Raw genomic sequence first — 111,242 nt, forward strand, 5'->3', positions numbered from 1 at the left:
GGGAGAGTCGGTCGCCGCCAACCTTATCAGATCCAACCGCCCCGCTGCGTTCCTTGTGTCCATCGTGACCGGAATGCGCGGGGCGGTTGTGTTTTGGGGCCTCCCCCTAGGCCCCCGGGCCCAGGCCAAACGCTTCCTGGAAGAAACCCGCCTTGCCCCAGGCCATTCGTCTACCTGTTGCGGGGACTCGGCGACGGGTATTTAGGTGCCGACTGTTAGGTTGCCGACGTATGAAAATGTTGGCGCAGATGTGTGCCGGTGGGGTTGCGTCGCTCCTCGTCCTGACTGGGGAGTCGCTTATTGGCTCGAGGTTGTGCAGTAAGCAGTCTGGCTGGTATTGTTACTTTCCTGGTAATACTCGAATACAGCTTCTGACTATACCGTTTTCAGACTGCTGAACCGAGTGCGTAGCCGTTACATAAGTCGATATTCTAGCTGCGTGTTTCCCATAAGCAAAAGGCCCCTAGCTTTATAAAACTAGGGGCCTTTTGCTTATGGCTATGCTTGGTTTGGTCCGGAGACTACTTCTAGCATGCTTTCCGGGGTTAAGTACTCTTGAGCCAGGGTTCTTAAAGTAGATGCATCTGCTTGTTGTACACTGGTTATAAAGTCAGAGTAATAATCTGGGGGAAGGTTATAGAAAATTAAGTTCTTGTACTTGTCACACTGTTCGAACACAGTACTTAACTCATTGGCGAACTTACCTGCCATGTAGTTCTTGACTGTCAGCAACTCATTTCCTGGAATGAGTTCTTGCTGCAGACGCCGTAGTTCATGGTGGACCTCTTGGATAGCCGCTTGAGCATTTGCGGCATTCACGTCTGAGCCAATTACGAGGCTAGTTGCATGTTCACGCGGGCCGATGCTGGCATATATCCCATACGTTAGTCCTTTATCCTCACGAATGTTCTTCATGAGGCGGGAGCCGAAATAGCCTCCCAATACCTTCACCAATACTTGCAACTCGTGACTTTGCGGGTGCCTGAGGTCTGGCCACAATCGGCCTATCCTTAATGAGGCCTGCAAGCTGCCTTCAACAGGAACGTACAACTGTGCATTAGCATAGGTAGCTGAAGAAACAACCGGGGCTATAATGTTAGAGGTACTTATAGGTGCTCCCTGACCCAGTTGTTGACCAATAGCCAGCTCGTCGGCGGGCAGAACGTCGCCGCAGAGGAAGATTTCAGCTTTTCCTAATTGGTATGCGTGCTGGTGAAAGGCCCGGAGTTGCCTGGTGCTTACTTGTTGGAAAGTTTCCTCTTCAAACGTATTGCCATACGGATGAGATGCTCCAAAAAGACGTTGTGAGAACTGCTCAGCAGCCAGATAACTAGTTTTTTGGCGTTCTACCCGCACGTTTTGCACAGTGCGGGTTTTCAGTAACGCTAATTCCTGCTCCGGAAAACTGGGTTCTTTGAGTACGTCCAGGATAAGTGGCAGGAGGCTGCTCAGGTGGCGAGTGAGGCAATAGAGCGTAAGAGTAGCACGGTCAAAGCCCTGCTCACATTCCAGGGAAGCGCCGTAGAAGGCTACTTCATCGGCAATCTGACGAGCGGTGCGCGTGGTGGTGCCTTCCAGTAGCATGCGGGCAGTGAGCAGGGAAACGCCTGGGCTAGGTTCCGCCGATTTACCTGCTGGCAGAACGACTTGCAGCCGCACTACTGGCTGTGCATTGTTACGAAGGATGTGTAAGCGGGCTCCGTTAGGGAGTGAAAGCACGTCAGCCGCGGGCAGTGTTACACTGGCCAGCGGCTGAACGGGAGGTGCGACTGTACGGTCGAGCATCAAAAGGGAGAAGAGTTAGTTGGTAGGGCTATCAGAAGAGCCGAAAGCCTCGCTGAGTTCGTTGAAGTTAAAGTGCAACGATACGCGTAATGTTTGAGCCAAGGGGTTGGCCTTGGAGTTTGGTACCAAATAGGTGCCATCGATACCGAAAACCTGGTACCGTACGCCAGCACCAAAGCTGAGGTATTGCCGGTCGCCTTTCATGGGGTTTTCGTAGAAGTACCCTACTCGGGCCATCAGCAAATCGTTGTACACGTACTCAGCACCAGCAGACAGGTTGATTTCTTTCAGTTCCTCGCTGAACCCACCGGGAGCGTCACCGAAGGAACTAGTGATACCCCGGACAATGCCGTAGTTAGCGCGCTTTACGTTTTCCGCTTCTACAGCTGGTGCCTGCCGGTTATCGGTGGGGTCGTTCTTGTCATAGTAAGGGGAAGGAACGAGGAGTTTGTTGGCGTCGAAGGTCAGCGTAATTTTGTTGTACGCATCCAACTCCTTGGTAATAGCCGTGCCCAGCTTCAGATTGGTGGGCAAGAAGTCGGGCTGGTTGGCGGTGGTGTAGGTGATTTTATTACCAATGTTAGACACGGCCGCGCCGAAAGCCAGGTTGTATTCACCGGGACCAATAGTCAAGTCGGTGGTGTAATAAGCACCTAAGTCTACGGCTACCGCATTGCCCGGTTTGGTGTCGGCGGTGCCGCCAGTGAGGTTGGAGCGGATGTAACGGGCATTAAGGCCTACTCCGAATTTGTCGCTCAGCTTCTGGCCGTACCCAATTGCCAAGGCGTATTCCTTGGGGTTGAAGGTTGGGCCCTCGATGTTCTGCGCGTTGCGATACTGAATCTGGCCCAGATCAAAATACATCAGGTTGGCCGATAGAGTTGACCGCTCCCCGATTTTGCTGGTACCGCTCAAGTAAGCTAAGCCCATATCATTGGAAATACCAGCCAGCCAAGGCGTGTAGGAAACTGCCGCACTATGCTGATACCGCACAAAGCCCAGCTTGCCGGGGTTGTAATAACCGGCGTTGGCATCGGGGCTGATGGCCACACCGGCTTCACCAAGCGCAGAAGAACGCCCATCGGGGCTGATGGTAAGAATAGGTACGGCGGTGGTGATGGCGTTGACCCGGCTCTGAGCGTGAGAGGCAGTAGCCGCCAGGCCCAGCAGGCCGGGGAGCAGTATAGAGCGCAAGGACAGTTTCAGCAGTGTCATAGGGGGTAAAGAGGTATGGAGGCGGAAGGTAGGCGAAAAGCTGCAGTTAATTCAGCAGCACAAGTTTTTCGTATTTGGAGGTAGTAGACGCATTGGAACTGTTAGCCGAATGGGCTCGTACGCTCACGCGGTACACATATACGCCCCGCGCCAGCTGGTCCTGGTATTCGTCGCGGCCGTCCCAGCTGATAGAGGAAACGTGCGAACCGCTGCCCAACGCCGTGGCCTGCAGCGTGCGGACGAGCTTACCGGCTACGGTGAATATCTGCACCTGAATATCCAAGTCTTCGCCCTGGCGGTTGTGGTCGAAGTGGAAGGTTGTGTTGCGGGCGAAGGGATTGGGGTAGTTTAGCACATGCTGTAAGGCCAGTTTTTCAGTAGCTGCCGCCACAAACTCCACGGAGCGCTCTGATGAGTTGTTCCAGGTATCCCAGGCTTTCACGCGGAGCTCATGCGGCCCCGCCTTGAGGTCCTTGAACTTGTATTCTACCCGGCCTACCTGAAAACTGTCGGTTTTGGCGGTATAGAACGAGTTCAGAATGGTGACCTTGCTGGCATCCCCGTCAAGCGTAGCAGTTAAATCGTGGCCGATGCCGGTACCAGCAGTGTTGATACCACTCTCGTCTCGCAGAACGCCCAGCAGGGTAGTGGTGAGGCCGGTGAGGCCGCCAAAGGCAAACTGCTCATTATCCATAAACAGCCGGATGCGGGGCGGAATGGTGTCACGGTAGGCCAAGGGAGCCGCATCACCAATACCTAGTAGCTGCTGGCCGTGCGCATCCGTGCGGTTGGCTGCATCGGAAGCGTAGAGGCTGATTTTGCCCAGGCCAACGTTGTAATTGATATCCTTGGGCACTACAAACTGCACATTGAACAAGCCGTTGCGCACAGTAGCAGGGCCATCGTATAGCACGTTCTCGCGCACCCATATGGTATCGGGCTTGGATTCATTACCCAACATTGGCAGCCGTAGTTTCTTCTCGAATACCTGCACGTTGGCCGTACCGTTGAAAGCCGGATTAAGGCGGCTGCCTTGCTGAATTTCACCGCGCAGGATAACCTGCTGGAGCGCCTTCAGTGTGTCGGTCTGGGCAATAGGCTTGCCGTTAAGAGTGGTTACCACAGCCTCCTGCTCGGGGTACGCCAGCCGCATGGATGGGTCGCCGAGCAAAGCGTAGTTGCGGTTGTTGTCGCCGGCTACGGCCGTGTTTTTGGCTCCGCGACATACCTCACCGATACGGGGCATGGTGCCATCAGCCTGAGGTCGGAATAATTCATTGAAGAACTCAATAGCTAAGGACTGGTTTTTATCGGCATATACTACCCGAGTAGTAGTGAGCAGACCGATGGCGCCCCCGGTAATATCCGTAAGGGATATTTCGCCGGCTGAAGTGAATTCAGGATTGTCGTAGGTGCTGAAGTCGCAGGTGCCGGTGAACAGGAAAGGCAGCATCGACGTGTTTTGCAGACGCTGCACCGAGGTAGTGGTCAGAATCTGCTCATCAGCCCAACTGCGGGGGCTGCCATGCCCAACGTAGTTGATCAGTAAAGAGCCCTTTTCGAATGCTTCATCCACTGCTTTTTCCGCAGTTGGGGAGCGTTGCCCAGCAGCTACCGTAGTTTGAGGAAACAGGTCGAGGTACTGCTTGTAAACGTTGTAGCTCCGTGTGGTAGGCAGAGTTTCCAGCGGGTTGGCCAGTTGGTCGCTGTACTGCGTGAACAGGTTGCCGTCACCATCATCAGCCACGAAGGAGAGACGGTTACGCCATTTGCCAAACCCCGCCACGCCATCGTAGCCAATAATCTTGTCGGCAGTAGCCAAGGCCATAGCGGCCGTCCGGACCGGGAGTCGTCCTATGGCTATGTCCATCAACTCGTTGCTGGTGTTGGGGAGCCAAGCCCCCTCGTTATCATCCAGAAGACCGTAATAATCGTCGGAGGAGTAGGTAATGCCCTGGCCGCCGGGGCGGTAGCCCTGTACGTAGTCAAAGCCTTCGACCGACTCATATACCGGCACGAAGTTCTGATTGATTTTATCAGCATTAGCGGGTAACCGGTCCTTCCACCAGTCGGGCAGCTTAGCAGCATCGTTGCTGGGGTCGGCCTTATAGTCGTAGGAAGCATCACCGAACAGCAGCAGGTACTGGCGACGGCCGGTAGTGTTACGGTCGTACACCATCTTCATGAAGTCGCGGATGGCCGTTACATCCTGGGCACCCGAACCGAACTCATTGTAGATTTGGGTGGTAGTGACTACCTGAGCTACCAGGCCATCGTGAGTGGTGCGGTGCGCGGCCAGCTTGTTAGCGGCTTCCAGAAAGGCAGGGTGCGTAAGAACAATCAGCTCCAGCTTCCCATCCAGGTTGAGGGCGTGCAGGTTCTGATTGCCCACTCGACCAAAGCCGCGCGGAGTAGGAAGGTTGCTACCAGTAAACGCCACGTATTCCCGCACCGAATCGGTGCGGGCCAGGTAAGTGCCGTTGAAATGGCTGATAGCGGCCGGTCGGCGCGGGTTGGTTACATCCCAAATAGTAGTACCCGCTATGGCATTGCCGACTTCAAACTGGCTGATGGCCCCCGGAACAAGGTTGCTCAGGGAGCGAAATTCCAGTTGGTTGCCGCTCATGCGCAGCTGCCGCAGTGCATTCAGCTCCAGATAATCAAGGTAGCCCCGCGCCGAGGGGTCAGTGCCACCGTTATACGTCAGGCTGATCTTGATATCGGTGGGGGAGGTAGCTGGTATAGGGTAGCTCAGCTCAGTACGCGCGGTGTTAGCCGCCTCGGGGTAGCAGCCACCGCCGCCAGTACACGTAAACCCGCTCACCACCTGAGTGGTGTTATTTTGGCCGTTGATGGCCGTTTGAAACGTGGTAGCCGATACGGAGGCTGCTACCACGGCAGAGGTAACGCGCGCAATAGAACCCGGTACCAGATCCGTTACGGCAAAAGACACCTCGCGCTGCAAGCTGGAGGAAGAGGAAAACTGCTCACCCACCCACACCCGGCCCGACTTAGCCAGGTTCAGAAGTTCCCGCTCATAAAACTGCCGCTCGGCAAACGTGGTGATGCGAGCCGAAGCGGTACCAGAAACAGCCGGGGCAGCCGCAACGCGCCGGCCCGCAGCAGTACCCACCGTCAGAAAGTAGTAGGCGGTATCGGTATAGGGGTTTTGCTGGTGGCGGAAAGAAGCCGTCTGGCCCTCCCGGGACCAGGTGTGGGGGCCACGGGCATAAAACAGAAAATACTCGTTGTCGTCGAAGCTCGTGTTGCCGTCGCCCACAAACTGAACGGCATTTTCCACCAAATCATCGGGGCGGTAGGTGCTGTTAGCCTGGGGCAGAGTACCCATGGCATTGCCATAGAGGCGGAGACGGTTAGGGTCAAGGCCCTGCATATTCAACCCCAGACTACTGAGGGCAGCTTTATCCAACTTATAGATGCCGCTACTGGGTACACCAATCTTAAACCAGTCGCCTTGGCTAAGAACCGATGCGCGGGTGTACGTGCGAGTAGCAGTGGGGCGCAGGGAACCCGGGGTATAGGCGTAGCTGAAGGACACCAGCTTCTCGGGCTGTCCGGTCTGGGGGTTGCGGCGGGCAGGGCGCAGGGCCAGCAGGGTAACAGGCTGGCGGTTTTCCAGACCGGTAATCAACTCCACTACGGGGGTGGTTGGTAGGGCCGCCGCATCTAGTTGGCGGGCCTCAGCCGTGGTCAGGGGTTCGTACACCGCGTCGCGGAGCTGGCCCTGGGACACGGCTCCGGCCAAGCGTAACTGATAGGTGCCTACTTGCTCATCTTTGCGGAAAGAGGCCCCCCGAAAAGAAGGTAACTGCCGCAGTTTTCCGCGAATGGCTACGGGCTCGGTACCAGCCCAGGTAATACGGGCCTGCACTACCTGCTCCGACTGTGCCTGGGCAGCCAGCCCGGTCACACTCAACACCAGCAGAGCAAGCCACCGAAACGTAGAATACCGCATACGCAAAAAAGCAGGGTGAGAAGAAGTTAGAGACGCAACAGGTTGCTGCGTTCCACAGTTCAGCCACGGGCATTTAACTGCGGAAAATCAGAATTATTGCTGCCATCCGGCAAAAAATAACCCCCGATGCTGCTTCATAACTTGGGCGTACTAAGCCCATTGTCACTTACGCAACTGAGGGCTTGGCCGGACTTACCACAGACAGCAGCACGTATAGTAAAATAATGACCGGAATGGCCGCAGCCCACAGCCACAGCAACAAGCCCACGCTCAGCAGCAGGAACACGAACCGCACTTGATTATCCTGCCAGCGCAGCGACTTAAACTTGAGAGCAAACAGCGGCAACTCGGCCACCAGCAGGCCCGATAATACCAGCGTAAGCGCCAGTAGCACCCACGGGTTCAGTATGTAGGGGCTCAGGGCAAACCGGTCGTTGGCCAGAATAAGCGGCAATGAGGCTACTACCAGCGTGCAGGCAGGAGTCGGCAACCCAATAAACGAGTCGGACTGCCTGGTATCATTGTTGAACTTGGCCAGGCGCAGGGCCGAAAACACCGTTACGATAAAACCGGCGTAGGGTAGCCAATCAGGTAAGTCGGTGCCACTCTGGCCCAGTAAGGCAAACAGAAATGCCCCGGGTACTACGCCAAAGGAAACAACATCGGCTAGCGAGTCCAGGTCTTTGCCAATGGGTGAGGACACGTGCAGCGCCCGGGCCAACAGGCCATCGAAGAAATCGAATAAGGCGGATAGCGCTACGAAGTAAGCTCCGGCTTCAAGGTTGCCGGCAAAGATATTGCACAACGCCAAGCAGCCCGAGAACAGGTTGAGGCAGGTAACGGCGTTAGGAAGGTGCTTTTTCAAGTGGGCTGGAGGCTTGGAGAATTACAGGCTCGAAAGGATACTTGGCTAATACGTGGCGGCTGTGCCCATCAGAACGTCAGAAGGCCGTGCTAGTATTCAGCCTGCCACATATTTTGAGTTTCTACTGCAGAAAGGGGTTACTGCGGCGCTCCGCTCCCACAGTGGTAGCGGGGCCGTGCCCGGGATATATCACCGTATCGTCGGGGAGAGTAAGCAGCTGGCTACGGATGCTGCTGATGAGGGTGGCGTAGTCGCCGCCGGGCAAATCGGTGCGCCCGATACTGCCCTGAAAAAGCACGTCGCCCCCAATAACCACGCCCGTGGGCGCATGGTAAAACACCACATGGCCGGGGGCGTGGCCCGGCGCAAACCGAACTTCCAGCTCTGTATCACCAAACTGTACCGGCTTGTCCGGCGTCAGGAAGCCGGTGGGCTCGGCTGGGTTGTAGCGCGCAAACCCGTAGCTGGGCGCATACGCCGACACAGAGCGAAGGGTGCTGGCATCGGCCTCATGAATAAGAAACGGCACATTGTACGTATCCAGCACAAACTGATTACCCAGTACGTGGTCGATGTGGCAGTGCGTGTTCAGTAGCAGCACTACCTCCAGCCCCTGCTCCGCAATAAACCCCTGCAGGGCCTGCTGCTCGGCCGGCTCATAGCAGCCCGGGTCAATGATGACGCACTGCCCCGTGCCGTCGTGCAGCAGGTAGGTATTCTCTGAAAAGGCGTTGAAAGTAAATCCCGAAACCGTCATGGAGCAGAAAGAAAGCGGCCTTACACCGCGCGTAATTGAGCGGGTAAGTTACGGAAGAGTACTGAGGTGCGAGCCGCCGGCCCAACAACGGCAAAGGCTACCGGGTTGCTTGCCCGTAGCTCCTGCATTCGTGCGTGCCGCCAATTCCCTACCTTGCTTCTCATGATGCGCGTTGATTATCTACTGATCGGGTACGGTATTGCCGGAGCCGCTTTAGCTGCCGAGCTGCGGGCCCGGGGGCGGCAGGTGCTGGTGCTTGACCAGCCCCAGCCCAACTCGGCCTCGCGGGTGGCGGCGGGCCTGATGAACCCGGTGGCTGGTAAACGCTTTGCCCTGGCCTGGAGAGCCTCGGAGCTGCTGCCGGCTGCCCTGGCGTTTTACCGGGAGCAGGAAGAGCGGCTGCGGGTGCCTATTCTGCGCGAAATGCCCATTGTGAAACTGTTTTCATCACCCCAGGAGCAGAACGATGTGCTGGCCCGCAGCGCCGACCGGCCCTGGCAGGAGTTTGTGCCCGATGCCACCGGGGAGCTGCCCGCATTGCCCGGAGTGGAGCAGCGCATGGGCGGCCTGCTGATCCGGGGCGGAGGGTACGTACTGGTCGAGGAGCTGATTACCCGGCTCACGGCCCTGGGCCTGCGCGAAGGATGGCTGCAACACGAAACTTTTGACTGGTCCCGGCTTGTTGCCGACCCGGCGGGCGGCTTCCGCTACGACGAGCGGGTGCAGGCCCGGCATGTTATTAGCTGCGAAGGGGCCGCCGCCGTGCGCAACCCCTACTTCAGCTGGCTTCCGCTGACCCCAAACCAGGGGGAGGTACTGGATGTGGAGTGCCCCGAGCTGCCGGAAGGGGCCGTGCTCAACAAAGGTGCTTACGTGGTGCCGCTGGGGAGCGGGCAGCTGCGAGTAGGGGCCACCTACCGCTGGCCGCCCTTCGCCGAAGGAACCACCGCCGAAGCCCGCGCCGAACTAGGACAACGGCTGCAGGCTATTACCGGCCTGCCGTTTCAGGTAACGGGGCAGCGGGCGGGCGTACGGCCCGCCGTGCGCGACCGAAAGCCCTTAGTAGGTACACACCCGAATACGCCGGGCGTGCATATATTTAATGGGTTTGGCTCAAAGGGAGTAATGATGGCTCCCCGGCTGGCCCAACTCATGGCCGACTGGCTGGAAAATGACGTAGAGCTGTGGCCCGAAATCAATATCCGCCGGTATTTTTCGTTGTTTATAGCCGCGTCGGCTGCTGCCGGCTCCTCGGTACCCGCATCCCGCTCCTAGCTTTCCGTATATGAGGCACGTGTCCTTTCTTTCCCGGTCCCACGCAGGTGGGCCGGCCGGCCTGGCAGCTTTACTGCTGGGCTGCCTGCTTTCCGGCTACTCCGCCCAGGCCCAATCGGCGCAGGAGCCTTTTGGGCGGGTGCGCCTGCAGTACAAGGATTTTCAGTGGCAGCAGCTAAGCACCCAGAATTTCAGCATTTACTACTACGCCGGTGGGGAGGCGGCCGCCCGGCACGCCGCCGAGTACGCCGAAAAGGAGCTGCAGCGCATCACTGGCCTCATTGGGTACTATCCGTATTCCAAGACCACCATCATGCTGTACAACTCCGTGGGCGACCTGCGGCAGAGTAATGTGGGCCTGACCAGTGACAAATACCAGACTGGGGGCGCCACCTCCTTACTGCGTATGACCAAGGTGCAGATTGCCTTCCAGGGCCAGCAAACCCGTTTCAAGCAGGAGTTGAGCAACCGCATCACGCAGGTGCTGCTCAATGATATGATGTACGGGGGCTCGCTCAAGGAAATCATTCAGAGCAGCTACCTGCTCCAGTTGCCCGATTGGTTTATCAGTGGGGCCTCGGCCTACGCGGCGGAGGGCTGGAGCGTGGAGATGGACAACTACATGCGCACCATGACCAAGGAGTACGAGGGCAACCGGACGGCTCCGTTCTTTCTGCGCAACCCGCAGCTGGCGGGCCAAAGCATGTGGAACTACATTGCGGAGCGTTACGGCTACACCAGCGTCCAGAATATTCTGAACCTCACGCGCATCACCCGCGACGTAGAAGTGGGTATCAGTTCCTCGCTGAACGTACCTTATAAGGTGTTCCTGAAGGACTGGCTGGGCTACTACCGGCAACTCAATGCCCAGCCCCGTACGCCCTATCAGGAGCTGGACGACAAGAACAGTTTGGTTAGCCGCAACCGGCGCGCCATGCTCTACAGCCAACCCGTACTAAGCCCTAACGGGCAACGCCTGGCCTTCGTGCAGAATGACCAGGGCCGCTACCGGGTATTGGTGACGGATAAAAACGGCAAGGGCCGCACCAAAATTCACCGGAGTGGCTATAAAACTCCCGATCAGCAGGTGGAAACCCGTTTGCCTGTGCTGGCCTGGCGTGGCAACGGGCAGGTGGCCGTGGTGGAAGAGAGCAAGGGCCAACTGGCGCTGCAGCTACGCGAGGCCAATGGGGGGGTAAGCAATATGATGGCGCGCCTAAAAAGCTTGTTGCCCACCTTTGGGCGCAGCAACTCCCTGTTCGGGCAGTTCTCCCAGGTAACGGATCTGAGCTACTCGCCCGATGGCAAGTCGTTGGTATTCAGTGGAGTGCGCAACGGCCAAAACGACCTGTACCTGCTACGGGCCGGCAGCCGCACGCCCGAAAAGCTTACCAATGACGTGTTTGATGACGTAGAGCCCAGTTTTCTGCCGGGTGGGGGCGGTATCGTGTTCAGCTCCAACCGCTGGCTGGACTCGGCCGGCACGGCCAAAGGCAGCTTCGGGGCGGTGGTCAATAATTACGATTTGTACCTGTACCACCTGGATGGCCGCGCGCAGCCGGTAGAGGTACTGGCCAACAGTATTTCCAACGAAGGCCGCCCCCGCGCTATTTCCGACGCGGAAGTACTGTTTGTGAGCGAGGAAAGCGGGGTGCGCAGCCTCTACCGCCTCGCCCTGGCTACCAAGCAGTACCAGCCGGTTACCAGCTTCCTGGCTAATATCAAAGACTACGACTACAACGCGGCCACGTCCACGCTGGCATTGGTAGCCGCCCCGGATGGCCGCGAAAACGCATATCTGTACCCGGGCTACTCCTTACCAACCGACCTGGTGCTGTACAAAACGGCCCGGCAGGAAACCCTGGAGGACCGCTCAAAACCAGCCAAGGCAGCCGCTCCCAACCGGCCTGGCCCCACGGTAGCCAACGCACAGCAGCAGGGCGGGCAGCCCGCTACTACTCCCGCACCAACCACCGAGCCCGAGCCCGCGCCCGCACGGCGGCCGGATACGCGCGCGGTGAATACCAATGAGTATCAGTTCGACGAAGATATTCCGGCTTCACGGGCGGCGGGCACTACACCCCGGCGGCGCACCCCCACGGTGGTAGCCCTGCCCCAGGCCGCCCCCGCTGAGGCTGCCACACTCAGCGGCCCTTTCCGCTACGATACCCGTTTCAGCATCGATAATGTGGTGTCCACGCTTTACTCTGACCCACTGTTGGGCTTAGGGCTGCTGGGGCAGGTGAATATGTCGGATATGATGGAGGACCACCGGATTCAGGCCGGCATCTTTGCCCTCACCGACTTGCGTACCAGCAACATCTTCGCTGAGTACACCAACCTCAAGCACCGCTACGACTGGAGTATCCGCTACCAGAAACAGGCGTATTTTGTGGATGTGCAGCAGCTGGGCCGGGTACGCTACGGCCGCCACGAAATTGCACCCACGCTGGCCTACCCCCTCACGCATAATCTGAGTGTGCGGCTGGGGCCCCGCTTTGTAACGGTGAGCCGCAAGGTGTATGCCGACCTGACCAACTCCACGGACCAAACCAACAACTACCTGGGCGGCGAGGGAGAACTAGTATTCGATAACTCCATTGTGACCGGGGTAAACATGCTGCAGGGTACCCGCATGAAGGCCGGCGTTACGCGCCTGACGGACATATCAGGGCACAATACCAGCTTCACCAAGATTTTCGTAGATCTGCGGCACTATCAGAAAATTCATCGGCAGCTGATTTGGGCCAACCGGGCCAGCTTCGGGCAGTACGTGGGGGGCGGTACTGCCCAGCCCTTCTTCCGTCTGGGGGGCATGGATAACTGGCTGAACTACGACTACAACGACAGCCAGTTCATCACGGCCGACAAGGTGCCCGCCCTCGACCCTACGCAGCTGGACCCCACGCAGATGTTCTATCAGCAGTTCGTAACCAACCTGCGCGGCTACGACTACAGCAAGCGCATTGGCCAGAAATACGTGTTGTTCAACTCCGAGCTGCGGCTACCCATTGTGCAATACCTGTCGCGGCGGCCTATTGAGTCGGGCTTCTTCCGCAACCTGCAGCTCACGGCTTTCGGGGATATGGGCACCACGTACTCAGGCAACAATCCATTCAGCGTAAACAACTCCAACAATACTAAAACGGTAACGGAGGGCTCCTTCAGTGCCTCGGTTATCAATTTTACCAACCCCATGCTGTACGGTTACGGGGTGGGCATGCGCACTACCATGCTGGGCTTCTACGTGAAAGGTGACTTGGCCTGGGGCCGGGAGCAGTACACTACCAAAGGCCCGAAACTGTACGTGACGCTGGGCTACGACTTCTAAAGTTGGCGCTTTACAGCCGCTGAATCAGCCGGTTTTCCACTCAGGAAAGCCGGCTGATTTGCTTTTAGCGGGGGCGGCGGCACTATTCCGGTGCGGGGGGCGGCTAATCCGGGAGTTGGGTTGTATCTTTGCGGTCCTGTTTACCAGCCGTGTTGCCGTGACGCTACTAAGCGAAATCTGGGTACTGATGCAGAAGGACTTCCGCCTGGAATGGCGGCAGCGCGCGGCCCTGAATGGCATGCTCCTGTACGTAAGCAGCACCGTATTCGTGTGCTACCTCAGCTTTTCCTCGCGTGGGGGGCAGCTACCCGCTCCGGCCTGGAACGCCCTGTTCTGGATTGTGCTGCTGTTCTCGGCCGTGAATGCCGTGGCCAAGGGCTTTTTGCAGGAAAGCCGGGGCCGCATGCTGTACTACTACACGCTGGTGCGGCCCCAAGCCGTAATTCTGGCCAAAATAGTCTACAACGCCCTGCTGCTGCTGGGCCTGGCATTGGTAGCGTTTGTGCTGTATTCGGTGGTGTTAGGCAACCCGGTCCAGAATGTGCCGCTGTTTGTGGGCAACGTGGTGCTGGGGGCCGTGGGCTTTGCCAGCACGCTCACGCTGGTATCGGGCATTGCCGCCAAAGCCACCAACAGCAGCACGCTTATGGCCGTGCTGGGCTTTCCGCTGATGGTGCCCATGCTGCTGCTGCTTATCAAAGTTTCCAAAAATGCGCTGGATGGCCTGGAATTCGAAGCCAGCCAAAGCGCGTTACTGACCCTGGTAGCCCTGAACATGATTGTCGGGGCGGTATCGTACCTGCTGTTTCCTTTTTTGTGGAGAAGCTGATTCAGCTGTTAGCTGCTCGCTACTAGCTTCATCTTGGCACTCCTTCCAAAATCTTCTGTACTACCCTGAAAAAAGCTAATAGCCAACAGCTAACAGCTAACAGCTTATGAGAAAAAATTGGTGGAAAGCGCTGAGTGTGGTGCTGCTGCTGTACGTGGCGGTGGCGGGCCTGCTGTTGCCGGTGCCGCGCCTGGCCATCCTCAACGAGAGTATCCGGAATTTGTACTTCCACGTGCCCATGTGGTTTGGCATGACCTTTATCCTGCTGGCCTCGGTGTACTACTCGGTGCGTTACCTGCGCACACCCACGCCGGAGCTGGATATTGAAGCGCACGAAGCAGCCCGCACGGGTATTCTGATGGGGTTTGTGGGCTTGGCTACAGGCAGCATCTGGGCCAAGTATACCTGGGGTGAGTGGTGGACCAATGACCCCAAGCTGAACGGCGCGGCCATAGCTATGCTCATTTACGGGGCGTATCTGGTGCTGCGCTCTTCCTTCACCGATGAGCAGCAGCGGGCCCGGGTGTCGGCCATCTACAACATCTTCGCCTTTGCCACGGCCATGCCCCTGTTCTACATCCTGCCCCGCCTCACCGACTCCCTGCACCCCGGGGCGGGCGGCAACCCCGCGTTTGCCAAGTACGACCTTGACAGCAATATGCGCCTGGTGTTTTATCCGGCCGTTATTGGCTGGACGCTCCTGGCCTTTTGGCTGGCCCAGCTGGCTAGCCGCGTTTCCCTGCTCAAACTCAAACTATATGAAAAACAGCTTGCCTAATCTGCGGGCCGCCGTGCTGCTACTGCTGACCCTGTTGCTGCCCGTGTTGCACGCCGTAGCCCAGCCCGCCGAGCAGCCCGAAATGGCCGACACCCTGCGCCAGAGCGGTAAAATCTACGTGGTAGTGGCCGTTATTGCGGTGGTGCTGGCCGGGCTGCTGTTTTTCCTGGTTTCCCTGGACCGCCGCCTTACCCGCCTAGAGAAAGAAGTGCAGGAGTAGCGCGTGAAAAATGGGTTTGGATGGGCCGCCAGATGTACTGGGTAGGCTCCGCAAACTTCCCAACTCACAATTTCGCCTCTTCACCTCCGCCCTGGCACCTTTACGCTGGGTTTCTGTGTTCTGAATGACCTTTGGCTCTGGATTTGGGCCGCCTGTTGTAACCCCCAACATGAAAAAAGCACACATTTTCGTCATTGCCATTATTGCCGTGGCCATTGGCATCATCATGAGCACCGCTGGTGATGCCAGCGTGTACGTCTCCTTCAAGGAAGCCAAAGAGCGGGCTGCCGATGGAAACCTCACCAAAGTGCACGTGGTGGGCCGCCTGCCCCGCGACGGTAGCCAAAACATCATGGGTCTGGAATACAACCCCATGGTAGACCCCAATTACTTCGCCTTCACGCTGGTAGATACCAACCGCATTGCCCAGCGCGTGGTGTACTTCAACCCCAAGCCCCAGGATTTCGACAAATCGGAGCAGGTGGTAATTACCGGAGCCATGCGCAACGACACCTTTGTGGCCGATAAGATTCTACTGAAATGTCCCTCTAAGTATGTGGAAAAAGACATTGAGGGAGCTACGGCTTCGCTAAACTAACGCCGGACAAGGGTAGTGGGGGAAACGCAAGCAGTTGGAAGAAGCGCACAGACTTGGTCTTGTGGTTGGCTAAGCGTCTTGGCTGCTTTGTGGTTGCTGCCCTCTACTACTGCCAACGCTCAGGTACCAAACGACGACATTGCCCGGCGGCTGGTACTGCAGGCAGAACAGCCAGTGGCCTCTACCACCACCAACTGCACCGTGCAGTGGTCCTGCGTGGATGAGCGCCTGACGGGCAAATGCATTGAGTATCACAACGACCAGTGGTTTGAGTTTACGCCGGCCGCTTCAGGGCAGTATTTCGTGAATATCAGCGGGCAGCAGTGCCGGGATACGCGCGGGGTGCAGGTAGTGGTACTCACGGGCACCCCCTGCCAGCCGGCTACTTACCGGGTACTGTCGTGCACCTCCCTGGGTAGTCAGGACGACGTGTTTGTGGCGCTGGATGGGTTGGAGGCGGGTCAGCCGTATTTACTGAATGTGGATGGCTACCTGCGCGACTATTGCCGGTTTAACTTGGCTGTAAGCACCACCGCTCAGGGCTTGCCCGCAGTAGCCCTACCGCCCGCCCCGGCGGCCCCTAGTGCCAGCCGCATGGTTACGTTGCACTGGTCCCTGCCTGATTCCATTGGCGCGGTAGCCCGGTTTCGGGTGTGGCGGCGGGAGGCGGCGGAGTTTCGGGCCAGCAGCCAGGCCGTGGTAGCAGTAGCTCGCAGCACCTACGGCACTGCCGCTCCGCGCTACAGCTGGACTGATACAGTAACCGCGCCCGGGCGCTACCTTTACCAAATCATTGCCGAGTCGGCGGATGAGGCGGCACCGGTACTGGTGCAGCAGCAGTGGTTTAGCCACAGCAAGTTGGGTACTCAGCCCACCCGAGCGCCCGCGCAAACCCGCCAGCAGGCACAACAGCAACAGAAACAGTGGGAACGACGAGCCGGCCGCATGCGCCGGCACCGGGTTTCTTCTCAAGTACATAAAACAACTCTTGATCAGTCTGGTAGAGTATCTGGCAAACTGATTGACTTTCAACGCAGCAGCACATGTTGAACACCCTTATCGGCGACGCGGGACACCTGAGTGTCATAGTAGCGTTTGTGGCGGCCACGGTGGCGGCGTATTCCTATTACAAAGCTGGCCAGGGCCGGGCCCTCGGCGACACCGACTCTGGTTGGCTGCGGCTGGGGCGCGGGGCGTTTCTGGTGCATAGCCTGGCGGTGGTTGCCGTTATAGCCTGCCTGTTCGGCATCATTCACGGCCACCGCTACGAGTACTACTACGCCTGGAGCCACAGCAGCAACCACCTGCCGGTGTACTACATGATTTCCTGCTTCTGGGAAGGGCAGGAGGGCTCTTTCCTGCTCTGGATTTTCTGGCACGTGTGCATTGGGCTAGTCTTGATGCGCTACGGCCGCCGCTGGGAAGCGCCCGTTATGGCCGTGTTTGCCGGCGTACAGCTGTTCCTCACCTCCATGATTCTGGGCGTAGTGCTCGGCGACCTGAAAATCGGCTCCTCGCCCTTCATACTGCTGCGCGACTTCATGCCTGACCTGCCGGTGTGGAAAACCCAGCCCAACTTTGTGCCCAAAGACGGTACTGGCCTGAACGCCCTGCTCCAGAACTATTGGATGGTAATTCACCCGCCCACGCTGTTCCTGGGGTTTGCTCTCACCTTGGTGCCCTTCGCCTACGCCGTTGCCGGCCTCTGGAAGGGTGAGCTGACCAAGTGGACTAAACCGGCCTTGCGCTGGTCGCTCTGGGGCGGCATGGTGCTGGGCGTGGGCATTGTAATGGGCGCCTACTGGGCCTATGAAACCCTGAACTTCGGCGGTTACTGGAACTGGGACCCAGTGGAAAATGCCGTGTACATCCCCTGGCTGGTGTTGGTGGCTTCTCTGCACGGCTTAGTGCTGTGGCAGCGCAGCCGCACGGCTTTGCGCACCAGCTTCGTGCTGGTCATTGCCACTTTCCTGCTGGTACTCTACGCTACTTTCCTTACCCGCTCGGGTGTGCTGGGCAACGCCTCCGTGCACTCCTTCACCGATTTGGGCCTCTCCGGGCAGCTGCTGATTTATCTGGGCGCCTTTGTGGTGCTGGCCATTGGCCTGCTGATATGGCGCTGGAAGCAGATTCCGGTTTCGGAAAAAGAACTGACGACCTACAACGCCGAGCTGTGGGTGTTTGTGGGCGCTACGGTACTGTGCCTGGGTGCTTTCCAGGTATTGTTCACTACCAGCATTCCGGTGTACAATGCCTTCATGGGCTTTATTGGGGTGAAGACTAACGTGGCCCTGCCCGCCGACCAGATTGCCCACTACACCAAGTTTCAGCTGTGGATGGGCGTGGGCGTGGCCTTCTTCTCGGGCTTGGCCCAGATTATGTGGTGGCAGAAAAACGACAAGTCCAGCTTGTCCAATACGCTCACCGTACCGGCCATTCTCACCCTCCTCGTTTCGGCCCTGGTGATTCTGCTGGTGCAGTACTACGGCCACAAAATGAGCATCACCTACATTGTGTTGCTGACCACCGCCCTGTTTGGGGTGCTGGCCAACCTGAGCATGGTGTTTACGCTACTCAAGCGCAAAGTGAGCCTCTCGGGTGGCGGTATTGCCCACATGGGTATTGCCCTGATGCTGCTGGGCGTATTGGCCTCGGCCGGGTACTCTAATATCATCAGCCAAAACGTGTCGGGCCTGCTCTACTCGCGGGAGTTCGACCAAACCACCAACCAGGACAACGTGCTGCTGTGGCGCAACGACCCGGCCCCCATGGGTAAGTACGACGTGCGTTATACCGGCCAGTTTTGGGATGTGCCCGGCGTGCCCGGCTACGTAGATAAGCAGTTGCTCTACCGCACCGTGGATGAGTACAAAACCCTGGCCCGCGCCGATATCAAGCGCGGCGACAAGGTGTACTACAAAGCCGGAGATACCGTCGAAATCAACCCCGAGAATACCTTCTACCGCGTCGAGTATAAGGACCGCAAAACGGGTGATGCTTTCACGCTTTACCCCCGGGCCCAGGTGAACGAGGAAATGGGCGGCCTGTTGGCCTCGCCTGATATCCAGAAATTTGCCGACCACGACATCTACTCCCACATCAGCGCCGTGCCGCCAGTGGATAAGGAGAAGGACTGGAGCGAGGTAAAGGAACACGTGCTGAGCGTGGGCGACACCATCTTCCTCAACGACTACTTTGCCGTGTTCCGGGCCGTGGAGCCTGCTCACCAAACGGCCGGCCTGGGCCTGAACAAAGGTGACTTGGCTATTCAGGGTGACTTCCTGGTGTACGGGGAGAAGAAGCAGTACCACGTGCACCCGGTATTTGTGGTGCGCAACCGCATGATTGGCCGCGTGCCCGATGAGGTGGAGGATCTGGGCCTGCGCCTGAGCTTCCTGAACGTGGACCCGCAGAAGGGCAAGTTCACCTTCGGCGTAAGCACCACCCAGAAGGACTATATCATTCTGAAAGCGGTGGAGAAGCCCTTCATCAATCTGCTCTGGAGCGGTACTTTGCTAATGGCTCTTGGCTTTGGTATGGCTATCTACAAGCGCCGCCGCGAAACGGAAGCGGTGGAAGCTGTACCGGTCCCCGAAGCTGCCCCTCGCCAACAACAGCAAACCAAGCAAGTAGCCTAAGTAAGCTATTTGGCTACAAAACAGCCGCTAATAACAACGACTCTGGTGAAGTACCGGAGTCGTTGTTATTAGCGGCTGTTTTGTAATCTGGATGCTAAGTGGTGCTGCCTGTGGCCAGTTCTTCAGACGTGTTTCGACTAGAATGGCAAGTGGAAGAGGCTAACGTGACCGGGTAGTGCGCCAAGCCAGTTCAGGCACCTTCACCACAGTGGTACACGCTGGCGGGTAAGAGAAGCTATAAGGGTACTACTACGGACTTGCTGTGGCCAGTTCTTTGACTATGCTAGCAATAAGCCCCTAAAGTTCTGTCACTTGGCTTGTGCAATACACTCATTTTCTGGCTTGTAGTAAGGACTTGATAAAACGGATAGTTCACCCGTAACCTCTATTAAGTGCCGGGGCCTTACCAATAAAAAAGGGCCGCCATTTGGCGGCCCTTTTCCAAGGCTGAGCAGCAAGAAGATTTATTTCTGAATGCTGATGTTGCGCACCATGTACTCGTTGCCGTTGCGCACTTTCACCACGTACATGCCGTTGGCCAGGCCGGAAAGGTCAAGCTGGTTGGTCATGTTGTCGCGGATGGTTGCCGTGTGCACGCGCTGACCTACCATGTTGCTGATTTCAACTTGCAGGCCGTTGCGGGCGTTGGCGTTGCTTACTTCAATGCTCAGCTTACCAGCCGAAGGGTTGGGGAATACGCTGATAGCACGCAGCAGGGCCGCCGAGGAGGAGGTTACGGCCGTGGCCGTTACCGTCACATCATCCACGTACAGGTTGTACTGGTTGGCGTCGCTGAATACGCGGAAGCCCACGTAGTAGGTGCCCGTGGTGGTAGGCGTAATGGGCAGCACCTGGCCGGCAGCCGTACCGGCAGTGGTAGTAGCATACGTAGTGTTCGTGATGCTCTCGTTGCGCCACAGCAGGTTGGTTTGGCCAGCCGGCGTGGTGGCGGTACCGTACTTCACTTCCAGCTTTTCGGAGGAGTTGTTCACGGCTGCCTTGTACTTGAAGGCTACTTGGTAGGTGAAGCCTGCCTGCAGCGTCATGGCGGGCAGGAAGAACCAGTCATCCGCCGCGAAGTTGGGGCTGTAGATGTAGCGCATGTGGTAAGGCGCCGAAGCCGGCGCACCACCCTGAATGTCCGTGCTGGCGGGCGTCCAGGTGCGGGTGTCGCCATTGACATTAGCTACCGTTACACCGCAGGACAACTCACCTGGAGCAGCGTTATCAAAGTTCTGAGTATAGGGGAAGGCCGTAACCCGTGGCGAAATGCAAAGGGTGAAAAACTGCACGGGCGGCAGCAGGAAGCTCACCTCCGTAGCGCCGCAGTTGGTGCGCACGTATACATCATACGGCATGCCTACCATCAAATTATTGAGTGTGGTAGAGCCAGGTGTAGCAGGCACCCGGGTACCACCCGTAGCGGGGTCAAAGCCCCGGGGACCGTAAATGATGGTGTATGCCGTGCCGTTGGCATTGGGAGCCGAGAACGTAACCACGGCGCTGGTGCTGGTGATGGCGCTGATGGCCACGTCGGAGGGCGAGAAGCATGTGATGGGCGCACCCGTCACGGCCTCAATCATGAAGGTGCCCAACGTGGCACCCGTAATTTCGCTGGGCGTTCCACCATTCAGGGCAACCTCGAAGTAGGCATCGGAGCGCAACGGGCTTTCGGTACCCTGGAACGCAATTGGGAAAAAGCCCACTGAGCTAGCTACCTGCGCCAGACCGACCAAGAAGCTTCCGGGCGCAACATTAACCGGAACCGGAAGCGTGAATGTCTTGTCCGCATTAATGTCGGCGGCTGTGATAGTATAGTTGGCTGAGCGGCCCAAAATGGCACCGACACTACTAAGCACTACGCCATATACCGTTTTTCCCACCGAGTTGGCGTCGGCCAGCCGCACCGTCACGGCTGAAACTGAGCGTTCAATGGAAGTCGTGTATTTGTTGGCCAAAATCCCGCTGCCCGTATTGAAACCTACGCTGCTGGTAGGGGCCACACCCTGTTGCGTGTAAGCAAACGTAGTGGCATTTACCAACTGGGTGGTAGTAGCCGTATTATTGGTATTGTCCTGGTCATCAGCCGTTACCACCCGGATGGTATTGGTGCCGGTCTGCGTCGGGCTGAAGGCATCGAAAGTAACAACTGTGGAGGCGCCGGCCGCTAGGGTAGGTATGGTTTTAGTGTTGGTAAAGCTGTTAGCCCCGCTGACAGTAGCGGTTACCGACAAATTGGTTTGCGCTTCTGACCCCGCATTGGTTACCCGTGCCTGGATGCTGTGAGGAGTACCGGCTGGGGTTGGCAACTTACCCAGCGTGTAGATAAACGCAGGCCGGGCATCGTTGGCCAACTGGGGCCGGAAGCGGTAGGTACGTCCTACATCTGGGGTAGTGGAGCGACGGAAGTTGTGCGTGGAGGTGGTGTAAACGCCAGTAATAAACGCCGTGGTCGACCATGCCGCGGCCGAAGAGGTGCGGTTGCCAAGCACCGTCTGGCCAGCGGCGCTGCCAGAGCCCTTAATGCCAACCGTGGGGTAGCGGGCAATGTCGGTGCCCGTAGTGGCCGCTACCGCAGGGCCGTATACAAATTCAATATTATTGGTGGTTTCGTAGAGCCTTACCTGAAAGTTGAAGCTGGCGTACTGCTTGGCGTTTCCGCCCGCTTTGTCGCTCACGTTTTTCCACTGAATGGTCGTCACCCGGTTAGGAGCCGTACCAGTCGTTGCCACCCGATACTCAGTGCCGCCCGTTGCCGAACCGGCTTCCAGGTCGAAGTTGAACGGGGCAATCAGGTTAACATCCGCCGTACTGGTGCTGGTAATGGGGTCAACCCCGGGGGCTTGCCCATTCTCGTAGACGCCGAAAAGGTTGGTTGCAGATGGTGCTGCCGTGCCCAGCCGGATAATACCGTTGGTGTTCAGCACAAAATCATTAAAAGACTGGCCGTTGAACTGGAAAGTAAAGCCCAGGGGGGTGGCAGCCGAGTTGTCGTCGTCGGTATTGGCAGTGGTAATGGCAGTGCCCGTAGTACCCAGGTCGGTATAGGTGCCGGCCACATTCTGCACCGCCGAGGGTGCGTAGCGAACCGGCGTCTGGGCCTGCGCGGCCTGGTAGCCGAGGCTCAGCAACCCCAGCAGCGCCAGCTTACGCCAGTGTCGGCCCGAATGCGTTGCTTTGTAAGAGTGTGTCATAGATGCTGCTCAGAAAAAGGAAAATGAAAGAAGATGTCGGTCTGAAAGGACGTACCACTCAGCCGCTTTAAGTACAATGCGGGTGTTAGGTAACAAGATGTCAAATATTGCGCACAAAACTGATAATATTGACATGAAAAGGCCGTTTGAGTTGAATTTAATGCAGGTGTATGGGTGCTGAGGTCAATCAGCAGTCGGCTTCTATATACCCGCTGCAAATTGTGCTACTGGGTGCTGGCCGAGTCGCGCAGCACCTTTTACTGGCCCTGGCTGCGGCAGGGCACACGGTAGTCGGTATCTGGAGCCGTACCCCAGCATCGGCCGCTGCAGTGGCCGCTACGGTACGCGGCGCGCGGGTGCTACCCAGCCTGCAGGCGCTGCCCCCGGCCGATGTGTACCTGCTGGCTTTGCCCGACGCAGTAGTACCGGATGTGCTGGCCGCTGCCATCTTTCCGGTAGGCGCACTGGTGGCGCACACGGCCGGCGCCTTGCCGCTAGCTGTGTTTGCGGAGCATCCGACTATTCGGGGCGGCGTGTTTTACCCGCTTCAAACGTTCAGCGCGGGTCGGGAAATTACCTGGGCAACGGTGCCCCTCTGCCTGGAAGCCGCCGATGCTCCGGGACTGGCCACACTGCACCAGTTGGCGGAGTCCCTCAGCCATGATGTGCGGGAGCTAACCTCGGCCCAGCGGTTGCAGCTGCACCTGGCTGCCGTGTGGGCCAGCAATTTCCCTAACCACCTGCTGGGCATCAGCCACGCGCTGCTAACCGATGCCGGGCTGCCCTGGGAGTTGCTGCACCCACTTATTCAGGAAACAGTAGCCAAGGCCCTGAGCCAGCCCCCATTCACGGCCCAAACCGGCCCCGCCGTCCGCCACGATGCCGGTACGTTACAGCGGCACACCCAGGCCCTGGCCGAGTACCCCCAGTGGCAGAGCCTCTACCTTCAACTCACGGCCAGCATTCAGCAAACAGCTCAGCAACCTACCCGAAACAATAGGGGCAGTCTGTAGCTTTGATTCGGGAGGCGGCGTGCCTACCTTTGCACCCGCATTTTTGCCTTGCCCCACCTAGCATTCCGCCGTGAAAGCCGTACACATTACCTTTAAGTTTCAGGACGGCCAGCCCGACCAGACGCACATGGCCGCCGAGGGCGAATCGGTGCTGGATGTGGCCCTGAACAACGATATTCAGCTGCAGCACAACTGCGGCGGTGTATGCGGCTGCAGCACCTGCCACGTCTACATTCTGCAGGGTGAAAACGACCTGCCCGAAATTTCGGACAAGGAAGAAGACTTCATTGATCGGGCCGTAAACCCGCGCATTAACTCCCGCTTGGGCTGTCAGTGCGTGGTGCAGGGCAACCAGGATATCGTAGTACAGATTCCGCCCCAGGAGTTCCTGGGTCACTAAATCTTGAATGTGGTTGAATGTGAGAAACGTGAATAGATGTGCAAATCAGCCATTACACACTGTCCACAATCAGCTACATCTACCACCTTCAACCACCTTCGTCTATATGAACCACTTCGAGCCCCCGATGCAGTGGAGCGACCATGAAGATATTGCCATGGCCCTGTACGAGAAATTTGGCAACGACTTCAACGAGGCTAAAATCTACCGCGTCCGTTTCACCGAGCTGCTGGACTGGGTACTGGGTCTGCCCAACTTCGAAGGCACCCGTGAGCAGTCAACCGAAGGCCACCTGGAGCAGATCCAGGCTAAATGGGTGTACGAGTGGCGCGATAACCAATAGAGCAGGAGCAGCCGGAAACCAGGGGCCCAGGAAGTAAACGTAAACAGGCAAGCCTGGCCGTACGTCTTTCTCCAACCGGCCTTTTCTGGCTGGCTTTCCTCTTTCTACTTTCTTATTTTTCAATTGCTTGGCTTCTTCTCCTGATTTTTCTGCCATCAAGGTATTCATCTTCGATGTGGATGGAGTGCTGACGGATGGTACCCTCTTGGCGCTCAACTCCGGTGAGCAGGCCCGTGCCTTCCACATTCGGGATGGGTACGCCGTGCGCCATGCCATCCGGCAGGGGTACCGGGTAGCTGTTATTTCGGGCCGGGAGGAAGAGGGGGTGCGCAAACGGTTGGAGTCGCTGGATGTGCGCGACATTTACCTGGGCGTGGATGATAAGATGAAAATCTTCAATAGCTACCTCAATACCTACCATCTGGAGCCCAGCAGCATTGCCTACATGGGCGACGATATGCCCGATATTGAGGTAATGCGCCGGTGCGCCGTGGCTGCCTGCCCCGCCGACGCTGCCACCGATGTGCGCGCCATCAGTAACTACACGGCCACGCTGCCTGGAGGCCACGGCGCCGTGCGTGAGCTGATTGAACTAGTAATGAAGCAGCACCAAACCTGGTAGCGCCATCGTAGCCTCTGGTATTGGGCATCTGCTCAAAGCTTATAGCCCCGGTTGCACCTGCTGCGGCCGGGGTTGTGCTTTTCTAAAATCCCTCTATATTTACCCCAACCATCATCAACCTACCTTTTCTTTCTTTTCATGAAAACAGGAACCGTAAAATTCTATAATGAGTCGAAGGGCTACGGCTTCATTACGGAAGACGGCACGAATGAAGATTTCTTCGTCCACGTTACCGGCCTTAACGGGGGCCAGATTCAACAGAATGACCGCGTAGAGTTTGACACTCAGGAAGGCCGTAAAGGCGTTAACGCGGTAAATGTGAAGAAACTGTAAGACAGTGGCTTACACAAGGTTTTGAGCACAGGTACAAGAAGCCTCTTCCATTTCGGGAGAGGCTTTTTTGTGGGCGCTGCGGTCAGGAAGTGCATCTTTGCAGCGGGGCTGGTTGCCTGGCCCATTTACCCGGTTTTGTATGGCGCGTTTACCCTCTGCTTCTGCTCCCGATGGCCTGGCTGCCGATGCTGGCCACCCAGCACGGGAAGCCGGCAGCTGGCAGCAGCTGGCCCGCCTGATCCGGCTGCCCAACCTGCTGATTATGGCCCTGTGCCTGCTCCTGGTGCGGGCGTGCCTGCTGCTGCCGGGAGCACCCTGGCGGCAAATAGTGGCGCCGCAGTTTGGTATTCTGGTGCTGGCGGCCCTGTGCATTGGGGCGGCTGGCTACATCATCAATGATTACTACGACGTTAAGATTGACGCCATTAACCGGCCGGGGCGGCTGGTTATCGGGCGCTCCGTAAACCGCCGCCACGCCATGCTGGGGCACCTGCTCCTCTCGGGTATAGGTATCGTAGTGAGCGGGCTCCTGTCGCCGTGGCTAGGCCTGGTAAATCTGGGTTCGGCGGTGTTGCTGTGGGGCTACTCGGTACGGTTTAAGCGCGTGGCGCTGGTGGGCAACTTTAGCATTGCCATTCTTACGGCGGCGCTGGTGCTGCTACCCGAGCTGCAAGTGCGCACCGGCCAGCGCATGGTGTGGGGATACGCGCTGGCAGCCTTCCTGCTCACCATGGTGCGCGAAATTGTAAAGGATGTGGAAGACATGCGCGGTGATGCCCAGCATGACTGCCGTACCCTTCCCATTGTGTGGGGCGTGCCGCGCACCAAGTGGGTAGCCGGTTTTTTTGTGGTGTGCCTGGCTCTATTGGTTGGCGGAGCGGCTTACCGGGTAATAGTGGACCAGCAGTGGCTGCTAGGAGCGTGGCTGGTAGTGCTAGTGCTGGCTCCTTTGTTGTGGCTGGCTTATCACCTGCACCGGGCCGACCGACGCCGGCACTTTGCTGGGCTTAGCGCAGGGTGCAAATGGATAATGCTGGCGGGGGTACTGTCGATGGTGTGGGTGTGAGGGCCTGGTAGGGCATAAACAGGCACAACCGTAGTCCTATCTGTTGCGTTAGGCTACCAATATGCCACCCGGTGCCGCCTTACGGCGCTGCCGACTGGTTGAGCATCGTCTGTTTCCCATCTACCACTCTGACCCCAAGCCATCTAGTATGCGCTTTTTCTACCCGCTGCTGGCGCTAGGTGCGTTGGCTGCCCCCGCCGCTCAGGCGCAGTCGGTTGCCTCTGCCACCCCCGAATCATCCGAGCTTCTAGCCTCCGTAGCCCCGGTTGCTGCCGAAGAAAGCATTTCTGAAGGTGCTCCGTTGGGCCTGAACCGGGCTCTGGCTCCTCAGAAAACCGCCAAGCTCAAGCTCACCCCCGACGACCCAGACAAGCCCAGCTTTATTCCCGTGCCCATTGCCTTCTACCAGCAGGAAACTGGTTTTGCTGTGGGCGCGGCTATTCTGCCCGTGTGGCGCTTCGGCCAGGATACCACGGTGCGCAAGTCCAATGCCCGCCTCATTGCCTGGATTTCGCAGGAAAAGCAGACTACAGCGCAGCTCACGCACACCATCTTCACCAAAGAGGAGAAGTTCTATTTCTCGGGAGAACTGAGCTACTATGATCTGGCTTTCAACTACTACGGGCGCGGCAACGAAACCAGCAAGGCCGACGAGTCGCATATCCAGTACCCACTGTGGGTATTCGATGAAAAAGCTCTGAAGAAGGTACTGCCCAACCTCTTCGTGGGGATCCGCTACCGCCTCACCGATTTGGGCGAAGTAAAGCTGAAAGACCAGGAGGGCAACACGGCTTCGTACTATACTATTCCGGCAGCGCAGCGTGCTGGCTACACTACCTCGGGCGTAGGACCAGCTTTGTTGTATGATGGCCGCGACAACGTGCTGGCCACTTACAAGGGTAGCTTCGTGGACGCGCACGTGCTGTTTGCTGGCAAGGGTCTGGGCAGTGACTATAACTTCACGCGCTACATGGTGGACGCCCGCCATTTTAAGCCCTTGTTCGGGTCGAACAATACCATTCTGGCCCTGCAGTTTTTGGGACAGTACCACACTGGCTCGGTTCCGTTCCGGGAATGGGGCGGCATGGGGGCTACGCTGGGCGGCTCGCTCTACAACAACGCCTATCTGATGCGGGGTATTTACGAAGCCCGCTACCGTGACCGTCAGTTCACTACCGCCCAGGCTGAAATTCGGCAGAAGCTGTTTTGGCGCATTGATGGAGCCGTGTTTGGTGCGGTTGGTGAGGTTGCCCCTGCCATTGACCAATACACCTTTGATGGGCTGAAGTTTGCGGGTGGGGTTGGGGCCCGGTTCCGCTTCAACCGCCGTGACCGGCTCAACATCCGCCTCGATTATGGGGTAGGCTCCGGCGGTAACTCCGGTATCATATTCGCCGTGGGCGAAGCATTCTAACCTCTGCGTTATACGGCATCTAAGTAGCAAAGCCCCAAGCCAATAGGTTTGGGGTTTTTACTTCCTCGGTATTCTGACTAGCCCGGTGTAAGTAAGTAGGTCAACGTTACCCAGTACAGTACACGTATCCAGTGTTCTATGCCACCTGTTTCTCCCCTCCGATTTTATACTGCCTCACCGGCCAGCTTCGCGCTTGATTCGCCTTGGGGCCACGCCGCTCCGCCGGTATCAGGGCTACAAGCCAGCGTTATTGTGCCCGCCAAGGATGAGGCCGCAACTATTGAGGCCACCCTTACCGCTTTGGCAGCCCAGACCGACCGGCAGGGCAACCCGTTGCCGCCGCGCAGCTTTGAGGTACTATTGCTGGCTAATAACTGCGAAGATGACACTGCTGCTGTTGCCCGCGAATGGGCCCGAAAGCATCCTGCCCTGGCGCTGCACGTTGCCGAAATACACCTGCCCTCCGCAGACGCGCACATAGGCCAGGTTAGGCGGCAACTGATGGATGAAGCCTGCAGCCGCCTAGAGTTGGCAGGTTGTGAGCAGGGGTTTATTGCCAGCACTGATGCTGATACGCAGGCCAGCCCTACCTGGCTGGCAGCTACGGCTGCGGCCCTGGCTGCTGGCGCCGATGCCGTGGGGGGGCGTATTCTAACTACCGAAGCCCAGCCGAGCGGACCCGTACGGCGCTGCCAGCTGCAGGATGCCACGTATCAGCTGTTGCGGGCTCAGCTGGAGCAGCTCCTCGACCCACTTCCCCACGACCCCTGGCCGCGTCACCACCAGCACTTTGGGGCCAGCTTCGCCATTACGGCAGCGGCCTACCGCCGGGTGGGGGGGCTGCCGGTTGTGCCTTACCTGGAAGATGAGGCGCTGTACCAGGCACTGATCAGACAAGATTTGCGCGTACGCCACAGCCCAACTGTGCAAGTGTTTACCTCCGGGCGGCAGCAGGGCAGAGTAGCGGTGGGCCTGTCGTGGCAGCTGCGCGAATGGGCCAGCCTGGGCGGGGTGGAGCCACTGGTTGCGCACCCGGCGGAAATAGCCGCCGAAGTCAGTATTCGGCGGCAGGCGCGCTTGTTGTGGCAGAGCCGAAACGGGCAACCCGTTACCACCCACCCATTATTGGAGAGCCTAGTACCTCTATTGACTTGCTACACCACTTTTGGCGAGTTGTGGCAGGAGTACCAGCCCCAACTACGCGCTAGCCTGGAGCAGCAGCCTCTCTTGCCGCTGTCAGAAGCCATTCGGGTATTGCGGCAACTGGTAGTGCAGGCTACTCCACGGTTGTCCCCGGTAAACGCTGCCTAGCAATACTTTACTGGCGAACCAGCAGGTCTAGCCGATAGGTGTCGTGGCGCTCAGCGTGCACGGATGCCAAGGGGCCAAACGGGTAAGCTTCCTGCAGAAAAAACTCGTGCACGGCGTCGCCCGTCAGGGGATAGTCGTGCACGGGGGGCGTCCAATGTACCAGCAGCAAATGACCACCCGGCACCAGTGCCTGCACAATTCTCTGGCGGGCCAGCTGCAAATCCTCCGGGCTCAGGTAGTAGCCTACTTCCGACACCACAATCAACTCAAACTGCCCAGCTGGGAAAGCCTGCGGTACCTGCAGCAGCTGAAATTCAACCTGGGGCAAATGGGCGCAGCGTTGGCGGGCCCGGTCCAGCGGCGCTTCTGCCACGTCTACGGCCAAAAGGTGCCCACAGAGGGGAGCAAGCTGCTCAGTTAGGACACCCAGAGAGCAGCCTATTTCGAAGGCAGTGGAGTAATGAGCCCGTGGTAGAGCGGCCACTGAGGCGGCGTATTTCTCCCGTTCGTAAGGGCTGGTTTCGAACTGCCACGGGTCCTCGTTGGCTTGATATACCTCATCGAAGTAGGAGGGAGGCAGGGTGTTGGGTTGTTGCGAGTTCGGTTTCATAGCAGAGCAAAAATTAGCTGATGGCTTCCAGATACAGCTCCGTGGGCTGGGCAAAATGAGCCAGCATACTGGGGGCCAGTGTAAACCCGGTCGGGTCGTCGTCAATGGGGGAGCCGGCCAGTTGGGAGCGGTGCGCGGCAATGGCCGCCTGCTTTTGCGGCAGCACGGAGCTAATGTCTAGCTGCCAGCCCTGCACTTCATCGGTCTGCGGTAAATCGGCCGGCTCAGCCCGTTCCCAAGCCCACACCACGTACTCCAATAGCCTGGGCGGATCAGACAGATGCTGCAACGCGGCCTCTACCAACCGGTGAGTGGCGCGATGGTCGGGGTGAGGGTCGCGCCGCCAGGGTACCAGCACGGTAGCTGGCTGGGCTTGCTGTAGAAAGACAGTCAGCTGCTGGGCGGCGGTGGCTCCGGCGGGTGCATCCGGAAGAGGCACGGCACCGTCTGGCAAGTTCAGGCAGTGCAGGGCCTCCGCCGGAACGTGTAATAGGGCCAGCGCCTCGCGTAGCTCCTGCTCCCGCAGCGCCTGCCGGGCCGGGGCCGCAAACTTCTGGGAGTTTGGGTGCGACATAGTACCGTCGCTGACGAGCACGCACCAAACTGGCTGGCCGGCCTGGCGCAACAAGGCCATCAGCCCTCCGCAACCCAAGGACTCATCATCGGGGTGGGGAGCAATTACCACGGTGGGCCCTAGGCTGGCGGCTGCGGCAGGCGGTAGCACTGGATAAGCAGTGCTGGAAAAAGTAGACATACCCTTACTACGCAAACTACCCGGTGCCGGCTAGCCTGCCCACAAGCGGTAAGCTGGTTCCAAGCGCTCCAGCACGTAGCGGCCGGCGTCAGCCAGGGCCGCGTCGGGGGCGGGCTGACGCAGGTAGTGGGTCAGGTCGCGGTGAAGGCGTTCGAAGGGCTCGGGGCGCAACAGGCCCCGGGCACCCACGCAACGCTCCGCCAGCGGCAGCACCCGCAGGCAGATGTCTTCCACAGCGGAGCGCATTAGGTTGGCGTGGGCTACCAGGGTTTCAGCCGAAGAGGACTCAGTGGCCGCTAGGTGGGCGGCGGCGTGCAGCCAGTACTGGCCACTAGCCAGCAGAAAGGCCATTTCGCCGAGGCGTTGGCGCTGGTAGGGGTCGGTGGTGCGGCCCAGTTGCTGCAGAAACCGGCGGGTTTCATCCACTACGGCCTCGGCCCCGCCCAGCTGCACGGCCGCAAACCGGATGGCGCCCCCGCTAAACCAGGGCTGGCTGTAATAGTCGCCGGGTTGCCCCAGCAGGTTTTCCGCTCCAATTTCCAGGCCCGTAAAATCCACGATGAAGCTGGCCGAGGCGCGCATGCCCAGGGGCTGCCAAAACTCGGGTTGATACTCCGGCACTTGCTCATCCACTGCCACAATCACCATCTGCCAGCCCCCATCGGGCAGTGCGGCCGTCAGGAGCGGGCGGGTGAGGGAGCCAGCCCCGGAGGCAAACGTTTTGCGGCCTCGTAACCGAAAACGGCCGCCTGGCAAGGGTTCCAGCTTCACTCCATCCTGGGCTTCCGTGTTCCACACCCCAAATAAGTGCCCCTGCCGGGCATCGGCGGCCCAACGGGCCTGCTGGGTAGAGCTACCGAGCCGCTGCAGTAGCTGTAGTGCATTTACGTGGCCCTCATATACCCGGCCAACGGCCAAGTTACCCCGCCCAATATGCCGCAGTACGCTGAGCAGCTTATCCGTATAGGCCGGCTGGCTTAGGTCGCAGCCACCCAGGGCCGTGGCTAAGGGGGCCTGCAGCAGCCCGGCCTCGCGCAGCCAGGCAAACTCGGTGGTCGGAAAGCAGCCTTCCTCATCCGTGTTCGGGGCCTGGGCAAACAGGCGGGGAGCCAGCTCAGCGGCGGCCTCTTCAGCGGCAAGCGGGCTGGACAAGGAGACAGATGAGGTAACGGAGGGTAGAGAGGCCAGCATAGAGCGCATAGTTGAACTTGGCTATACGGCTGTGCTACTAGTTGAGCTATTCGGATACCGAAGTTTTACCGTCGGCCTGGCCAAAGCGGCGCAGTTAATAATTCCGTAACAACGGCCCGGCTGGGGCTGCCTACCTTCGCGCAGCATTTCATCTTAAAGCCCGTTTGCCATGTCGCAGCCCATTCGTTCCGCCCTCGTTTCCGTGTATTACAAAGACCGGCTGGAGCCCTTGGTGGCGCTATTGAAGGAGCACGGCGTAACCATTTACTCCACCGGCGGTACCCAGCAATTTATTGAGGAGCAGGGTGCCCCGGTTACGGCCGTGGAAAGCCTGACGGGCTTTCCCGCGGTGTTTGGGGGCCGCGTAAAAACCCTGCACCCCACCGTATTCGGCGGTATTCTGCACCGCCGCCACGAGGCCAGCGACTTGCAGGAAGCTGAGCAGCACCAGATTCCGCCCATTGATTTGGTGATTGTGGATTTGTACCCCTTCGAGGAAACCGTGGCCTCGGGTGCGCTGGAGCAGGACGTTATCGAGAAGATTGACATTGGCGGAATTTCTTTGCTGCGGGCCGCGGCCAAAAACTTCCGCGACGTGCTGGTGGTCAGCTCCCGCGACCAGTACGCGGCCGTAACCGAGCTGCTGCAGGCCAAAGGCTGCGCCACCGACCTGGAGGACCGCCGCCACTATGCCGCCGCCGCCTTCGAAGCCACGTCCCACTACGACACCCAGATTTTCCGCTACATGGCCCAGGGTACGGAGCTGAGCGGCGCGGCCCTCAAGCTCTCCGAAAAGCCTGCTACCCCGCTGCGTTACGGCGAAAATCCCCACCAGGCCGGCACTTTCTACGGCGACCTGAACGCCCTGTTCGATCAACTCCACGGCAAGCAGCTCAGCTACAACAACCTGGTAGATGTGGACGCGGCCGTGTTGCTCATGCAGGAGTTTGCCGCCGCTGGCCCCGCCGCCTGCGCCATTCTTAAGCATACTAACGCCTGCGGCGTAGCCCAGGCCGATACTTTGCACCAAGCCTACCTCAACGCCCTCAGCTGCGACCCGGTTTCAGCCTTCGGTGGAGTGATTATCGTGAACAAGCCCGTGGATGCCGCCACGGCCGAGGAGCTGAACAAGCTGTTCTTTGAAGTGCTGATTGCCCCGGAGTTTGCCGCCGAGGCCCTGCCCATCCTGCAAAGCAAGAAAAACCGTATCCTGCTCCGCCAGAAACCCGTGCAGTTTCCTGCCAAGCAGGTGAAAACCCTGCTCAACGGTGTAATCGAGCAGGATTTTGATAAAGTTGTGGAGGGAGCAGCTGATTTCCGCACCGTAACCGATTCGGTTCCCACGGCGGAAGAAGTGGCCGCGCTGGAATTTGCCCTCAAAGTATGCAAGCACACCAAGAGCAACACCATCGTGCTGGCCCGGGCCGGGCAGCTGCTGGCCTCGGGTGTGGGCCAGACCTCCCGCGTGGATGCCTTACGCCAAGCCATCGAGAAAGCTCACAGCTTCGGCTTCGACCTGCAGGGAGCTGTTATGGCTTCCGATGCCTTCTTTCCCTTCCCCGACTGCGTGGAAATTGCCGGTGAAGCGGGCATCCGGGCCGTGGTGCAGCCCGGTGGCTCCATCAAGGACCAGGACAGCGTGGCCGCCTGCAACCGCCTGGGTATGGCCATGGTGCTTACCGGCGTGCGGCACTTCAAACACTAACCCAGCCTAAGCCAAAAATTATTTTTAACCTGACTACAGTAGAAAACCCTGGCCCTGGTGGCCGGGCTTTTCTGCTATACGGCCGTACTGTTTTTTGCCTGAAGGCGAGCAGGTTCGCGCTAGAGCAGGGGCCGTAGTGCAATGAAATCGGCCGCCGTTCGTTCGGGACGCCGGACCAATTCCCATGCTGGGATGCTACCGGTGTTGAGCTGCTTCAGATTGATCTGCCCGGATGCCGGGCTTCACTGAAACTTGCTTACTTTTGCCCCCACTTTTAACGGGCGCAAGCCGCCCGTTCTCATTCACTTGCCGTTACTCGATGGGTTTCTTCAATTTTCTGACCAGCGACATTGCCATTGACCTGGGCACGGCCAACACGCTCATCATTCACAACGATAAAATTGTGGTGGATGAGCCGAGCATCATCGCAAAAGACCGCACTACCAATAAAGTAATTGCCGTGGGAAGGCAGGCGCAGCAAATGCACGAAAAGACCCACGACAACATCAAAACCATTCGCCCGCTGAAGGACGGCGTAATTGCCGACTTCCACGCGGCGGAGGAGATGATCAAGGGGCTTATCAAGATGATTGATACCCGCACGCGCCTGTTTCAGCCTTCCCACCGTATGGTTATCTGCATTCCGAGCGGTATTACGGAGGTGGAAAAGCGCGCCGTACGTGACTCCGCCGAGCACGCCGGGGCCAAGGAAGTATGGATGATTCAGGAGCCCATGGCCGCCGCCATCGGTATCGGTATTGATGTGGAGCAGCCCGTGGGCTCCATGATTATCGACATCGGGGGCGGGACTACCGAAATTGCGGTAATTGCCCTTTCGGGTATCGTCTGCGACCAGAGCATCAAAACGGCCGGCGACGTGTTCAACCAGGATATTCTGGACTACATGCGCCGCCAGCACAACCTGCTCATTGGGGAGCGTTCTGCCGAGCGCATCAAAATTGAGGTAGGCGCGGCCCTGACCGAGCTGGAAGTAACCCCGCCCGACTTTGAGGTGCGCGGCCGCGACCTGATGACCGGCATTCCGAAAGTTATCAAGGTGACCTCCTCCGAAATTGCCATTGCCCTGGATAAATCGGTGGCTAAAATCGAGGAAGCCGTGCTGAAAGCCCTGGAAATCAGCCCGCCCGAGCTGTCGGCCGATATTTACGAGAATGGCATTCATCTGACCGGTGGTGGCGCTTTATTGCGCGGCTTGGATAAGCGCCTGGCAGTCAAAACCAAATTGCCCATTCACATTGCCGAGGACCCCTTGCGCGCCGTAGTGCGCGGCACCGGCGCGGCCATCAAAAACATTCAAGCCTTCCGTAGCGTCCTGCTGACGTAGTATTGAGGAGCCAGGAGTCAGAAGCCAGGAGTTGGGAGAGGGAGTTGTTGAACAACTTTCAATTCTGGCTTCTGGCTTCTGACTCCTAGTTTCTAGCTTCTAGCTCCTTTCATGAATAACCTGCTCAACTTTCTGTTTCGCTACCGGGGCATCCTGGTATTTGCGGTGCTGGAAGTAGTGAGCCTGTATCTGCTGGTGCGCAACAGCTCTTATCAGCGGGCCGCCTTTTTCAACTCTTCCAACGCCTACGTGGGGCAGGTGCTGGACTGGCGCAACCAGGTGCAGGATTATTTCCGGCTGATTGACGTGAACCAGGAGCTGATGCACGAAAACGCCCGCCTGCGCCAGCAGCTCTACCCGCCTGACCTCAGCCACCGCCAAGCCGACTCTTTGCCCATAAGCAAGGACAGCGTGACGCAGGCCCGCCTGGCCCTGCTGGGCCGCCCCGATTCGCTGCTGCTGGGTCTGCGCCAACTAGCCGCCCACGACCCGGACTATCCCCTGATTCCGGCCCGGGTGGTGAGCAGCACCCAGCGCCGCGTGGATAACTACCTGACTTTGAACGTGGGCTCGGTGGATGGGGTGAAGAGCGGTATGGGGGTAGTTTCGGCCGAGGGCGTGGTGGGCCGGGTGAAAGTTACCTCGGAGCACTACGCTACCATTACCTCGGTGCTGCACTCCAAATCCACTATTTCGGCCCGCATTCAGCGCGACGGCACCATTGGCACCATCCGCTGGCTGGGCGACGACCCCACGCACGTGCTGCTGGACAACGTGCCCCGCCAGAACAAGCTGGTGCGCGGCGACACGGTGGTTACCTCGGGCTACAACGCGGTGTTCCCGGAGGGCGTGCGCATCGGGACTATTGAGTCGTTTGTGAAGGAGCCCGATAAAAATTTCTGGACGGTGCAGGTGCGGCTGGCCACAGATTTTTCGCGCCTGACCTACGTGTACCTAGTAACCAGCCGCCCCCGCGCCGAGCGGGACACGGTGGAGGCTCGCGCCGGCATTAAACCCGAAGCTGAGGAAAAACCATGAGAGGGGGGCTACTCGAAATAGTGTGGCAAGCCGGCCGCGCCGTGCTGTATCTGGCGCTCTACGTGCTGCTTATTAGCGGCACCGACTTCGTGCTGTTTGACCTGGGCTGGTGCCTGATTTACCTGGGCTTTCTGCTGTTTCTGCCCATCAACACGCCCATCGTGGTGCAACTGCTGCTGGGTTTTCTGACGGGCATCCTGCTGGATACTGTGTTTGATACCGGCGGGGTGCACGCCGCTGCCGCCGTGCTGCTGATGTACGTGCGGCCCTGGGTGCTGCGCCTGCTCACCCCCCGAGACGGGTATGATGCCCAGGACTCGGTGAATATTCACCAGATGGGCTGGCAGTGGATGGTGGTGTACCTGGCCATGCTGGTGGGTATTCATCACGTGGCCTATTTTCTGCTTGAGCTGGGCTCCTTCCGGGTACCGGGCATTATGCTGGCCAAAATGGTGGTGAGCACCCTGTATACCGGCCTCACGCTGCTGATTATTCAGCTGGTTTTCTTCCCCACGCGCCGCCGCAGTCGGTAACGAACGAAAAAGCGCGACAGTGAACCAGGGGGCTTATCGTGCTGTTTTCGCCTTTTAAGTAACTCAGATGGTGAACTCAGCCGCATGGCCGCTTACCATCTCATCACTTCCTGAAGTATCTTTGTGGTTCCGGTAACGGCACCGGAACACCTTTCGTCTCAGACTTTTCGCTTTGCAATACCTCGAAGGCCGCAAGTACGTTGTTCAGGCAATTTTCCTGACCGTGGCGCTGGTGTTTGCGGCCCGCCTCTTTTACATTCAGGTGCTGGATGGCAGCTACAAGCTGGCCGCCGACCGCAACACGCTCCAGCGCCTTGTGCAGGCACCCTATCGGGGCCTCATCTACGACCGGAAAGGCCAGATTCTGGTGCAGAACACGCCGGTGTATGACCTGATGGTAGTGCCCCGGGAAGTGAAGCAGCTAGATACTCTGCGGTTTTGTGAGCTGCTGCAGCTGCCCTTGGAGGAAGTGCGCGAGAGCCTGAAAGCGGCTAAAGCCTTCAGCCGCGTGAAGGCTTCTCCGCTGGTGCAAAACCTGAGTACGCCCGAGCTGGCCGCCATTCAGGACAACCTCATCGACTTTCCCGGCTTCAGCGTGAAGGCCCGCATGGCGCGCTCCTACAACACCCACAGCATGGCCCACGCTCTGGGCTACGTGGGTAGCATTACGCCGGCTTTCCTGGAAAAACCCCGCTACGCCAAATACCAGCCCGGCGAGTTTTTGGGCATTACCGGGCTCGAATCCTACTACGAAGACCAGTTGATGGGCCGGCGCGGGGTGCAGTACCGCATGGTGAACGTGCGCGGCATTGAGAAGGGCGCTTTCCGGGGCGGGGAGTTCGATACGCTGTCGGTGGCCGGGCAGGATTTGCACCTCAGCCTCGACTCGGAGCTGCAGGAGTACGCCGAGAAGCTGATGGCGGGCAAGCGGGGTTCCGTGGTGGCCCTGGACCCCAAAACCGGCGAAATTCTGACGTTCGTTTCGGCTCCGATGTTTGACCCGGCCACGCTGTCGGGCAAGGGCATGGGTAACCGCTACATGGAATTGCTCAATAACCCCGAGCGGCCCCTGTTCAACCGCCCGCTCATGGCTACTTACCCGCCCGGCTCCACCTTTAAGCTGGTGAATGAGCTGGTGGCCCTCCAAATGGGCGTGGTTTCGCCCCAAACGCCGTTTGCTTGTAACTGGAAGCTGGTGCGCTGCACCCACCGCCACGAGTACCCCAGTAACGTGGGTATTGCCATCAAAAACAGTTGCAACCCCTACTTCTATCAGGTAATGCGCGCAGCCGTCATGCGTGGGCGGTCCACCAACCGCTTCGAGGATGCCCGCCTGGGCCTGGCGGAGTGGCGGCGGCAGGTGATGAAGTTTGGGCTGGGCGAGAAGCTGGGCGTGGATATGTCGCAGGAAAAGAAAGGCCTGATTCCCTCGTCCGACTTCTACGACAAGCGCAACGGCTTTCACCGCTGGAACTTCCGCACGGTATACTCACTCAGCATCGGGCAGGGTGAGGTGGGCATTACCGGCCTGCAGATGGCTAACGTAATGGCCACTATTGCCAACCGAGGCTGGTACATCACGCCCCACTTTGTGAAGAGCGTGGGCCAGGGCGGGCCGCTGCCGCAGTTCCGGGAGAAACACACGGTGGGCGTCGACCCCATTCACTTCGAGGCCATTATTCCCGGGATGCAGGGAGTAGTAGATGGGCGCGGCGGTACCGGCAGTGCGGCTAGCCTGTTGGATGTGGGCATATCAGTAGCGGGCAAAACCGGAACCGTGCAAAACCCCCACGGCGACGACCACGCCACCTTCGCCGCCTTCGCCCCGGCCGAGGATCCTAAAATTGCCATTGTCGTGTTCATTGAAAACGCCGGTTTTGGCGGCAGCTCGGCCGCCCCGCTGGCCTCCCTGGTCATGGAGAAATACCTGCGCGGCAAAGTGGCCCCCTGGCGGCACCGCTGGGAGGAGTGGCTGCCCGGCCCCGCCGAACGATTCATCACCCGCCGTCATTGAGTTTCTTTGTCAAACTGAGCCTGCCAAGGACCTTAGCAAGCTCAGCTTGACAGTTTCTATTTCGTATGCCAACTTCTCCTGCTCGTTACAGCCGCAGCATTGACTGGGTAACGGTGCTCATCTATTTACTGATGGTGGGCGTGGGCTGGCTGAACGTGTACGCGGCCAGCTACTCGCCCGATGCCCCGGATAATGCGCTCAGCGTCCTGAGCTTCCAGGAGCTGATGGCCTTCAACTGGTTTAAGCAGATTCTCTGGATTGGCACGGCCGTGGTGCTCATTGTAGTGCTGGTCGTCATCGACTCCAAGGCCTACGATACGTTTGCCTTTGTGCTGTACGGGGGCATGATTCTGCTGCTGATAATCACCCCATTTATTGCCCGGCCCATTGCCGGCTCCCGCTCCTGGCTGGAGCTGGGGCCGGTGCGTTTGCAGCCCGCTGAGTTTGCCAAGTTTATCACGGCCCTGGCTGCCTCACGCTATATGGCCGGCATCAACCTGCGCCAGCAAAACTTCCGCGACCAGCTGGTGCTGGCTGGCCTCACGCTGCTACCGCCCTTGCTCATCATTGCCGCCAACGAAACCGGGCAAGCCTTGGTGTTCGGAGCGTTTCTGCTGGCTTATTTCCGCGAGGGTATGTCGCCGCTGATTCTGCTGATTCTGGCGGCGGCCGGGGCTATCCTGATACTCGCGCTGCTCGTGCCCAAGCTGTGGCTGGTGGGGGCGTTTACCGTTATTCTGGGGGCCGCTTTTGCCTTCAACTCCAAACTCTGGCGCCACCATTTGCCTTTGTCGCTGGGTGTGTGGGCGGTGGTGATTGGCATGGTGTTCGGGGTAGATTTCTTCTTCAACAATGTGCTGCAGGCCCACCAGCGCAAGCGCATTGAAATCCTCATCAACCCCTCCGCCGACCCGCTGGGGGTGGGCTGGAACGTGACGCAGTCGAAAATTGCCATTGGCTCGGGGGGGCTGGCGGGCAAAGGCTTCCTGCAGGGTACCCAAACCAAGTTCGATTTTGTGCCCGAGCAGAGCACCGACTTCATTTTCTGCACGGTGGGGGAGGAGTGGGGCTGGCTGGGTACCATGGTCACCATCATCCTGTTCATGACTTTGCTGGGCCGCGTGGTGTACGTGGCGGAGCGGCAGAAATCGGTGTTTGGGCGCACCTACGGCTACTGCGTGGCCAGCATCATCTTCTTCCACTTCTGCGTGAACATCGGCATGACCATCGGGCTGGCGCCGGTGGTGGGTATTCCACTGCCATTCTTCAGCTACGGTGGCTCCTCGCTCTGGTCTTTTACCACGCTGCTGTTCATTCTGCTGGCCATTGATGCCTACCGCAAACAGGATTTGGAGCGGTACTAGGCCCAAAACCGTCAAGCGGCAGCAGGCGGAAGTTGTTCAGGGGGGCAGTATGCTACCGGTAGCTTCCCTTTCTTTGCGGCCATGAGAGCTGACCAGCATCCACTACGGCCGCAACCTGGGCGAATTCCCCGGTGGGTGCTGGCAGGGCTTGTTGCCCTGCATGTGCTGGCGCTGGGCTGGCAGATATACACGCACCAGCCGTTTTTTCCCGACTCCGACCGGTACGTGCAAGCGGCCCGCAACCTGCGGGATGCTGGCGTGCTGTACGCGCTGCCGCTGCATGAAAAGCCCTTGCAACTGCAGGAATATACTATTCGGCCGCCGGGTTACCCAGTATTTCTACTGCTTACGGGCGGCGCCGGAACCGCCTTCCCGGTACTGACGCTGCTGCTTCAGAACGGGTTGAGCCTACTTAATCTGTGGCTGGCTCTGCGGTGGCTGGCCCATTATACGGGTGGGTTGCACCCCTGGCAGTGGGGCGCGGTGCTGCTGTTGGCAGTGCTGACCCCCGCTCAATTCATCTATGCCAATGTGCTGATGAGTGAAACAATGCTGCAAACGGCCGTGGTAGTGCTCTGGCTCAGTATAACCAAGCTGCTAACCGGGCAGTGGCAACAAAGGACGCTGAGTAGGGCAGCAGTGGCAGCAGCACTTGCCTTACTGATAAAACCGGTTTTCTGGCCATTCGCCGCAATTTTTCTGGCAGCAGGAGTGGTAATAGGGTGGCGGCAGCGGCGGGTAAGTATAGTAGCCGTATCGGTTGTGCCGCTGCTGGCGGCTAGCCTCTGGATAGCGCGCAACCAACAGCAAACCGGCTACTTTCATTTTTCCAGCATTTCCGAAATTAATCTGCTGCGCTACAACGCGCGCGGAGTACTCCAGGCTGCACAAGGGCCGGCCGCCGCCGAGCAGTTTGTTCGGGCAACTTTGGCTGCCGCCGAAAGCCGGCCGGGCTTTGCGGCCCAGCAGCAGTACGTGCAGCAACACGCTTTGGCAGTACTGGTGCAGCATCCGGGTACGCTTGTGGGGCAGGAGCTGCGGGGCGTGCTCACCTTCTTCCTCGACCCCGGCCGGTTTGATGTAGTGCACTTCCTGCGCCTCCCGCAAACTGCAGGCAGCGGTTTGCTACAGCTGCTGAACCAGCGTAGCTACGCGGCAGCCCTGGGTTACTTACGAAGCCTGCCACTGGGGCTGCTGGGAGGCTTGCTGCTTCTGCTAAGCGCCAATGTGGTGCGCCTGTTTCTGGTGCTGAAGTTCAGTTTCAACTCCCGTTATCCGTGGGCGGTGCGCTGGGGGCTAGTAGGCTTGGTGCTATATGTGGCGCTGCTGACGGGGCCGCTGGGGGCCGCCCGCTTCACGGTCCCCGTGCTGCCCCTACTGCTGGCCGCTGCCGGTGCCGGCCTTACTCGGGGGCGTCCATCGGCATCGGCTGAGCAGGCTCAAATCGGGTCAGCCAGCTGAAAAGTGGGTCGCGCGTAAAAATAAGGGCACAAGCAACAGCGAATAGCGGTGCGGCCAAGTAGCCCATGCGGCCCAGGTCGCCGGAGAGCAGCATATGTACTGCTACTATTGCCAGCAGCCACCCCCCCGGCCCACCAAGAACCGGCAGCCAGTGTTGCCGGGCAGCGGTACTGCGTAGCCCCAGCAAGGGCAGCAGGCTGAAGAAGCCGAAAATGCTGAACAGCTCCCCCAGGCCTTTCACCGATGCTAGCCGCCGCAATGAGTAGGTCAGGTTTTCGGCGTGAGCCAGCGCATTCTGCACGCTTGCAACCGGTGGGGCTCCCAGGCGGGTGTCAATCCAGGTGCGCACGGCCAGCGCCAGGGCTCCGCCCACTGCCAGCCAGGCCAGCTGCGCCGGCCAGCCCAAGGCACGCCGCCCGTACACCAGCAGCCACGGCACCAAAAAAACCGCCGACTCCTTGGCTTGCGGCCCTAGCAGATACACTGCAACAAGAGCCGCTGCTGAGCCGCCGCGCACCCCGTACAGCGCCAAGGCAACTACCAGCAGATACAAACTGTCTACCAGCGGCAGCCCCGCCGTGTACACGGCCCAGCGGCTAAACAGCACGGCCGCTACGGCCAAGGCCGCCGCTGGTGGTGCCGCCCCGTACCGCAGGCAGGTCCGGAACACTACCAGACCTACCCCCGCCATCAACAGGCAATTCACCCCGTAAAAGGCCAGCCGCAGGGGCCATTCCGTGCTGGGGCGCTGGGGCCACACGTGGGCGTATACTTGCTCCAGCGGCCAGGCCAGGGCGGCGGCAGCGGCCGGCACCAATACCCGGTAGCGGCGCGTAATATTTACGCCCTCAAACTTGCCCCGCGCCAGGCTCAGGTAGCTGCGCGTGTCAAGGGAATGGGAAAAATCATAGTGCAGGTACATGGTGTAGGCCGGGCCCGCCACCAGCCCCAGGGCCAATACATACACCAGTAGCCACCGGGGCCAGCGCAAGGAAAAAGCGGTAGACATACGCCGCAAAATAGCCCGTAAAACAATGCCGCCGACTGACGGGCTACATCAGTCGGCGGCAGGAGAGACGCGGGCGGGCGTATTAACCGTTGAATTTTCGCTCAATGAGCTTTAACAGCTTGCCAATGTGCTCATCCTTGCGCGCCCATTGGTATTTGCTGGCCAGATCCTCGGTTACGTAGCGCTTGGCCAGTTCGGCGCTGGGCAGCGTATCCATGTGCTGAATAGCGGCGTGATACTCCATGTTTTCGCCGTTAAACAGCTCATTGATGAAGCTGAAACGCTGGTTGATGGATATGGCTTCCCGCAACGACTCGACCTTTGGCGCTTTGTCGGCCAGGGTAGCGGCACGCTCCTGGCGCAGGGTTTCGCTCAGCGAAGGGGCCGCGGGTTGTTCAGCCTTCAGTTTCTCATAAAGGGGCACCGAGGCCGTTTCGGGCGCGGCCTGAGTAGCGGCTATGCGGCTGGTTGCGGGAGCTGGTTGCGGCGGGGTAACCGGCGCGGCGGCCGGCTGCTTCACCATCGGGACTGGCTCCGGGCGGGCAGGAGTGGGGATGAGAATTTCCGGGGGAGCCACCGGTGCGGGCTCAGCGGGAGCAAGTGGCGGGGCTTCAACCGGTGCCGGTGCTGGTGCGGCGGGCTCTTGGGCAGGGCTGACCGCTGCCGGAGCTGTAGCCGCTTCCTCGGGCTGAGCGGTTTCGTAGAGCTCGGCCTCCGTAAGGGGCAGCAGCACATTAAACTGCTCCACTACCAAGGCTACGGGCTGCATGTGCTCCTGGCTGGCTTCACGGTGCAGGCGGAAGCGGCTCAGCAGGTAATCACGCTGCTGTTCCTGGCCGGCGGGCAGGGTGGCCAGAAATTCCTCGAAAACCGGCTTGTTGGCATCCAGATAGCGCAGAGACTCCCGCAGCTTTTCGGGCGTGTAACCGGGCGCGTCGCCCAGCAGCTTGCGGGCAAAAGTTTCGGTGGGGTCGAGGCAGCCGGTGAGCGTATCGGTAATGGCTTCCGCCAGCAAGGGCTCAAAGGCCGGCCGGCTGATTTTGATGCGCCGCGACAGTACATTCATGAACTGCGTGAGGGCCTGGCGTACATCGGCATCCTCAAAATCGAAGTAGGGGCTGCGCAGCTGGCCCATTTCAGCCGTCCACTTATGGAGGAGCTGCTGCACCACAAATAGATTTACCTGCCGGATGGGCGTGAAGCGCAGTACGGCGGGCCCATCGAGGGTAGCCGTGGGGCGGGCACCAAAATACTGGTCGCAGAGTAGAGCGGCCAGCAGCCGGCCGTATTGTTCACGCTTGGCGTGGCTATATTGGGTCTTCATTGAAAGCCTGTTTCTAGCGGGCAAGTTAGGCAAAATGCCCACGCTCAGTATTGAAAATCTGCCTTCCGAGGCCATTTCCGTGCCAGCCGGCGCTACGCTTCTGGCTGCCCTTCAGGCCGCCGGCCACGACTGGCTGCACGCCTGCGGGGCGCGGGGCCGTTGCACTACCTGCCGCGTGCAGGTACGCAGCGGGCTCGACCTGCTAACGCCCCTCACCCCCGCCGAGTTGCGCTACCGGGAAGCTGGCCGCCTGCTGCCCGATGAGCGCCTCACCTGCCAGGCCCGCCTGCCCGAGGGTACCGTAACAGCCCGCGTACCCAAAGCCACCCAGCTACCCCACGTCCGCTACCAATGAGCACAGCTCCGCTCCGCCGGGCCCATGCCCATCTGTACAAGAAAGTGCCTTTTCAGGCGGCATCTTTCTCCCTGCGGACTCAGTTGGCCAAGCTAGCCTTGTACCTGGCCATTATAAGCGTGGCGGTTGTTGTATTGCCCTTCTTGCCCACGCGCTTCTACCGCTACTCCGCGCCCAGCTCGCCGGAGCAGTACCTAGCGTATGTACCGGCAGCCCTGCTAGTGGGGCTATTACTGGCGGTTGGGGCGGTGTATAGCACCATCCTTACGCCCTGGCGGCAAAGCCACCACGCGCACCGGTTGGTAGGCCGTTTCCCGGTGCGAATGAAAACGGCCGTGCTGGGCCAGTACTGGCTGGAGTTTGCGCCCGATGATACTCACCGGGTAAGCGTAAGCCAGTCACTGTTTGCAAGGGTGGAGCCGGGCGACCAAGTGGAGGTGTCGTATTCTGCTGACGGGGAATTGCAAAAGGTGGTATTGGTAGCGCGCTCAGTATCAGGCAGGTGAAAAAATAGCGCAAACCCGATGCATGGTTTAGGGTTGGAGCAAAGGCCCCGAACTCCGTACTTTGAAGCATTGACCACTGGCCCCGGCCGCCGCAACTTCTCACTTCTATGTTCATTGAACCCCGCGTGATTACGGGCTCGGGCGTGGCACGCCGGGGCTGGATTGAGGTTGTGTGCGGCTCCATGTTTTCAGGCAAAACGGAGGAGCTGATCCGCCGGCTCAACCGGGCCAAAATTGCCCGCCAGCACGTCGAAATCTTCAAACCTGCCCTCGATACGCGCTACCACGCCGAGGACGTAGTATCGCACAACCAAAACAGCATCCGCTCCACGCCAGTACCCGTGGCCCAGGAAATGCTGCTGCTGGCCACCGGCTGCGACGTGGTAGGCGTGGACGAGGCCCAGTTTTTTGATGAGTCGTTGGTGGAAGTGTGCGTACAACTAGCCAACCGGGGCACCCGCGTGATTGTGGCCGGGCTGGATATGGACTTCCTGGGCCAGCCCTTCGGCCCCATGCCGGCCCTGATGGCCGTGGCTGAGTTTGTGACCAAGGTGCACGCCATTTGCGTGTGCTGCGGGGAGCTGGCTTCGTATTCCTTCCGCGTCACGGCTTCCGAAGACAAGATTCTGCTGGGCGAAACCGATGCGTACGAGGCCCGTTGCCGTGCCTGTTTTCAGGAGGGGATGAAGGAAAAGTCGGCGGAGCCTACCGCCGAGAAACTTTTGCGGGGCGCGTAACGCAGAAAATCCAGCAGCCAAGCAAGGGTAAAAATTGGCTGGATCGGGACGTGGTTTGTGATAAGCTGGGCCTGAGCAATGCGGGTAATCAGTCTTACTGCAAGCTTCGCACTAAAGCCCGGCAGGCGGCGTTATCTTGCCACTTCATCCAGTACGCCGCCATACTCTGCCCATGATTTCAGTGCTACGCCTGCTACGCGGGGCTTGCCTTGCCGCTTTTCTGTTTACTACTGCCGCCGCCCGTGCCCAAGGGCCGGTAGGTTACGGCGACTGGCAGCTGCACGTGCCCAACAATCAGGCCCGGGCGTTAGCCGATGCGGGCAGCCGGGTGTACGTGGCCGCCGAAAATGCCTTTTTCTACTTTGATAAAGAATTAAATACCACGCGCCTGCTCTCCCGGCGCGACGGCCTGAACGACGCGGGGGTAAGTACGCTGGCCTATGATTCGGTGACGCAGCAGCTGGTAGTGGCCTACCGCAGTGCCAACCTGGATATTCTGCGCCCCCAGAATGAGGCCGTTACGAACCTCAATGATATTGCCCGTAAGGAAATAAGCGGGGCCAAAACCATTAACCACATTCACATCAATGCCCGGCGGGCCTACCTGGCTTGCAGCTTTGGTATTGTAGTAGTGGATCTGACCCGGCTGGAAATCCGGGACTCGTACACCAACATCGGGCCCGGCGGCACAGCCGTGCAGGTATATGCCACGGCCGTGGCCAACGGTGTGTTGTTTGCGGCTACGTCCAACGGGTTGATGCGTACTAGCCTGAGCGCCAACCCCCTCGACTACCGCAACTGGACCACTGACCTGCCTGCCCGCGCCGGCAACCCCTACCGCACCCTGGCCGTGCAGGATGGCCGCGTAGTAGCCGGCATCAATGGGGAGCGGTTGGTAACGTACGTGGCCGGCAGCGGCTGGCAGCCCCTCAGCGGCTCACCCACCGGCGTAGAGTTCCGGCAGCTTACCCCCAGCCGGGCCGGCCTGCTCATCACTGACAACAGCCAGGTAACGGTGCTCAATGTGGCTACTGGCGTGCGGGTGCGCACCCTGCGCCCCACGCCGCTAGTGAACCCCCGGGCAGCCCTCCGCGACCGGACGGGCACTTACTATTTAGCCGACAACACCAACGGCCTGTTACAAACCACTGATGGCACGCAGGCTCAACAGTTTATTACCAATGCTCCAGCCTATGCCCAGGGCTTTAGCGTACTAGCTGATGCTCGCTCCGGCAAGGTGAATATCTTCACGGGTGGCTACGGTGAAAACTACGTGCAGAGCGAGCTGTACCGCGGATTTGCGGAGTATACCGATGGCCGCTGGACAAATATCAATACAACTACGCAACCTAACCCGGCACAGTATCCTAACCTCAAAGACCTGACTCGGGGGGCGCGCACGCCCGACGGTACTCTGTACGTAGGTAGCTACGGCAACGGCCTGCTGGAGTGGAAAGGGCCGGGCGAGTTTCGCGTATTCAACCCGACGACCAACGTACCAAATCCGCTGAAAAGCGCCATCCCAAATCCTGATTTTACCCGGGTAACCGACCTCACTACCGATGCGGAAGGCAACGTCTGGCTAATCAACCGGCACCAGATTGAAGGGCAGTCGGGCGTATACATGTTTAACCCAGTTACCACTACCTGGCGGGTGTTGGACTTCTTCAGCGGTAGCCACAATCTGGAGCGGATAGTGCTGGATGAAGCCGGTACAGTGTGGGCCACGGGTAGCCGCCTGAGCCCTACCGGCGTGGTGGCCTACCAGCCGAACGACAAAGCGGTGCGCTACTACACCCAGGCGTATGGGGCCGATAACACCAGCATTTCAATCCGGGAATCCAATGACTTGGTGAAAGACCGCACGGGCAATATATGGGTAGCTACCAACAGTGGCCCGGCTGTATTCAACGATGCCCTCAGCAGCTTCGATACCAACCTGAACCTGCAGTTTACGCTGCCTTACGTGCGGCGGGGAGATGGGACGGGTTTTCCCACACTGTTTAACGAGCGTATCCGGGCCATTGCCGTGGATGGGGCCAACCGCAAGTGGTTTGGTACTGACCGGGGCTTGTGGCTGTTCAGCGCCGACGCCAGTGAGGGCCTCCTTCACTTCACCACCGATAACAGCCCGTTGCCTTCCAACCAGATTGTGGATGTGGAGGTGAACGATAAAACCGGGGAAGTATTCGTGGTGACGGATGCCGGTACCGTGGCTTACCGGGGCGACGCTACCGTGACGGAGGGCAAGCCCAGCTGCGCCAAGGTGTTCCCCAACCCCGTGCGCACGGACTTTACGGGCCAGGTGGGCATTACCGGGCTGGCCAACAATGGCTTCGTGAAAATTACCGATGTAACGGGTAAGCTCGTGTACCAGACCCGCGCCACCGGCGGAGCCGTTACCTGGAACCTGCTGGATGGCAACGGCCGGCGGGTGCAGTCAGGCGTATATCTGGTGCTGTCGTCGGATGCGGATGGCAAGAACGGGTGCGTAAGCAAAGTGGCCGTAGTAGAGCGCTAGGCGGGAAATTAAAAGTACCGCCGCGCTGTTTACAGCTAGTTACTACCAACCCTACTCAGCATGCTCATCAAAACCCGGGGCATTGTGCTCAGCTACTTGCGCTACCGCGAAACCAGCATCATTGCCCGCATTTACACCGAGCGGCTGGGGCTGCAGAGCTACGTGGTGAACGGAGTGCGCAAAGCCAAGCCGCCCGGCCGTATTGCCCTGTTTCAGCCCTTCACCATGCTGGATCTGGTGGCCTACACCTCTCGGAGCGGGGGCCTCACGCGCCTAGCGGAATTTCGTTGCTCCGAGCCATTTCGTACCCTGCCCTACGATGTGCGCAAGAGCAGCGTAGGCCTGCTGCTGTCGGAAATTGTGAGCCGGGTATTGCAGGAGGAGGAAGAAAACGAGCCCCTGTTCAACTTCCTGCACGATTCTATTCTGCGCTTCGATCAGCAGGAAAGCGGCTTTGAGAACTTTGCCCTGGAGTTTCTGCTGCAGCTCAGTCATTACCTGGGTTTTGGGCCGGAAACCGCCGAGCAGATTACTTCTCAGGTGACCTTTGCTGCCGAAGCGCCCAGCGCCGCCGGTGGCCGCAACCCGGTGGCCATGCGCTTCCAGGAATTCGAGCAGTATTTCGATGCGTTATTGCAGCATCCCGCAACGGCCGTTATTCCTAACGGCCGCATTCGGCGGGAGCTGCTGGATGTGCTTATCCGCTACTACCAGCTGCACGTTGAGCACCTCGGTGACGTCCGCTCACTGTCGGTACTCTCCGAAGTGCTGGCCGAGTTGTAGCCTGTTAATTGTTAATTGTTGGTTGCTGGTTGTCAGTTGTTAGTCTGTTTTTATGCTAACAACCAGCAACCAACAACTTACTTCACGTCCACCAACTCTACATTGAAGCGCAGAATGCTGTTTGGGGGGATATCGGCGCCCGCACCCCGGCTGCCGTAGGCCAGCGCCGACGGAATGAGCAGTACGGCCTTGGAGCCTTTCGGGAGCAAGGCAATGCCCTCGTCCCAACCCGGAATTACCTGGCCCTGGCCCAGCGCAAACGTAATGGGCTTATTTCCGTTGCGAGCGGAAGCGTCGAATACGGTACCGTTGAGCAGCATGCCCGTGTACAGCACCGATACTAATTGGCCGGGTTTGGGCTTGGGGCCGGTACCTACTTTGGTTATCACGTAACGCAGCCCCTTGGCCGTTTTCAGGCTCGTTAGCTTGTTCTGCTTGAGGTAAGCCAGCATCCGTACGTCCTCCTGAGCGGTGCGGGCGGCGTCTTGCTTTTTGGCTTCTGCCTGGGCTTGTACTTTCTCCTGCTGGAAGTCCTGCATGGCTTCCGCCTGGGTCTGTATCTTGAGGGCTTTGGCCAGCACCGTAAGCGTATTGCCCGCTTTGCGCATAAACGGCGGTACCGGCTGCCGGAACGACTTCACAAACACAGTGTCCAGGTTGAGCCGGAACACGCCGGAGTCGCCGGGCTGCAGCAGGGACAGGGCCTCCTCTACGCTGCCGCGTTGTGTGCTCCTGATGGTATCCAGCGGAATACGTACCGGCTGGTTGTTGTTCTGGCGGCGGGAGTGCATGAGCACCGAGTCCGAGGCGGTGCGAAACTGCAAATGGGCACTCAGGATCTGGCCGATGCGGGAGGGGTAGCTGGCATCACCGGCCGGGGGCAGGGCCGGACGCGGTACGTAGCGGCCATTTTCGCGGTGGTAAATCCGGTATTCCAGCCCGGAACTGAGGCGGTTGAAGGAGGCCGGGCTTTGCTGGGCCACCGCGGGGCAGCAGTACAGACTGATAGAGGCGGACAAAAGGCCCAGAAAGCTCCGGAATCGAGCAGAAATAAGCATGGGTGCGTGCGCTAAGCGAGTGGAGGCAGCAAGATGGGAAGGATACCCGACAACTAAGGCAGCCAGCCAGGAATGGTGCATACGCCACCGGCCCGCTCCAACAGTTGGGGCGGGCCGGTTTTTACTTGATTTTCAACACTTCCAGCTCAAATACCAAGTCAGCGTTGGGCGGGATAATGTAGCGCTTACCCGCGTCGTCATCGGGGTCGAGGCGGCCTTTCGGGCCGTAGGCCAGCGCCGCCGGAATCCAGACGCGCGCCCGGCTGCCGGCCGGCAACAGGAGCAGAGCTTCATCAAACCCCTTGATTACCACGCCCTGCCCAGCTTTCACCTTCAATGGGCCGCCTTGCTGCACGGAGGTATCAAAAATATGACCATCCGATGCCAGAAGCCCCGTGTAGTGCACCGTTACCCGGTCGCCGCGCTGGGGCAGGGGGCCCGCGCCGCGCTGCCGGATGGCGTAGCGCAGTCCCGAGGCCGTGGTAACGGCCCTGGGCAACAGGCTATCAGTAGAAACCGGTACCGTGGTAGTAGATAAGGTGCGCTGAGCCATACCCGCCACAGGCAGACAGCAAAAAGCCACAATACCGCACCGAACTGCTACTGAGCACGACATAGCCGCTTATTCTACGTTCAGGATTTCCATGTCGAACAGCAGCGGGGTGTTAGGCCCGATAGAGCCTTTGCTTCCTCCGCCGTAAGCCAAATACGATGGAATCAGCACCAGCTTTCGGTCACCCTTGCGCATTTGCTGGGTGGCCACGCTCCAGCCACTGATCAGCTCGTTGGTACCGTTGTAAAAGCTCAGGCAGCCGCAGGCCGTGCGGTTGTTGCTGGAGGCATCAAACACTACTCCGTCGTTGGCTTCGCTGATGAGTTTGCCTACGTAGTTGGTGGTTACCTTCTGGCCGGCTTTAATGAGTGGGTTGGTAGTGGGGCCATCGGCAATGGGCACCAAGTAAATACCCGATTCCAGCCGGTTGTAGGTGGTGATGCCGTGGCGCGTGAGGTAGGCCTGAATGGCGGAGTCATCCGTTTTCTTCTGCTCCTCTACCAACTTGGCTTGCTGCTCATAAATCGTGTCGGAGTTGCAGCTGGTGAGCACCGGCGCACCGGCCAGGGCCAAAACCAGCATCGACAGAATCAGGGAAGTTTTTTTCATAACCGAAACGGCCGCCAGGGTAGGCAGCCAGGTAAATTTACTTAATATCTACTACCTCCACATCAAACCGCAGCACGGCATTAGCCGGGATGCTGCCGCTACCGGAGGTGCCGTAAGCTGCTTTCGAGGGAATAAGCAAAGTAGCTTTGGCTCCCTTATTCAGGCGGGTAAACGCGCCGTCCCAACCCGAAATTACGCGGCCTTGGCCCAGCAAAAAGGGAAAGCCAAGGGTGGTCAGGTTGCTGTCGAACACATTGCCATCCAGCGTGGTGCCCTTGTAGAGGGCCTTCACCACGTTGCCCTTCCTAGCATTGGGGCCGGTGCCAGGTTGGGTAACGTTGATGTACACGTCCAGCGTATCCTTGCGGAAACCGGTCAGGCTTTTGTCTTTGATGTACTGCTGAATAATGGCGTCGTCCTGGGCGGTGTAGTCCGGGGTAGCCTTGTCGTCATCGTCTTTGCAGGCAGCCAGGGAGGCTACCACGCCCAACAGCAGCACCGACGGCAGAGAAAAGCGAAATTTCATAAGCAAGAGCAAAAAATCGGAGTCCGTTGACTTATTGGATGTTCTTCACTTCCACATCGAAACGCAGCACGGAAGCGGAAGGAATAGGGCCCACCGGCCGGCCCCCGTAGCCCAGGGCCGAGGGAATCAGCAGAATGGCTTTTGAACCTACGCGCAACGTAGAAAACCCAATATCCCAACCCGCAATTACCTGCCCCATTCCAACCGGAAACGTGAACGGCTGGTCGCCCCGGCTGCCAGTCGAGTCGAACACGTTGCCCGACGGCACCAGGCTGCCCGTGTACAGCGCCGACACCGACTGGTTGCGCTTGGGCCGGGCACCCGTACCCGGCCGGGTTTCAATAATGGTCATGCCCAGCGTATCGAGCCGGGTGCCAGTGAAATTGTTGGCCCGGATGTAATCTTCGATAATCTGCTTATCACGGGCCGAGTAATCTTTGGTATCAATGGCAAACTCCTCGGTTTTTTGGCAGGAAGCCAGCAGGCTGCCTACCACCAGCAGGCAGAAGCTAAGCCAGGCCATTGGGCGGCGGAAAAAGGAAAACAGCATACGCAACGCAAACAAAATGGTAGTGAGTAGAAGAGTCAAAAGCCCCCGGCTCGGTTGCACCGGGTCGGGGGCTTTTGCGTAACGACGAACCGTGACAACAAGTGCGCTTATTGACCGGGCTGTTGCTGCTGTTGTTGCTGCAAGGCTTCCAGCTGGCGCTGCATGTCTTCCTGGCTCATCTGGGGCTGAGGCGGGGCGTTTTTCACATCCACCAGCTCCACGTCGAAGCGCAGAATAGCATCGGCCGGAATATCGGCGCCGGCCCCACGCTGCCCGTAGGCTAACGACGAGGGAATCAGCAACACTGCCTTGGAGCCCTTATTCAGCATAGGAATGGCCTTGTCCCAGCCCGGAATTACCTGGCCTACGCCAATGGGGAATTCAATGGGCTTACCGTTGTTGGGTGCTTTCTCCGAGGTATCGAACACTTTGCCGTTTTCCAGCAGTTTGCCCGTGTATTTCACGGCTACAATCTGGCCGGGTTTGGGCTTGGGGCCGGTGCCGGGCGAGGTTACCACGTAGTACACGCCCGAAGGATCCTTCTGCGCCGTCAGGTTATTCTTCTTGATGTAGTCCTGCAGTTTCACGTCGTCAGCTTTCAACTGCTGGTCGGCGTGCTCCTTCATTTTCTGCTGCTGCTCCACCTGCATTTTCTGCACGTCGGCCATGGCTTCGTCCCGGGTCTGCACCTTGTCCACCTTCACGTACATGGTCATGGTCTTGCCAGCCTTCTGCATGAACGGGGGCACCGGCTGCCGGAACGATTTGGCGAAGATGGTATCCACGTTGAAGCGGAACACGGCCGAGTCGCCGGGCTGGAGCAGGCTGATAGCCTCTTCCAGGCCGCCGCGCTGCTGCTTGCGCACCGAGTCCAGGGGCACGCGCACCGGGAAGCCCATCTGCTGCTTACGCGAGTTGAACAGCACCGAGTCCTTGGCCGTGCGGTACTCCACGTGCAGGGCCATTATTTTGCCGATGCGGTCTTTGTAAGACGCGTCGCCTTCGGCGCCAACTTCACGGGCATCGTAGCTTTTGCCGTTGCTCTTGAAAACTTTGTATTCGATTCCTGATGTGGTCTTGCTGAAGTCACCGCCTTTGTTGCAGGAGGCCAGGCCCAGAACGCCGGCAGCGAGGGCCAGGCTCAGAAAGTTGCGTTTAAGGAACATGAAGGGGTTTGCGGGTTAGAAGACAGAATGAGGGGCCAAGTTACACCGAATTATACCGATGGTGCTACCGGAGCCAGTGGGGCCGTTACAAGTTGAGTCTGGTAGGCGGGCAAAAGCCCCAGGAAACGCTCCACAGTGCTGTCCAGCGAGTCGTAGCTGATGCCGCCGGCGGCGTTGTGGTGGCCCCCGCCGTTGAAGTTGCGGCGCGAAAACTCACTGACCGAGAAGTCGCCCACCGAGCGGAAGGATATTTTTACGGCTTGCCCCCGGTCAATAAGAATGGCGGCAAACACAATGCCCTCAATGCTGAGCGCAAAATTTACCAGCCCTTCCGTGTCGCCGGTTTTGGAGTTGTATTGGCGCAGCTCATCCGCCGTAATGGCAATATAAGCCGTGTTATACTCGCGCAGTACCGTGAGCTTGTCCTTGAGCACGAAGCCCAAAAAGCGCAGCCGTTCCTCCGAATGCGAGTCGTAAATACGACGGTGCACGTCGGAGAGGTTGATGCCAGCATTCAGCAGCTCGGCAATGATAAGGTGCACATTGCGGGAGGTGCTGGGGTGGCGGAAAGAGCCGGTGTCCGTCATAATGCCGGCGTAGAGGCACTCCCCGATACCGGTGTCAATCAGGTCCTGGTCGCCCAGGTCCCGGATTACTTCGAATACCAGTTCCGCCGTGGCCGCCGCCTTGGAGTTGGAGTAATCCAGCTGGGCAAAGTCCTCCGGCTCCTGGTGGTGGTCGATGAGCACTTTGGTGCCTTTCGCCTCCCGCACGTAGTCGCCCAGCTCATTGATGCGGCCCAGACAGCTGAAGTCGAGGCAGAACAGCACTTCGGCCCGCGCCACGATGTCGCGCACCTGGGCATCGTTCTGGCGGGGCTCATACACCACTACCTCCTCGTTGCCGGGCATCCAGGCCAGGAAGTTGGGGTAGTCGGAGGGCGTAACCACCGTTACGCTGTGGCCCTTCTTGCGGAGGTAGCCGGCCAAGCCCAGGGACGAGCCCAGGGCGTCAGCATCGGGCTTGTGGTGGGTGGTGATAAAAATCTGTCGGGGTTGCGCCAGCAGCTCCTTCAGCTCAGATATTGTGGACATTGCCTACGGGGTAGGTGACTGAATTTCGGTCGGTTAGGCCGCGTACAAAGGCGGCAAAAGTCGGAAATATTCTGGGTTCCAACAAAACGGCTTGCAGAAAGGTGCAGCCGGAGCGTAGGTGAGTGTAAGGCCGGGGGCTGCCCGAATGTTCCGAAGCAGGAAAAATATGGGAAATGTGGAGTTGAATATGAGCAATATGCTACCAATACCGGTACGCGTTACCGAAAAAGCCGCACAACTGCTGTGGGCATTTTAGCGGCTCTACCGTATTCCATGAATTCATTCTGTACTTTTGCGGCCGCAAACGCCTGATGTTTGCGCCGTAACGGTATCCATTTCAACCCCAACCATACGAAGCCCATGGCCACGAACCGCACGTTCACGATGATTAAGCCCGACGCCACCCAGGACAACCACATCGGTGGCATCCTGAGCATGATTGAGGAAGGCGGCTTCCGCATCGTAGCCCTGAAAAAAGTACAGCTGACTCCCGAGCGCGCCGGCCAGTTCTACGAAGTACACAAGGAGCGCCCCTTCTACGGCGACCTGGTAAAGTACATGTCGTCGGGCCCCATTGTAGCGGCTATTCTCGAGAAAGACAACGCCGTAGCTGATTTCCGTACCCTGATTGGCGCTACTAACCCCGCCCAGGCCGCCGAAGGCACCATCCGGAAAAAGTACGCCAAGAGCATCGAAGCCAACGCCGTACACGGTTCCGACTCCGACGAAAACGCCCAAATCGAAGGTGACTTCTACTTCACCGCCGACGAGCAATTCTAAATCACGGATTTAGCCGGATTTTTCGGATTACACGGATTCGTTCTGGATTCGTGGTTTGTCTGAAAAGTCTACCAACAAAAAGCCCGCTTGCTGCTGCAAGCGGGCTTTTTGTTGTTTCAAATTATGATTAGGCGCAACGGTTGCATGAATCCGTGCAATCCGAAATCCGTGCAATCCGAAAAATCCGGCTGAATCCGTGATTTAGGCCTGCTCTACGCTCAGCAGGGGCTCAGGATGCTCCAGCTCGGCGGTGGCCTCCTGAGGGCTGTGCTTGTGCTTGAACAGGAATACGAACAGCACGGCAATTACCAGCGCATAAGCCGCAAACGTCAGCCAGATTCCCTGCCAGTCCTTGGTCAGGCCATCGGGGGCAGTAAAGTACTTCTCGATAATGATACCGCTGATGGAGCTGCCCAGCACGGCGCCGAAACCGTTGGTCATCATCATAAACAAGCCCTGTGCACTGGCCCGGATGCTGGAAGCCGTTTGGGTTTCCACGAACAGGGAGCCGGAGATGTTGAAGAAGTCGAAGGCCATGCCGTACACGATGCACGAGAGAATAACCAGCGTGATGCCGGGAAAATCGGGGGTGCCGAAGGCCAGCAAGCCAAAGCGCAATACCCAGGCAATCATGCTGAACAGCATCACCTGCTTAATACCAAAGCGCCGCAAAAAGAACGGAATGGCCAGAATAAACAGCGTCTCCGAAACCTGCGAAATGGACATGATAATGGCCGGGTACTTCACCGCAAACGTGTCCTTATAGGCGGGTACTTTGTCAAAATCGTGCAGAAAGGTGTCGCCGTAGGCATTGGTGAGCTGCAGAGCGGCTCCCAGCAGCAGCGCGAACAGGAAGAAGGTGAGCATTTTGGTGTCGCGCAGCAAAGCAAACGACTTCAGCCCCAGTACATCTACCAGGGAGCGGCTGGGCGTGTCTTTGGCCGTGGGCGGGCAGGCGGGCAGCGTGAAGGAGTAGATGCCCAGCGCAAAAGCCGCGGCGGCAGCCACGTAAAACTGGTTAGCCGATTTCTCGAAGCCCAGCAAGCTCACCGTCCACATGGCCACAATGAAGCCGATAGTACCCCACACCCGGATGGGGGGGTAATCCTTCACCACGTCCAGGCCCTGGCGCTTTAGCACCGAGTACGACACGGCAATGCTGAGCGCCAGTGTGGGCATATAGAAAATCATGTTTAGCAGAATCACCCAGAAAAAGGTGCCGGGGTCCGTCACCATGGGTACCGTGCACAGCACCACCCCGCCAAGAATATGCAGGATGCCGTAGAGCTTCTCGGCATTCACGTACTTATCGGCAATAATCCCCATGATGGAAGGCATGAAGATAGAGGCAATGCCCATGGTGGAAAAGATGGCCCCGAACTGCGCACCCGACCATTGCTTGGTCTGAAACCAGTACGCCCCGATGGTTATCAGCCACGAGCCCCAGATGAAAAACTGTAAAAAGCTCAGAATAGTGAGACGCAACTTGGTACTCATGCAACTACTGGTGAGGAAAGTGGGGGGAACACAATTTGAAACCTAAAGATACAAGAATTCTCTACCGTGAAAATTCGCCCCAGCGGGTATGGGGCGGCCCGGAACGCAAACTGCCCCCCAACCAGAAGGCCGGGGGGCAGTTTGTAGCAAGCCGTGCGCAGGCTAGGCGTGAGCCGTAGCCAGCGCGGGGTAATCGGTGTATCCCTGGTGGAAACCCTCAGGGCCGGGAGCGTAGAAGGTAGAAGGATCGGCCGGGGCCAGCTCGGCGCCCTGCTCCAGGCGGGCTACCAGGTCAGGGTTGGCAATGAACGCCCGGCCAAAGGCAATGAGTTCGGCGCGGCCGCTCTGCAGGTCGGCTTCGGCGCGGGCCACGTCGTAGCCCCCGCTCAGGATGAGTGCGTTGGTGAACTTCTCACGCAGGCCCTCGATGATGCTGGCAGGCACGGCCGGCGCGCCCATGCTCTCGTGGTTCACGATGTGCAGGTATACCAGATTCAGCTTTTGCAACTCAGCAGCCAAGTACAGGTACTGCGCATCAATGTCATCGAAGGTGGGAGCCACGTCATTGAAGGCGCCGTAGGGCGACACGCGGATGCCCACGCGCTCTGCCCCAATGGCGGCTACCATGCCCTGAGCAATTTCCAGCACGAAGCGCGCCCGGTTCTCGAAGGAGCCGCCGTACTCGTCGGTGCGCTGGTTGCTCTTGGGGTTCAGAAACTGGTCGATGAGGTAGCCGTTGGCGGCGTGGATTTCAACGCCGTCGAAACCAGCCTCCACGGCCAGTTTGGCCGAGTTGATGTATTCCTGCACCACTGCTTTCACCTCGGCGGTAGTCAGTTCCCGGGGCGTGGGCTGGGGCTGCATCTGCTGCTGGTCGGTCCACATATCACCGGCGGCGGCAATGGCCGAGGGAGCTATAATTTCGGCATCAGCGGCCATGTTGAGCGGGTGCGAGATGCGACCCGTGTGCATCAGCTGCACGAAAATGTGGCCGCCTTTGGCGTGTACGGCGTCGGTTACCAGCTTCCAGCCGGCCACCTGCTGGGGCGTAAACAGACCGGGGATGCGGGCGTACCCCAGGCCGTTGGCCGAGGGCGCGGTGCCTTCCGTGACGATGAGGCCGGCAGTAGCCCGCTGGGCGTAATATTCGGCCTCCAGCGGGCCGGGCACGTTGCCCAGGGCGCGGCTGCGCGTCATCGGGGCCATTACAATATGATTCTGGAGCGTGAGGTTGCCCAGTTTGGCAGGGGAGAAGAGCGTAGTAGCCATCAGAAATTCAGCGGTTGAGTTGATGCGGCTATAAAGCATCTTCCCATCAAAATGTTTGAATGGGTTCAAGCAAATAGTTGTGCTTTACCCGAGGTCATTCAGAAACAGGGCCAATTGCCGTACTGCTTCCTTGTTCAGCGTTACCTGCACGCACCGTCCGCACTTCTGCGTTTGTACCAGCCCACTCTCCGCCAGTATCTTGAGGTGGTGCGATACGCAGGGCTGAGACAGGCCCGTGAGTTCCTGCACTTCGGCAAAAGCCAGCTGTGCCTGCTTACTCAGCGCCAGCACAATACGGAGCCGATATTTATCGGACAACGCCCCCGCCGATTTGGCCACTAGTTGAGAATCCATAGTTGAGCAAGATAACTAATTTGCCCTCTGCAGACTACAGCGAAACAGGAGCAACGCAAGCCGTACAAGGATGCTGGGTAACTGGGTTGTTGATACTGCTAAGTGGATTGCCTGCCCGTTTAGTGGGCAAAAAAAGAAGGCTGCCGGTAAGGCAGCCTTCTAAGTACTGTTGTGAAGCTCAGGGGCAGCTTAGGCAGCCTCCGCGAAGCGCTTGTTCACTTCATCCCAGTTGATGAGGTTGAAGAAAGCGGCAATGTAGTCGGGGCGGCGGTTCTGGTACTTCAGGTAGTAAGCGTGCTCCCACACGTCCAGGCCCAGCACCGGGGTGCCTTTGCAGCCGGAGTCGGGCATCAGCGGGTTATCCTGGTTGGGCGTGGAGCAGATTTGCACCGAGCCGTCGGCCTGCTTGCACAGCCAGGCCCAGCCGGAGCCGAAACGAGTGGTAGCGGCCTTGGCGAATTCTTCCTTGAACTTCTCGTAGCTGCCAAATGCCTTGTTGATGGCCTCGCCAACTGCGCCCGTGGGCTCACCACCGCCATTCGACCCCAGAATTTGCCAGAAGAAGGAGTGGTTCCAGTGGCCCCCACCGTTGTTGCGCACGGCGGCCGGAGCGGCGGCAACGTTCTGCAGCAAATCTTCCAGGCTCTTACCTTCCAGCTCAGTGCCCGTAATGGCGTTGTTGAGGTTGGTAACGTAGGCTTGGTGATGCTTGCTATGGTGAATTTCCATGGTTTGCGCATCAATGTGCGGCTCCAGGGCGTCGTAGGCGTAAGGCAGTTGGGGCAGTTCGAAAGCCATTGTAGAGAAAGTTTGTGGGTGAAAAGTAGAGAAAGGAAATTCTTGTCATCCTGAACGTAGCGCAGGACCTTATGAGAGTAGAACGAATCGTTGGTACGTCTCTCATGCTACCATGATAAGGTCCTTCGCTGTGCTCAGGGTGACAGTGATACCTTAACCCGCGCAACCCGCATAGGGTTACGGCGGCGGCCAAAAGTAGATTATTTCCGCTTTCGGACGAAGAATTCGCGCATCAGGCTCTCGCACTCATCCCCCAAGATGCCGCTGACTACTTCGGCGCGAGGGTGCAGTAGATGGCCGTGGCGGCGGTACCCGAATTTGGGCTCGGCTGCCCCGTACACCACCCGCCGCACCTGGGCCCAGGCGGTAGCCCCGGCACACATCACGCAGGGCTCCACGGTTACGTATAGGGTGCACTCCTGCAGATACTTGTTGCCGAGGTGGTTGGCGGCGGCCGTGAGGGCCAGCATTTCGGCGTGGGCCGTTACGTCCTGCAGCTTCTCGGTTTGGTTGTAGGCGCGGGCAATAATGCGCTTATCCAACACCACCACGGCCCCAATCGGAATTTCATCCTCCTCAAAGGCATACCGCGCCTGCTTCAGCGCCTCCCGGATGTACTGCTCGTCGGAATAAAGGGAAAGGGTCATGGAACGAGAATGTGGAAAATGTGGTGCGGAATGTGGAAAATGTGAGAAAGGAGAGGGCACTGCTCTTCCAGGTACGGAGTACATTCTTCACATTTCCCACATTCCGCACATTCCCTTCCTATTTCAGCACAATGCTTTGCATCACGGCCTGGGCCGTGGGCTGCCACTGGGCCTGCTCCTCGGCGGGGGCATCGAAGGTAAACACGTACAGCTGGTCACGCTCAATGGCGTACTGCACCAGCTGGTACTTGCGGATGGGGGCCAGATTGCCGCCCCGGCGGTTGTCGGTTACCGTCGAGACAAACTCCAGCACCACAAAATCCCGCTTGTTGATTGTCTGGATATCCTCGCGCAGGAACTGCACCTTGCTGTACAGGTTCTGAATGCTGGCCTTGTAAATCTTGAGCAGCAGCGCGTAGTCCCGGTTACTGAAGGTAGTAGGCTTCTGCTGCACACTTAAATCGATGCGGCCGCTGGGGTTGCTGAATACGGCCAGCGGTTTGCGCGGGGAAGGGTATTTAGCGGCAATGCCATCGTCGGGTAAGGCCGCGAAGCTCTCCGGCACCCCAATCGTAATGTTCTTGCCAACGGCGGTTTTCTTCAGCTTGGGGCCCGCAAAGGCCGCCAGCAGCAACACGGCCAGCACCAGTGGTACAACACGGCGGAAATAGGAAACGGTTTTCATAGGGCAGAAAGGTAAGGCGGAACCCACAACCGGGAGCCGCCGCGTTCAAACGCAAAGCTCCGAAGCCGCTGGCGACTCCGGAGCTTTGCAGGTATTCATTTAAATCACAAATGATAGTGATGCCGCAGATTCGTACTTATCTGACGAGCGGTTAGAACGAATCTGCGGTATCACCACCATCTGCACCATCTGTGATTTAGCGGCGCTTTTTGGTAGTGGCTACCGAGGGGTATTTAATACTCACCTTCTTCCAGTACACGTAGTTGCCGGTTTTAGCCTCAATGAGGTAGGTGCCAGCCGGAATACGTCCCAGGTCAACGGGCTCCCCGGTGTTGTTGGTGGGGTCCAGGTCGGTGGTGTATACTGCCTGCTTTTTGTAGTTGGTCATCACCAGCGTGCCGGGTTTGGTGAACTGCTGGGTGAAGCTAAGCATGATGGTTTGGCCGCTGGAGGAAGGAAATACGTCGATGCCCGACAGCGTTTCTACGCGCTTGATGGGGCCATTGAGCGTTACGGGCTCCGCTTCCGACTTGGTTTTGATTTCGGTACCGTTGGCGGTTTTGGCTTTGGTTTTCACCTTGGTCTGGGCCTGCGCGGCCGAGAAAGAAAGCAGAGTAGCGGCCAGGGCAAGCAGAACGGGGCGTTTCATATGGGGTAAAGAAGGAGTGAGGCGAAGGGAAGTTGGTTCGGTGAAGCCTGTTTGCATACTCCGTACCAATTTTGCGCAAGCTTACGCAAAACCCTCATAAAGCGCTGAAAACTGGTTTTACAGGCGGTTTCCGAAGTGGCAGAAGTCGATAAAAGGTCGCGGATTTCGTGCCCCTACTTATTTTTCCTGCCTACCTTCGCTGTGGGTAGTAAGGAGTAGTGGGTACTGAGTATTGAGTTGGCAGAAGGCTCTGCGGTTCCCATCAGTATCATCCGTTACGCAGTACTACCTACTCAATACTCAATACCAGAAAAAATGCTCCGGACTCATACCTGCGGCGAATTGCGCCCCGAACACATTGGCCAAACTGTCACGCTCTGCGGCTGGGTGCAGCGCACCCGCGACAAAGGCGGTATTCTGTGGGTGGATCTGCGCGACCGGTACGGCCTCACGCAGCTGGCCCTGGAAGAAGGCGTAGAAACCGCCGAGGTGCGCGAGCAGGCCCGGCAGCTGGGCCGCGAGTTTGTGGTGTGCGTGACGGGCAACGTAGCCGAACGCCACTCCAAAAACGACAAAATGCCCACCGGCGGCATTGAAATCCGGGTAGAGAAGCTGGAGGTGCTGAACCCCGCCAAGCTGCCGCCCTTCCTGATTGAGGACGACACCGACGGCGGCGACGACCTGCGGATGAAGTACCGCTACCTGGATCTGCGCCGCACACCCGTGCGCCAGAACCTGATGCTGCGCCACCGCGTGGCCCAGGCCACCCGCCGCTACCTCGACGATCAGGAGTTCATCGAAGTAGAAACGCCGGTGCTCATCAAAAGTACGCCCGAAGGCGCCCGCGACTTCGTGGTGCCCTCCCGCATGAACCCCGGTGAGTTTTATGCCCTGCCCCAGAGCCCCCAAACCTTCAAGCAGCTGCTGATGGTATCAGGCTTCGACCGGTACTTCCAGATTGTAAAGTGCTTCCGCGACGAGGACCTGCGCGCTGACCGTCAGCCCGAATTCACGCAGATTGACTGCGAAATGTCGTTTGTGGAGCAGGAGGATATCCTCAACACCTTCGAAGGGCTGGTGCAGTACCTGTTCCGCGAGGTGAAGGGTTTGGAAATCGGCCAGCTGCCCCGCATGACCTACGCCGACGCCATGCGCTATTACGGCAACGACAAGCCCGACACGCGCTTTGAAATGCGGTTTGTGGAGCTCAATGACGTAGTGAAGGGCCACGGCTTCCCGGTATTCGAGGCCGCCGGCTTGGTAGTGGGCATCTGCGCCACCGGCGCGGCCAGCTATACCCGCAAGCAGCTCGATGAGCTAACCGAGTACGTGAAGCGCCCCCAGATTGGCGCTACCGGTCTGGTGTACGCCCGCGTGGAGGCCGACGGCTCGGTCAAGTCGTCGGTAGATAAATTCTACTCGCAGGAAGTGCTGCAGCAGTGGAAGGCCGCATTCAACGCCCAGCCCGGCGACTTGCTGCTGCTACTGGCCGGCGAGCCAAACAAAACACGCAAGGCCCTCTCGGAGCTACGTCTGGAAATGGGCCAGCGCCTCGGCCTGCGCGACAAAGACACCTTCTCGGCCCTGTGGGTAGTGGATTTCCCCCTGCTTGAGTACATCGAGGAGGAAGGCCGCTACTTCGCCATGCACCACCCCTTCACCTCGCCCAAGCCCGAGGACGTGGCCCTGCTGGCCTCGCCCGACACAATAGGGGAGGTGCGCGCCAACGCCTACGACATGGTGATTAACGGCGTGGAAGTGGGTGGGGGCTCCATCCGCATCCACGACCGCACGGTGCAGGCCCAGATGTTCGGGCTGCTCGGCTTCAGCCCCGAGGAGGCCCAGGCCCAGTTCGGCTTCCTGCTCGACGCCTTCGAGTACGGCGCGCCGCCCCACGGTGGCATTGCCTTCGGCTTCGACCGTCTCTGCAGCCTCTTTGGCGGCGCCGACAGCATCCGAGACTTCATTGCCTTCCCCAAAAACAACTCCGGCCGCGACGTGATGATTGACTCTCCCTCGCAGATTTCACCAGCGCAGTTGAAAGAATTGAGCATTAAAACCGATGTGGTAGCCATTAAATAAGAGTGGAGACCAAAGAATACGCACACATTTACCGCGAAGCGAATTGGGCCGGATACCCTGTCATTCTGGTAGGTATTTTAATCATTTTACTTGGTTTATACGGTTCAGCAAATGGTAAAGGAAGTGTAGGTGCCACAGTAATCTTTTGGCTTATAGGTGGCTTGGTGGTATGGCAGGGTAAAAAAATAGTGGTTCGCAAACAGCCACTGTTTCAATTCGGTCCTTCTGGTCTCTGGACACCTAAAATTGGCTTTATGCCTTGGGAAGATGTTCGGGTGAGTATCGTGTCCGTATCGGGTTTTGGTATAGGAGTTATCAAAAGTCTGGTAATAATACAGCGGCAGTCCAGGAGGCAATTGGACGTTGTAGCCCTGATGTCGCTCGGTATTTCAGAAGAGACGCTGATACCACTAATTCAAAAATATATTAAGATTGACCCGCCACAGGAATAATTGCAAAGCGGCGCCGGATGCATCCGGCGCCGCTTTTGGCTTCAATCAATATAAAAGTTACCGCCACGCTATATTTTCCTTGAACTCCACCGGATACATGTTCAGGTACTGCACGATGCGGGGGTAGGTGCCACGGTTGGGGCTGCTGCCGTGGGGCAGGAAGTGGTGCCAGATAACAAAATCCCCGGCGTTGGCGGCAATGGGTACGGCTTGCTCATCCAGATTCACGCGGCGCGGGTCGGTGCCGGGTGCTAGGCTACGCAGCCATGGTTCCAGGGTGCGGTGAAAGCCGGGTACGCAGCAGAACGCGCCCTGCTCGGCGGGGGTGTCGCAGAGGTAGAGCAGGCCCTGGGTACCGAAGCTGAAAGGCGGCTCCAAGCTCATATCCCAGTGCAAATGGGGCCCCTGGAACGGTAAAAAAGGCGTTTCGGGTGGATTGAAGCTGGTGCGGTCAGTTGTTTTCCAGAGGTCGGCGGTGCCCCAGAGTTGGGAAAAGGCCTTTTGTATGCGCTTGGATTGTCGGTTAGCCTGCAGCGTGGGGTGGTGGTAAAACTCCATCATGATGCCCTTCCCAATGGGCCGTTGGTACCAGGTAGCAGACTCGTACGGGGCCATATCCAGTGCTTCCCATACGGCCAGCTCGGTAGCTCGCGCCTGATCCCGCGAAACGGCTCCGCGTATTATTACATAGCCATTTTCCTCCCAAAAGGCTAGGTCATCAGCATTGAGGACGTCGGGCTCCTGCTCAAGTTTCTGTAGGCTTTCTTGTAGCGCGGGCGGGTACGGTTGGCCGGAAAACACGCTGTTCAGTCGGTCAATCTGCAGCGAATCGAGCTGCCCGTTGTGCTTGCGCAGTATCCACTGCTCGAATTCCGGAAAGCTTGGGGCATGCTGGCCCAGATACTGTATGGTTTCTTCCAGAGGCAGGCCCAGGCCATTCAGCAGCAAATTGTCAAAGCGCCAATTTCGTTCGGTTTGCTCAAGGAATATACCGTTACGCCTGGCAATAGCCTGGGACCAATAGCGCTTCAGGTGCTGCACGCCCAACTCTCCGGTTTCGTCTGTACGGCTAATTACGAGTGGTGAAGGCATTATTCTTCGGGTGTTTAGTAGTGCAAAGTGCGGCCCGCTTGAGTACCAATACGCTGGCAGTAGCAAGGTAGAGTAAATGCTACGGACGCGGCAACCCCAAGCACTCAGACTACCAGACAAAGGCCACACTTTCTACCCGTATAGTCTGCTTCGGAACCTGAGAAGAAGCGCATGCCTGCAGATGTAGACCTAGTACTAGGTGCTAACCATGCCAAGGCCGTAAAATGATAATAAGAGCCGGCCTTGATCCTTGCCCGGTTTGCTGTCAGGTGTGTGGATATTGTAGTAACTATTCAAATAAAAAATGTAGTTTTATTCATGTTGGACAAAAGGGAAGGAAACTATGGAACAGTCACTGGCAAGCGTCACTCGGGTTTCATTCAGCACGGAGCTGCTTGAACAACTTACCCAGGAAACCCAGGAGAGTGCCGAAACACTCCGCTTGGCACTCAGCCGGGCCATTCCGGTAGCCATTCAGGCCCTGGCCGGCCGGGTAAGTGGCCCCGATGGCCCCGACACCATCTGGAAACTGGGCCGGGAGGCCTACGGAGCTAGCGTACTGGAGCCTATGGCAGTCGAAAACCACGCGGGCTGGATGACTCGGGGGGAAGCCCTCATGCGAGGACTGCTAGGCGACACGTACCACTTCACTGCCATGCGGATAGCCACTGGTGCCAGTACCGGCTTGCCAGCTGCCGAGCGGGTGCTGAGCGCGGCGGCCGTAGCTGCATTGGGCGTAATTGGAGAGTACAGTCAGGAACATACGCTCGACCCACCCAGGCTGGCATCATGGCTAACCGAGCAGGGGGGCAGCCTCACTGGAACCCTAACCACAGACCCAAATCCGGTGTCGAGGCTAATGGAGCCTGCCGTTGAGGGAGCGGCCGCACTCCAGGCGCAAGGAAGATGGGCACCCGTGAGTGGAGGGCAAACCTATACGTCGGCCCCAGTCGAGCCAGCTGAGCACACGCCCGCCACACGCTGGCAATGGGGGGTGCTGCTGCTAGCGGCCGTAGTAGTAGGCTACCTGTTTGGTAACTGGCGCGAAACACCCTTCGGCAACGCTACCGCTCTGACGCGCGCTACGGCGGCCCCAGCCGAGAAACCTGCACCTGAGCAAACCGGGCGCTATGATGCCAGCAGTGGGAATTATATCTACGACACCGGGCAACCACTCATTCTGCACCTGGCCGATGGTACCACCCAAAAAGTAGGGGCTACCTCCACCGAAAACCGCCTGTATACCTTCCTGGCCGACCCCACCCAGCAAGTCGATTCAATAAATCGGACCAAAGGCTGGATCAACTTTGATAGAGTGTACTTTGAGCCGGGCTCAACTACCCTCACCGATGAGTCGTTCTTGCAGCTCCGCAACGTGGCCAGCATCCTAAAAACCTTCCCGGCTTCGGTGGTAAAGTTGGGGGGCTATACGGACAGTACCGGCAACCCACTTAAGAACTTCCAACTCAGCGAGGAGCGGGCCAAAACGGCTATGCTAGCCATTGCCAGCATGGGCGTTGATATGAACCGGGTGCAGGCTAAAGGCTACGGCGGCAAGTACTTCATCACCCCCAATACCACGCCCGAGGGCCGCGCCCTCAACCGCCGCATCAGTATTCGGGTATTGAAGAAATGAGTGGCAGTAACGCAAAAAGAGCGGCCTATAAAGGCCGCTCTTTTTGTATTTGTGAGGAAGAAAGTTCTAGAGTATGCCGGCTACCAAACCGGGTAGCACGCCTAACAGTACAGTCAGCAAAGCCAGCAGCAGCAGTGCGCCGGCTTGGAACGTGGTTACCGGTACTACTTCGTTGGTCGTGGCGTCGGTGTCGCGCATGTACATGCTGATGATGGGGCGCAGGTAGTAGTAAATGCTCACCATCGACATCACCACGGCAAATACCACGAGGCCGATGTAGCCATTCTCTACGGCCGCCGAAAACACGAAGAACTTGCCGAAGAAGCCACCCGTGAGCGGAATGCCGGCCAGGCTCAGCATCGAAACTGTGAGCGAGAAGGCCAGCAGCGGGTTGGTTTTGGCCAGCCCGTTCAGGCCGTTGTAGTCCTCGCGCATCCGGGCATCGGCCACCAGTTTCACCACCCCAAAGGCAGCCACGGTAGCTACGGAGTAGGCCAGGGAGTAGAACAGAATACCATTGGCCGAAGCGCCTTCCAGCTGCCCGTTGTAAGCCACCAGCGCAATCAGCAGGTAGCCGGCATGGGATACGCTGGAGTAGGCCAGCATCCGCTTGATGCTGGTCTGGGCTACCGCACCCACGTTGCCGATAAGCAGGGTAAGTACGCACATGGCCGTGAGTGTGGGCAGCCAGATGCCCTGGGCATTGGCAGCCGGGAAGGCCTGCACCAGCAGCTTCAGGAAGGCGGCAAAACCGGCCGTCTTCACAATGGTGCTCATAAACGCGGCGAAGAACGTAGGCGTACCCTCGTACACGTCGGGCGTCCAGAAGTGGAAGGGCGCGGCCGATACCTTGAAACCCATGCCGATGAACATCAGCAGCATACCAATGTACAGCATCGGCTTCAGCGACTCGAAGCCGGGAGCCGGATTCTGCACCGCGAAGCTGATTTCGCTGAGCACGAACGTGCCGGTAGCCCCGTACACCAGCGCCAAGCCAAACAGCAGCACGCCGGTAAAGAAAGCACCCATCAGGAAGTACTTGAGGGCGGCTTCGTTGGAACGCAGGTTGCGCTTATCGGAGCCGGCCAGCACGTACATGGCCACGCTTAGGATTTCGATGCCCAGAAACAGCATCAGCAGGTGGTTATAGCTCACCAGCATAATGGCGCCCACCAGCGAGAACAGCAGCAGCGAGTAGTACTCGGCCAGGTTGGCTTCGCCGTCGAGCACGTATTTCTGGGAGAAGGGAATCAGCACCAGCGCCGTCAACAGCACGATACCCGTGAAGGCCACCGAAAAGTTGTCGATGGTGAGCATGCCGTTGAAGAACGACTGCGAGGTACCCCAATCGAGGAAGTTCACCGTCAGCACCGCGCCCAGGATGAGCATCATCACGGGCAGCAGCAGCCGGTTGGAGCGGCGGAACCCCAGGAAGAGGTTACCCAGGCCCAGAACGGAAAGTAGAATGATGGAATTCATATGGTCGGCTGGAGTTCCCAGGGTTGAAACCCTGGGCTATGGAGCGTGTATGAAAGCGGCCCGAATAGCCAGATGAAACGTGGGAAGCGCTACGTAGCCCAGGGCTTCAGCCCTGGGACGCGGGAGGGGTTACCGTTTTACTACCTCGTTCAGAATATTCAGCACGCTGCCTTCCGACAGGTGCAGGAACGTGTTGGGGAACAGGCCAATCCAGAACACCAGCACGATGAGCGGCACCAGCAGGGCCAACTCCGAGCCGGTGAGGTCAGTGAAGGTTTCAGTGAACGAGGAATCGGGGCCGAGCATCACGCGCTGGAACATACGTAGCAGGTACACCGCGCCCAGAATGATGGTTACACCGGCTACCGCGCCCATCCAAGCGTTGAACTGGTACACCCCGGCCAGCAGCAGGAACTCACCCACGAAACCGTTGGTAAGGGGCAAAGCCACCGTACCCAGCAGCAACACCAGGAAGCACACCGTCAGGACGGGCGCTTTGCGGGTGAGGCCGCCCAGGTCGGCAATGTTGCGGGTGCCGGTGCGACGCTCAATGGCGTCGGCAATGAAGAACATTCCCACCACGTTCACGCCGTGGGCCAGCATCTGGATGCTGGCGCCCTGCATCCCCATCTGAGTAAGGGAGAACACGCCGGCAATCATCAACCCCACGTGGGAGAGGGAGGAGTAGGCAATCAGGCGCTTCACGTCCTGCTGACGGATGGCAATGATGGCCCCATAGATGATGCCGATGATGGCCAGAATCAGTACCAAGTTCTGCCAGTAGTCAACGCCCATCGGCACCACCGGTAGCAGCCAGCGCATGCAGCCGTAGATACCCATTTTCAGCATGATGCCCGAAAGCAGCATGGTGGCTGGGGCCGGGGCCTCGGTGTAGGTGTCGGGCTGCCAGGTGTGGAAGGGGAAAATGGGCATCTTCACGGCGAAGGCTGCGAAAATCAGCCAGAATAGCCATACCTGCGTTTCGGCTGGCAGGTTCAGAGCGTAGAACGAGGCCAGGGCCGAGTTGTGGGCCGAGAGGCCGTCAGGGGAGGGGCCGGTCTGGAAGTAGAGATACACGAAGCCGGCCAGCATGAACAGCGAGCCGATGATGGTGTACAGAAAGAACTTGAACGTAACGCGGGCCCGGTTCACGCCGCCCCACACGCCAGCCAGGAAGTAAATCGGAATTAGGGCCACTTCCCACATGAAGTAAAACAGGAAAGCATCCTGGGCCGTGAACACGCCAATCAGTCCGGTTTGCATGAACAGCACCAGCGCGTAAAACACCGACTCGTTCTCGAAGTTGCGGCGGAAGGCGCTCAGCAGAATCACCGGCACCAGCACGGCCGTCAGCAGCACCAGCAGCAGGCTCAGCCCGTCCATGCCCACCGCGAACTGAATGCCCGCCGAGGGAATCCAGTTGAGGTTGTAGGAGAATTGGCCGCTGTGGTTGCCGTTGAAGGTAATGGCGGCATAAGCTGCCAGCGCAAATTCAACCAGGGCCGCGCCCAGCGCCGGAACCCGGGCCGCACGGCCTTTGAAGAAGTGCAGCAGCAGGGCGGCCGCCACGGGCCAGAGTAGAAGAAGGACAGTCAGCATGCTTTACTGTGAGGGTGCGGTGTCGTTGTGGTAACTGATGTTATATAGAGCTTCTGGTATAAGAAAGGATATTAGGTTTAAGGCCCTTATGACGGTTACTAATCATGAATACAGTTAATGAGTCTTTTTTTGTTGTTGGCTTAAGCTTGTATGTTAAATCGTATTCAAAACAGCCAATCATGAATCTGCTATTGAATGAGTTATTAGGATCTATTAAATAGCTTTCAATCTTGTATTTACCTCTGTGCACTGTGCAAACTAAACCAGTATCCGATTTAGTTATCCAAAGTGTATCTTCTGTGTATGGTGCATGAGGGGCATCCGCATATATCCATGTACCTATAAGCCCACCATCGTTAGAACATGATGATAGAGATATCAGCATAAGATATATAGCTGCTCCCCAGCGCATATATTAAAACTTCACGAAGTTCAGCGCCATTACCAGCACGATGCCCACCACCATCAGGATGAGGTAGGTTTCCACGGAGCCGGTTTGCACGTAGCGCAGGAGCTGACCTCCTCCCATAGTCAGGCGGCCGAAGCCGTTCACGATGGGGTCGATGATGCCGTTTTCCACGTAGCGGAATAGGCCGCGTGAGAGCCACATAATGGGGCGCACGAACAGGGCGTTGTACAGCTCGTCGATGTAGTACTTGTGGTAAATCAGATTTTCGAGGAAGCCGCGCGACTCGCCGTCTTCCGTGGGGCGCACCCCGCGGCTCACGTACTGCACGTAGGCTACTGCAATACCCAGCAAGCCCGCGCCCACCGAGAGGCCGATGAGCATGAGCTCGGTGGCGTGGTCGGCGTGCAGGCCGAAGGCGGCCGGGTTCAGCTGCTTGGAGTAGGTGAACAGCGGCGCGAGAAAGTTCGAGAGGTAGGCGTTTTCCTCACCCAGGAAGAAGGGCGCGTTCATGAAACCACCCACGGCGGCCAGCACAGCCAGCACGATGAGCGGCAGGGTCATGGAAGCCGGCGACTCGTGCAGGTGGTGCTTCTGCTCCTCGGTGCCGCGGAACTCGCCGAAGAAGGTGAGGAACAGCAGGCGGAACATGTAGAAGGCCGTCAGGAAGGCCGTGAACAAACCCACCGCGTACAGCACCTTGCTGTGCTCGAAGGCGTGCAGCAGGATTTCATCTTTGGAGAAGAAGCCCGAGAAGGGCGGGATGCCGGCAATGGCCAGGCAGCCTACCAGGAAGGTGATGAACGTAATGGGCAGCGACTTGCGCAGGCCGCCCATGCGGCGCATGTCCTGCTCGTTGCTCATGGCGTGAATCACGGAGCCTGCGCCCAGGAACATCAAGGCCTTGAAGAAGGCGTGCGTGAGGACATGGAACAGGGAAGTGCTGTAGCCCATCACGCCCAGGGCCAGGAACATGTAGCCCAACTGCGAAACGGTGGAGTAGGCCAGCACCTTCTTGATGTCGTTCTGAGCCAGGCCGATGGTAGCGGCAAACAGGGCCGTAGCCGCGCCGATGATGGCAATAACTTCGAGCGTATCGGGGGCCAGCGTGAACAGCACGTTGGCGCGCAGAATCATGTAGATACCGGCCGTTACCATGGTAGCGGCGTGAATCAGGGCCGAAACCGGGGTGGGACCGGCCATGGCGTCGGGCAGCCAGGTGTAGAGCGGCAGCTGGGCCGATTTACCGGTAGCACCCACGAACAGCAGCAGCGTAATGGCCGTTACCACGCCCGTGCCAATCTGCAGGGTGCTGGCTTTCTGGAACACCTCGGCGTACTGCACCGAGTTGAAAGTCAGGTAAATCAGGAAGATGCCCAGCAGGAAGCCCAGGTCACCGACGCGGTTGATGATGAAGGCTTTCTTGGCGGCGTTGTTGTAGGCGGTGTTCTTGTTCCAGAAGCCGATGAGCAGGTAGGAGCACAGCCCCACGCCTTCCCAGCCGATGAACAGAATCACGAAGTTGGAGCCCAGCACCAGCACCAGCATGCTGAACACGAACAGGTTCAGAAAGCTGAAAAACTTGCCCACGTTCTCGTCGTGGTGCATGTAGCCGATGCTGTACACGTGAATCAGGAAACCCACGCCCGTTACCAGCAGCAGCATGATCAGGCTCAACTGGTCAATCTGGTAGCTGAACGGAATCTGCATGGAGCCAACCGAAATCCAGTCGAACAGCGTGACGGTGTACGCCTGGTGCGCCGTAGCGCCGGGAGCAATCCATTGGGCCGAGGGATGCAGAAACTCCCAGAATAGCGTGGCCGAAATCAGGAACGAGCCCAGCACCGCCAGGCTGCTGATGGCGCCGGCCACCGTGCCCGACAGCCGGCGGTTCAGCAGGCCGTTGATGAGGAAGCCCAGAAACGGCAGCAGCGGAATAAGCACGTACAGAAACGTGGAGAACGGCGCGCCGGCAGCGGGAATTACAGGTTCTTGCATAAGTCAGGGTCGGCTGACCCCACCCCAACCCCTCCCCGGTGGGGAGGGGCTTAGTTTACTACTACAACGATTTTACAACGTTGCCAAAGTAAACTAAGCCCCTCCCCACCGGGGAGGGGTTGGGGTGGGGTTAGAACTTCAGGCGGTTGAGCAGATTAACGTCGGTATTCTGCAGGTTCCGGTAAATCATTACAATGATGGCCAGTCCTACCGCTACTTCGGCGGCGGCCACGGCCATGATGAAGAACACGAACACCTGCCCGTTGGGGTCGGAGCGGTAAGCCGAGAAGGCCGTCAGCAGCACGTTTACGGCGTTGAGCATCAGCTCCACGCACATAAAAATGATGATGGCATTGCGCCGGGTAAGTACGCCCAGCACCCCAATGGAAAATAGAGCAGCGGCGAAGAAAACGTAGTACTGAAGCGGAACCGTTTGGATTACCTCGGGTATGTTCTGGTCCATGCGCAGGGGCTGACGGCGAAAAAAAGGCGTGTTACCCGCACAGGCAGGTAAGGACAACTAGCCGGCAAAGGTATCCTGAAAATCGGAAAACGCCACCCCTAAATGTGTCTGTTACTAGTACTATATGGGGCGAAGATTCGCTACGGAGGCCTGTTCGTGACTTAGCCGAAGGTATTGATTGGTTGAAGCAGCCAAGAAGGCTTAGGAGGCTTTGCAAGGAATATACACCGCCCAACGCCTTGCAGCCGTACATTCGTCTCTTCACTTCCAATTCCCACACTCGCATGAGCCTCACCATCGGTAGCCTTTCCGAACTGCAACAATACGAAGAGCAGGAACTTGGCGTGTCCGCCTGGCACACCATTACCCAGGAGCAAATCAATCAGTTTGCCGCTGCCACCCTCGACTTCCAGTGGATTCACCTCGACGCGGACCGGGCCAAAACCGAGTCACCGTTTGGCGCTACCATTGCTCACGGCTACCTCACTGTTTCGTTGTTGCCCTACCTCTGGACGCAGATTGTCAGCATCGAAAACCTGAAGATGCAGGTGAACTACGAAATTGAAAGCCTGCGCTTCAACCAGGCCGTGACGGTAGATAGCCAAGTGCGGCTACGTGCCAAGCTGCTATCCGTGAAAGACCTGCGCGGCATTGCCAAAGCCCGCATCGAAGTAACCCTGGAGGTAGAAGGCAGCCGCAAACCCGCCTACACCGGCATCATTACGTTCCTGTATCACTTTTTGTAGGAGCAAAAACTTCCAAATGAAACGTCATGCTGAGCGCAGCCAAAGCATCTCTACCGCTTCATTGTAGTAGTAATCCAACGAACCGGTAGAGATGCTTCGGCTGCGCTCAGCATGACGTTCTGCTTGTTCGACAAAAATTTTCTTTCTGCCGATAAAGTATCTTCCGGCGCATTCCGTCTGCCTCTGCAGAATGGAAACTCTCGCTCTATCACTCGATGCCTCGCAGATGACGGCCGGCCACCAGGACCTGCAGATACAGGAAGCCGTGCGTACCCAGCGCAAGCGTCTGCTGGCATTCATCCGCCGCCGCATTCCCGATGAAGCCGAGGCCGAAGACGTACTGCAGGACGTTTTCGCGGAGCTGGTAGAAAGTTACCGGGTGATGAAGCCCGTGGAGCAGGCCGCTGCCTGGCTATTCCGGGTAGCCCGCAACAAAATCACCGACCTCTACCGTCGCAAAAAGCCCGTTTCGCTGGAAAACGAAATGGCCGCCTTTGCCGCCGACGGCGACGAAAACACCCTGCTGCTGGCCGACATTCTGCCCGCTGTAGATGATGCCCCCGAGAACCGCCTGCTGCGCGAAACGCTCATGGAAGCGCTCAGCGACGCTCTGGCCGAATTGCCCGCCGCCCAGCGCGAAGTGTTTATCTGGCATGAGCTGGAAGACAAAACCTTCCGCGAAATGGAGGAAGAAACCGGCGTCCCCCTCAAAACTCTGATTTCGCGCAAGCACTACGCCGTGCAACACCTGCGCAAACGCCTCCGCACGCTCTACACCGAGCTGTTTACGGATTAGTTTTAGTCATGCTGAGCGAAGGCGCAGCCGCAGTCGAAGCATCTCTACCGCTTCGTTGCAACAGTATTGAATAGCCAGAGGTAGAGATGCTTCGGCAAGCTCAGCATGACACGTTCTTACAAAAACCAACTGAAATGAACCGCTCCTTCCGCCTGTTACAAGGCCTTAAAATACTGCTCCTGATTACGCTGTTTGTGGCCGTGGCGGGCTACGTCACCATGCGCCTCTGGAACTGGCTACTGCCTGATCTGTTCAACTTGCCCAGCATTAGCATCTGGCAGGCGCTGGGCTTGCTGGTGCTGTCCCGCATCCTGTTCGGAGGCTGGGGTGGCCGCGGCCACCGGGCCGGTTGGGCCCAGAAGCGCCGCATGTGGAAGCAGAAGATGGAATCCCGCATGGCCGGACTCTCGCCCGAGGAACAGGAGAAATTCCGCCAGAAAATGGAAGGCGTCTGCACCGGCCCCGCTTGGATGCGCCGTCGAGCAACTGAGCCAGACCAAACCGCTTCGCTGTAAGTAATAACCGAAAGCGGCATCTGATTCTTCAGGTGCCGCTTTCGGTTTGGTAGTATTCTCTGTTCGCCAACAGATTCTGCATCTCTCCAACCCAGAAGCTATTATCATTAATTGCTACTGAATCAATTGTAAACAGTTTCTGGCGTAAGTCAGTGAAAAGCTCATCACTAAAGTTAGCATCTATAAAAGCGTCTTTGCCATTTAGTGCCACAGTTTGCTTACCAAATTCGCAGTACACTATCAATGCCTCGGCTAATTGCCAAATGGTTGAATTCATGTACTGAATAGCAAATTCATTCTCATGATCTAATAGAAGAATTTGTTGGGTCAGGCTGTCGATTACAATTGGATTACCTGCCCCGTCTGAACCGATGCATACGTAACGTTCAAAGCTGGCCGGTAGAAAATCATACTGAGTTGAAATCAAGTAAGGCGGGTCATCTTGGTTTGCAAACGATAAAAAAGGCGCCGCATCTATCGGTAAGCCGGCTTCTTCCAAAAATTGACGGGTACTACTACTTAGATCAGCATCCGGTAGCTGGACAGACGTGAATGTAGAGGTGGACTGACCTTGAGCCGCCCAGTATTCTTTGATTTCAGCAATAGTCATGAGCAAACATAAAAAAGCGCGGCGACTGATGTATCAGCCGCCGCGCTTGGTTTCTACTGAAGCTAGTAGAGGGTCTTAGAAGTTCCGCTCGCCTACTTCGCGTTTGCCGAGCATCACGGCGCCCACCATGGCTACCAGGAACAGCACCGAAGCCAGTTCAAAAGGCAGTAGGAAGTCCGTGTAGAGCTTGAGGCCCAGTTGGTCTACCATACCGATTTGCGAGTTGAATGCGGTGCCCGTTACTCCAACAGGATGCACATCTTTCAGCGCGGCTACCAGAATGAGAAGAAGGGAGCCACCAGCTACGGCCGCAGCAATTTTGGCCAGCGCGGGTTTGTGCGGCTCGGTGTCCACGTTCAGGTTCAGGAACATAATCACGAACAGGAACAGCACCATAATGGCACCAGCGTACACAATGATGTTCACAGCCGCCAGAAACTGCGCGTTCAGCAGCAGGTAGTGTCCCGACAGTGAGAAAAACGTCAAAATCAGGAACAGCACACTGTGCACGGGGTTTTTGGCAAATACCACACCCAGCGCGCTTAGTAGCGCCACAAACGACAGGAAGAGGAAAAGAGGAGACATAGAGAAGGTGTTTTGTCATTCCGAGCGAAGTGAGGAATCTGGCTTTGGCCTTTGAATAGGCTGACTCAGATTTTTCGCTATGCTCGAAGCGACACGAGAATCATTACGCCTGCTGTAGTTTACCGCGCAGCGTGTCAGCTTGCTCCGGCGTGAGCTGAATACCGCGCACAGAACGCTCGTCCGGCGACACAGGCTCTACTAGCCGGTCTTTGCCATACACAAATTCGTCCCGCTCGTAGCGTGGGGGGGCAATTTTGTCGGGTTGTAGGTACACTGCAGCCTTCGGGCAAGCCTCTTCACAAAGGCCGCAGAAGATGCAGCGTAGCATGTTGATTTCGTAGCTGATGGCGTACTTCTCCTCGCGGTAAAGGCCTTCCTCGCCCTTCTTCCGTTCGCCAGCTACCATGGTAATGGCTTCGGCGGGGCAGGCTACGGCGCAGAGGCCGCAGGCGGTGCACCGCTCCCGGCCCTGCTCGTCGCGCTTAAGCACGTGCAGGCCCCGGAAAATGGGAGCGAAAGGACGTACTTCCTCAGGGTAGCGCACGGTGGCCTTCTTCATGAAGAAGTGGCGCATGGTGATGCTTAGGCCTTGGAAGATGGCCGGCAGGTAGGCCCGCTCGGCCAACGTCATCGGCTTCTTCTCTATTTTCTTGGCTCGGTTGGTGAGTTGCATAAGAGTAGTCGGGTTTGGCTTGCAGTAGCGCGAACTTTGTAGTTCGCGTTAGGCGGCCCCGATGTGACAATTATCGTGGGAAACGCGAACTACAAAGTTCGCGCTACAGTCGTTACTAAATCACGCCGGCCAAAATGAGGCCGCCGGTGAGCACAATGTTGAAGACGGCCAGCGGAATCAGGATGGTCCAGCCCAAACGCATCAATTGGTCGTAGCGGAAGCGCGGCAGGGTCCAGCGGATCCACATGAAGAAGAAGATGAAGGCGAAGATCTTCAGGAACAGGCCTACCGTACCCAGCAGGGTAATCAGGTTCTGAGCCGAAGCCAACTCCCAGCCCTGGCTGTTCACAAACCAGTCGCGCAGTTCATACTGGAAGGGGAAGTTGAAGCCGCCGAAGTACAACACGCTCATCACGGCCGATACTACGAAGATGTTCACGTACTCCGAAAACAGGTACAAGCCCAGCTTCATCGACGAATACTCAGTGTGGTAGCCACCTACCAGCTCCGTTTCGCACTCGGGCAAGTCGAAGGGCGTACGGTTGGTTTCCGCGAAGGCGCATACCAGGAAGATAATAAAGCCCAGCGGCTGTTTCACGATGTTCCACGTGTGCCACTCACCGGCCACCGACTGCTGCAGCGTGATTTCACGCAGGCTCAAGGTGCCCGAAATCATCAGCACGGCAATTAGGGCCATACCCATGGCCAGCTCGTAGCTAATGTTCTGCGAAGCCGCACGTATAGCGCCCAACAGGGAAAACTTGTTGTTGGAGGCCCAGCCGCCAATCATTACGCCGTACACGCCCAGCGACACCACGCCGAACACCCACAGCATGCCGATGTTTACCTCGATGCCCTGCAGAAAGAAGGCGTTGTTGCCGAAGCTCATGTTGTTGCCAAACGGAATTACCGCCGACGACATCAGGGCCGTAATCATGGCCAAGCAAGGGCCAAAAACGAACAGCGCCTTGTTGGCACCACCAGGGAAGAACTCTTCCTTGGTGAACATCTTCACGGCATCAGCCAAGGGCTGCAGCAGGCCGTACGGGCCAGCACGGTCGGGACCCACTCGATCTTGCAGAAACGCCGCAATTACGCGTTCCGCGTAGGTGCAGTACGTCGCAATCAACAGGGAAAGCGCAAAGACGACGAAAATGACAATGGATTGCCAGCCGAGGGCGGGTAGTTCTAGCATTGGTTTGAGCTGTTCGCTGACAGCCATTGGCTGCTAGCTTAATGTTCAAGGATGTAGCACGAAAAGCCAACAGCGAGTTGCCATCAGCCAACCGCTAAAATCAGTTCCCCAGTTTCAGCGGCGGGTTTTGCTGCAAGTCGCGGGTGGTGCTTTCCGGCAAATCGGCCACTACCGACTGGTTCAGCACGGGCAGCTCATAATGGTTGGCCGAAATTACCGAAGAACGGTCGATGTGAGCCGGGCCTTCAATGGTCCAGTCAGACGTTTCCTTCTTCTCGAAACGGCATTCGTTACAGATCCACTCTTTTACCTCGCCGTACTGGTCCTTGCGGGCCGTGGTGCGGAGTACGTCCTTGCCTTTGTACCAGAGTACCACGTTGCCGGAGCACTTGGGGCAGTCACGGTGCGCATTCACCGGCTTGGTAAACCACACGCGCGACTTAAAGCGGAACGTTTTATCGGTAAGGGCACCTACCGGGCACACGTCGATGACGTTGCCCGAGAAGTCGTTATCGATGATGTTCTCGATGTAGGTGCCGATTTCGGCAGCGTCGCCGCGGCCCAATACACCGTGTACCCGGTCGCCTTTGGCAATCTGGTCGGCGGTGAACACGCAACGGTAGCACAGGATGCAACGCGTCATGTGCAGCTGAATCAGCGGACCAATGTCGATTTTCTCAAAGGTGCGGCGCTCTTCCTGGTAGCGAGTGGTGCTCACGCCGTGCTCGAAGGCGAAGTTCTGCAAGTCACACTCCCCGGCTTGGTCGCATACAGGGCAATCCAGCGGGTGGTTGATGAGCAGCATCTCCACAATGCCCTTGCGCACGTTTAGTACCTGCTCATTGGTGGTGTTTTCCACCACCATGCCATCCTGCACCGGCGTCACGCACGAGGCTACCAGTTTGGGCATGGGGCGCGGGTCCTTGGCCGAGCCAGCGGCTACGCGCACGAGGCAGGCACGGCACTTGCCACCCGAGCCTTTCAGCGGGGTGTAGTAGCACATGGCCGGGGGCACGATGCTGCCGCCAATCTGGCGGGCCGCATTCAGGATAGTGGTTCCATCCGGAACTTCTACCTCAACGCCATCAAAGGTTATTTTAGCCATTATCAGTTGAAGTCGTTAGTTCGACTCTCATGCAAAACTAGTGTCATGCTGAGCTTGCCGAAGCATCTCTACCGAAGGTAATCTAATGGTCTTGCGAAGCGGTAGAGATGCTTCGGCAAGCTCAGCATGACGTTCTGGTGTTATGCCAGAACCGCTTTGCCGGGAAATACTGCGCCGGGCTGGGCGGCTTGCTTGGCGTGGGTTACGTGCCACTCAAACTCGTCGCGGAAGTGACGCACGGCGGCAGCTACGGGCCAGGCGGCGGCTTCACCGAGGGGGCAAATGGTGTTGCCTTCGATTTGCTTGGCTACGCTTACCAGCAGGTCGATGTCCTCCATGTGGCCGTGGCCGTGCTCGAGGCGGTGCAGTACCTTCTCCATCCAGCCCGTACCCTCGCGGCAAGGCGAGCATTGCCCGCACGACTCGTGGTGGTAGAAGCGGGAGAAATTCCAGGTGTTGCGCACGATGCAGGTCGTCTCGTCCATGGCAATAAAGCCACCCGAGCCCAGCATGGTACCCGTCACGAAGCCCCCATCCGACAATGACTCATAGGTCATCAGACGGTCTTCACCTGCGGCAGTTTTCAGGATGAGCTCCTTGGGCAGAATCGGCACCGACGAACCGCCAGCTACCACGGCCTTCAGGTCGCGGCCTTTCCAGATACCGCCGCAGTATTCATCGGAATAGATGAATTCCTCCACGGGCAGGCCCAACTCAATTTCGTAGATACCGGGCTTGTTGAGGTGGCCGCAAGCCGAAAACAGCTTGGTGCCGGTGCTCCGGCCCACGCCAATCTTGGCGTACTCGTCGCCACCGTCATTCACAATTACCGGCACAGCGGCAATGGACTCCACGTTGTTTACTACCGTGGGGCGGGCGTAGAGGCCCTGCACAGCCGGGAATGGGGGCTTATTGCGCGGGTTGCCACGCTTGCCTTCCAATGATTCCAGCAAGGCTGTTTCCTCCCCACAGATATACGCGCCCCCACCGGGGTGCACGTGCAGGTCCAAATCGTAGCCCGAGCCCAGGATGTTCTTGCCGAGGAAGCCAGCGGCGTAGGCCTCAGCAATAGCCTTTTCCAGGATGCGCAGCACGTACAACAACTCCCCACGGATATAGATGTAGGAAGTGTTGGCACCCAGCGCGTAGGAGCTTGTAATCATGCCCTCGATGAGCAAGTGGGGCAGTTTCGACATCAGCTGCCGGTCCTTGAAAGTACCGGGCTCCGATTCGTCGGCGTTGCACACCAAATAGCGCGGCACGCCCTCAGGCTTGGCCAGGAAGCTCCATTTCATACCGGTGGGGAAGCCCGCGCCGCCGCGGCCCCGCAGGCCCGACTTCTTCACTTCTTCCACCACCTCGTCGGGGGTCATCGTTTTGATGGCCTTCTCCACCGAGCGGTAGCCGCCGTGTTTGCGGTACACCTCGAAGGTATCGATGCCTTCAACGTTAATATGTTCGGTCAGCAGTTTGCGTCCCATAGGTTCAGAGCTGAAAGACGTTAGTTGTTGGCCAGTGCGTTCGGCAGGCCGGTTTCTTCCCACGGCAGAGCGGGGCGGTGCACTTGGTTGCGCAGCTCAGAAAGCATGGCATCCACAGCCTCCGGGGTATCAAGCTGCTCGTAGTATTTCTCGCGCACCTGCACAATAGGAGCGAAGCCGCAAGCGGCCAGGCACTCTACTTCCTTCAACGTAAATAGGCCGTCAGCCGAAGCGGGGCCACCTACTTTGGCGCCGGTGATACGCTCCAGGTGAGTTGTCAGCTCGTCAGAGCCGCGCAGCATGCAGGGGCCCGTGCGGCAGATTTCCAGCACGTGCTTACCTACCGGCTTCAGGTTGAACATGGTGTAGAAGGACGAAACCTCGTACACCTCAATCGGCTTGATGCCCAGCGTTTCGGCTACCAGGTCCTGCACCTCAGGGCTTACCCAACCGCCAAATTCGGCCTGGGCAATGTGCAGCACCGGCAGCAGCGCCGATTTGCGGCGCTCGTCGGGGTAGTGGGTCAGCAGACGCTTGATTTCAGCCTGCGCGGCTTCGGAAAATTGCGGCTTGACGGCAGTCGTCTCCATATCAGTCAAATTCAGCAAAAAACTACGCGTCCAGCTCCCCGGCAATTACGTTCATCGACGACAGCGTCACGATGGCGTCGGAGAGAGTCTGACCCACCACCATTTCGGTATAGGCCTGGTAGTAAATGAAGCAGGGGCGGCGGAAATGCAGGCGGTAGGGCGTGCGGCCTCCATCAGAAACCAGATAAAAACCCAGCTCCCCGTTGCCGCCTTCCACCGAGTGGTAGACCTCGCCAACCGGAGCCTCAATCTCACCCATCACAATTTTGAAGTGATAGATGAGGGCCTCCATATTTTTATACACGGCCTGTTTGGGAGGCAAGTAGTAATGCGGCGCATCAGCGTGGTACGGGCCTTCGGGCAGGTTTTCCAGCGCTTGGTTGATGATGCGCAGGCTCTGCCAGATTTCCTCGTTGCGCACCATAAACCGGTCGTAGGTGTCGCCCTTGGTGCCAATCGGAATTTCGAAGTCGAAATCCTGGTAGCTGGAGTAGGGGTTCATCACCCGCACGTCGTAGTCGACGCCGGCAGCGCGCAGGTTGGGGCCGGTAAAGCCGTAGTTCAGAGCCCGCTCGGCAGAAATGCCGCCCACGTCCACCACCCGATCCATGAAGATGCGGTTGCGGTTGAACATCTTCTCGAACTCCTCCATCACGGCCGGGAAGCTTTTCAGCCAGGCGCGCAGCTTTTGCAGCGCTACTGGTGTGAAATCCCGCTCCATGCCGCCCACGCGACCCATGTTGGTCGTCAGGCGGGCGCCGCTTACTTCCTCGTAGATTTCGTAGATCTTCTCCCGCTCATCCATCAGGTAGAGGAAACCGGTGAAGGCGCCCGTATCTACCCCCAAAATGCCGTTGCAAATCAGGTGGTCGGAAATGCGAGCCAGCTCCATCAGAATCACGCGCATGTATTGGGCGCGCTTAGGCACTTCCACGCCCAGCAGCTTCTCCACCGTCATGTGCCAGCCCATGTTGTTGATGGGCGACGAACAGTAGTTCATACGGTCCGTCAGGGGCGTAATCTGGTAGAAGGGCCGCCGCTCGGCAATCTTCTCAAAAGCCCGGTGGATGTAGCCAATGGTGGGCACGCCCGAAATAATCCGCTCCCCGTCCATCTGCAGAATGTTCTGGAAGATGCCGTGGGTAGCGGGGTGGGTAGGACCCAAGTTCAGCGTAGTCAGCTCCTGGTTGAAGTCGTTGACAGTAGGGGCCAGCGGATTGATCCGGGCCTGCTGTTCGCGTGCTTCTTCAATAATTTTATGGGTGCCTTCCAGCGTGTCGTTTACTGCCATTCTAGTAGTGAGTAGGAAGTATTGAGTAGTGAGTAAGGACGAAGAGGTGAAAAACAGTTCGGAGTACTAGGTACTCAATACTCTCTACTCGGTACTAACAGGTTAGCGGCCGAAGAAAAGGTCAGTTTTATCTTCGCGGGTGCCATCTTCCAGGGCGTACTCCTTGCGCATGGGATGGTAGTCCATGTCTTCCACATTCAGAATGCGGATAAGGTTGGGGTGACCGGGAAAAATGATGCCGTAGAAGTCGAACGCCTCGCGCTCCATCCAGTTGGCGGTGGAGTAGAGGTCGGTCAGAGTAGGTACTACCGGGTCGGCAATGGGGAAGAAAATCTTCAGCCGCAGCCGCACGTTCTGGGTCAAGCTGTGCAGATGGTACACCATGCCTAGCTCCTGGCCTTCCCGCTCGGGAAAGTGCATGCCGCACATGGTGGTCAGGAAGTTGAGCTGCAACTCCTGGTCCTGCTGCAAACCAGCCACGATGTCGTGAATCCGCTCCCGGGTGGTGGTAGCGGTGAGTAGGCCGTAGGGCTCCTCTACATCCGTGAAAGTGTCCTCACCGAACAAGCGGTGCAGCAACGCCAGCAGCTGCGCGTTTTTCTGCGCGGCCGGATCTTTGGCAGCTGCTTCTTCCTGGGCCGGAATGGATTCGTTCTGGTCAGCCATGTAATAGAGCTTAGAGCTTAGATGGAAGAGCTTAGAAAGGAGAAATGGAACAAGCTGAGTTCTAGGTTCTCTATTCTAAGCTCTATATCCAACTGCTTACTTGATGTTATAAGACGCCAGCAGAGCCTGATACTCGGGCGAGTTGCGGCGGCGTAAGGATTCGTTCTTGGCCAGGTCTTGGATGCGCATCAGGCCGTCGAGCACCTGCTCGGGGCGGGGCGGGCAGCCGGGAATGTACACGTCCACGGGAATGATTCGGTCGATGCCTTGCAGCACGGAGTAGGTATCAAAAATACCACCGGAGCAGGCACAGGCACCCATAGCCAGCACCCAGCGGGGCTCAGCCATCTGCTCGTACACCTGCTTTACAATGGGGGCCATCTTCTTGGCAATGGTGCCCATCACCATCAGCAGGTCGGCCTGCCGGGGCGAGAAGGACGGGCGCTCCGAGCCGAAACGGGAAATATCGTAGCGCGAGCCCATAGTAGCCATGAACTCGATGCCGCAGCAAGAAGTGGCGAAGGGCAAGGGCCAGAGTGAGTTGGCTCGGGCAATGCCCACCACTTTCTCCAGCGAGGTAGCGAAGAAGCCAGCTCCTTCCATGCCCTCGGGGGCATCTACCATTTTAATTTCAGGAACTCTAGTATCCATGAGAGAAGGTCAGGTTAGGAAGCGGAGATAATCCACTTGAGAGCAACACCGGGCCGGGCCCAAAGGTTGCTGCTAACGGCTTTCGTTCCAGCGCAAAACGCCTTTTTTGATAACGTACGCGAAGCCCGCCATCAGCAAAGCCAGGAACACAATCATCTGGTAGAAGCCGGTGCTGCCGAGGGCCCGGAAGTTCACGGCCCAAGGGTACATGAAAATCACCTCCACATCAAACAGCACGAACAGGATAGCCGTGAGGAAGTATTTCACCGAAATCGGGGTGCGGGCGTTGCCCACCGACTCGATACCGCACTCGAAGGCCTCATCCTTCACCACGCTCTTGCGGCGCGGGCCCACCAAGTGGGAAACCACCATGGCAAAGGCCACGAAGGCAATGGCCAACACGAACTGCACGACAATCGGCAGAAAGTCAGCGGGTTGATAATTAGTCGGAACGGCGAGAAGCATAGGCTGCGACAGGGTAAAGCCGTGTAAATACGGCATGGAAGGCAAAGGTACCACGAAATGCGGGCGGAACAAACGCGAAATCAGCCTCTGGGGGAAAGGCGTATCTTTGAGTAGAACCTTCGTTTCTTACTCATGGAGCCGATATCCGCGCAGCCTCGCCGCTATACAGTAGAAGAATACGTTGCCCTGGAAGAAGTTTCGGCGCAGCGGCACGAGTATTTTGAAGGCGAGGTCTACGCTATATCGGGGGCTACTTCCCGGCACAACCTGATTGCGCAGAATTGCGCCTTCGCGCTACGGCAGGGAGTGCGCGGCAAAGGCTGCAAGGTGTTTCTGGAAAGCGTGCAACTGGCCGTACAGAAAAACCAGTATTACACCTACCCCGATGTGTTTGTGACCTGCCACCCGGACGACCAGCGCGAGGAGCGTATCATGCGCCATCCGGTCCTCATCATCGAAATTTTGTCGCCCTCCACGGCCGACCACGACCGAAGCTGGAAATTCAATCAGTACAAGCAGCTACCGTCATTGCAGTATTACGTGCTGGTATCGCAGCACACTTGTTTGGTCGAATGGTTTCGGCGGGAGCCGAGCGGCGTGTGGTCATTCACGCCGTTGGGAGAGCTAACTGACACGCTGGAACTGCCTGAACTAGCCCTTACGTTGCGGGTAGCGGATATCTACGACGAAATTGACATTGCCCCCATGCGGGCTCAGCCACCAATGGAGCGGTAGCTCCAAGCCTTATGGAACAACCTGCCGCCTTATCACCCCGCTACACGGTAGCCGAATATCTGGCTTTGGAAGAAGTGTCCGAAGTTCGCCATGAATTTTACAGGGGCGAGATTTTCGCCATGTCAGGTGCTTCGCTCAGCCATAATCGTATCATTCGTAACGGTGCTGCCTCCATACTGCGTCTGCTAGATGACGGGGTGTATGAAGTGTTTCTGGATGGTGCCCAACTGAAGGTAGACGCTTCCTGCTTCCTCTATCCCGACCTGACCGTTTCCTGCCACCCCGATGACCTCGCCGCCGACCGGATTCTGGCGCACCCCAGTGTGGTTTTCGAGGTGCTTTCCCCCAGCAGCGCCGATTACGACCGCACCATCAAGCTGCGGCTGTATCAGCAGCTTCCCAGTCTGCGCCACTACGTGCTGGTGCGCCAGGACTATTGCTGGGTGGAGTGCCTCACGCGGCAGCCCGAATCAGCGGGGGCGGAAAACGAGTGGACGTTACAGATATATGATGCGCTTGCTGATGAACTCCATCTGTCGGCCTTGTTCATCCGGGTGCCGCTGGCCGAGCTGTACGCCCGGGTGAAACTGGAACAGCTGCCCCAGATACGTCTCCGGTAAAAGCCAAAAATGCCGCCCTAGTTTCCTAGGACGGCGTTTTTTGTGCTAGCAGTGCAGATGCGCAACGCTTCGCGCTACAAACCCTTGTCCCGGTTCAAATCCTCAGCAGGGGCCGAGCCCAAGAAGGGGTAGCGGTAATCCGTAACCGGCACGAAAGTTTCCTTGATGGCGCGGGGCGACACCCAACGCAGCAGGTTCAGCATAGAACCAGCCTTGTCGTTGGTGCCGGAGGCGCGGGCGCCGCCGAAGGGCTGCTGACCCACTACGGCACCAGTAGGCTTGTCGTTGATGTAGAAGTTACCGGCCGCGTGCACCAGCTTTTTGGAGGCGTGGTCGATGGCGTAGCGGTCCTGGGAGAAGATGGCGCCAGTGAGGGCGTAGGGCGAGGTAGTATCCACCAGCGTCAGGACGTCGTCGAACTTGTCGGCGTCGTAGATGTGCACGGTGAGTACGGGGCCAAATAACTCCTCGCACATGGTCACGTACTTGGGGTCTTTGGTTACGATAACCGTGGGCTCGATGAAGTAGCCTTTCGATTTATCATAGTTGCCGCCGGCCACAATTTCGGCGTTCGGGTCGGCCTTGGCACCGTCGATGTACTTGGCCAGCTTGTCGAAGCTCCGCTCATCGATAACGGCGTTGATGAAATTCGAGAAGTTCTCGACGTCGCCCATTTTAAAGGAGGCCAAGTCTTCCTTCACGTAACCCAGAATTTCGTCGGCCAGGTTGGAGGGCAGGTACACCCGCGAAGCGGCTGAGCACTTCTGGCCCTGATACTCAAACGCGCCCCGGCTCATGCCTACAGCTACTGCCTTGGCATGGGCTGAAGGGTGAGCCAGGATGAAATCTTTGCCGCCGGTTTCGCCCACGATGCGTGGGTAGCTCTTGTATTTGTGAATGTTCTGGCCGATGGTTTTCCAGATGTTCTGGAACACGCCGGTGGAGCCAGTGAAGTGGATACCCGCAAAATCGGGGTGAGAGAAGATAACCTCTCCGGCAGTGGGGCCGTCCACATATACTAGGTTAATTACCCCATCGGGCACGCCAGCTTCTTTGAACAGCTCCATCAGCACCTGGGCCGAATAGATTTGCGTGTAGGCGGGCTTCCACACCACTACGTTGCCCATCATGGCTACCGAGGCAGGCAGATTGGCGGCAATAGAGGTGAAGTTGAAGGGCGTGAGAGCAAATACGAAGCCTTCCAGAGGGCGGTGCTCCAAGCGGTTCCACATACCGGGCAGGCTCTCGGGCTGCTGCTGGTAAATTTGGTGCATAAACTGCACGTTGAACCGGAAAAAGTCGATCAGCTCGCAGGCCGCATCGATTTCAGCCTGGAAGGCGTTTTTGCTCTGGCCCAGCATAGTAGCCGCATTAATACGGGCCCGGTAGGGGCCGGCCAGCAAGTCGGCGGCTTTCAGGAAAATGGCGGCGCGGTGCTCCCAGGGCATTTCGGCCCACAGTGGGCGGGCAGCCAAGGCGGCATCAATGGCCTGGCTGACGTGGCTGGCGTCGCCCTCGTGAAAATGGCCCAGTACGTGCTGGTGGTCGTGGGGCGGGGTAATGGAGTGCGTTTTGCCGGTGCGTACTTCCTGGCCGCCAATGTGCATTGGAATGTCGCGCTGCTGCTGCTTCAGCTCCTTAATAGTTTTGAGCAGCTCGGTGCGCTCGGGGGAGTTGGGCGCGTAGCCTTTTACCGGCTCATTGATGGGAGCAGGAACGTTGAAAAAGCCGTTGGCCATAAGTATTGCTGGGTTTGGGTGCTAGGATGGTAGAAGAGGTGGCGGCAAAGGTAGAGCGAAATGCCGGATGTGGGCCAGACACCGGAGCCTGGCTCACCGTTCCAAATCAAGGCAAACAGGGTAGTTGTTCAGGCTGCTTGCACCGGCTCCAACACGGCCGGCTCATTGTGGGCCGGGGAGTTTACCAGCTTGCTAATCACATATTCCTGCATCAGCTCCGCCGGATAGGGGTGCAGTAGCTGCTGATGTTCCTGCGCCGAAAGGCCATCATCTAACCAGGCCCGTTCCGCCGCCCGGCTTTCCAGAATAACCGGCATCCGGTGGTGTAAAGGTGCCATTAGGGCGTTCGGTTCAGTCGTGACGATGGTGAACGTAGGCAGCACTTCCCCCGTGGCACGGTCTACCCACTCGTCCCAAAGACCAGCAAAGGCGTAAGGCTCCGCTGATTTCAACAGGATGCGGTGGGGCGTTTTGGGAGGCAGGCCGTGGGCTTCCTTTTGCTGCCACTCATAGAAGCTGTCGGCCAGTACCAGGCAGCGGCGGCGCTGGAGCAACTGCCGGAAGGAGGGCTTCTCGGAGAGGGTTTCGGCGCGGGCGTTGATGGGCTGGGGACCTGAGGTGCGGTCTTTCACCCAGGCCGGCACCAGCCCCCACTGCAGGAGCTGAATCTGGCCGGGCGCGGTGTTGGTGATGACCGGCAGGTGTTGGGAAGGGGCCGCGTTGTAGGTAGGAGCAACCGGCTCGGCAAACATGGCGTCAAACCGGTCTTCCACCAAACCCGGCGGAGCAATAAATGTGTAACGGCCGCACATAAGTCAAAGCGTGAATAGGCGTAAAATTCTGAGTTTACGCCCATCGGTGTGCGGTGTTCTGTGGAGCTTGTAGCCATATTAGGCTACGGTTTAGCTTGCCTGTACTGGTAATATTTGGTTGAGTCTTGCTGAATTTCTATTGACGCGGCATTTTTCCTAATAGACCAATGGGCGCCTATTCGATGTAACTCCTCCAGTCTGTTACGCTGCCGGTTGATGTAGTAAGCGGCTGGTAAAGCAATAGCTGGAGCATTATAGAATAACTCTACAGTGTCACCGCGGAGTTGGAAGCGGCCACCTTCCGTTAATGATGGCAATACAATATGGAACTGCCCATTCGCATACAAAGTCAAGGACCAAGTAGCCGCGAAACTGTCAGAAAAAGCATACAAGACCATCGAGCGGACCGGTTTCAACCACAGTAGATATGCTATTATACCAAGGACAAAAAGCAGAAATAAGACTTTTTTCCTCATACTAATGGCTACGGTAGATATCCTGCCCGGCGACGCTTGCGCCAAGCTGTATTGGCGTGCAGACCCGACAGGAAAAAGAATAATGCCCCAATTGAAAGCACAATCATTTCGCCGTTAAAACTCCATTCGGACTCTAGCAGCGGCTTTTGGGCTTGGTTTTCAGCGTAACGGACAGATACTTTGCTACCTACATTCAGTTTCTTGAAAGCACTCTGATTGGTAAGCATGCGGGCAATCCTGACGTGCTCCTGCGGGAGGGCATACCTTATCACAACCTCGTAAGTGCTGCTTTTGCCTGAGCCAACTAGCCCTGGCAACGCGTGCACTATTGCAGTAGCAGGAGTTCCATGCAAGGTGCGCCAACGCTGAGCTGCCAGCCACACTACACTTAACAGAAAAGCAGCTCCGATAATCGGCTGCACCCACGCTCTAAGCCAGAAGCTGAAGATAGGCTCACGTACCATTAGTGGAGCGAGTTAGCCTTCACTTACAACTGCCCTAGTAGGGCCCGTACCTGCCACTCCAGGTCTGCCAGGGAGCCGGAGTTGTGAATGGTGAAGTCGAAGTTAGGGTACTGGTCAAGGGCGGTTTCGCTCAGGTGCTCGTCGTCGCGGGTACCGTCGCCGCGCTGGTGGAGCGGGTCGCCCTCTACGCGCACCATCAGGCCGCCCCGGCTGCGGATGAGGTCGGCCTCATTGGGAAAGCGCACATCCGGAATCAGGGTGTGCTGCTCAGTGGGTAGTTGGGAGAAGAAGGCTTGCACCCAGATATCCGGTTCCCACTGGCGCAGGGCCAGGCCCACCTGCTGGAGCATTTCACCCCGGGTACGCCCGAAGGCGGGGAGTTTCTCGGCTTTACCCTGCTGGGAAAAGTAGGGGGCCGTACCCTCGCCGGCCAGGGCCGCGCACACGGCCTTAATGGGCTCTCCCACCGAGCGAATACGCCAGCATTGCTGGGGCTGCAACTGCTGTATCAGCCGGGCGGCGGTGTCTTTGCCACTGCCGCGCCGACCCGAAAATCCAAGTAAGCGAATCATGCGGCAAAGGTATATAGGAAGTTTGCAGTAGTGCGTTTATCTGACCTATTTACCGCCCTGGGTGTATCCACTTAACCATGTGTTCCATGCGCTTCCTACTCTGCTGTCTACCCTTATTGATAATTGGTTGTTCGCCTTCTAGCTCATCCACGGTGCTACCTCGCCAGATCAGCGTTTCGGGGTATGGTAACGTATCCGCCTACCCCGACCAAGCCGAAATTACCGTGGAAGTATCCTTCACCAAACCTCGGCTGAAAGATGCAACAGCAGAGGTGCAACAGGTTATTGAGCATGTTACGGGAGCGGTGAGGCCGTTTCTCAAAAATGCTCAGGCCCTGCGCACGAGCAGCGTATCAACTAATAAGGAGTACACCTACCGCAACGACAAAGAGCTGTTCGTCGGCTTTCAGGCTACACAGTCTCTCACCGTTAGCCTCACCGACCTGAGCCGCCTGGAGGCGTTTATGGAAACGCTGCTGCAAACTCGCGTCAGTCGCATCCGGCAGCTGAGTTATTCCAATACCCACGCCGATAGCCTGCACCGCGAGGCCACCCTGATAGCCATGCGTAATGCCCTGAAAGCGGCCGATAAGCTGTGCGCCGGCCTGGGCCAAAAGCGTGGGGCCGTGTTGCAGGTTGAAGAAACCAGTGGCAGCCCCGAGGAAGGCGGGTGGGGCCGCCAGTCGCCGGTAGATATGGAATTGTACGGCAAAAGCATGGGCGGCCGCAGCTTCCGGCTTACGCCGGAGCTGATAGAGTATTCGGGGGCCGTAAAAACCGTGGTGGCGCTGGAATAAGCTGCGTTACAAAATCTCCTTCAACTCGCTCAGACAGCTGATTTCGTAAGTAATCTGGTTGAAGTGGCGGCGCTTGCTGGGGTTGAAGTACACCTGATCAAGGCCGGCATTATAAGCCCCCAGCACGTCGCACTCCAGGTTGTCGCCAATCATAATGCTTTCCTGAGCCGTGGCACCGGTGCGCTCCAGCGCGTGCTCGTAAATGCGGCAGTCGGGCTTGAGGTGTCCACAGCACTCGGAGGTGACAATTTCCTGAAAATACTCCGTGAGGTTGGAGGCGTTAAGCTTCACGTACTGAATATCCCGGAAGCCATTGGTAATCAGGTGGAGTTGGTAGCCCTTGTCGCGGAGGTAGTCCAGCACCTCGTAGGTGTAAGGAAATACGGCCTTTTTCTGGGGGAGAATATCCGTAAACTGCTCCGAAATACCGGCCGGGGAGTCTTCCTCCCGTAGCCCGAGCTGCGTGAAGGTGCGCGGGAACCGGGTGGTGCGTAGCTGTTGCTGCGTGATTTTACCGTTTTGGTACAAGCGCCACAAACCGTGGTTGATGTCGGAATACTCCTTGATAAACTTATCCACCGACACCCCGTGCCGGCTGATGTTGTGCTCCGCAAACAGATGGCGCAGAGTTTCGTCGGCGTTGGTTTCAAAATCCCACAGCGTGTGGTCAAGGTCGAAGAAAATATGGCGGTATTTCACTGATTGGCGTGATGAGAAGATGACATGAATACGAGCAGGCAGCGCGGCGTTTTACCTCAGTCAATGCGCAGCCGCTCAACTACCCGGCCTTCACCCAAATGCTCCTGCACAATTTCGGCGGCGTCTTTGGGCTTCACGTTGCCGTAGGTGGTGCCCTCCGGGTGCACAATGAGGGCGGCGCCAGGGCCTTTTTTGCACTGCTTACACAGGTCAAGGCAGTTGCAGGTCTGAACCCTGACTTTGTGCTTCTCGCCGCCCGTAAACAGTTTTTTCAGGCCCTGCTTTTTCAGCTCTATCTTAAGGGCCCGGGCCACGCCTTTGCCCACCTCATCCTTCTGGGCACTACATACAAACAGGCGAACTACGGAATCGGCAGACTTCACGGGGGCGGTAGGAGTTAGGGTTGGCCGGTCCAGCGGCGGTTTTGCAGCTTATACGCGGCCAGTTCCCGGTTCGACCAGAGCGTTTGGTAAATCTTCTGGTCGTGCTGCAGCTGGGGGTCCCGCTCCATGTAGCCGAGCAACTGGTGCAAAAAGTCATGGGCTTCGTCCTTGATAAAGTAAAACACCCAGTTATCCAGCCGCCGAAAATTCACCAAACCCGCATTTTTCAGGTACGATAATTGGCGGGAAGTCTTGGTCTGGCTGAAATCCAGCACCTGCTCCAGGTCAGAGATGCACATTTCCTGGTTGCGCCAGAGCAGATGCAGGATGCGTACCCGCGAGTCGTCGCCCAGGGCTTTGAAGAGTTGCTGGCCGAATGCAACGGTAAAGTGTTTCAGACGCATCTAGAGGGAAATGCAAAAGGGTGGCCCCACCGGAGCCCCGGCCCGAATTTATACACAAACCCATCAGCGGCCCCCGAAAGTGCCGTATCTTTGGTAACTCGTAACACCTTGTATGTCTGTTGTGGCCCGATTTCGTTTCCTGATATTTCCTGCCGTAGTGGGCGTGCTGCTGGCCGTATTGCTGCTGGCGCCCGGCCGGGCGCGGGCCCAGGGGCAGCGCCGGGTGGTGCAGTTCAGCGGCATTGTGGCCTCCGGCGACTCCCTGCTGGGCGTACCGGGGGCGGCCATCTTCGTGCCCAAGGCGGGGCGCGGCACGGCCAGCAACCCCTACGGCTACTTTTCTCTGCCCGTGCTGGCCGGGGATAGTATTGTAATCCGCAGCCTGGGCTACCGTAACCAGTACGTCATCATTCCCGAGGATTATCAGCGGCAGAGCTACTCCGTTATTGTATCGTTGCAGGAAGATGCCACGGTGCTGCCGGAAGTGCGCATCTTCCCGTATGCCACCGAGCGGGCCTTCAAAGAAGCCTTCCTGGCCATGAAAGCGCCCTCGGAGGCCGACCGCACGCCGGCCGACAAGCTCAACGAGAAGGTGATGCGTCGCATGTTCAATACCTTGCCGGTAACCAGCATGGGCAACTACCGCCAAACTATGCAGGCCCAGCAAAACGACCAGCAGCGCCGCATGGGTTTCGGGGCTACTCCCGCCACCAACAACCCGCTGCTCAACCCGTTCAGCTGGCTGCAGCTCATCAATCAGGTGAAAAGCGGGGAGTTCAAGAAGAAGGAAGGCGTAGATTACTAAGTTGAGCCCTCATGACGAGGCTGCAAGCCGTAGCAACCCGTCCGGCACCAAGTCTGAATTCTTAAGAAGCACAAAGCCCCTGGCGCCAACGCGGCCGCCAGGGGCTTTGTGCTTCTTTGGGGCTTCGCAACTACGGTCCACCTATTCGCCGCTGCAACCTTCTGGGCATTCAACCATTCACGCGCATATTCAGTACAGCAGGTGTTTGACCTTTGCCCTGCTTGCTATGGATACCAACTTACCGCGTACCTCCCAGCCCCGAATTGTGATTATTGGCTGTGGCTTTGCCGGCCTGCGCCTGGCCAAAGACCTGGCCGATGCACCCGTACAGGTGGTGGTTATTGACCGCAACAACTACCACAACTTTCAGCCGCTGCTGTATCAGGTAGCTACCGGAGCCCTGGAAGCCGACAGTATTGCCTACCCCATCCGTAAAATCTTCGCGGGCCAGTCTAATTTTTTCTACCGCATGGCCGATGTGCAACGCGTAGATACGGCCACCAACACGCTTGCCACCAATATCGGCGACATCCGCTACGACCACCTCGTAGTGGCAACCGGCTCGCTCACTAACTTCTTCGGCCTCACCAGCATCGAGCAGAACGCCATGCAAATCAAGAGCGTACCCAACGCCCTGAATCTGCGCAGCTACCTGTTCCAGAACTTTGAAAAAGCCATCCTTACCGAAGATCCGGCCCGGCGGCAAGCCCTGATGAACGTGGTGGTGGTAGGCGGCGGGCCCACGGGCGTAGAAATTTGCGGCTCCCTGGCGGAGATGCGCAAGGACGTTCTGCCCAAGGATTACCCCGAGCTGGACCTCAAGCAGATGGAAATTTACCTGGTGGAGTCGGGCGGGGAAGTGCTGGGGCCTATGAGCAAAGACTCGCAGGTGCAGGCCAAGCGGTATCTGGAGGAAATGGGCATTCACGTGCGGCTCAACACCCAGGCCAAGCACTTCGAGGAGGGTAAGCTTTACTACTCTGATACCGAGTTTATCCGGACGGAAAACCTGATTTGGGCGGCCGGCGTGAACGGGGCGGCCCTGGAAGGCTTGCCCGAAGTCGCCGTGGCCCGCAACAAGCGCGTAAACGTGGACACGGTGAACCGCGTGACTGGCTTCCAGAATGTGTATGCCATTGGCGACGTGGCTAACATGGTAACCGACGAAATGCCTCGTGGCTACCCCATGCTGGCACCCGTGGCCATTCAGCAGGCCGAGCAGCTAGCCGACAACTTCAAGCGGCTGCTGCGCGGCGAAACCCTCAAGCCATTCCAGTATACCAACAAGGGTAGTATGGCCATTGTGGGCCGCAACCGCGCCGTGGTCGATTTGCCGGGCGACAAGCACTTCGGCGGCTTCTTCGGGTGGCTGACCTGGCTGTTCGTGCATTTGATGACGCTGGTGGGCTTCCGCAACAAAGTGGTTACGCTGGTGGGTTGGGCCATCAGCTACTTCAGCTCCGATAAAGCTCTACGCCTCATTATCCGCCCCTATAAGCGCTCTGATTTTAAGGATGGCAAAGGCAAAACCAAGGCCGAGCTACAGTCTCAGACGCCCCAATACAACCCTTCCGTGCCCGCCCCTGACGCGCCGGTGGTGGGCGGGTAGCTCCAAGAAATTATCTAACTGAAAAAGGCCCCTACTGTTCAAGTAGGGGCCTTTTTCGATATGGGGTCAGGGAAAACGTGCTGTACCTTACGTGTAGCTCGTTGTGCTTAGGGGCTCAGCATACAAAGTAGGCTACTGCGCGCATCCGGTGTCTCCGGATGTTACGTGTTTGCGTTGCTGCGTCTGAGCGCTAACGCTGGCAGCCTACGTTTTCTACCACTAATTGCGGAACGTCAAACTCCTGATAAATAGCCAAGCAAGGCCGCGGGGCTGCCTCCGCCTCCGTGGGTGAGCGTAGCTGGAAGGTCAGCTCAGTGCCGGCAGCCGTGTTGGCGGGCAACACAGAGTAAGTACCAACCACATTGTAGTAGATGTTGCCAGTATAGGTAATCGTCTTGCCTAGTGTTAGGTCACCGCTGGTTAGCTGAATAAGCGTGCCGTTGCAGCTCCCGCCAATTACACGGCCCTTCGTGCAGTTACTGTGGATGGTCGTAGAACCAGGGTCGTCGCAGCCGCCAAGAGTGCCCAGCAGTAGGGCACCGAGGGCTAAGGGTACTAGATTTTGCATGTGAGCCTGCCTTATGGGGTTGTTCCTGAACGAGCCCCGGCCGAGCCATAAAGTTGCATCTGCTAGGGTGGCTAAACTGCGGGTCGCAACACCGTCAACAGCTCCCGCACCTGGGCCGTGAGCAGGGCTTCGTCGGAGGTGTCGAGCAGGCGGGCATCAATACCAACGCAGGTTGCACCAGCCGCCTTCCACTCCTGCAGGCTGGCAGTAGTGGGCTGAATACCACCCGTAACCATGAGGGGCACTTGGGGCAGCGGCCCGCGCAGAATGCTAAGGTAAGCGGGCGTGAGGTAGGCCGAGGGGAACAGCTTTACCAGCGTAGCGCCCAGGCGGTGAGCTTCGTATACTTCGTTCAGGGTTTGGGCTCCCGGTAGCCAGGCTAAATCGTGGCTGCGGCAAATGGCGGCTACATCAGGGCTGGTGACGGGTTGAATAACGAAGTCGGCCCCGGCTTCAATGAAGCGGCCTGCTTCCTCGGCCGTAAAAATGGTGCCCGCCCCCAGCAGCAAGTCGGGGTATTCGGCTTCCACAAAGCGCTGCAAGCGGCTGAAAATAGCATGGGCCTCGGGTCCCCGGTTGGTAAACTCAAACAGCCGGACGCCGGCTTCGTAGCAGGCGGCCAGTACGGTACGGGCGTACTCCTCCTGAGCGTGGTAGAAAACCGGAATCAGCGGGTGCTGTTGCGCCTGTGCCAGGGCGTGGGCCGCAGTGAATCGAGCCATTGGGTTAGTTTCGGTTGGTAGTTGTCGATTGTCAGTACGTAGTCCAGCGAAAGAAGGAACTGACAACCGGCAACTACCAACCAACAGTTAAATAGCAAACTCGCTCAGCGCCCGGTACACGTCGTACACGTTTTTGTCGCCCCGGAAGGTTTTGCTGATGGGCTCGGTCTGCCCGCGCACCCATATTTTCAGCTCCGCGTCGAGGTCGAAGTGGCCGGTGGTTTCCATCGAAAACCGCTCGATGCTGCGGTAGGGCAAGCTTAGGTACTCGCGCTTTTTGCCCGTTACGCCCTGTTTATCAATCATAATCAGGCGTTTGGTGGTGAACACCATCAGGTCGCGCAACACGGCGTAGGCGTTGCGCACCTGCTCACCAGGGGAAAGGAGCTGTTGCAGCTCCAGCTGCATGTCTTGCGCATCGGTTTCGGAAGCATTGCCCAGCAGGCCGTCAAGAAGTCCCATAGCAAAAAGGATGGAGTGGAAGTATGGTTCAAGCTACTAAGAAACGCGGAGCCGGTAGCGGAAGAGCTTGTCTATCAGAATTAGGCGGCGCGGAGTAGGCTGTCAGGGGGTGCGCACCGCCTAATTCGGCCGGGAGCGTACACCGGAGCAGCTACTACCCGCAGTTGTGCTTATACTGAGCTAGTTAGTACGGCTGTATTCAGTACCTTGAGCTGCCGGCTGCCGGGGGTGTTGATCAAGCGCCCGGCCAGCGTAGGCCCGCGCCGGTCGGGCGTTACATTTCTGATTCTCTATTCATTCATAGTCGTAGTCATGAGCCAACTTCCCACCTCGCCTTCCCGGCGCGAATTTATCAAGCAAAGTGCCGCTGCCGCCGCCACCTTCATGATTGTGCCGCGCTTCGTGTTAGGGGGCAAGGGCTACACCGCTCCCAGCGACCAGCTGGTTGTGGCCGGGGTAGGCGTAGGAGGTAAGGGAGAAAGTGACATAGCCGCATTTGCCAAAACCGGTAAGGTGCGCATTGGCTACCTCTGCGACGTAGACGACCGGCGGGCGGCCCGCTCGGTGCAGGCATTTCCGCAGGCCAAGTATTATAAGGACTGGCGGCAGCTGCTGGATAAAGAAGCCAAGAACTTCGATGCCGTGTCGGTATCGACGCCCGACCACAACCACGCGCCGGTTACGCTGGCCGCCATGCAGCTGGGCAAGCACGTGTACGTGCAAAAGCCACTCACCCACGATATCTACGAGGCGCGCGCCCTCACCGAAGCGGCTAAACGCTACCACGTAGTCACCCAAATGGGCAACCAGGGAGCCTCCGGCGACGGGGTGCGCCAGCTGCAGGAGTGGTACGACGACAACGTGATTGGCAACGTGCACACCGTGTACTGCTGGACCGACCGGCCCGTGTGGCCCCAGGGCATTGCCTGGCCAGCCGCCGCTACGGCCGTACCCCCGGAGCTGGACTGGGACCTGTGGCTGGGCACGGCTCCTTCCCGGCCTTACGTGGATAAGCTGGTGCCTTTTAACTGGCGCGGCTGGTGGGAGTACGGCACCGGTGCCCTCGGCGACATGGGCTGCCACCTGTTGGAGGCACCCTTCCGGGTGTTGGGCCTGCAGTATGCCAGTGCCGTGCAGGCCAGCGTGGGCAGCGTGTACGTGGATGAATTTAAGCGCGGCTATTTCCCGGAAAGCTGTCCGCCCTCCAGCCACGTTATCCTAACCTTTCCCAAAACCGCCAAAACCAAGCAGGAAATAACGGTGCACTGGATGGACGGGGGCATTCAGCCGGAGCGCCCGGACGAGCTGGGCCCCAACGAGTTGTTCGGCGACGGGGGCAACGGCATCCTGTTCATCGGGAAGAAGGGCAAGATGATGGCCAGCACCTACGCTGCCGAGCCCCGCCTGCTGCCCACCGCCCGCACCCAGGAAGTGCGCACCAAGCCCACCCTGGCCCGGGTGCCGGGCGGTGCCGAGGGGCACTACGCCCAGTGGGTAGAAGCCTGCCTGGCCGGCTACGGCAACCACTACCTCAGCTCTCCCTTTGAAGTAGCTGGCCCGCTCACCGAGGCGCTACTCATGGCCAACCTGGCCATTCGGGGTTACGATGTGCAGCGGCCCAGAGCCACCGGTTCGGGCTTCGACTATCCCGGCCGCGGCATTGAGTTGCTCTGGGCCCCCCAACAACTGCGCGTAACCAACTTCGAGGAAGTAAACCGCTTCGTGAAGCGCGACTACCGTCCGGGCTGGCAGTAGGCGGCCGGCCGGTAGCTCAGGCGTTGCCGGAAGCCCTTCGTCTATGATTCTGCGCTCCTCGTCCAGAACAGCTACCTAGAACCACTTGGCCTTTTGCGCTACTCCGAGTAACCTCGTAATTTTGCCTCTCTCTTCGAAGACATTTGTGTATGGTATTAGCCGATTTACTGGAGTTGGGCTTCCGTGATTCCTCCGAGTGCCCCGAGGCCTGGCAAAACAAAGGGCACGTGGTCTGCCGCAACTTCGGCCGCGCCCTAATCAGTATTCTGTGGTACTCAGACTCGTCCGAAATTGAAGTCATCGTGGGTGATGTAAACACGCCGTTGCTGCACTTCCGCTCCGCCCTGCTCACCATCGGGCACTTGCAAAGCTTGCTACGCGACTATTGGCCCGCCGCCAGCGAGGCCAACGCGTAACAAAAAAGCCTTCCTGATCAGGAAGGCTTTTTTTATTGCTTGTCAGCGGGCAAAGGCTAGTTGGTACCGCCGCCCGTGGAATTGACCGGCTTCTGTTCCTTCTGCTGCAGGGCCGACTGCTGCTGCATGGGGTTGGGCTGGGCGCGCTGTTGGTACTCAAACAGCTCGAAACGCGAGGGCGCGGCCTTTTGGGGCCAGGCATTGTTCGAGAGGTCTGTGTCGGCAGTTTGCAGGAAGGGGTCCAGCACGAAGCTTACCACCGGCTTTTCAGTGATGAATACCTTGGTTACCTCGGCGTTGTTCTTGCGCCAGATTTCGGCCGGAATGTTCATGATTTCCTGCTTGCCGTCCTCGTAGGTCATCTGCACAATTACCGGCATGGTCAGGCCACCCTTATTCTTGAGGCTCACCTCGTAGAAGTGCAGGCCGCTGTTGAGGCGCTGCTGCTGCTCAGGGCTCATGCCCTTTACCATCTGCTGGTAACGCTGCTTGTCGGCTTCGGTGGTAGCCAGCGGGTCGTACTGGTTGTAGAAATCCTTGAGCTCGGGCTTGTCGTCCACCAGGGTTTTCTTGATGTCCTGCAGGTTGCGCTGCTGGGAAATGCTCTGGGGCGCCTTATTGATCAGCTCCCGCTTGCGGGCATTTTCAATTTCGGGGTTCTTGGAGTCCACCGTGTACCACTTCACGCCGTCAATGGCCAAGTCGGTTTTATCCACGGTATAGAACCAGCCGCGCCAGAACCAGTCCAAGTCCACGCCCGAGGCATCTTCCATCGTGCGGAAGAAGTCGGCGGGAGTGGGGTGCTTGTAGGCCCAGCGGGTGGCGTACTCCTTGAAAGCGTAGTCGAACAGCTCCCGGCCCATGATGGTTTCGCGCAGGATGTTGAGGCCCGTAGCGGGCTTGCCGTAGGCGTTGTTGCCAAACTGCAGCACCGACTCCGAGTTGGTCATGATAGGCGTTTGCAGGCTCTTATCCGACTGCATGTACGCCACAATGTTGGCCGGCTCGCCGCGGCGCGAAGGGTAGTTCCGCTCCCACTCCTGCTCGGTGAGGTACTGCACAAAGGTGTTCAGGCCCTCATCCATCCACGTCCACTGCCGCTCATCGGAGTTCACAATCATGGGGAAGAAGTTGTGGCCCACTTCGTGAATAATCACCGAAATCATACCGTATTTCCGGTCGGCCGAGTAGGTGCCGTCCTTTTCGGGGCGGCCACCGTTGAAGCTCAGCATCGGGTACTCCATACCGCCCACCGGCCCGTGCACCGAAATGGCCACCGGGTAAGCGTAGGGGATGGTGAACTTGGAGTAGGTTTTGATGGTGTGCGCAATAACCTCGGTGGAGTACTTACCCCACAAAGGGTTGCCCTCCTTGGGGTAGTAGCTCATGCACATCACCGGCACGCCGTTCTGCTTCACGCCCATGGCATCCCAAATAAACTTCCGCGAAGAAGCCCAGGCAAAGTCGCGCACGTTTTTGGCGGCGTAGGTCCAGGTTTTGGTGCCTTTGGCGCGGTTCTGCTCGGCCCGCTCCGCCTCCATCGGCGACACGATGAGCACGGGCTTGTTGGACGATTTGGCTTGCTCCAGGCGCTGGCGCTGGGCTGAGGAAAGTACCTCGGAGGCGTTCTGCAGCGTACCGGTGGCGCCCACCACGTGGTCGGCGGGGGCCGTAATGCTCACGCGGTAGTCGCCGAAGGGCAGGGCAAACTCCCCGTTACCGAGGAACTGCTTGTGCTGCCAGCCCTGATTATCCGAGTACACCGCCATGCGGGGGTAGAACTGGGCAATTTCGTAGAGGTAGTTTTTGTCCTCCGGGAAGTACTCGTAGCCCGAGCGTTGGTTGATTTTGGTCTGGTCGTTGATGTTGTAGCTCCACTTGATGCTGAACGTGACGGCCTGCTTGGGCCGCAGGGGCGTGGGCAGATCAATGCGCATCATGGTGTGGTTGATGACGTGAGGCAGGGCCTTGCCGCCTTTCATCTTCACCTCGGCAATCTTGAAACCCCCGTCAAACTCGCTCTTCTGCAGGTATTCCAGGGCCTGAAACGGCATGCGCTGCTGAATCTGGCCTACTTCCGTGGCGGCCGTAATGGAGTTCTTGTCCAGCACGTTCTGGTCTAGCTGCACCCACAGGTAGGTGAGCACATCGGGCGAGAGGTTGGTGTAGGTAATGTCCTCGTCGCCGGAAATTGACTGTTTCGCGTCGTCCAGCTTTACCCGAATGTTGTAGTCGGCGCGCTGCTGCCAGTACTGGTTGCCAGGAGCCCCGGAAGCCGTGCGGTAGGTGTTGGGCGTGGGCAGCAGGGTTTCCAGCTGCGCGAATTTGTCGGTGCCGGAGTTGGTGTTCTGCGCCGCAGCCGGCAGGGCCAGCAGCGCCACCAGCCCGGCGGCCAGCAATGGTTGTTTCAGCATATGCAATGAAGGGGAGAAAAAAGCGGCAATAACAAGCAAAACGGTCCCGGAAAAACTACCCGCGCCGCGTGCGGCGAAAGACACACCAGGCAGCGTGAGGTTGCAGATAGCGCAGCCGGAAGATACTACACATCTGGTTTACCCCAGCAACTGCCCCAGCAGCAGCACGAGGGCAATGCCCAGCGCGGCTCCGCTGGTGACCAGTAGCCAGTCGCGGCGGTGCACGCGCAGCACCCGTAGCAATACAAAACCCAGCAGCAAAATCAGCAGCACAATAACCAGTTGGCCCAACTCCACACCCAGGTTGAAGCTCAGCAGCTCCAGCACCGGGCGACTTTGCCGGCCCAGCAATTCGCGCAAGTAATTGGAAAAGCCCAGGCCGTGAATCAGCCCAAATACCAGGGCCAGCAGGTTGGGCAAGGCTAGCACCAGGGGCTGGGGGGTAGGACGATCAGCTATGCGGCCCGCCCCACTGCCGGCCCGCGCCAGGTTTAGCACGCAGGTTAGCACGATGGTCACCGGAATCAGCACTTCAATCAGCGTGGGCGAGTACTGCACCACGTTCAGCGTAGCCAGGGCCAGCGTAATGGAGTGGCCCACCGTGAAGCTGGTTACCAGGGCCACTACCCGCCGCCAATCCTGCAGCACGTAGGGCGCGCACAGGGCCAGCAGGAACACTAGGTGGTCGTAGGCGCGCAGGTTAAAAATGTGGTGAAACCCCAGTTGCAGGTAAGTGGTGAAAACGGACATACAAGGTGCTGATGGAAAGGAGCGGGGGCCAAATATCAGCATCTTGTGTTATTTACCGCAGTCAGACCCAAGGCGGGTGGCTCTGTTGGCTGGTGTAGAAAGGGTTGCCCAGCGGTCAGAACAAAAAAACTCCCCGCCGGCCAGGCCGACGAGGAGTTCATCAAAGCAACGTCAGGACGACTACTGCTTCACGATGCGGCGTACATCCAGGCCCCCTTCCGTGCGGGCTTTCAGGACGTACACGCCCGTGGGCAGCTGCGACAAATCCAGGGGCTGCTCCAGGCGGCCGGCGGGCACCGTGAGCGTGCGCACCGACTGCCCGATGGCGTTGTACACCGTCAGCTCCACGGCCTTGCTGTAGCCCGCCAGCTTCACGGTTACCAGCCCATCGGTAGTGGGGTTGGGGTAGAGCGTGAGCGAGGTACCAGCCAGGGGTTTCAAATTGGTAGTTACTACCTGCGTGGTCGAAGCCAACGAGGCGCAGCCTGCGGCGTTGGTTACCACCACCGTGTACGTGCCGTACTGGGCGGCCGAGTTTACCACGTAGTCCTGGCCGGTAGCCCCGGGAATGAGCGTGCCGTTGAGGTACCACTGGTTGCCCGTGGCGGAGCTGCTGGTAAGCGTAGTCACAGCCCCATTGTAGCGTACCGACACTGTTGGCTGCGGCGGCGTAGCGTTGATGATTACCGTGGTGGTAGCCATAACGGCTGAGCACCCGCCCGAAGCAGCTACCGTGTTGGTAACGGTGTAGGTGCCGGGGGTGGAGGTGCCGGGCGTGATGGCCCCGGTAGTAGCATTTAGCGTGAGGCCCGCTGTGCTGCTAAACGTGCCGCCTGTGGCTCCGCTAGCAAGGGCAGGCGTAATAGCACCCGCAACCGAAGTGCAGTAGCTGGCATTGACATAGCTGAAGCCAGCCGTAGCCGGCGCCGTAATGGTTACGGTAGCGGTGGCCGTTACCGTAGCGCACCCACCCGAAGCCCCCACCGTATTGGTTACGGTGTAGGTACCCGGAGTAGAAGTAGCGGGCGTTATAGCACCCGTAGCGGCATTGATGGTCAGGCCGGCCGTGCTGCTAAATGTGCCGGCAGTGCTACCAGCAGCCAGCGTAGGCGCAACTGTACCGGTAGCCGTAGTGCAATACGCTGTAGCTGCGTAACTGAAGCTGGCAGTGGCCGGAGCCGTAATAGTCACGGTAGCTGTAGCTGTTACGGCGGCGCATCCACCCGAAGCTGCTACAGTATTAGTAACGGTGTACGTACCGGGGGTAGAAGTGCCAGGCGTGATGGTGCCCGTAGCAGCATCCACTGTAAGCCCGGCCGTGGAGCTGAACGTGCCCGCGGTAGCGCCGCTGGTCAGGGTAGGGGCAACGGTTCCGCTGATACTAGTGCAATATGCTGTGGCAGCGTAGCTGAAGCCGGCGGTAGCCGGAGCGGTAATGGTAATCTGCAAAGTAGCCGTTACCGCCGCGCAAGCACCCGAAGCTGCCACCGTGTTAGTTACGGTATACGTGCCGGGCGTAGAGGTGCCAGGAGTAATGGCCCCCGTGGCGGGGTTGAGCGTGAGGCCAGCCGTGGCGCTGAAAGTACCAGCCGTGGCACCGGTAGCCAGCACTGGCGCAATGTTGCCCGTAGCCGAGGTGCAGTAAGCTGTACTGGGGTAGCTGAAGGCGGCAGTAGCCGGTGCCGTAATGGTTACCGTGGTGGTGGCCGTAGTCGCCGCGCAGCCACCCGAAGCCGCCACTGTGTTGGTCACCGTATAGGTGCCGGGAGTGGAAGTGCTGGGCGTAATGGCACCGGTAGTGGCATCAATTGTCAGGCCCGTCGTGCTGCTGAACGTGCCGCTGGCTGCACCGGCGGCCAGCGTAGGTGTAACCGTACCAATGGCTGACGTGCAGTAGGTGGCAGCCGCGTAGCTGAAACCAGCCGTTACCGCGTTGGTAATGGTTACCGTAGCCGTTGCCGACCCAGGGCAGGTGCCGCCCACGCTGTACGTCACCGTGTAGGTGCCGGCCGTGCTGGCTGCCAGGTTGATAACTCCCGTAGTTGCGTCAATGGCCAGGCCAGTGGTGCTGCTAAAGGTACCGCCAGCCGTGCCCGTAACCGTGGGGATAGGGTTGGTGCCGCTCTGGCAGAACGTGGTATTGGCGTAGCTGAAAGCGGCCGAAGCGCCAGGATTCACCGTCACCTGAATGGCGGCAGAGGTAGCTGAGCAAGCGCCCGTAGTCACCACAACTGAGTAAGCGCCGCTGGCCGTTACGGTGGCGGTATACGTGGCCGAAGTAGCACCGCTGATGGGCTGCCCGTTCAGCAGAAACTGGTAAGTAGCACCGGTAACGGGAGTAGCATTCAGGGTAAGCGTGCCCGAGCCGCAGAACGTGGTGGGCGTGGCCGCCGTGAGCGTAGCCGTCGGACCGGCCGTTACCGTCACCGTCACCGCGGAAGAGTACACAATACGGTTATCCACAGTCCGGATAACGGCCCGGAAAGTCGTCGTCTGGGTCAGATTGCTAAACACCAGCGTTGTCCCGGTGTTGGTGCCGGGTACGGCCACAAAGCCGTTGCCCGTATTGGCTTCGTAGCCCGTAATGGTGCCCACGTTGCCACTAAGCGTGAGTGTGCCCGTGTTAGAGCCGCTGCACACGCTGGCTACCGAGGAGGCCAGGGAGCCACCTTCCGTATTAGCCAGCACAAAAAAGTCGTTGCCGGGCGTAATAGGCTGGTTGGATACCCAACCGGTAGTAGGAGCCGAAGCCGCAGTACCACCAATGCTGGCGTAGGTGCCATTAGCCGTAGCTGCCTGGGCCACTACCGACGTGAGCGTGCCACCTACTACATCATCACCGCCGTAGCTGAGCTGCACCGTAGCCGAAGCCGGCAGGGCGGCCGTGTTCTGAATGCGCACGTAGCGCGTGGGGTTCAGTGAGGACAACGACCCCGACAACGAGCCGCCCGTAGCACCACTAATAATCGTGGCCGTAAAAGTTTGCGCCCCCGAGGTGGTGATGCCGCCCAGCACGACTGGCCGCCAGCCCGGACCGTCGCCAATGGCGAAAGTGCGGCTCACGGGGGTAGTACTGTTTACCGTTATGGCCAGCGGGCCCCGCACGAAGCTGGTTGCCGAGCCTGTGGGCGGCGTGCCGGCCGTTTCGGCCAGAATCAGAGTATTAGCTTCGGAGGTGCTCAGTACCCCACTGGTCAATGTCAGTGAGCGAGTGCCGTCGCCGCGCACCGTAAGATTGCCGCGTACCAGTGTTACGCCGCTGGGGTTGGCGATGGTCAGATAATCTACGCTGCGGGTTGCTGGAATTTCAAAGCCAGTGCTACGGCCAGCTGCTTCAGCGGCATAAATCAGCTCCAACGTACCCGTGCCAATGTTAAACTTGGGGGCCACATCGAAGCTACTAGCGGCCGTGGTGCCAGCCGCGCTGCCTAGCTGAATGACGTTGGCAGTAGCAGTGCCGCTGCCTACCGTGAGGTTACCGGCGTTTAGCAGGTTGCCAGCTATCAGGTTCAGCCGGTTCACCGCCAAAGGAGCGTCAAGCGTCAGGCCCGCCGTGTTGCTGAGGGTGAGGTTGGTAACAACCGAGAAAGTACCGCTTCCGCCAATAGTCTGGGGTGCCGTGCCGGCCATCGTCAGCTTACTGGTCGTCGCGTTGGCCGTCAGGGTGCCGTCGTTTCGTAGTGAAATACCGCGGTGCGTTAGCTCAAAGCCGTTCAAATCCAGCGTTGAGCCGCTGTTGATAACAATGGGCCCCGCCACCGTTGCCGCCCCGGAAGCCAGAATACCCGCGCCAGTGTTGGAAGCCAGTTGGGCCGTTTTGGCAGTAGTGGTATTGTCCACCGTCAGCCCCGGTAAATTACCCGAGAGCTTGAAGATGGTGGCGGTAGTTGCGGTGCTGGCTGAGCCTACCTGCACTACCCCGCCGGTGTAGTTCATGGTGCCGTTTACCGAATAGTCAAAGGCGGTAGCGGCGCGGGCCAGAATAATGGTGCCGCCGGAAATATTCTGCACGTTGGCCGCCGTGCTGTTGACCAGCCCAAAACTGGCATTGGTTGAGGAGGTGTTGCCGGCCGCAATATTTACAACCGTAAGCGTACCCCCACTCAGGTTAAAGGTAATGGGGTTGATGGTGTTAAAGCGGCCCGTGGTAGACAGGGCGCCGCCTTCCTGGGTGTAAATGGCCCCACTACCGAAGCCCAGGGAGTTGCCCGCGCCAGTGCCTACGTTATAGGTACCCGCCGATACGCGCAACAAGCCATTCACGGTGCCGGAGCCTGTCTGACCTGCCACCGTGAAGTTGGCGTTGTTTAGCCAAACACCGCCGGTAGCGGGAATAATGTAGGCAGTCGTGGCAAACACCTTGTTGCTAACCGTGCTGGTACCCGAAATTTTCAGGGTGCCGGTCATGTCATCGGCGGGCGTGGTGCCTGTGGTCCGGGTCAGCAGGAATCCGTCGCCGGTGGTGGTTGAGCCTTTCACCGAAAGCGTGGGGAGGTTCATCTCCACCACATCCGTCCGGGCCGATTTGGCCAGCGTCATCGTCTGCAGGTCGGTGGTACCGGAGCCACTAAAATTGGCGTTGCCCGCGCCGGTAAAGCGCAGGTCCGAGCCCACGGCGCTGCTGGCGCTCAGGTCCAGGGTGCCATTGTTGAGTACGCTGCCACCCACCTGCACTTGGTAAACCGTGGTGCTTGAAGTCAGCAACGAGCCCGTGCTGTTGATAGTGAGCGAGGCGCAGCTAGCGGCCACGTCCACCGTCACAGTTGCGCCGCCCACCACCGTCACGTCGTCGGTGGCGGTGGGTACCACGCCACCTACCCAGGTGGCCGGGCTACTCCAGTTGCCCCCGGCGGCGGTAGAGCTGATGCTGGCCTGCACCTTCTGCGCTTTTCGGCCAGGGGCGGGCCTAGCGGCTTTAGAAGACATGGTAGCCTCATTACCTAGCCGCTGTTGCGCCTGGGTAAGTGGGCTAACCAGTAGGCCGCAAGCCGCCGCCGCTAAAGGCAGCCACCTGCGGTTTTTAACAACCTGCCAACGGTGGGTTGTCGCATGCTGTACTGTTGGAATCATGCAAAAATGAATGAGGGGTGGAAAAAAGAACAAAACAGGCCCGCAAAGTAGATGCTCTGCTTAGGCATCAGGTGGGAGAAAAGCAGGGTAGAAACTTGTAATCAGCTAAAACAGGCAATAGGATATAAAGAAAGCTTCCGGGAAATACGCACATAAAATGTGCTATAAATACAAGGGGGTAAGATAAAGTAAATATTCTGGTTATTCAGATAATAATATCACGGCTTCATCAGAGCAGGATGATAAATTTACCGAATCCTTTACCCGACTTTAGCTATGAGAAAACGAGTACTATTACTGGTAGGAGCCCTGTGCGCAAGCACTATCAGCCGGGCCCAAACGACTCAGCCGCTGCCCGTGGCACCCACCGAAATAACCTTGACCCGCGCCGATACGGCCCGGGCCGTGCATGAGCTGTTCAAGAGCCGGCGTGGTGGGGCCGCAGCCTGGCTGGGGTTGGGAATAGCCAGCTTGGCGGCTTCCATTCTGCCCGCGCAGCAATCCACCAGCGCCGGCGTCTGGACGCCGGGCGTAGTAGCGGGTACGGCGTTTGTGGGCATTGGGCTGAACAAAAGCATCGGGTTCTGGTGGAGTAAGGAGCGCATGATAATGCGCGACCTGGCCGCTACCGGCCACCTGCCGCCCAACATCCGTCGGCGACTGAAAGGTGAGTTTGTACCCCTGCGCGGCATGGCCTCCGATGTCAATCCGCTGCTGGCTACCGGTGTACCGATGCCGGTTGATACAACCAAATCTACCGCACCCGCCAAAATCAGTATTCCCTTCGCAGGAGTGGCTACCTCCGGCTACACGCTGGCCGATTCATTGGATGCGGTGGCAGCGTTGTTTGCTGGTAAGCGGCTCGTGGGGCAGTTGCCCGTGCTGGCAATACTGCCGGCCGCGCGGCTACTGTCGGGCAGCAGTGAGGCCGACCGGCAGTACAACATCAACACGGGCCAATACGAGGAGAACAAGCCGTCGGCGGGAGCGGTAATTGCCGGGCTGGGGCTGGCTATTGGCGGCGTTACCTACATGTTCGTGCATAATGCACCGTACTCCAACGCCAAGTACGCCGAACTGGTGGCCGCTTCCCAGGCTGGTGCCCCCATTCCGGCTAAATGGCGCGCCCAGCTCAAGCCCAAACACTTCGGCCAGGGTCGGGAATTGCGCAATAAGATGCTGCGGCGGGAGGCCCGCAAAAACCGAAACAAGTAAGCAACAAAAAGCCCCGCCGGCATAGTGCCAGCGGGGCTTTTTGCTGTTTACTTCTATCTACTTATCCAACAGTGGGCAGCTCCACATTCACGAAGCGGATGTGCCCGTCTTCCAACACAGCTTCCACCACCGCATCCTTACTCACGCGGCCCGAGAGAATGTCTTTTGACAACTCGTTGAGCACCATGCGCTGCAGTACGCGCTTCAGCGGCCGGGCCCCGAAAGTGGGGTCGAAGCCCTGCTCGCCGAGGTAGTCGAGCACCTCGTCGGTGGCTTCCAGGCGGATACCAGCTTCCTCCAGACGTTGCTGAATCTGGCGGAACTGGATGTCCACAATTTTGCGGATTTCCTTGCGCTTGAGCGGCTGGAACATCACAATCTCATCGATGCGGTTCAGGAACTCGGGACGCATGTGCTGCTTGAGGCGGTCCACCACTTCCTCGCGGGTGCGGTCCACCACTTCGTCGTGGTTGTATTCATTCAGCTCCTTGAAATTCTGCTGAATGATGTCGGCCCCGGTGTTGGAGGTCATGATGATGATGGTGTTCTTGAAGTTCGCCACCCGGCCTTTGTTGTCGGTGAGGCGGCCATCATCCAGCACCTGCAGCAAGATGTTGAACACGTCGGGGTGGGCCTTCTCAATTTCGTCGAGCAGCACTACCGAGTAGGGCTTGCGGCGCACGGCTTCGGTCAGCTGCCCGCCTTCGTCGTAGCCCACGTAGCCGGGAGGTGCCCCAATCAGGCGCGATACGGCGTGGCGCTCCTGAAACTCGCTCATATCAATGCGCACCATGGCGTTTTCATCGTTGAACAGGTACTCGGCCAGGGCCTTCGCCAGCTCGGTTTTACCCACGCCGGTAGTACCCAGGAAGATGAACGAGCCGATGGGCCGCTTGGGGTCCTGCAAGCCAGCCCGGGAGCGGCGCACCGCATCCGAAATAGCCGCAATGGCCTCCGACTGGCCTGCTACCCGGCGGCCCAGCTCGTTCTCCAGATTCAGCAGCTTGTCCCGGTCCGACTGCAGCATCTTGCTCACCGGAATACCGGTCCACTTGGCTACCACCTCGGCAATGTCCTCGGAGGTTACCACTTCCTGCAGCATCGAACTGCCGTCCTTCTGGGCTTCGGCCTGGGCCTGCAGCTCCTTCAGTTTGGCTTCGGCTTCCTGAATTTTGCCGTAGCGCAGCTCGGCCACGCGGCCGTAGTCGCCCTGGCGTTCGGCCTGCTCGGCTTCCAGCTTGTAGCGCTCAATGTTTTCCTTCTCGGTCTGCACGCTGGTGAGGGCCGATTTCTCGTTTTCCCACTGCGCTTTCAGCGTGTCGCGCTGAGCCGAGAGGTCGGCAATTTCCTTGTTGAGCACGTTCTCCCGGTCGTGGTTTTCCTCGCGCCGGATGGCTTCGCGCTCAATTTCCAGCTGCATAATGCGGCGCTGCACTTCATCCAGCTCCACAGGCATGGAGTTTAGCTCGATGCGCAGCTTAGCGGCCGCCTCGTCCATCAGGTCAATGGCCTTATCGGGTAGGAAACGGTCGGTGATGTAGCGGCTGCTCAGTTCCACGGCGGCAATTACGGCGTCGTCGGTAATCCGTACGCCGTGGTGCAACTCGTACTTTTCCTTGATGCCGCGCAGGATGCTGATGGCATCGGGCACGGTGGGCTCATCCACCACCACGGCCTGGAAACGGCGCTCCAGGGCCTTGTCCTTCTCAATGTATTTCTGGTACTCCTTGAGCGTGGTGGCCCCGATGGCGTGCAGCTCGCCCCGCGCCAGGGCGGGCTTAAGCAGGTTGGCCGCGTCCATGGCGCCTTCGCCACCGCCGCCGGCCCCAATCAGGGTGTGAATCTCGTCGATGAAGAGCACAATCTGCCCATCCGAGTCGGTTACTTCCTTGATAACGGCCTTGAGGCGCTCCTCAAACTCGCCCTTGTACTTGGCCCCAGCCACCAGCAGGCCCAGGTCCAGGCTCATAAGGGTTTTGTCCTTGAGGTTTTCGGGCACGTCGCCGGCCACGATGCGCTGGGCCAGGCCCTCGGCAATGGCGGTTTTGCCCACGCCCGGCTCACCCAGCAGCACCGGGTTGTTCTTGGTACGCCGCGACAGAATCTGGAGCACGCGGCGGATTTCCTCGTCGCGGCCGATAACCGGGTCCATCTTGCCCGAGCGCACCCGCTCGTTGAGGTTGATGGCGTAGCGGTTCAGGCTCTGGTACTGGTCCTCGGCCGACTGACTGTTCACCTTGCGGCCCCCGCGCAGCTCCTTGATGGCTGCTTTGAGGTCCTTTTCGTTGAAGCCAGCGTCCTTCATCAGGGTAGCCACGGCGTCCTTGCCGCCCAGCAGCCCCAGCAGCAGGTGCTCCACCGACACGTATTCGTCGTCGAACTCCTTCAGGAAGCCGGTGGCGCGCTGCAAAGCGGCGGCGGCTTCGTTGGCGAGGTAGGGCGAGCCCCCGCTTACTTTGGGGTAGGCGGCCACGATGTCGTCGAGGCGGGGCGTGAGGATGTTCAGGTTCACGCCCAGCTTCTTGGCCAGAAACGACAGCACATTCTCGTCGCTCTGGAAGAGGCCTTTCAGCAGGTGGCCAGTTTCGATGGCCTGCTGCTGATTGCCCCCGGCAATTTCAGTGGCCTTCTGCACGGCCTCCTGCGCCTTGATGGTATAGTTATTAAAGTTCATGGTTCGCTTTCGTCGTAGGGTGAGACTTTGCAGTGGAAGGTCTACGAGAGGACTAGCAAACGGGGTGCGAGGATGGTTTTGCTGACTTTTTGGCTTGTTTTTATAAATTAATCATAATAATTTGTGACATAATGACTGCGTATTGCAGCTTTGCTTCTACAAAAGATCTAATCGGGATGGGACATTACACTGACGCGCCAGAGGACAACCTGCTTGGTATCGCTGACCAAAACCAACTGAATGAGCAGGAGGCATTGGGCGTAGCAACTGCCGAGACTTACATATTGGAAGAACTGGATTTTCCGGTAGAACTGTCAGCTTTCTTCATACAGAGCATTCATCGGATTGCCTTTGGTCATCTGTACGAATGGGCCGGCAAGTGGCGCACAACGGTTCTGAACGTCGGCGCTTATGTGCCACCGGAAGCGGAAAAGGTGCCTATGCTGATGTATGAGTTCGGCGATGAGCTGAGGTTTCGCCAGAGTAAGGTTGATTCCGCTAACCCATATGAAGTGGCTGAGCTATTGGCCTATGCCCATCACAAGCTGGTACACATTCATCCCTTCACGAATGGTAACGGCCGAACTGCTCGCTTGCTCACAAACGTGCTGGCCTACAACAACGGCTACCGGGAGGTAGTCCTGTATACCCGCGAACGAGGAGACAGCAGAAACAAATATCTCCAAGCCATCCGGCTTGGAGATACCTATGGTCTGGATGCGTTGACGGAGCTAATCAAACACCAGTTGCAGCCCCTGGAGTGAAGGGCCGCTGCCGTTGAGCCTGGTCGTACAATTCCTCTAGCTTCTGTAGCGAAACAGTTTGATTCTCTAGTGCCATCGAACCGAACACGGACCGCACCACCATATTTTTAATGAAAGCCGGATCCCGTAGTTGGGGATACTTGTCGCGGAGTTTCATGACGTTGAATTGGGCGCTAGAGATTGACTAATAGGTCAGATTGCATACTTGTAGGCATTACGGCGCAGCCGAATCAAATCCTCTTCGCTGAGCGTGTCAAACTTGAACTGTCTGGCATATTCGCGGGCTTGGGCCAGCCGCTGCTCTTTGGTGAGGTTAGTAGGTTCTGTTGGCGTTGGCTTGTTGTCGGTGGTTCCCATGATGCAGCAAGGTTAAGTAGCTGTACTACTGCGAAGATACGGCAAAAGGTTCAGCAGGTGGGTTGTTCTGGCAGTGTGGACGGAAACACCGCATAGCTGCTCAAGCGTAGGCGTTACTCGGCGCAGCCGAGCGACAGCGGGCTTCTACTGAAGTGATTTTTTAACAAAGATTACAGTGTTACTGTTAGTGTAATAAATTTTTGTTTCAACAAGCTTGTCATTCTCAACTCCTTTCCACTTTTTGTTATCATTGCTTAAAAATCTTTCATTAAGCTTTTTAATAAACCATTGTGCTTTATTAAAATCTTTCGGTACATACATGATTGTAGAGCAAATTTCGTTTGTGAATACAAATTCTATACTTCCAAAATCGTTAGTCGTTATTAGGAGATTGTTATCGATATTTTTATTTGAAAATAAGCTTTCGTTTCTACATGAAATACCGCCTTTTTTGAAATGCTCTTGAATCTGTATTCTTGTGTGACCGATTTGTTGTCCTATCGATGGGATAGAATTTAATACAAGGATTGTTGATAACAACAAAAATTTAATCAATTGATTCTTCATGCAATTAAAATTTGAGTGATGAGACGTGTTTAAACGAGTTCCTTGTACATTGCCCCTTTACATTCAAAGCACAAGCCTAATTGCACATGTTTAAATTCGGGAAATACGCCAGCGCCATTGCATCGTTTACAAGGTGTTAAATAGTATGGGTGAATCATACTGCTACTGTCGTAAAATGGAACACGGGCAAACTCGTGGAGTTTCCAATGACACCAATGGCACAACGTAATCAATGATTCTTGTGGATAATCCCAAGGAAGTATGCCTTTTATGTAATGAAGCTGTTTAGGAAGTCGGTTGCTTGTTGATTTTACGCAGCAGGAGTGTCGTAAATGCGAGCCAATGCAGAGCGAGCCAGTTTTCCAGACA

At 58.1% G+C, this 111,242-nt stretch carries 101 protein-coding genes; 44 read left to right on the forward strand and 57 right to left on the reverse strand.

All coding sequences use genetic code 11. The annotated features are described in order from the left end of the window. Window positions 1-498: 498 nt before the first annotated feature. The 5 genes from ABIB60_RS20290 to ABIB60_RS20310 all read right to left on the reverse strand — a co-directional run bounded on the left by ABIB60_RS20290 (window position 499) and on the right by ABIB60_RS20310 (window position 8,598). On the reverse strand, window positions 499-1,785 hold the full coding sequence (locus ABIB60_RS20290; RefSeq protein ID WP_354582293.1) for a M16 family metallopeptidase: 1,287 nt from the start codon (window positions 1,783-1,785) through the stop codon (window positions 499-501). Window positions 1,786-1,800: 15 nt separating this feature from the next. Beyond that, a complete protein-coding gene (gene porV, locus ABIB60_RS20295) occupies window positions 1,801-3,000 on the reverse strand; it encodes a type IX secretion system outer membrane channel protein PorV (protein WP_354582202.1) in 1,200 nt (399 codons plus the stop codon). A 46-nt stretch (window positions 3,001-3,046) separates the two neighbouring features. Further along, window positions 3,047-6,976: a type IX secretion system sortase PorU gene (gene porU, locus ABIB60_RS20300; RefSeq protein ID WP_354582203.1), complete on the reverse strand. Its 3,930-nt coding sequence runs from the start codon at window positions 6,974-6,976 to the stop codon at window positions 3,047-3,049. Window positions 6,977-7,142: 166 nt separating this feature from the next. Beyond that, the gene (gene pssA, locus ABIB60_RS20305; RefSeq protein ID WP_354582204.1) at window positions 7,143-7,841 is read right to left on the reverse strand and encodes a CDP-diacylglycerol--serine O-phosphatidyltransferase; all 699 of its coding nucleotides are present in this window, start codon (window positions 7,839-7,841) and stop codon (window positions 7,143-7,145) included. Window positions 7,842-7,962: 121 nt separating this feature from the next. Next, window positions 7,963-8,598 (reverse strand): MBL fold metallo-hydrolase, encoded by a 636-nt coding sequence (locus ABIB60_RS20310; RefSeq protein ID WP_354582205.1) that lies wholly within the window; start codon window positions 8,596-8,598, stop codon window positions 7,963-7,965. A gap of 162 nt (window positions 8,599-8,760) precedes the next feature. Here ABIB60_RS20310 and ABIB60_RS20315 point away from each other — a divergent pair, with 162 nt between their 5' ends. The 8 genes from ABIB60_RS20315 (at window position 8,761) to ccsA (ending at window position 19,267) form a co-directional block, all read left to right on the forward strand. Further along, a complete protein-coding gene (locus tag ABIB60_RS20315; RefSeq protein ID WP_354582206.1) occupies window positions 8,761-9,873 on the forward strand; it encodes an NAD(P)/FAD-dependent oxidoreductase in 1,113 nt (370 codons plus the stop codon). Window positions 9,874-9,892: 19 nt separating this feature from the next. Beyond that, complete coding sequence (locus ABIB60_RS20320; RefSeq protein ID WP_354582207.1) at window positions 9,893-13,204, forward strand: hypothetical protein; 3,312 nt, start codon at window positions 9,893-9,895, stop codon at window positions 13,202-13,204. Window positions 13,205-13,391: 187 nt separating this feature from the next. Further along, on the forward strand, window positions 13,392-14,033 hold the full coding sequence (locus tag ABIB60_RS20325) for a heme exporter protein CcmB (protein ID WP_354582294.1): 642 nt from the start codon (window positions 13,392-13,394) through the stop codon (window positions 14,031-14,033). Between the two features lie 106 nt (window positions 14,034-14,139). Beyond that, entirely contained in the window at window positions 14,140-14,811 is a 672-nt protein-coding gene (locus ABIB60_RS20330; protein ID WP_354582208.1) for a cytochrome c biogenesis protein, read from the forward strand. Further along, window positions 14,792-15,031 (forward strand): CcmD family protein, encoded by a 240-nt coding sequence (locus ABIB60_RS20335; RefSeq protein WP_354582209.1) that lies wholly within the window; start codon window positions 14,792-14,794, stop codon window positions 15,029-15,031. Before ABIB60_RS20330 ends, ABIB60_RS20335 begins: the two co-directional genes overlap by 20 nt. Before the next feature lie 169 nt (window positions 15,032-15,200). Then, the gene (locus ABIB60_RS20340; protein WP_315999978.1) at window positions 15,201-15,629 is read left to right on the forward strand and encodes a cytochrome c maturation protein CcmE domain-containing protein; all 429 of its coding nucleotides are present in this window, start codon (window positions 15,201-15,203) and stop codon (window positions 15,627-15,629) included. Window positions 15,630-15,707: 78 nt separating this feature from the next. Next, entirely contained in the window at window positions 15,708-16,679 is a 972-nt protein-coding gene (locus ABIB60_RS20345; protein ID WP_354582210.1) for a hypothetical protein, read from the forward strand. Then, a complete protein-coding gene (gene ccsA, locus ABIB60_RS20350) occupies window positions 16,673-19,267 on the forward strand; it encodes a cytochrome c biogenesis protein CcsA (protein ID WP_354582211.1) in 2,595 nt (864 codons plus the stop codon). The genes ABIB60_RS20345 and ccsA overlap by 7 nt, the downstream gene beginning before the upstream one ends. A 464-nt stretch (window positions 19,268-19,731) precedes the next feature. On the opposite strand, the gene ABIB60_RS20355 is transcribed toward ccsA, so the two are convergent. Next, the gene (locus tag ABIB60_RS20355; RefSeq protein ID WP_354582212.1) at window positions 19,732-22,461 is read right to left on the reverse strand and encodes an NIDO-like domain-containing protein; all 2,730 of its coding nucleotides are present in this window, start codon (window positions 22,459-22,461) and stop codon (window positions 19,732-19,734) included. Window positions 22,462-22,631: 170 nt separating this feature from the next. Here ABIB60_RS20355 and ABIB60_RS20360 point away from each other — a divergent pair, with 170 nt between their 5' ends. The 8 genes from ABIB60_RS20360 to ABIB60_RS20395 all read left to right on the forward strand — a co-directional run bounded on the left by ABIB60_RS20360 (window position 22,632) and on the right by ABIB60_RS20395 (window position 28,963). After that, window positions 22,632-23,474 carry a Rossmann-like and DUF2520 domain-containing protein gene (locus ABIB60_RS20360; protein WP_354582213.1) on the forward strand — a complete coding sequence of 281 codons (843 nt, stop codon included), beginning with the start codon at window positions 22,632-22,634 and terminating at the stop codon, window positions 23,472-23,474. A gap of 70 nt (window positions 23,475-23,544) precedes the next feature. Continuing rightward, the gene (locus ABIB60_RS20365; RefSeq protein ID WP_354582214.1) at window positions 23,545-23,874 is read left to right on the forward strand and encodes a 2Fe-2S iron-sulfur cluster-binding protein; all 330 of its coding nucleotides are present in this window, start codon (window positions 23,545-23,547) and stop codon (window positions 23,872-23,874) included. 106 nt (window positions 23,875-23,980) lie between these two features. Then, window positions 23,981-24,217: a Fe-S cluster assembly protein IscX gene (iscX, locus tag ABIB60_RS20370; RefSeq protein WP_354582215.1), complete on the forward strand. Its 237-nt coding sequence runs from the start codon at window positions 23,981-23,983 to the stop codon at window positions 24,215-24,217. 127 nt (window positions 24,218-24,344) lie between these two features. Then, window positions 24,345-24,839 carry a KdsC family phosphatase gene (locus ABIB60_RS20375; protein WP_354582216.1) on the forward strand — a complete coding sequence of 165 codons (495 nt, stop codon included), beginning with the start codon at window positions 24,345-24,347 and terminating at the stop codon, window positions 24,837-24,839. Between the two features lie 138 nt (window positions 24,840-24,977). Beyond that, entirely contained in the window at window positions 24,978-25,172 is a 195-nt protein-coding gene (locus ABIB60_RS20380; protein WP_315999970.1) for a cold-shock protein, read from the forward strand. A gap of 139 nt (window positions 25,173-25,311) precedes the next feature. Next, window positions 25,312-26,238, forward strand: a complete 927-nt coding sequence (locus ABIB60_RS20385) for a geranylgeranylglycerol-phosphate geranylgeranyltransferase (RefSeq protein ID WP_354582217.1) — start codon at window positions 25,312-25,314, stop codon at window positions 26,236-26,238. 148 nt (window positions 26,239-26,386) lie between these two features. Beyond that, window positions 26,387-27,652: a BamA/TamA family outer membrane protein gene (locus ABIB60_RS20390; RefSeq protein WP_354582218.1), complete on the forward strand. Its 1,266-nt coding sequence runs from the start codon at window positions 26,387-26,389 to the stop codon at window positions 27,650-27,652. Between the two features lie 138 nt (window positions 27,653-27,790). Continuing rightward, the gene (locus ABIB60_RS20395; protein ID WP_354582219.1) at window positions 27,791-28,963 is read left to right on the forward strand and encodes a glycosyltransferase family 2 protein; all 1,173 of its coding nucleotides are present in this window, start codon (window positions 27,791-27,793) and stop codon (window positions 28,961-28,963) included. Between the two features lie 7 nt (window positions 28,964-28,970). Here the strand turns inward: ABIB60_RS20395 and ABIB60_RS20400 are convergent, their stop codons facing one another. Genes ABIB60_RS20400 through ABIB60_RS20410 form a run of 3 tightly spaced genes read right to left on the reverse strand, consistent with a single transcriptional unit; the run spans window position 28,971 to window position 31,518 of the window. Next, window positions 28,971-29,573, reverse strand: a complete 603-nt coding sequence (locus ABIB60_RS20400) for an SAM-dependent methyltransferase (RefSeq protein ID WP_354582220.1) — start codon at window positions 29,571-29,573, stop codon at window positions 28,971-28,973. Between the two features lie 13 nt (window positions 29,574-29,586). After that, window positions 29,587-30,327 carry a PIG-L deacetylase family protein gene (locus ABIB60_RS20405; protein WP_354582221.1) on the reverse strand — a complete coding sequence of 247 codons (741 nt, stop codon included), beginning with the start codon at window positions 30,325-30,327 and terminating at the stop codon, window positions 29,587-29,589. Between the two features lie 30 nt (window positions 30,328-30,357). Next, window positions 30,358-31,518, reverse strand: a complete 1,161-nt coding sequence (locus ABIB60_RS20410) for an acyl-CoA dehydrogenase family protein (RefSeq protein WP_354582222.1) — start codon at window positions 31,516-31,518, stop codon at window positions 30,358-30,360. Between the two features lie 169 nt (window positions 31,519-31,687). Here ABIB60_RS20410 and purH point away from each other — a divergent pair, with 169 nt between their 5' ends. The 7 genes from purH (at window position 31,688) to ABIB60_RS20445 (ending at window position 40,978) form a co-directional block, all read left to right on the forward strand. After that, window positions 31,688-33,223 (forward strand): bifunctional phosphoribosylaminoimidazolecarboxamide formyltransferase/IMP cyclohydrolase, encoded by a 1,536-nt coding sequence (purH, locus tag ABIB60_RS20415; protein WP_354582223.1) that lies wholly within the window; start codon window positions 31,688-31,690, stop codon window positions 33,221-33,223. Window positions 33,224-33,542: 319 nt separating this feature from the next. Continuing rightward, the gene (locus ABIB60_RS20420; protein WP_315999962.1) at window positions 33,543-34,568 is read left to right on the forward strand and encodes a rod shape-determining protein; all 1,026 of its coding nucleotides are present in this window, start codon (window positions 33,543-33,545) and stop codon (window positions 34,566-34,568) included. A gap of 111 nt (window positions 34,569-34,679) precedes the next feature. Then, window positions 34,680-35,606 (forward strand): rod shape-determining protein MreC, encoded by a 927-nt coding sequence (gene mreC, locus ABIB60_RS20425; RefSeq protein WP_354582224.1) that lies wholly within the window; start codon window positions 34,680-34,682, stop codon window positions 35,604-35,606. Beyond that, window positions 35,603-36,139, forward strand: coding sequence for a hypothetical protein (locus ABIB60_RS20430; protein WP_354582225.1), 537 nt, complete (start codon window positions 35,603-35,605; stop codon window positions 36,137-36,139). The genes mreC and ABIB60_RS20430 overlap by 4 nt, the downstream gene beginning before the upstream one ends. A gap of 172 nt (window positions 36,140-36,311) precedes the next feature. Further along, entirely contained in the window at window positions 36,312-38,153 is a 1,842-nt protein-coding gene (gene mrdA / locus ABIB60_RS20435) for a penicillin-binding protein 2 (protein ID WP_354582226.1), read from the forward strand. A gap of 65 nt (window positions 38,154-38,218) precedes the next feature. After that, window positions 38,219-39,517, forward strand: coding sequence for a rod shape-determining protein RodA (gene rodA / locus ABIB60_RS20440; protein WP_354582227.1), 1,299 nt, complete (start codon window positions 38,219-38,221; stop codon window positions 39,515-39,517). Window positions 39,518-39,598: 81 nt separating this feature from the next. Beyond that, the gene (locus ABIB60_RS20445) at window positions 39,599-40,978 is read left to right on the forward strand and encodes a hypothetical protein (RefSeq protein WP_354582228.1); all 1,380 of its coding nucleotides are present in this window, start codon (window positions 39,599-39,601) and stop codon (window positions 40,976-40,978) included. On the opposite strand, the gene ABIB60_RS20450 is transcribed toward ABIB60_RS20445, so the two are convergent. Together ABIB60_RS20450 and ABIB60_RS20455 are read right to left on the reverse strand one after the other, a co-directional pair. Next, window positions 40,920-41,987 (reverse strand): hypothetical protein, encoded by a 1,068-nt coding sequence (locus ABIB60_RS20450; RefSeq protein WP_354582229.1) that lies wholly within the window; start codon window positions 41,985-41,987, stop codon window positions 40,920-40,922. The two genes, ABIB60_RS20445 and ABIB60_RS20450, sit on opposite strands and share 59 nt — an antisense overlap. An 82-nt stretch (window positions 41,988-42,069) precedes the next feature. After that, window positions 42,070-43,311 carry a DUF8457 domain-containing protein gene (locus ABIB60_RS20455; protein ID WP_354582230.1) on the reverse strand — a complete coding sequence of 414 codons (1,242 nt, stop codon included), beginning with the start codon at window positions 43,309-43,311 and terminating at the stop codon, window positions 42,070-42,072. A 34-nt stretch (window positions 43,312-43,345) separates the two neighbouring features. Here ABIB60_RS20455 and ABIB60_RS20460 point away from each other — a divergent pair, with 34 nt between their 5' ends. The 5 genes from ABIB60_RS20460 (at window position 43,346) to recO (ending at window position 48,213) form a co-directional block, all read left to right on the forward strand. Next, window positions 43,346-43,666, forward strand: a complete 321-nt coding sequence (locus ABIB60_RS20460; RefSeq protein ID WP_354582231.1) for a 2Fe-2S iron-sulfur cluster-binding protein — start codon at window positions 43,346-43,348, stop codon at window positions 43,664-43,666. Beyond that, window positions 43,663-44,172 carry a hypothetical protein gene (locus tag ABIB60_RS20465; RefSeq protein ID WP_354582232.1) on the forward strand — a complete coding sequence of 170 codons (510 nt, stop codon included), beginning with the start codon at window positions 43,663-43,665 and terminating at the stop codon, window positions 44,170-44,172. The genes ABIB60_RS20460 and ABIB60_RS20465 overlap by 4 nt, the downstream gene beginning before the upstream one ends. Before the next feature lie 107 nt (window positions 44,173-44,279). Beyond that, on the forward strand, window positions 44,280-44,909 hold the full coding sequence (locus tag ABIB60_RS20470; protein ID WP_354582233.1) for a thymidine kinase: 630 nt from the start codon (window positions 44,280-44,282) through the stop codon (window positions 44,907-44,909). A 172-nt stretch (window positions 44,910-45,081) separates the two neighbouring features. After that, window positions 45,082-47,430, forward strand: coding sequence for a type IX secretion system anionic LPS delivery protein PorZ (gene porZ / locus ABIB60_RS20475; protein WP_354582234.1), 2,349 nt, complete (start codon window positions 45,082-45,084; stop codon window positions 47,428-47,430). Window positions 47,431-47,490: 60 nt separating this feature from the next. Further along, the gene (gene recO, locus ABIB60_RS20480) at window positions 47,491-48,213 is read left to right on the forward strand and encodes a DNA repair protein RecO (protein WP_354582235.1); all 723 of its coding nucleotides are present in this window, start codon (window positions 47,491-47,493) and stop codon (window positions 48,211-48,213) included. Window positions 48,214-48,290: 77 nt separating this feature from the next. Here recO and ABIB60_RS20485 read toward each other — a convergent pair whose 3' ends face one another. The 7 genes from ABIB60_RS20485 to ABIB60_RS20515 form a co-directional block, all read right to left on the reverse strand. Continuing rightward, window positions 48,291-49,232 carry an FKBP-type peptidyl-prolyl cis-trans isomerase gene (locus ABIB60_RS20485; RefSeq protein WP_354582236.1) on the reverse strand — a complete coding sequence of 314 codons (942 nt, stop codon included), beginning with the start codon at window positions 49,230-49,232 and terminating at the stop codon, window positions 48,291-48,293. A 160-nt stretch (window positions 49,233-49,392) separates the two neighbouring features. Then, window positions 49,393-49,824 carry an FKBP-type peptidyl-prolyl cis-trans isomerase gene (locus ABIB60_RS20490; RefSeq protein ID WP_354582237.1) on the reverse strand — a complete coding sequence of 144 codons (432 nt, stop codon included), beginning with the start codon at window positions 49,822-49,824 and terminating at the stop codon, window positions 49,393-49,395. 69 nt (window positions 49,825-49,893) lie between these two features. Beyond that, window positions 49,894-50,433, reverse strand: a complete 540-nt coding sequence (locus ABIB60_RS20495; RefSeq protein WP_354582238.1) for an FKBP-type peptidyl-prolyl cis-trans isomerase — start codon at window positions 50,431-50,433, stop codon at window positions 49,894-49,896. Window positions 50,434-50,470: 37 nt separating this feature from the next. Then, window positions 50,471-50,959, reverse strand: coding sequence for an FKBP-type peptidyl-prolyl cis-trans isomerase (locus ABIB60_RS20500; RefSeq protein WP_354582239.1), 489 nt, complete (start codon window positions 50,957-50,959; stop codon window positions 50,471-50,473). 31 nt (window positions 50,960-50,990) lie between these two features. Then, window positions 50,991-51,509: an FKBP-type peptidyl-prolyl cis-trans isomerase gene (locus tag ABIB60_RS20505; RefSeq protein WP_354582240.1), complete on the reverse strand. Its 519-nt coding sequence runs from the start codon at window positions 51,507-51,509 to the stop codon at window positions 50,991-50,993. A 107-nt stretch (window positions 51,510-51,616) separates the two neighbouring features. Beyond that, complete coding sequence (locus ABIB60_RS20510) at window positions 51,617-52,675, reverse strand: FKBP-type peptidyl-prolyl cis-trans isomerase (protein ID WP_354582241.1); 1,059 nt, start codon at window positions 52,673-52,675, stop codon at window positions 51,617-51,619. 50 nt (window positions 52,676-52,725) lie between these two features. Further along, a complete protein-coding gene (locus ABIB60_RS20515; RefSeq protein WP_354582242.1) occupies window positions 52,726-53,769 on the reverse strand; it encodes a DHH family phosphoesterase in 1,044 nt (347 codons plus the stop codon). Between the two features lie 360 nt (window positions 53,770-54,129). Between ABIB60_RS20515 and ABIB60_RS20520 the strand changes: the two genes are divergently transcribed. Continuing rightward, window positions 54,130-54,549, forward strand: a complete 420-nt coding sequence (locus ABIB60_RS20520) for a nucleoside-diphosphate kinase (RefSeq protein WP_354582243.1) — start codon at window positions 54,130-54,132, stop codon at window positions 54,547-54,549. A 201-nt stretch (window positions 54,550-54,750) separates the two neighbouring features. Here ABIB60_RS20520 and ABIB60_RS20525 read toward each other — a convergent pair whose 3' ends face one another. The 7 genes from ABIB60_RS20525 to ABIB60_RS20555 form a co-directional block, all read right to left on the reverse strand. Further along, the gene (locus ABIB60_RS20525; RefSeq protein ID WP_354582244.1) at window positions 54,751-56,046 is read right to left on the reverse strand and encodes a nucleoside permease; all 1,296 of its coding nucleotides are present in this window, start codon (window positions 56,044-56,046) and stop codon (window positions 54,751-54,753) included. 162 nt (window positions 56,047-56,208) lie between these two features. Beyond that, window positions 56,209-57,315 (reverse strand): alkene reductase, encoded by a 1,107-nt coding sequence (locus ABIB60_RS20530; protein WP_354582245.1) that lies wholly within the window; start codon window positions 57,313-57,315, stop codon window positions 56,209-56,211. An 84-nt stretch (window positions 57,316-57,399) separates the two neighbouring features. Then, on the reverse strand, window positions 57,400-57,669 hold the full coding sequence (locus ABIB60_RS20535; RefSeq protein WP_354582246.1) for an ArsR/SmtB family transcription factor: 270 nt from the start codon (window positions 57,667-57,669) through the stop codon (window positions 57,400-57,402). 189 nt (window positions 57,670-57,858) lie between these two features. Further along, window positions 57,859-58,467 (reverse strand): superoxide dismutase, encoded by a 609-nt coding sequence (locus ABIB60_RS20540; RefSeq protein ID WP_354582247.1) that lies wholly within the window; start codon window positions 58,465-58,467, stop codon window positions 57,859-57,861. Window positions 58,468-58,667: 200 nt separating this feature from the next. Further along, window positions 58,668-59,114, reverse strand: coding sequence for a nucleoside deaminase (locus ABIB60_RS20545; protein WP_354582248.1), 447 nt, complete (start codon window positions 59,112-59,114; stop codon window positions 58,668-58,670). A gap of 118 nt (window positions 59,115-59,232) precedes the next feature. Beyond that, window positions 59,233-59,799 carry a hypothetical protein gene (locus tag ABIB60_RS20550; protein ID WP_354582249.1) on the reverse strand — a complete coding sequence of 189 codons (567 nt, stop codon included), beginning with the start codon at window positions 59,797-59,799 and terminating at the stop codon, window positions 59,233-59,235. A gap of 196 nt (window positions 59,800-59,995) precedes the next feature. Next, window positions 59,996-60,448, reverse strand: a complete 453-nt coding sequence (locus tag ABIB60_RS20555; RefSeq protein WP_354582250.1) for a T9SS type A sorting domain-containing protein — start codon at window positions 60,446-60,448, stop codon at window positions 59,996-59,998. Window positions 60,449-60,763: 315 nt separating this feature from the next. On the opposite strand from ABIB60_RS20555, the gene aspS reads away from it, so the two are divergent. Beyond that, window positions 60,764-62,530, forward strand: coding sequence for an aspartate--tRNA ligase (gene aspS / locus ABIB60_RS20560; RefSeq protein WP_354582251.1), 1,767 nt, complete (start codon window positions 60,764-60,766; stop codon window positions 62,528-62,530). Between the two features lie 2 nt (window positions 62,531-62,532). Then, window positions 62,533-62,982, forward strand: a complete 450-nt coding sequence (locus tag ABIB60_RS20565; protein ID WP_354582252.1) for a hypothetical protein — start codon at window positions 62,533-62,535, stop codon at window positions 62,980-62,982. A 57-nt stretch (window positions 62,983-63,039) separates the two neighbouring features. On the opposite strand, the gene ABIB60_RS20570 is transcribed toward ABIB60_RS20565, so the two are convergent. After that, complete coding sequence (locus ABIB60_RS20570; protein ID WP_354582253.1) at window positions 63,040-64,074, reverse strand: phytanoyl-CoA dioxygenase family protein; 1,035 nt, start codon at window positions 64,072-64,074, stop codon at window positions 63,040-63,042. 343 nt (window positions 64,075-64,417) lie between these two features. Here ABIB60_RS20570 and ABIB60_RS20575 point away from each other — a divergent pair, with 343 nt between their 5' ends. Continuing rightward, on the forward strand, window positions 64,418-65,710 hold the full coding sequence (locus ABIB60_RS20575) for an OmpA family protein (protein ID WP_354582254.1): 1,293 nt from the start codon (window positions 64,418-64,420) through the stop codon (window positions 65,708-65,710). A gap of 66 nt (window positions 65,711-65,776) precedes the next feature. Here ABIB60_RS20575 and ABIB60_RS20580 read toward each other — a convergent pair whose 3' ends face one another. The 4 genes from ABIB60_RS20580 to nuoK all read right to left on the reverse strand — a co-directional run bounded on the left by ABIB60_RS20580 (window position 65,777) and on the right by nuoK (window position 71,655). Further along, window positions 65,777-67,189, reverse strand: a complete 1,413-nt coding sequence (locus ABIB60_RS20580; RefSeq protein ID WP_354582255.1) for an NADH-quinone oxidoreductase subunit N — start codon at window positions 67,187-67,189, stop codon at window positions 65,777-65,779. Between the two features lie 129 nt (window positions 67,190-67,318). Beyond that, window positions 67,319-68,788, reverse strand: a complete 1,470-nt coding sequence (locus ABIB60_RS20585; protein ID WP_354582256.1) for a complex I subunit 4 family protein — start codon at window positions 68,786-68,788, stop codon at window positions 67,319-67,321. Window positions 68,789-69,203: 415 nt separating this feature from the next. Next, window positions 69,204-71,192, reverse strand: coding sequence for an NADH-quinone oxidoreductase subunit L (gene nuoL, locus ABIB60_RS20590; RefSeq protein WP_354582257.1), 1,989 nt, complete (start codon window positions 71,190-71,192; stop codon window positions 69,204-69,206). A gap of 130 nt (window positions 71,193-71,322) precedes the next feature. Then, window positions 71,323-71,655 (reverse strand): NADH-quinone oxidoreductase subunit NuoK, encoded by a 333-nt coding sequence (gene nuoK / locus ABIB60_RS20595; RefSeq protein WP_315999926.1) that lies wholly within the window; start codon window positions 71,653-71,655, stop codon window positions 71,323-71,325. 284 nt (window positions 71,656-71,939) lie between these two features. Between nuoK and ABIB60_RS20600 the strand changes: the two genes are divergently transcribed. The 3 genes from ABIB60_RS20600 (at window position 71,940) to ABIB60_RS20610 (ending at window position 73,712) form a co-directional block, all read left to right on the forward strand. Further along, complete coding sequence (locus tag ABIB60_RS20600) at window positions 71,940-72,401, forward strand: MaoC family dehydratase (protein WP_354582258.1); 462 nt, start codon at window positions 71,940-71,942, stop codon at window positions 72,399-72,401. Between the two features lie 190 nt (window positions 72,402-72,591). Then, window positions 72,592-73,197, forward strand: coding sequence for an RNA polymerase sigma factor (locus ABIB60_RS20605; protein WP_354582259.1), 606 nt, complete (start codon window positions 72,592-72,594; stop codon window positions 73,195-73,197). Window positions 73,198-73,331: 134 nt separating this feature from the next. Continuing rightward, the gene (locus ABIB60_RS20610) at window positions 73,332-73,712 is read left to right on the forward strand and encodes a hypothetical protein (protein WP_354582260.1); all 381 of its coding nucleotides are present in this window, start codon (window positions 73,332-73,334) and stop codon (window positions 73,710-73,712) included. 28 nt (window positions 73,713-73,740) lie between these two features. On the opposite strand, the gene ABIB60_RS20615 is transcribed toward ABIB60_RS20610, so the two are convergent. The 11 genes from ABIB60_RS20615 to ABIB60_RS20665 all read right to left on the reverse strand — a co-directional run bounded on the left by ABIB60_RS20615 (window position 73,741) and on the right by ABIB60_RS20665 (window position 83,024). Further along, complete coding sequence (locus ABIB60_RS20615) at window positions 73,741-74,322, reverse strand: SUKH-4 family immunity protein (RefSeq protein ID WP_354582261.1); 582 nt, start codon at window positions 74,320-74,322, stop codon at window positions 73,741-73,743. Between the two features lie 75 nt (window positions 74,323-74,397). Beyond that, the gene (locus ABIB60_RS20620) at window positions 74,398-74,907 is read right to left on the reverse strand and encodes an NADH-quinone oxidoreductase subunit J family protein (RefSeq protein WP_125430241.1); all 510 of its coding nucleotides are present in this window, start codon (window positions 74,905-74,907) and stop codon (window positions 74,398-74,400) included. A 103-nt stretch (window positions 74,908-75,010) separates the two neighbouring features. Continuing rightward, window positions 75,011-75,580: a NuoI/complex I 23 kDa subunit family protein gene (locus ABIB60_RS20625; protein WP_354582262.1), complete on the reverse strand. Its 570-nt coding sequence runs from the start codon at window positions 75,578-75,580 to the stop codon at window positions 75,011-75,013. Window positions 75,581-75,695: 115 nt separating this feature from the next. Beyond that, on the reverse strand, window positions 75,696-76,775 hold the full coding sequence (nuoH, locus tag ABIB60_RS20630) for an NADH-quinone oxidoreductase subunit NuoH (RefSeq protein ID WP_354582263.1): 1,080 nt from the start codon (window positions 76,773-76,775) through the stop codon (window positions 75,696-75,698). 100 nt (window positions 76,776-76,875) lie between these two features. Further along, complete coding sequence (locus ABIB60_RS20635; RefSeq protein ID WP_315999920.1) at window positions 76,876-77,880, reverse strand: NADH-quinone oxidoreductase subunit G; 1,005 nt, start codon at window positions 77,878-77,880, stop codon at window positions 76,876-76,878. 140 nt (window positions 77,881-78,020) lie between these two features. Then, window positions 78,021-79,361 carry an NADH-quinone oxidoreductase subunit NuoF gene (gene nuoF / locus ABIB60_RS20640; RefSeq protein WP_354582264.1) on the reverse strand — a complete coding sequence of 447 codons (1,341 nt, stop codon included), beginning with the start codon at window positions 79,359-79,361 and terminating at the stop codon, window positions 78,021-78,023. Between the two features lie 20 nt (window positions 79,362-79,381). Further along, the gene (locus ABIB60_RS20645) at window positions 79,382-79,951 is read right to left on the reverse strand and encodes an NADH-quinone oxidoreductase subunit NuoE family protein (RefSeq protein ID WP_354582265.1); all 570 of its coding nucleotides are present in this window, start codon (window positions 79,949-79,951) and stop codon (window positions 79,382-79,384) included. A 22-nt stretch (window positions 79,952-79,973) separates the two neighbouring features. Then, window positions 79,974-81,242: an NADH-quinone oxidoreductase subunit D gene (locus ABIB60_RS20650; protein ID WP_354582266.1), complete on the reverse strand. Its 1,269-nt coding sequence runs from the start codon at window positions 81,240-81,242 to the stop codon at window positions 79,974-79,976. A gap of 102 nt (window positions 81,243-81,344) precedes the next feature. Beyond that, window positions 81,345-81,908 carry an NADH-quinone oxidoreductase subunit C gene (locus ABIB60_RS20655; RefSeq protein ID WP_354582267.1) on the reverse strand — a complete coding sequence of 188 codons (564 nt, stop codon included), beginning with the start codon at window positions 81,906-81,908 and terminating at the stop codon, window positions 81,345-81,347. 96 nt (window positions 81,909-82,004) lie between these two features. After that, window positions 82,005-82,559, reverse strand: coding sequence for an NADH-quinone oxidoreductase subunit B (locus ABIB60_RS20660; protein WP_315999915.1), 555 nt, complete (start codon window positions 82,557-82,559; stop codon window positions 82,005-82,007). A 72-nt stretch (window positions 82,560-82,631) separates the two neighbouring features. Continuing rightward, the gene (locus ABIB60_RS20665; RefSeq protein WP_315999914.1) at window positions 82,632-83,024 is read right to left on the reverse strand and encodes an NADH-quinone oxidoreductase subunit A; all 393 of its coding nucleotides are present in this window, start codon (window positions 83,022-83,024) and stop codon (window positions 82,632-82,634) included. A 132-nt stretch (window positions 83,025-83,156) separates the two neighbouring features. On the opposite strand from ABIB60_RS20665, the gene ABIB60_RS20670 reads away from it, so the two are divergent. Then, window positions 83,157-83,759, forward strand: coding sequence for a Uma2 family endonuclease (locus tag ABIB60_RS20670; RefSeq protein WP_354582268.1), 603 nt, complete (start codon window positions 83,157-83,159; stop codon window positions 83,757-83,759). A gap of 11 nt (window positions 83,760-83,770) precedes the next feature. Beyond that, window positions 83,771-84,379, forward strand: a complete 609-nt coding sequence (locus ABIB60_RS20675) for a Uma2 family endonuclease (RefSeq protein ID WP_354582269.1) — start codon at window positions 83,771-83,773, stop codon at window positions 84,377-84,379. Window positions 84,380-84,453: 74 nt separating this feature from the next. Here ABIB60_RS20675 and pruA read toward each other — a convergent pair whose 3' ends face one another. The 4 genes from pruA to ABIB60_RS20695 all read right to left on the reverse strand — a co-directional run bounded on the left by pruA (window position 84,454) and on the right by ABIB60_RS20695 (window position 88,442). After that, window positions 84,454-86,118: an L-glutamate gamma-semialdehyde dehydrogenase gene (gene pruA / locus ABIB60_RS20680; protein WP_354582270.1), complete on the reverse strand. Its 1,665-nt coding sequence runs from the start codon at window positions 86,116-86,118 to the stop codon at window positions 84,454-84,456. Window positions 86,119-86,246: 128 nt separating this feature from the next. Next, the gene (locus tag ABIB60_RS20685) at window positions 86,247-86,930 is read right to left on the reverse strand and encodes an SOS response-associated peptidase (protein WP_354582271.1); all 684 of its coding nucleotides are present in this window, start codon (window positions 86,928-86,930) and stop codon (window positions 86,247-86,249) included. A 484-nt stretch (window positions 86,931-87,414) separates the two neighbouring features. Next, window positions 87,415-87,870 carry a DUF3592 domain-containing protein gene (locus ABIB60_RS20690; protein WP_354582272.1) on the reverse strand — a complete coding sequence of 152 codons (456 nt, stop codon included), beginning with the start codon at window positions 87,868-87,870 and terminating at the stop codon, window positions 87,415-87,417. A gap of 23 nt (window positions 87,871-87,893) precedes the next feature. After that, window positions 87,894-88,442 (reverse strand): hypothetical protein, encoded by a 549-nt coding sequence (locus tag ABIB60_RS20695; protein WP_354582273.1) that lies wholly within the window; start codon window positions 88,440-88,442, stop codon window positions 87,894-87,896. 152 nt (window positions 88,443-88,594) lie between these two features. Between ABIB60_RS20695 and ABIB60_RS20700 the strand changes: the two genes are divergently transcribed. Next, window positions 88,595-89,239, forward strand: coding sequence for an SIMPL domain-containing protein (locus ABIB60_RS20700; protein WP_354582274.1), 645 nt, complete (start codon window positions 88,595-88,597; stop codon window positions 89,237-89,239). Window positions 89,240-89,245: 6 nt separating this feature from the next. Here the strand turns inward: ABIB60_RS20700 and ABIB60_RS20705 are convergent, their stop codons facing one another. Genes ABIB60_RS20705 through ABIB60_RS20715 form a run of 3 tightly spaced genes read right to left on the reverse strand, consistent with a single transcriptional unit; the run spans window position 89,246 to window position 90,725 of the window. After that, on the reverse strand, window positions 89,246-89,938 hold the full coding sequence (locus ABIB60_RS20705) for a YjjG family noncanonical pyrimidine nucleotidase (protein WP_354582275.1): 693 nt from the start codon (window positions 89,936-89,938) through the stop codon (window positions 89,246-89,248). Window positions 89,939-89,994: 56 nt separating this feature from the next. Continuing rightward, on the reverse strand, window positions 89,995-90,321 hold the full coding sequence (locus ABIB60_RS20710) for a (2Fe-2S) ferredoxin domain-containing protein (RefSeq protein WP_354582276.1): 327 nt from the start codon (window positions 90,319-90,321) through the stop codon (window positions 89,995-89,997). A 14-nt stretch (window positions 90,322-90,335) separates the two neighbouring features. Beyond that, complete coding sequence (locus tag ABIB60_RS20715) at window positions 90,336-90,725, reverse strand: ArsR/SmtB family transcription factor (RefSeq protein WP_354582277.1); 390 nt, start codon at window positions 90,723-90,725, stop codon at window positions 90,336-90,338. Window positions 90,726-90,846: 121 nt separating this feature from the next. Here ABIB60_RS20715 and ABIB60_RS20720 point away from each other — a divergent pair, with 121 nt between their 5' ends. Both ABIB60_RS20720 and ABIB60_RS20725 read left to right on the forward strand, forming a co-directional pair. Next, window positions 90,847-91,530, forward strand: a complete 684-nt coding sequence (locus ABIB60_RS20720; protein ID WP_354582278.1) for a carboxypeptidase-like regulatory domain-containing protein — start codon at window positions 90,847-90,849, stop codon at window positions 91,528-91,530. Window positions 91,531-91,756: 226 nt separating this feature from the next. After that, complete coding sequence (locus tag ABIB60_RS20725) at window positions 91,757-93,139, forward strand: NAD(P)/FAD-dependent oxidoreductase (RefSeq protein ID WP_354582279.1); 1,383 nt, start codon at window positions 91,757-91,759, stop codon at window positions 93,137-93,139. Between the two features lie 190 nt (window positions 93,140-93,329). Here the strand turns inward: ABIB60_RS20725 and ABIB60_RS20730 are convergent, their stop codons facing one another. The 3 genes from ABIB60_RS20730 to ABIB60_RS20740 all read right to left on the reverse strand — a co-directional run bounded on the left by ABIB60_RS20730 (window position 93,330) and on the right by ABIB60_RS20740 (window position 94,891). Beyond that, window positions 93,330-93,707: a hypothetical protein gene (locus ABIB60_RS20730; RefSeq protein WP_354582280.1), complete on the reverse strand. Its 378-nt coding sequence runs from the start codon at window positions 93,705-93,707 to the stop codon at window positions 93,330-93,332. A 71-nt stretch (window positions 93,708-93,778) separates the two neighbouring features. Further along, entirely contained in the window at window positions 93,779-94,429 is a 651-nt protein-coding gene (locus tag ABIB60_RS20735) for a beta/alpha barrel domain-containing protein (protein WP_354582281.1), read from the reverse strand. Window positions 94,430-94,516: 87 nt separating this feature from the next. Further along, entirely contained in the window at window positions 94,517-94,891 is a 375-nt protein-coding gene (locus ABIB60_RS20740) for a PH domain-containing protein (protein ID WP_354582282.1), read from the reverse strand. A gap of 312 nt (window positions 94,892-95,203) precedes the next feature. On the opposite strand from ABIB60_RS20740, the gene ABIB60_RS20745 reads away from it, so the two are divergent. Then, window positions 95,204-96,646: a Gfo/Idh/MocA family protein gene (locus tag ABIB60_RS20745; protein WP_354582283.1), complete on the forward strand. Its 1,443-nt coding sequence runs from the start codon at window positions 95,204-95,206 to the stop codon at window positions 96,644-96,646. Between the two features lie 149 nt (window positions 96,647-96,795). After that, entirely contained in the window at window positions 96,796-97,062 is a 267-nt protein-coding gene (locus ABIB60_RS20750; protein WP_354582284.1) for a hypothetical protein, read from the forward strand. Between the two features lie 56 nt (window positions 97,063-97,118). Here ABIB60_RS20750 and ABIB60_RS20755 read toward each other — a convergent pair whose 3' ends face one another. The 3 genes from ABIB60_RS20755 to ABIB60_RS20765 all read right to left on the reverse strand — a co-directional run bounded on the left by ABIB60_RS20755 (window position 97,119) and on the right by ABIB60_RS20765 (window position 105,152). Beyond that, window positions 97,119-99,476 (reverse strand): M1 family metallopeptidase, encoded by a 2,358-nt coding sequence (locus ABIB60_RS20755; RefSeq protein ID WP_354582285.1) that lies wholly within the window; start codon window positions 99,474-99,476, stop codon window positions 97,119-97,121. A 138-nt stretch (window positions 99,477-99,614) separates the two neighbouring features. After that, complete coding sequence (locus tag ABIB60_RS20760; protein ID WP_354582286.1) at window positions 99,615-100,226, reverse strand: HupE/UreJ family protein; 612 nt, start codon at window positions 100,224-100,226, stop codon at window positions 99,615-99,617. Window positions 100,227-100,406: 180 nt separating this feature from the next. Beyond that, window positions 100,407-105,152 carry a beta strand repeat-containing protein gene (locus ABIB60_RS20765; protein WP_354582287.1) on the reverse strand — a complete coding sequence of 1,582 codons (4,746 nt, stop codon included), beginning with the start codon at window positions 105,150-105,152 and terminating at the stop codon, window positions 100,407-100,409. Window positions 105,153-105,572: 420 nt separating this feature from the next. Between ABIB60_RS20765 and ABIB60_RS20770 the strand changes: the two genes are divergently transcribed. Beyond that, the gene (locus ABIB60_RS20770) at window positions 105,573-106,511 is read left to right on the forward strand and encodes a hypothetical protein (protein ID WP_354582288.1); all 939 of its coding nucleotides are present in this window, start codon (window positions 105,573-105,575) and stop codon (window positions 106,509-106,511) included. Window positions 106,512-106,572: 61 nt separating this feature from the next. Here ABIB60_RS20770 and clpB read toward each other — a convergent pair whose 3' ends face one another. Then, the gene (gene clpB / locus ABIB60_RS20775) at window positions 106,573-109,185 is read right to left on the reverse strand and encodes an ATP-dependent chaperone ClpB (protein ID WP_354582289.1); all 2,613 of its coding nucleotides are present in this window, start codon (window positions 109,183-109,185) and stop codon (window positions 106,573-106,575) included. Between the two features lie 131 nt (window positions 109,186-109,316). On the opposite strand from clpB, the gene ABIB60_RS20780 reads away from it, so the two are divergent. Next, complete coding sequence (locus ABIB60_RS20780; RefSeq protein WP_354582290.1) at window positions 109,317-109,949, forward strand: Fic/DOC family protein; 633 nt, start codon at window positions 109,317-109,319, stop codon at window positions 109,947-109,949. Between the two features lie 192 nt (window positions 109,950-110,141). Here ABIB60_RS20780 and ABIB60_RS20785 read toward each other — a convergent pair whose 3' ends face one another. Both ABIB60_RS20785 and ABIB60_RS20790 read right to left on the reverse strand, forming a co-directional pair. Beyond that, window positions 110,142-110,306, reverse strand: a complete 165-nt coding sequence (locus ABIB60_RS20785) for a hypothetical protein (RefSeq protein ID WP_354582291.1) — start codon at window positions 110,304-110,306, stop codon at window positions 110,142-110,144. Between the two features lie 144 nt (window positions 110,307-110,450). Further along, window positions 110,451-110,873 (reverse strand): hypothetical protein, encoded by a 423-nt coding sequence (locus ABIB60_RS20790; RefSeq protein ID WP_354582292.1) that lies wholly within the window; start codon window positions 110,871-110,873, stop codon window positions 110,451-110,453. Window positions 110,874-111,242 lie beyond the last annotated feature (369 nt).

Source organism: Hymenobacter sp. UYP22 (genome assembly GCF_040547285.1).
In the GTDB taxonomy this organism is placed as follows: domain Bacteria; phylum Bacteroidota; class Bacteroidia; order Cytophagales; family Hymenobacteraceae; genus Hymenobacter.

Bases quoted from the DNA above. Each gene is read 5' to 3' on its own strand.
- porV (WP_354582202.1), bottom strand. From the start codon at position 3,000: ATGACACTGCTGAAACTGTCCTTGCGCTCTATACTGCTCCCCGGCCTG.
- ABIB60_RS20625 (WP_354582262.1), bottom strand. From the start codon at position 75,580: ATGCAACTCACCAACCGAGCCAAGAAAATAGAGAAGAAGCCGATGACG.
- ABIB60_RS20730 (WP_354582280.1), bottom strand. From the start codon at position 93,707: ATGCAAAATCTAGTACCCTTAGCCCTCGGTGCCCTACTGCTGGGCACT.
- ABIB60_RS20790 (WP_354582292.1), bottom strand. From the start codon at position 110,873: ATGAAGAATCAATTGATTAAATTTTTGTTGTTATCAACAATCCTTGTA.
- ABIB60_RS20580 (WP_354582255.1), bottom strand. From the start codon at position 67,189: ATGAATTCCATCATTCTACTTTCCGTTCTGGGCCTGGGTAACCTCTTC.
- porZ (WP_354582234.1), top strand. From the start codon at position 45,082: ATGATTTCAGTGCTACGCCTGCTACGCGGGGCTTGCCTTGCCGCTTTT.
- ABIB60_RS20515 (WP_354582242.1), bottom strand. From the start codon at position 53,769: ATGTCCACAATATCTGAGCTGAAGGAGCTGCTGGCGCAACCCCGACAG.
- ABIB60_RS20570 (WP_354582253.1), bottom strand. From the start codon at position 64,074: ATGCCTTCACCACTCGTAATTAGCCGTACAGACGAAACCGGAGAGTTG.
- ABIB60_RS20490 (WP_354582237.1), bottom strand. From the start codon at position 49,824: ATGGCTCAGCGCACCTTATCTACTACCACGGTACCGGTTTCTACTGAT.
- nuoF (WP_354582264.1), bottom strand. From the start codon at position 79,361: ATGGGACGCAAACTGCTGACCGAACATATTAACGTTGAAGGCATCGAT.
- ABIB60_RS20390 (WP_354582218.1), top strand. From the start codon at position 26,387: ATGCGCTTTTTCTACCCGCTGCTGGCGCTAGGTGCGTTGGCTGCCCCC.
- nuoH (WP_354582263.1), bottom strand. From the start codon at position 76,775: ATGCTAGAACTACCCGCCCTCGGCTGGCAATCCATTGTCATTTTCGTC.
- ABIB60_RS20740 (WP_354582282.1), bottom strand. From the start codon at position 94,891: ATGGGACTTCTTGACGGCCTGCTGGGCAATGCTTCCGAAACCGATGCG.
- ABIB60_RS20555 (WP_354582250.1), bottom strand. From the start codon at position 60,448: ATGAAACGCCCCGTTCTGCTTGCCCTGGCCGCTACTCTGCTTTCTTTC.
- ABIB60_RS20315 (WP_354582206.1), top strand. From the start codon at position 8,761: ATGATGCGCGTTGATTATCTACTGATCGGGTACGGTATTGCCGGAGCC.
- ABIB60_RS20525 (WP_354582244.1), bottom strand. From the start codon at position 56,046: ATGAGTACCAAGTTGCGTCTCACTATTCTGAGCTTTTTACAGTTTTTC.
- ABIB60_RS20505 (WP_354582240.1), bottom strand. From the start codon at position 51,509: ATGCTGTTTTCCTTTTTCCGCCGCCCAATGGCCTGGCTTAGCTTCTGC.
- ABIB60_RS20760 (WP_354582286.1), bottom strand. From the start codon at position 100,226: ATGTCCGTTTTCACCACTTACCTGCAACTGGGGTTTCACCACATTTTT.
- ABIB60_RS20610 (WP_354582260.1), top strand. From the start codon at position 73,332: ATGAACCGCTCCTTCCGCCTGTTACAAGGCCTTAAAATACTGCTCCTG.
- ABIB60_RS20510 (WP_354582241.1), bottom strand. From the start codon at position 52,675: ATGTTCCTTAAACGCAACTTTCTGAGCCTGGCCCTCGCTGCCGGCGTT.
- ABIB60_RS20650 (WP_354582266.1), bottom strand. From the start codon at position 81,242: ATGGCAGTAAACGACACGCTGGAAGGCACCCATAAAATTATTGAAGAA.
- clpB (WP_354582289.1), bottom strand. From the start codon at position 109,185: ATGAACTTTAATAACTATACCATCAAGGCGCAGGAGGCCGTGCAGAAG.
- ABIB60_RS20340 (WP_315999978.1), top strand. From the start codon at position 15,201: ATGAAAAAAGCACACATTTTCGTCATTGCCATTATTGCCGTGGCCATT.
- pruA (WP_354582270.1), bottom strand. From the start codon at position 86,118: ATGGCCAACGGCTTTTTCAACGTTCCTGCTCCCATCAATGAGCCGGTA.
- ABIB60_RS20445 (WP_354582228.1), top strand. From the start codon at position 39,599: ATGAGAGCTGACCAGCATCCACTACGGCCGCAACCTGGGCGAATTCCC.
- ABIB60_RS20355 (WP_354582212.1), bottom strand. From the start codon at position 22,461: ATGACACACTCTTACAAAGCAACGCATTCGGGCCGACACTGGCGTAAG.
- iscX (WP_354582215.1), top strand. From the start codon at position 23,981: ATGAACCACTTCGAGCCCCCGATGCAGTGGAGCGACCATGAAGATATT.
- ABIB60_RS20450 (WP_354582229.1), bottom strand. From the start codon at position 41,987: ATGTCTACCGCTTTTTCCTTGCGCTGGCCCCGGTGGCTACTGGTGTAT.
- ABIB60_RS20380 (WP_315999970.1), top strand. From the start codon at position 24,978: ATGAAAACAGGAACCGTAAAATTCTATAATGAGTCGAAGGGCTACGGC.
- ABIB60_RS20465 (WP_354582232.1), top strand. From the start codon at position 43,663: ATGAGCACAGCTCCGCTCCGCCGGGCCCATGCCCATCTGTACAAGAAA.
- ABIB60_RS20455 (WP_354582230.1), bottom strand. From the start codon at position 43,311: ATGAAGACCCAATATAGCCACGCCAAGCGTGAACAATACGGCCGGCTG.
- ABIB60_RS20765 (WP_354582287.1), bottom strand. From the start codon at position 105,152: ATGTCTTCTAAAGCCGCTAGGCCCGCCCCTGGCCGAAAAGCGCAGAAG.
- aspS (WP_354582251.1), top strand. From the start codon at position 60,764: ATGCTCCGGACTCATACCTGCGGCGAATTGCGCCCCGAACACATTGGC.
- ABIB60_RS20400 (WP_354582220.1), bottom strand. From the start codon at position 29,573: ATGAAACCGAACTCGCAACAACCCAACACCCTGCCTCCCTCCTACTTC.
- recO (WP_354582235.1), top strand. From the start codon at position 47,491: ATGCTCATCAAAACCCGGGGCATTGTGCTCAGCTACTTGCGCTACCGC.
- nuoK (WP_315999926.1), bottom strand. From the start codon at position 71,655: ATGGACCAGAACATACCCGAGGTAATCCAAACGGTTCCGCTTCAGTAC.
- ABIB60_RS20520 (WP_354582243.1), top strand. From the start codon at position 54,130: ATGGCCACGAACCGCACGTTCACGATGATTAAGCCCGACGCCACCCAG.
- ABIB60_RS20715 (WP_354582277.1), bottom strand. From the start codon at position 90,725: ATGCGTCTGAAACACTTTACCGTTGCATTCGGCCAGCAACTCTTCAAA.
- ABIB60_RS20685 (WP_354582271.1), bottom strand. From the start codon at position 86,930: ATGTGCGGCCGTTACACATTTATTGCTCCGCCGGGTTTGGTGGAAGAC.
- ABIB60_RS20550 (WP_354582249.1), bottom strand. From the start codon at position 59,799: ATGAAAACCGTTTCCTATTTCCGCCGTGTTGTACCACTGGTGCTGGCC.
- ABIB60_RS20695 (WP_354582273.1), bottom strand. From the start codon at position 88,442: ATGATTCGCTTACTTGGATTTTCGGGTCGGCGCGGCAGTGGCAAAGAC.
- ABIB60_RS20605 (WP_354582259.1), top strand. From the start codon at position 72,592: ATGGAAACTCTCGCTCTATCACTCGATGCCTCGCAGATGACGGCCGGC.
- nuoL (WP_354582257.1), bottom strand. From the start codon at position 71,192: ATGCAAGAACCTGTAATTCCCGCTGCCGGCGCGCCGTTCTCCACGTTT.
- ABIB60_RS20495 (WP_354582238.1), bottom strand. From the start codon at position 50,433: ATGAAAAAAACTTCCCTGATTCTGTCGATGCTGGTTTTGGCCCTGGCC.
- ABIB60_RS20575 (WP_354582254.1), top strand. From the start codon at position 64,418: ATGGAACAGTCACTGGCAAGCGTCACTCGGGTTTCATTCAGCACGGAG.
- ABIB60_RS20615 (WP_354582261.1), bottom strand. From the start codon at position 74,322: ATGACTATTGCTGAAATCAAAGAATACTGGGCGGCTCAAGGTCAGTCC.
- ABIB60_RS20780 (WP_354582290.1), top strand. From the start codon at position 109,317: ATGACTGCGTATTGCAGCTTTGCTTCTACAAAAGATCTAATCGGGATG.
- ABIB60_RS20675 (WP_354582269.1), top strand. From the start codon at position 83,771: ATGGAACAACCTGCCGCCTTATCACCCCGCTACACGGTAGCCGAATAT.
- ABIB60_RS20325 (WP_354582294.1), top strand. From the start codon at position 13,392: ATGCAGAAGGACTTCCGCCTGGAATGGCGGCAGCGCGCGGCCCTGAAT.
- ABIB60_RS20660 (WP_315999915.1), bottom strand. From the start codon at position 82,559: ATGGATACTAGAGTTCCTGAAATTAAAATGGTAGATGCCCCCGAGGGC.
- ABIB60_RS20545 (WP_354582248.1), bottom strand. From the start codon at position 59,114: ATGACCCTTTCCCTTTATTCCGACGAGCAGTACATCCGGGAGGCGCTG.
- ABIB60_RS20530 (WP_354582245.1), bottom strand. From the start codon at position 57,315: ATGGCTACTACGCTCTTCTCCCCTGCCAAACTGGGCAACCTCACGCTC.
- ABIB60_RS20745 (WP_354582283.1), top strand. From the start codon at position 95,204: ATGAGCCAACTTCCCACCTCGCCTTCCCGGCGCGAATTTATCAAGCAA.
- ABIB60_RS20385 (WP_354582217.1), top strand. From the start codon at position 25,312: ATGGCGCGTTTACCCTCTGCTTCTGCTCCCGATGGCCTGGCTGCCGAT.
- ABIB60_RS20420 (WP_315999962.1), top strand. From the start codon at position 33,543: ATGGGTTTCTTCAATTTTCTGACCAGCGACATTGCCATTGACCTGGGC.
- ABIB60_RS20290 (WP_354582293.1), bottom strand. From the start codon at position 1,785: ATGCTCGACCGTACAGTCGCACCTCCCGTTCAGCCGCTGGCCAGTGTA.
- ABIB60_RS20770 (WP_354582288.1), top strand. From the start codon at position 105,573: ATGAGAAAACGAGTACTATTACTGGTAGGAGCCCTGTGCGCAAGCACT.
- ABIB60_RS20645 (WP_354582265.1), bottom strand. From the start codon at position 79,951: ATGGAGACGACTGCCGTCAAGCCGCAATTTTCCGAAGCCGCGCAGGCT.
- ABIB60_RS20655 (WP_354582267.1), bottom strand. From the start codon at position 81,908: ATGGCTGACCAGAACGAATCCATTCCGGCCCAGGAAGAAGCAGCTGCC.
- ABIB60_RS20585 (WP_354582256.1), bottom strand. From the start codon at position 68,788: ATGCTGACTGTCCTTCTTCTACTCTGGCCCGTGGCGGCCGCCCTGCTG.
- ABIB60_RS20310 (WP_354582205.1), bottom strand. From the start codon at position 8,598: ATGACGGTTTCGGGATTTACTTTCAACGCCTTTTCAGAGAATACCTAC.
- ABIB60_RS20540 (WP_354582247.1), bottom strand. From the start codon at position 58,467: ATGGCTTTCGAACTGCCCCAACTGCCTTACGCCTACGACGCCCTGGAG.
- ABIB60_RS20750 (WP_354582284.1), top strand. From the start codon at position 96,796: ATGGTATTAGCCGATTTACTGGAGTTGGGCTTCCGTGATTCCTCCGAG.
- ABIB60_RS20635 (WP_315999920.1), bottom strand. From the start codon at position 77,880: ATGGCTAAAATAACCTTTGATGGCGTTGAGGTAGAAGTTCCGGATGGA.
- ABIB60_RS20535 (WP_354582246.1), bottom strand. From the start codon at position 57,669: ATGGATTCTCAACTAGTGGCCAAATCGGCGGGGGCGTTGTCCGATAAA.
- ABIB60_RS20690 (WP_354582272.1), bottom strand. From the start codon at position 87,870: ATGGTACGTGAGCCTATCTTCAGCTTCTGGCTTAGAGCGTGGGTGCAG.
- purH (WP_354582223.1), top strand. From the start codon at position 31,688: ATGTCGCAGCCCATTCGTTCCGCCCTCGTTTCCGTGTATTACAAAGAC.
- ABIB60_RS20725 (WP_354582279.1), top strand. From the start codon at position 91,757: ATGGATACCAACTTACCGCGTACCTCCCAGCCCCGAATTGTGATTATT.
- ABIB60_RS20405 (WP_354582221.1), bottom strand. From the start codon at position 30,327: ATGTCTACTTTTTCCAGCACTGCTTATCCAGTGCTACCGCCTGCCGCA.
- ABIB60_RS20670 (WP_354582268.1), top strand. From the start codon at position 83,157: ATGGAGCCGATATCCGCGCAGCCTCGCCGCTATACAGTAGAAGAATAC.
- ABIB60_RS20410 (WP_354582222.1), bottom strand. From the start codon at position 31,518: ATGCTGGCCTCTCTACCCTCCGTTACCTCATCTGTCTCCTTGTCCAGC.
- ABIB60_RS20360 (WP_354582213.1), top strand. From the start codon at position 22,632: ATGGGTGCTGAGGTCAATCAGCAGTCGGCTTCTATATACCCGCTGCAA.
- ccsA (WP_354582211.1), top strand. From the start codon at position 16,673: ATGTTGAACACCCTTATCGGCGACGCGGGACACCTGAGTGTCATAGTA.
- ABIB60_RS20665 (WP_315999914.1), bottom strand. From the start codon at position 83,024: ATGCTTCTCGCCGTTCCGACTAATTATCAACCCGCTGACTTTCTGCCG.
- rodA (WP_354582227.1), top strand. From the start codon at position 38,219: ATGCCAACTTCTCCTGCTCGTTACAGCCGCAGCATTGACTGGGTAACG.
- ABIB60_RS20500 (WP_354582239.1), bottom strand. From the start codon at position 50,959: ATGAAATTTCGCTTTTCTCTGCCGTCGGTGCTGCTGTTGGGCGTGGTA.
- ABIB60_RS20785 (WP_354582291.1), bottom strand. From the start codon at position 110,306: ATGGGAACCACCGACAACAAGCCAACGCCAACAGAACCTACTAACCTC.
- mreC (WP_354582224.1), top strand. From the start codon at position 34,680: ATGAATAACCTGCTCAACTTTCTGTTTCGCTACCGGGGCATCCTGGTA.
- ABIB60_RS20335 (WP_354582209.1), top strand. From the start codon at position 14,792: ATGAAAAACAGCTTGCCTAATCTGCGGGCCGCCGTGCTGCTACTGCTG.
- ABIB60_RS20395 (WP_354582219.1), top strand. From the start codon at position 27,791: ATGCCACCTGTTTCTCCCCTCCGATTTTATACTGCCTCACCGGCCAGC.
- ABIB60_RS20735 (WP_354582281.1), bottom strand. From the start codon at position 94,429: ATGGCTCGATTCACTGCGGCCCACGCCCTGGCACAGGCGCAACAGCAC.
- ABIB60_RS20330 (WP_354582208.1), top strand. From the start codon at position 14,140: ATGAGAAAAAATTGGTGGAAAGCGCTGAGTGTGGTGCTGCTGCTGTAC.
- ABIB60_RS20430 (WP_354582225.1), top strand. From the start codon at position 35,603: ATGAGAGGGGGGCTACTCGAAATAGTGTGGCAAGCCGGCCGCGCCGTG.
- ABIB60_RS20755 (WP_354582285.1), bottom strand. From the start codon at position 99,476: ATGCTGAAACAACCATTGCTGGCCGCCGGGCTGGTGGCGCTGCTGGCC.
- ABIB60_RS20470 (WP_354582233.1), top strand. From the start codon at position 44,280: ATGTTCATTGAACCCCGCGTGATTACGGGCTCGGGCGTGGCACGCCGG.
- ABIB60_RS20600 (WP_354582258.1), top strand. From the start codon at position 71,940: ATGAGCCTCACCATCGGTAGCCTTTCCGAACTGCAACAATACGAAGAG.
- ABIB60_RS20460 (WP_354582231.1), top strand. From the start codon at position 43,346: ATGCCCACGCTCAGTATTGAAAATCTGCCTTCCGAGGCCATTTCCGTG.
- ABIB60_RS20620 (WP_125430241.1), bottom strand. From the start codon at position 74,907: ATGTCTCCTCTTTTCCTCTTCCTGTCGTTTGTGGCGCTACTAAGCGCG.
- porU (WP_354582203.1), bottom strand. From the start codon at position 6,976: ATGCGGTATTCTACGTTTCGGTGGCTTGCTCTGCTGGTGTTGAGTGTG.